Below are 115,343 nucleotides of genomic sequence, written 5' to 3'. Positions count from 1 at the left end.
AGAGGAGGGACGTGGGCGGAGTGGTTAGGGCAGGTTGAGGAGACATCGTCGCAGACCTCGCTTCACGACCGCTTGACAAGGCCGAGCCGCCCAGCATCAAACAGCAGGCGGGTGAGCCTACAAGCAATGATAAGAAATCTCGTCGCCTCACCATCCATTCCATGATGCTTCACCGAACGACGTGGTTGGTATCTGCCGATGGAATCGACCGCCAACTGTCTTGCTATCCATGGCCGCAGGCTGGAAACATACGGTTCGATATCGCGATAGATTTCTCAAGGGATTCCCTAGAAGCCTCGGGCATCGGCAGGAACGGATAGAACCAAAGTGTGTGATCAGGCCTGAGTGACCAGTTCGGAAAATCGAATTCTGTTGGATATACTGTCACCGATGGGGCGCGCTCGATAAGATCAGATCGGACATAAGACAACTCCATTACCGGTGCGACCGCATGCCCATCGACAATACTCAGAGGCTCGTTGTTGTTCGAATGAACATGGAATAATGTGAAATCATTATTGATTTTCGACAATGCCGTCACGAAACTGGTTCGATAGGTCGGATTACCCAGATTGCCCAATCCATGAATTTCAACCGCAATTTGCCGAAACTGTCGAAGTATTGATTGCGGTAACGTCGAAAATATCTCGAACTCGGCGCCCTCGATATCGATCTTCAGAAGCAGATCAGACCGACCCTCATGCCCCAGTCTGTTAAGTTGGTATTCGAGCGTATATAGGGATGCCGTCTCGTTGTTAGTTGCTGCCAGCCCTTGCTTATAAAAATGGAAGTTCGAGTGTTCGAGAGGTGTCCCTTGGATGGTGTGGTCGAACATGAATATATTCTTTCCCATGCTCGCCAACTCAAGATCAAACGAGACTTGATTGCCAATTCCAAAGCTGTAGACAACGTCAATCTCGTCTAGATCATCAAGAATTACATATCCCCCATCGCTTTTGCAGCCGATTCGTCTCTTGGCGAATGGTTTTACATCATACGGTTTAAGAAGACTCAAGGCTCGGAAAACGTCCTGTGAGCGGGGAGGCTCCGAGAGCGAGAAACTTTCGTAGCCGAGACAATGGGGCCGAGATAGAGTGATGCGCCCATCGGGCTCGGCGCAAAGGTATGTGCCGCCAACATGGAAGCCAACCCAAATCCAATGCTTCGGGAGGATTTCCAAACTGGTGGGCGCCAACGTCTTGGAATCCCGAACGGTCAACGAGCGATCTAACTGAAAGGCAATCGGAAGGCGGTGATCATCATCACCGAATACCATCTGTCCTTGCTTTCCCTCCAGCAGAAATCTGACGTTCGTCGAGCTGCTTTCGATTGCACCATGACGCAGTTCCCCGGTGTCGACGTCAACGTACAGCACGGTGCCGTGAGCCGTATATATCCAAGGCAGTGCTTCGAACTTCTCCCTGGTGATGAGGGTCGACGTATTTTCGGGATGAGACTTGCCAGAGTCACGTGAACTCAAGAAGCTTATTACCCGCTTGTACCGCTCCAGATTTCCACCACCTTGTAGGTGGAGTGCATCTTTCTCTGAAGAATGAGGAAGCGCCCCCGTAGGGTAGAAAGGCTCTGTTTCGGAGGGCGAGTTCCAAATGAAAATTGGCACCTCGCGAGACGAAAAATAGAGTGAAAGAACGACGTCGTCGCTTTGCCGGCAGTCCATGTCTTTCGAAGTCGCTTGTACGTATTCTAAGAAGTCGCCTCCGATACATCCAGGAGGATACAGGACTGTACCGAATCCTTCGAACATTGATACTGGCATCTGTCCGTATTTAAAAGTGATGCTACCATCTTTGTTGAAGTCGCCACCATGCCTTGCAAGTATGCGATGTTCCGAATGGCGATGTCCGCGGCGGAGCATTGCCAGTTGATTTTCTGGATACGCAAAGTCGTCGTCTACCGACCAAAGATACGTTTCCTGGTCGCTCTGATGTCGTAACAATGTGGGGGCGATTTTTGTGATTGGGCCGTAGTCGTCCGTTCGGAAGATCTTTACCCGCTCCATTTCCGTAAGCCATGTCGGCAGAGTGTATGGTTCGTTCGTACGCACGCATACATATGGAATATTCAACTCCACGTGCTCCACCGGAACAGTCTGTCCAAGTACGCTTTCGAGTACAGGACGAATTCGATCGATTCGTGAGGGGATGGTGGTCATTGACGCGATTATTTGCATGGTCTGTCCATTCATCAAGATCGAAACACTGCTGCTTCGCCTTACCGTTCAATCGCGTTGAAAAGAAACGCCACGTGGGTTTTCTCGCCCAGGTCGGGCCGGAATAGGCGTGGAGACGGAGGCGCCGGTAAATGCCGGGATATCGCCCGCTCCGCGCAAAAACTCCCGCGCTCGTTCAATCCCGCCGACGACATGATATTCGTGGTCGCCGAACGTGATGTAGCCATAGATCTGCCGGTTATCCAAGTATTGTACGATTCCTGACTTCCGCGCACTGTCGGCAAAAATGACATATTCATGCCGAGACGTCCCGTCCTCATATGTCAGTTCGTGAAGCACGTCGGCCCGGACAAGATAGGTGCAGTGCACGAGCGGCATCTCGATGACGCCGCGCACATGGCGGTTAAGCACCCAGCCATATTGATCGCACTTCATATAATAACCGTTTGCGTCCACCTCGGCGTGGTAGTTCGAATAGTACTGGCCGGGCGAGATGGAGCGCAGCAGGGGAGCGACGATCGGCAGGTCGAGCGCGGCAAGCTCTCGCAGCGTGGCAGGCCGCACGAAATTGTCGACATCGGCGACGAAATAGAAATCGCAGCCGTGCTCAAGTGTTTTCCGCAAACTAACGTTGCGGATTCGGCCTAGCACCCTGAAGCGCGTCTCGTTCCATTCGTGTTCGCCAAACTGCTCGACCCGATCGACGACGTCGGAGGCGTCGATCTCAACTGCCGCGTAGAGGTGGCCCACGCGTTCCACCCATTCGCGCAATATGTGCTCGGTCCTGTCGGTATTGTTGTTTGTCCGGATGTAGAGGACGATGGACTCCTTCGGGTAGTCAAGCGCCTCGATGCACTCGAGGTAAAGCGGCAGTGCCGGCTCCTTCTGCTTTGCTAGTATTGCCACCAGGACGCGCGGCATCCCCTCCATGCGCGACCGCAACGAGCGTCGCGATACAAGCTTGTGCTGCTCGATCAGGCTCTCGGCGCCCAACCCCCCCAATTCCGGAGGCTCACGCACCTCAAGTTTGTCAGCGGCGAACCGCGCGTTGGCTGCCACGCGTTGCACCATGTCGGCCGGCAGTTTGCCTGAGACCAGCAATTTCACGCAGGCATCGAGTGACTCCCGATTTGCGCCCGCCCAATATGCGTTGATCGAAAACTCATCGAGCAGCCCGTAGTCGTATACCCAGGGCTGAACAAACAGTCCCGCGGGTTTGTTCATGCCCAGGCCGCGGCGCGCATATTCCTGCCCCTCCACGTTCCTGCCCTGGTTCCGGCAGTAACGGCTCGCCGCATGCAGCGCTTCGGCGCGGGTGGGCACTGTCTGTGTCGCTTGCTCGAAGACGGCGACCACCTCGTCGAATGGCCGGCCAAGGGTCGCCATCAGATTCCCCGCCTCTAGAAGGCTTATATAGATCTCCTCGCTCCAGAAACCCTGGTGGGTACGCTTCAGATAGCGTTCGAGCGCTTTTTCATGCTCGCCGCAATCCTTGTAGCTCTGCGCCAGATAGAACGTGTAGCGCGATATCAGGAACGGGTCGGATTCTGTTGTGAGCTCATTCTCCAAAGCAGCCGCATCGTCCTGGTACTTCCGTGGATTTTGACTGCGGGCTCCTCCGCGTCCCGTCGCGATACGAAACCCTTCGGCGTTCTGCCGTGTGATGGAGCCGGCCGGCGCCTCGAGGTATTCGTGCAGAACGGCCTTGAAGGAAAAAGGAAGTTTGTTGCGGCAGATCTGCGGGCGATGGAACGAAATGTCGCCATGGACTACCTCGACGTCGTATAGATCGTGTTCCATCCGCGACTTGAAAACCACTGGGTCGAAGTCCGGGTCGGCGACCAGGACATCGTCGGCATCGATGATCATCGCGTAGTCGACCCACTCCACCTCGCGTAGCCGCTCAAGCGCGAAGGTGCGGTTGTATGCAAAGTTCCGCCACGGCTCGTCGATGACAGCGCCCTTGACATTGTGGGTGGCCAGGAATCTTCGGATGAGCTCCTGTGTGCCGTCGGCAGAACCCGTGTCGACGACAAGAACGTAGTCGACGAGGGGGAGCGCGCTGGCGAGACAATTCAGGATAACCTTCGCCTCGTTCTTGACGATCATGCAGAGGCCGATGGTGCTCATGCCGATCGCTCCGAGGAGCGGTTGCAATGATCAGCCACGGCGCGACATCCTTTGATCTTGGCCATCTGACTGTTGACGATCATGTTGAGGCATACCTGCTTGCTGGTTGTCATAAGTAACGTCCGTTCTTGCAGAAATACGGATTGGAGTTGTTGAGTGCGCGCAGCCATGGGGGCGTGCGGATACGGACCGGTTTGGCTTTATGTAGCCTGCAGGCCACAGTGTCTCGGCATTTTAGCCTGGTCGCTAATGCACAATTCCTCGCGTCTCGTTATTCCGGTGCAATCGCCGGCTTGGCAAGGCTCCTCCCCATGCGCCCGACATTTCCATCGCCGTCCATTTTACTTCTAACCGTCCGATGGCAGGGTTACTCCCTTCGGAGGAACCACTCCTCGCCTGCGATCGCCAAACTTCAGGTTCCATGGCACTTGCGTCGTCAGCGGTTGGTTGTTTAAGTCACGGATATCCTTTGATTTTTCTGCGTGTTTCCTGTGTTCGATCAGTTGCTAATCGTTGCCCTCAATTTACAACCCACTATTTACCAATTGTAAACCAATCCATTTACAATTTGGTCGCTTTCTAATTTACTAGTCTTGCGGGAAGTAACCCCGGCCTAGCGAAAGGCCGCAGAGCTGGGGTGATCTGCAAGCGAGGAGAATATCGGGGAGCAAAGGCCGTACTGCGCCTGAAGGCGTAGACGATGGCAAGTATTTTGTCTGCCTATTACTTCTTCACAATTTGTCGGATCCTCGCAAATTCGTCGTCGAGAAATCGAGCACGCATAACGGGGGGTCGTTGGTGTGATACAGCGCACGAAACAATGCGGTTTTCAGGCAGCTTTCCGTGCGGCCGAATACTATCCGCACCTGTTGTATACAACAGATCGCCACACGCTTGAGCGGCTTGAGCGGCAAGGGGCCTCCGATAAGTCCAGTCGATCACACCGCGAATCCCACCCTGTCGGGAATAGCCCTAGCGACAACGGCCACGGCGCCGCTCTCTTGGGCATCAGCATAGTGATGCCGTCGGGGCTTGCGTTCCGGTCTCGCCGTGCTTCGCCAGTCCCGCGAAATCCACCGATCCGCCAGACCAGGCCGCGTGGTTAGTCGTCGCCCGGCACCTTCAGTTTAAACCCCAATCGAAACCAATAGGATCTGTCATGGCCAGCGCAGTGCTTTTCGCCGATCCCTCAATGGCTGCTGCCGCAGGCGTGCCGGCCGACGACCACATCACCGTCTCATGGCGACCATGGGCCAAACCCAACACATATCAGATTGTCGCCAACCTTGGCGGCGTTCAGACAACGATCGGTCAGTTTATTGTCCCGAGGAGCCCGTTTGCCGGCAGGATTCCTGTTCCGGTCAAGGCGAGGGGACCTTTCACCGTCGCAGGCGGCAGTGCCGCGATGATGACGCAGGGCAGGATAGCCGTCTTTTCAAAAACCAGTCCCGACGCCGCCGCGACTTACGACGAGGCCACCTGGGAGATGTTGGGCAAGGCCGGCACCACAGTATCGGTCGTGGCAAAATTCGGCTCGGGAGAATGACAATGGGCGCGAACCTGACAAAGTCGTTTCCATCGATTGACACGCCGGCGGACAATCTCTTGCGGGCGACAAGGGAAATCGTCTTCATCGATGCCGCAGTCACCGATATTTCGGTGCTCATCGCGGGGCTGCGGCCCGGCGTGCAGCCGGTACTTCTTGGCGGCGGCATGCCCGCTTCGCAGGAGACCGCGCACGCCTTGCGCGGACAAGAGGACCTGGATGCGGTGCATATTGTCGTTCACGGCAGGCCGGGCGAACTCGAATTCACCACCGGGTCGCTCTCGCTTGCCAATGTCAACCGGCATCAAGACGATCTCTCGGCCATCGGCGACGCGTTGGGACCTCACGGCAGCCTTCTGCTGTGGAGCTGCCATGCCGGCGAAGGCACCCGCGGACGTGCTTTCGTGGATGCCCTCTCGCGCGCAACCGGTGCACAGGTCGCAGCCTCTACAGGCCTAATCGGCGCCGCGGCGAAAGGCGGAAGCTGGGAGTTGGATGTTGCCGGACGCCTGACGCACGCTCCGCTGACCGCGGTTGGTGTTGCGAGCTATACCGGTGTGATGGCAGCCTCCGCCAATTTTATGGTGATCAATGCTCCTGCCAGACCCAGCATGAGTGCGGACACTTTATATTGCTACATTGTCGCGAACATTGGAGGCGTAAATACAATTGTCGGAACTTTCATAGTTCCTCAAAGCTCATTTGCAAGCACATTGGTGGTTCCAGTTAGCCTCGGCGCTGGAACCTGGACAGTTGAAACGAATGGGAGCACCCCTGATGTGAACGGGGAAGTTTCCATATTTACAACGACCAGCCCATCAGGCGGGCTCTCATCTGGGGATGATACTGCCACATTATGGATTGACGCCGACAACAACGCCGCCACGACCACGGTTGATGGCAATACGATCACCTTCGTAGGTACGGCAGGTGCGACCGGCGCCACGGGGGCTACCGGTGCGACGGGCGCAACTGGTGCAACCGGGACGACTGGCGCGACAGGCCGAACCGGGGCCACCGGCGCTACGGGCGCGACAGGCGGTACTGGTGCAACGGGTGCCACCGGTGCAACTGGGTCTACCGGAGCGACTGGCTCGACTGGGGCCACGGGTGCGACCGGCGATACAGGCGCGACAGGCTCGACTGGAGCCTCGGGTACGACCGGCGATACCGGAGCCACAGGCTCGACCGGAGCCACAGGCCAGACCGGGGCCACGGGTGCGACCGGTGATACTGGAGCCACTGGCTCGACCGGCGATACGGGTGCCACAGGCTCGACCGGAGCCACCGGTGCAACCGGTGATACCGGAGCCACAGGCTCGACTGGAGCCGCCGGTGCAACCGGCGATACGGGTGCGACTGGCTCGACTGGAGCCACCGGTGCGACCGGCGATACCGGAGCCACAGGCTCGACCGGGGCCACGGGTGCGACCGGTGATACTGGAGCCACCGGTGCAACCGGTGATACGGGTGCCACAGGCTCGACCGGAGCCACCGGTGCGACCGGCGATACGGGCGCTACTGGCTCGACTGGAGCCACCGGTGCGACCGGCGATACCGGAGCCACAGGCTCGACCGGGGCCACGGGTGCGACCGGTGATACTGGAGCCACCGGTGCAACCGGTGATACGGGTGCCACAGGCTCGACCGGAGCCACCGGTGCGACCGGCGATACGGGCGCTACTGGCTCGACTGGAGCCACCGGTGCGACCGGCGATACCGGAGCCACAGGCTCGACCGGGGCCACGGGTGCGACCGGTGATACTGGAGCCACCGGTGCAACCGGTGATACGGGTGCCACAGGCTCGACTGGAGCCGCCGGTGCGACCGGCGACACTGGAGCCACAGGCTCGACCGGCGATACGGGTGCCACAGGCTCGACCGGAGCGACCGGCGATACGGGCGCTACTGGCTCGACTGGAGCCACCGGTGCGACCGGTGATACCGGAGCCACAGGCTCGACCGGGGCCGCCGGTGCAACCGGTGATACGGGTGCGACTGGCTCGACTGGAGCGACCGGCGATACCGGAGCCACAGGCTCGACCGGAGCGACCGGCGATACCGGAGCCACGGGTGCGACTGGTGACACGGGTGCTACTGGAGCGACCGGCGACACGGGTGCCACCGGAGCGACTGGCGACACGGGTGCCACTGGAGCGACCGGCGACACGGGTGCCACCGGAGCGACTGGCGACACGGGTGCCACTGGAGCGACCGGCGACACGGGTGCCACCGGAGCGACTGGCGACACGGGTGCCACCGGAGCGACTGGCGACACGGGTGCCACCGGAGCGACTGGCGACACGGGTGCCACTGGAGCGACCGGCGACACGGGTGCCACCGGAGCGACTGGCGACACGGGTGCCACCGGAGCGACTGGCGACACGGGTGCCACTGGAGCAACGGGTGATCCTGGTGCTACTGGCGCAACCGGTGCCACTGGTGCAACTGGTAGCACGGGTGCCACCGGAGCGACCGGCGATACGGGTGCCACCGGAGCGACCGGCGATACGGGTGCCACCGGAGCAACTGGCGACACGGGTGCCGCTGGCGACACAGGCGCTACTGGCGACACAGGCGCTACTGGAGCTACTGGCGATACGGGTGCCACTGGCGACACGGGTGCCACTGGAGCGACCGGCGACACGGGTGCCACCGGAGCGACCGGCGACACGGGTGCCACCGGAGCGACTGGCGACACGGGTGCCACCGGAGCGACTGGCGACACGGGTGCCACTGGAGCAACTGGCGACACAGGAGCTACTGGAGCGACTGGAGCTACTGGAGCTACTGGAGCGACCGGCGACACGGGTGCCACCGGAGCGACTGGCGACACGGGTGCCACCGGAGCGACTGGCGACACGGGTGCCACCGGAGCGACTGGCGACACGGGTGCCACTGGAGCAACGGGTGATCCTGGTGCTGCTGGCGCAACCGGTGCCACTGGTGCAACTGGTAGCACGGGTGCCACCGGAGCGACCGGCGATACGGGTGCCACCGGAGCGACCGGCGATACGGGTGCCACCGGAGCAACTGGCGACACGGGTGCCACTGGCGACACAGGTGCCACGGGTGCAACTGGTAGCACGGGTGCCACCGGTACAACGGGCGGTACCGGAGCAACTGGTGCGACCGGCGCGACCGGTGCGACGGGCTCAACCGGGGCGACGGGCGCTACCGGCGCAACCGGACACACAGGTGCAACGGGCTCAACCGGGCACACGGGTTCCACCGGAGCCACGGGTGCGACCGGGCATACCGGAGCGACTGGTCCTGGCGACCATGACCATGACCATGATCATGGCCACGGCGACAACCACCATCATCATCATCATCATCATCATGGCCATGATGGCAGATCGCACGAACACGATCGCTACGATGGCAATGGAAACCGCCACGACAACGACCGTGGTAACCACCACGGTGGTAACAATGACCGGGACAACCGTGATAATGGCCATCGAGGGCATGGCAATGGGGACCATGGTTCGACGGCCACCAGTCAGGGCGGCAACATCTCGACCGGCACGCTTGGACTGAAAGACATCAAGCAGTTCATCCAATCCAGTAGTCCCGCAGACAGCCAGGACTTGTTCAGGCAGCTCATCAGCCTCGCCATTGTTTCGGTGGCAGTGGACCTTCTGAACCTGCTCACTTCTGTTGCAGGCTTTGGTCAGACCCAGAACAAACCGTCCGGTTCGACCTTGGACCTGACATCGGACAAGCACAGCTCCGGGTATGCTCAGACCGACGACACACTGAATAAGGCCCTGAGCAATATTCTGAAGCCGCATGGCTGAGTGGTTGAAAATAGTGCGCGCGGACCTTGCTGAAAGGCTAGGCCCGCGCGTGCGCGCTTCCGGCGCCGGCAATCGTCTCATCTCCTATGCCCGTTGGAGACACGGACGGTCTTGCCAGGCTCGATTGCTACGAGGCGCAGGAAGCATCTTCGAACTCTTGATTCTGGTTCGTGGGAGCGGTGCACTGTGAGCGTACAACTCAGCCAAGGCTCCAAACCGAGCTTGAACCATCCTGACACGCAAGCGGATACGGCCGGCAAGCATCCGGGCGAGGGCAAAGCGCAACGGACTCCAGGCGGGCCCTCCGAATTCGCTCAGGTCGCCCCGCGCCTCCGGGCTATGATCAAGGTCGCCCGTTATCACGGTGTCGAGCTCGACCCCAACGAATTCAGGGCCGCAAGCGCAGGCACTACTCAGACGGCTGCGGACCTCTCTCAATGGGCGCAGAGCGGTGGTATGTGGTCGCGCGCGATTCGCGTCCGCTGGTCACATCTCTTACGCTTCGAACAAACCGGACCGGTGGTTCTGCTGTTCAGCGATGGCCGCGCTGGCCTGCTTACCGGCGCTAGCGCCGAACGCAATCTCATTTTCCTCAAGAGCGTCGATGCACCGGATGGAGCCGAGGCGGTTGCGATCGATGAGTTGAGGTTGTCGCGGGTCTGGTCGGGTGAGGCGGTGCTGCTGCGTCCTCAGCGCTCCTTCGTCGCCGCCGACGCGCCTTTCACCTTCCGCTGGCTCATAGATCTTGTAAGGCTCGAGACTAGGCCGCTGCGCGACATTGGCATCGCTTCGTTCACGCTGAGCATCCTGACAATTCTGCCGCCCCTCATCGTCATGACCGTGGTCAACAAGGTGTTGCAGTTCAACAGCATCTCGACCCTGGCATTGCTAAGTGCGGTGATAGTCGTCGTTTTCGCCTACGAGACTCTGCTCGGCCACGCACGACGCATGATCATCAACGTCGTCGGCGCTCGCCTGGACACCAAGCTGAACTTGCATGTCTTCGGCCGGCTGTTGCGCCTGCCACTTGACTATTTCGAGCGTCATCCGGCCGGCGAGACACTGTACCATCTGGCACAGGTCTACCGTGTCCGCGAATTCCTCACGGGCAAATTGCTCAGCACCTTCCTGGATCTGATGACGCTCTGCGTGCTCATCCCAGTCATGTTCTACATCAACGCGACACTCGCCTGGATGGTGCTCGGCTGCGCCGTCTTGATCATGCTGATCATCCTCGCTTTCCTCGCGCCGCTGCGGGCCAGCTACCAACGCGTGGTGGATGCCGAGACCTGGAAGTCCGCGGCGCTCGGCGAAACCGTCGTCGGCATCAAGACGGTGAAGGCGCTTGGTCTCGAGCCGCAACGCAAGGCGCTTTGGGACGAACGGGTGGCGGACGCGGGTAAGGCACGTCTCGCTTTTGGGCAACTCGCCAACTGGCCGCAAACCCTGGTAACGCCAGTTGAGCGTGCCATGGTGTTGGGCACCATGCTGATCGGGGCTTATCTGGCTATGAACGACAGCACTGGCTATATGGTCGGCAGCCTATTTGCCTTCATGATGATCGCCCAACGCGTCGCGCAGCCCCTTGTCGGCCTGGCGCGTCTGGTAGAGGACTACGAAGAGGTCGGCGCGGCCATCGGCGAGGCGGCGTCGGTTCTCAACCGTCCGTTGGAAAGCAGTTCCAATTCCGCGGGCCTGAGGCCAAAACTCGTCGGCGAAATCAGGTTTAGCGACCTGACCTTCACCTACATGGGTACCAAGACGCCGGCCCTGGACCGGGTCAGCTTCGACATTCCGTCTGGCTCGATGTTCGGCATTGTCGGGCGGAGCGGGTCGGGAAAATCGACCATTGCGCGCCTTCTGCAAGGCATCAATCGTGACTACAGCGGGTTCCTCAAGCTCGACGGGGTCGATCTCAAGGAAATCAACCTACGTCACCTCCGCCAGGGCCTAGGTGTGGTCCTTCAGGACAATTTCCTTTTCCGCGGTTCGATAAGGGACAACATCATCGCGGGACGTCAGGGTTTGACGCTTTCGGATGCCATGCGTGCCGCTCACCTCGCCGGCGCGGCTGAGTTCATCGAACGCCTGCCGAATGGCTATGATACTTACATTGAGGAAGGCTCGCCCAACCTGTCGGGCGGGCAACGGCAGCGTTTGGCAATAGCCCGCGCGCTCATTCACAACCCGACCGTCCTGATACTGGACGAAGCGACAAGCGCGCTCGATCCCGAGAGTGAAGCGGTGGTCAGCGACAACCTCATGCGCATCGCCAGCGGCCGAACGATGATCATCGTCTCGCACAGGCTGGCATCGCTGACCGAGTGCGACCAGATCCTCGTCGTGGATCAGGGCAAGGTTCTCGATGTCGCGCCGCATGCCGTCCTGCTGGAACGGTGTGGCGTCTACCGCCAGCTTTGGCTTCAGCAGAACCGACACCTGGAAGGTCGGCGTGGCCGACTGGCGGCTGTGCCATCCGGGCTGATGTGAGTTGGCCATGAGCGTCACCGCCTATTCCCCAATTCCTGCTCGCCGTCGTCGGGCAAAGGCCAGCGATCCGACGGCGCCGGCCATTCTCGAATTCCAATGGCCATCGACAGCCGTCGCCAATGCGCCGGTTCCGCGAGTGGCCCGCAGCATCGTCTGGGTCATATTTAGCCTGGTCGTTGCGCTGATAACGCTCGCAGCGCTGATACCGGTTGACCAGGTGGTCACGACGAGGGGGCTGGTGGTGGCCCAGTCGCCCAACATCGTCGTCCAGCCGCTCGAGACAGCGATCGTCCGCTCTATCGAGGTGCGCGAAGGACAGCATGTGAAGGCCGGTCAGGTGCTTGCCCGCCTCGACGCCACTTTTGCCTCGGCCGATCTCACCGCATTGGCCGCGCAAGTCACCACACTCGAAGCCGAGGTGGCGCGCCTGAAGGCCGAGGCTGACGGAAGGTCATTCACATATGACGGGCTGGATCCGAGTTGGACGCTACAAGCCTCGATCTTCGAACGTCGCAAGGCGGTCTATGACGCCAAGCTGGACAGCTTCGATCGACAGGGTGACCAACTCAGTTCCGTCATCTCTCGCTCCCAGTCGGATGCCGAAGGCTACAGGCAGCGCTTGGCCGTCGCGGGGTCGATTGAGCAAATGCGCAAACAGCTGGAGGTAAGACAGGTCGGAAGCCGTCTCAACACGCTGCTTGCCGAGGACAACACAGCTGAAATGTCGCGAGCTCTTACCAACGCCGAGCAGACATCTGAGGCTGCCAAGCGCCAGCAGGCAGGCGTCGCGGCCGAGCGTGACGGCTTTATCCAGAGTTGGCGCGCGGACGTGTCGCAGAGTCTGTCGGAAGCCAACTCGCGCATGTCTGATGCCCGCGAGCTTCTCAACAAGGCCAAGCTGCGCAAACAATTGGTGGAACTGAGGAGCGAGGCCGACGCTATTGTTCAATCTGTGGCTAAAGTTTCCGTGGGTTCGGTTCTGCAGTCTGGAGAGCGGTTGATCACACTGGTCCCGGCCGACGCGGTGCTCGAGGTGGAAACAAATATCATCGGTCGCAGCAGCGGCTTCGTCCATGTCGGTGATCCCGTGGCAATCAAATTCGATACCTTCCCCTATTCGCAATACGGCCTGGCTCACGGCACTGTACGCTCAGTCAGCCCGGACTCGTTCTCTGCCAGGGATCAGGTGCGCGACCCCAACAGCTCCTTGGCCATGCTGCCCTCGGATGCCGACCAGTTCTACCGCACGCAGATTTCCATCGATGACGTCGCCCTTCATGGCGTACCCGCCGGCTTCGCGATCAGCCCTGGCATGCCGGTCACAGCTGATGTGAAGGTGGGTCGCCGCACGGTGCTCAAATACATCCTCGGCACGATGCTGCCGATCGGCCAGGAAGCGATGCGGGAGCCATAAAATGGTGATGATGGATCGGTTGGCTGGACACATCCACCCGGCGCTGGCGTTACGTAGAGCGGTTCAGCTCGCTGAAAAAGGCAAGCTCGCCAAAGCGTTTCCGTTGATGGCAATCGCTGCTCGTGCCGGCATTCCAGAAGCGGAATGCCGCGTCGCCCGCTGCTATCTCGAGGGATCGGGTGTGCCGCCAAGCCGATTGGAAGGGACGCGCTGGCTGCGGCGGGCTGCCGACCATGGGAATGCCGATGCGCAGGCTCTCCTTGCCGCGCTTTACACCACCGGGTTGGCTGAACACGAGGACAACACAGGAATCAGCAGTTCAGAAAGCCTGTTCAACTCGCAATCTTCACCAAAACCCGATTTCGAGACAGCACTTCCGTTCGCTCAAAAAGCTGCGGAGGCCGGCTCCGCAACCGGACAAGCCATACTTGGCTACATTCTGAGCAAAGGCCCAACGGCCATGCGCGACCTCGATGCCGCGCATGGCTGGTACGAGAAGTCCGCAGCGTCCGGTTGTCCAGAAGGGTGCCTAGGCCTCGCCCTGTCGCTTGCCCGTCGCAAGCAGCCGGAGCACAGGACCAGGATTGCCGAGGCGTTGCGGCGCGCGGCCGATGCGGGTCTACCGACGGCGATCTATCTTCTTGCGATCCTCACCGAGCACGGAATGGGCTTGCCGGTCGATCGCGAGGCAGCTGGTGAGCTTTATCAGCTCGCTGCGGAAAAGGGCCTCGCTTCGGCCCAATTCAGGCTGGGGCTTTCTCTGATCGAGGGCAGCCTTTCGCGTCAGGATCCAGTAGCTGGCGAGGCGTGGATGCGCCGCGCCGCACTGGCCGGAAATCTCGATGCCGCCTATCGTATCGGCGAGCGGTATGTGAAGCGTCCCCAGCCGGACTATGCGGAAGCCGCGACGTGGTATCGGCGCGCCGCGGAGGCAGGTCATCAAGCAGCCGCTCGTGCCTTGGCTTCGCTCTATCTTTCCGGGAACGGAGTGGCTCAGGATCCCGAAGAAGGAACGCGCTGGCTGCGCGCCGCCGCAGATAGTGGCAATCGCGAATCCCAGGTTGACCTTGCAAACCTTGTCTTGGAAGGCGCCGGCGATATCAAAGATGGTGTGGATATCGCCGAGTGGTTCGAAGCGACCGCTTCGTCAGGGGACGCAGTCGCGGCCTTCAATCTTGGCCTTTGTTTTGCCGAGGGGGTCGGAGTGCGCAAGGACCAGGAACTGGCGGCGAAGTGGATGAGGCGTGCGGCCGAAGGCATTGTGCAGGCGCAGTATATGTATGCGCGCATGCTTCAGAATGGACGCGGTGTGCCTGCTGACCAGAAGCAAGCCAGGCTTTGGTTCGAGCGGGCGGCCAACGCTGGCATGGTGGACGCGCAGGTGGCTCTTGCCGAAATGCTCTACAATGGACGCGGTGGAGAGCGCTCGGCACTAGCCGCGGCGCATCTTTTCAAGCAGGCTGCCGCTGCCGGCCATATTGGTGCGATTTTTGCCATCGGTGCTTTATACGAGAGCGGGGAGGGGCTTACTCTCGATCGGAAGGCGGCGCAGAAATGGTTCGCGGCCGCAGCCGAGCGAGGTCATGGACACGCCCAACTCTTGCTCGGCCGGTACCTTTCCAAAGGTGTTGCTGGTGAGTACGACCCAGTTGCCGGCCGTATCTGGCTCGAGCGCGCCGCCTCTCAAGGCATTGATGACGCGGCCGATGAACTTGCTGGTTTTCGAGATGGACGCGAAGGTTTAGGTCGCTCTAGTGCGATGGTTCCAAGGGGCTGAACCGCCTGGCGCTCAACTCTTGATGTATTCGCCGTCGAATCCAGCGAATTTTGTCAGGCCCCGAGAATCGAGCAGGCGGACGTGGCCTTGGCGGAATTCGAGAAACTTCCGCTCGCGGAGTTCCCGCAGCATTCGATTGACATGGATCGGAGTAAGTCCAAGGGCGTCAGCAAGGTCGTATTGGGTGAGCGGGCAGTCGAAGCCGTTGCGATCACCTGCGCCTACTCGTTGCAGACGCACTGTCAGCTCGAGCAGCAAATGTGCTGTCCGCTCCAATGCGCTGCGCCGTCCCACGTTGGCAAGGTGCTGAGCCATAACCGCCCCGTTGCGCAGGAGGGCTCCAGCGATGAACGAGAATAGATGAGGCGACTTCATAGCAGCAAGCGTCAACGTCTTGGTGGGTGCTACCAGCATAGAAAGTTCGGTTTGAGCTACGAACGTCCCGATAGAGCCGCTTCCAGGTGACTGAGACATAACGACATCGCCGATCAGGACAAAATCGAGAATTTGTCGCTGCCCGTCCGGAAGCTCATGGGAAATACACCCCCAACCTGACTCTACGACGTAAATACGATCGTTGTCGTCACCTTGGCTGAAGATCACCGCGTCGGCTGGATATCGCTTCGCGGTGAAGCCGAGAGTCTTGATCAGAGCGGCGTCGTCATCGTTAAGTCCAACGTATGACGAACGGTGCTCATCTCCTCTCGAAGAAGAACGTGAAGCCTGTGCCATCCGTACCCCCTACCCAATTCCATTTGTACCCTCCTGAAACTCATCATGTAAATTAAATTTCACGTGTCGAGTAGCTTTTTAGCTATCGGCAAAGGAAGGTATCGCGACACCAATGTCATGTCGAAATCCGGCTGGTAACAGGCCATGGTTCGATTGACGCCGCTTAGAGCTGGTATCAGCTATGACTTACTTCTCTTAAAACTCTCCCTCATTGACTCAACTATCTCACTGGCAACGAGACAGCTCCGATTGTCCGCGTGGTCGGCGGCGTTGCGCAACGTCAGCGACGCGTCCCTCAGCAGTCCCCTGATCTCCGACGGAGATAAAACCTCCGATGCTTCAAGTTCCAAGAGGACCGATTCACTCACATGCAGCGCTGCAAGCGCAACTGCCCGAGGCCTTGTTGCAAGCAGCTTCAGGAGATCACCACTGCGTCTGTCTCGCGATTTCTTTTTTGCCATCGTCGTCTTCAACTGCCCGAACAAAAAGTTGCCAATTCCCACGTCTTGACGAGTTTACGCAGCCAGAAACCGAAAGGCATATCGACCCTTTTCCTAAAGGCGTGACTTCTGCTTGACGGTACCGCAGTTTGCCGTGGTGACACAGAGGCAAGAAGATACCGAATTAGCGGTAGCTTGCGTCCCACGGCGTTACAGGGTGGACGGCGAGAAAACATCCTGTTTCGAGCAAGCTCTGCCGAGTTGTGACGCGACGAGCATTCGCCTTCTTCAACCATAACTATGCTTCGCAACAGGGCCGTGTTCTTTCGGAGACGGTACCGGAAATTCCTCAACCTGCCCCTCGGTCTTGTCGAGATACTGCATCAATGCCGTCACCAAATGGTAGAAGATGCTGGCAGGAACCTCGGTCGCCAGCGACCGACCGCGCTCGTCGATTCTATCCATCCACAGACCAAGCGGTGCGGGATCGATATGCCACCTGAAAAGGCGTGCGACACGAGCTTCGATCTCGGGTTTCAGATCAGGCCCACCGATGTCGTCCAACGCGATCGCCGCCTTGATGGCTTCGCATTGAGGCCAACTGCGCGAGAGCCTGTCGAGAGGCATGCCTTGTCGCGAAACGGCCGCATACGCCAGCCCAGTGGCTCGATTCAATCCGCTGGCGACCGCCGACGAATAGAGTTTCCTCGCATAAGCAGCCAGATCTTTCTGCCCGCTTGCCCGCGCGAAGTCGACGAGCAGGGAGGCCCATTCGAAATGGTGCCCCGGCTCGGTCCACTGTCCCTTGTCTCCGGGCAACGGCAGCCAGTCGGCGTCGAAATATTCTCCGAGCGTCCAACTTTCCTGGTCGAAGAAATGGCTGCGGAAGAGATCGATGACGCGAGCCGCTCGACGCAGATATACGCGATCGCCGGTTGCGGCATACCAGGCAAGGAAAGATTCAAGCATGTGCATGTGTGGGTTCGAGGTGCGAACCCCGTTCCAGCCAGGTGTCTCGAGGAAGCCGTTCAAGCTGCCATCCTCAAGGTGAGAGTCGATGAAATGAAATGTCTCCTGTGCAAGCTGAAGGGCAGGTTGATGGCCGCATCGATAGGCATGAGCAAGTGCGAGGAGCACGCAGGAATGGTCGTAGGCATCCTCCGCCGGATCGGCCACGCTTCCATTCGAATTGAGGGTGCGTACCCAGCCTCCTCGATCGGTGCGGCCGTATTTTGCGATGAAGTCGATTCCGTGATCGATGAGCTTGTCGGCGGCCCCGGTCCAGCCACGTTCCTTGGCCACAGCGAAAGCATAGATCTGGCGAGCCATCGTCCGCATCCGCTTGGGTTTGCCCAATGGCCTCGCATCGAAACCGAGCGCTTCGTGGAAGCCGCCATGCACGTGGTCGACCCCGGCGTCTGACCAAAGCGGAAGGGTCTCGTTAAAGAGCCAGTGTTCGACTCGCTTGCGCCATGACCCGCTGACAATGACACGGTCTTCCGACGCTGTGAATTTCGTCTCGAGACGCCCACTCTTCTCAAGTTGCTCGACGACCTTCTTCACGTTCTGACTGTGGCTGACTGGGGCGACGAATATTGCGTCCGGCGTTGCCACCACCGCCACGTCCTTCATTCCTATGACTGTGAGCAGCCGACCTTGGCTTCTGAGATAGGAGCCGTCGCAGTCCATGGCGACGACATCGCCCATTACTACGTTGCCGTTGCCGTCCACCGGGCTGGCCTCCAGCAACGATTGCCACGAACCAAGGTCGTTCCAACGGAACGAAGCCGTCACCATCGCGATGCCTAGCGCATGTTCCATGACTGCATAGTCGATCGATGTGGAGGGGACCGCCGAGTAGATGCCTCGCGGCAGGTAAAGGCCCGATACATCCACTCTGGCAGCCCTGAAGGCGCGTTCCGCGTTTTCCCAGATCTCCGGCTGAAACTCGATCAAAGCCCTCTGCATCGTGTCGGCACGAAACAGGAAGATGCCAGCATTCCAGTAGAACCTTCCCGACGACAGATATTTTTGCGCCGTTTCGATGTTGGGCTTTTCGACAAAGCGTGAGACTGCGGCCGCGCCGTCACCATTGGCGGCAACCTCAATGTATCCATATCCAGTCTCAGGATGAGTGGGCTTGATGCCGAACACGACGATACTTCCCGAGTCGGCGGCAGGTACACCCGCTTCAACGGTCTCCCAGAACTGCGCCTCTGTCGATATCTCGTGATCGGAGGGGACCACGAGCACGAGCGCATCCTTGCCGTGATCCGAAATCGTCTGCAGTGTCGCGATGGCGACAGCTGCAGCGGTATTGCGGCCGAGGGGTTCGAAAATTGGCTTTCCGCCGTTTAGTCCGAGCGGAGTTATGTCCGAGATGACGCGTTCGGCATGACGTTCTGACGCTATCAGGTAGATCGGCGTTTCGCTGTCCGGCCACGCCTTCAGGCGCCTAACTGTCTTCGCCAGCATGGAGCCATCCCCCGAGAGATCGTGGAATTGCTTGGGATTGTCTTCGCGCGAGAGCGGCCATAGCCGGGACCCCACCCCCCCGCTCATCACAAAACTTACGATCCGGTGTGCCATGCTTCAGTTCCTCTCAGAATGTCTGGTTGTAAGCTCCGACCTCTGGGTTGCGGCGCAGGACGGCGTCGATTGCCTCGAACATCTGTCGACGTCGCTCCGACGAGACGGGGCTTTCGACGACGACGACAATTTCGGGCTTGTTCGACGAAGCTCTGACCAGACCCCAGGTGCCGTCTTGAGCCACGACACGCACCCCATTGACGGTGACCAGATCAGCCAGCGGCTGACCCGCAAACTCGGTCCCATCCCCCTTCATTTTCATGAAGTCGCCGACAACTTTGTCGACGACGCAATATTTGAGTTCGTCGGGACAGTGGGGCGACATTGTTGGGGTGCCGAAGGTTACGGGCAGGGCGCGGTAGAGTTCGGCCAGGCTCCTTCCCGGATTACGGTCGAGCATCTCGCAGACGGCGATCGCCGTGATAAGGCCGTCGTCATAGCCGCGCCCGATCGGCGGGTTGAAGAAGAAGTGCCCCGACTTCTCGAAGCCTGCGATTGCGTCAAGCTCGGCAACCCGTCGCTTGATGTAGGAATGCCCCGTTTTCCAATAGTCCGTCCGTGCGCCGTTTTGCGCTAGAACAGGATCCGTCATGAAAAGCCCGGTGGATTTCACGTCCACGACAAAGGTGGATTGTGGATGCAGGCTGCAAAGGTCTCGCGCCAGCATGACGCCAACCTTGTCCGCGAAGATCTCAGAGCCTTCGTTGTCCACGACGCCGCAGCGGTCGCCGTCGCCGTCGAAGCCGAGACCCAAATCGGCACCGGTCTCCAGAACCTTATCCCGGATCGCATGCAGCATCTGCATGTCTTCGGGGTTAGGGTTGTAACGCGGAAACGTGTGATCGAGCTCCACGTCGAGGGGAACCACGTCACAGCCGATGGTCTCAAGCACCTGCGGCGCAAATGCGCCAGCCGTCCCGTTTCCGCAGGCAACTACGACGCGCGGCTTGCGTCGAACGTTCCTTCCCGCAGTCAAGTCTTCGATATATTTCTCACGAAAGTCGGAAATGAATTCATAGCTGCCACCACCCACAAGATCGAAGTCTCCGTTCAGCACGAGCGCCTTCAGCGCTGTCATCTGCTCAGGCCCGAATGTAAGCGGTCTCTGCGCGCCCATCTTCACGCCGGTCCACCCGTTCTCATTGTGGGAGGCCGTTACCATTGCAACAGACGGAGCGTTGAGTGCGAACTGGGCGAAATAGGCGGTCGGGGAAAGCGCCAGGCCGATGTCCATGACACGTCCGCCAGCAGCCATCAGCCCTGATGTCAGTGCCATCTTTATGGACATGGAATAGCTGCGAAAGTCATGACCGGTGATGATCTCCGGGCCGACTCCCATTCGGCGGATCAGAGTGCCGAGGCCCATTCCCAGCGCTTGGGCGCCCATCAAATTGAGCTCGGGCTCTTTCTCCGAGCCGGGGTGGCCGAACCACCAGCGTGCATCGTATTCTCGGAAGCCAGTGGCTTTGATGAGAGCATTGTTCTCGAACGCGAATGTGTTCGGCCTGGCTTGGCCGACTATCTTTAGGGTCACGGCTAAAGCTCCGAAATTGCGCCAACATTCTTAGCATCTCGACAAGCCGCGGCCCCTTCATGAATTCGGGTAGCGCTACCCCCCGGTTCGTTCCACCTCATCCAATAGGTGGTGCCGATCGATGATCGAAGGGATGTCTCGTCTAGGCATGGCGGTTGAGTATCGTGGTAAGCAGGTCCGCATCGGGCGATAACCTCAATTGTGGCTGTGTAGTGCCGCTGACACCATTCAGATTCTCTTTTCAGAAGAACGTCGATCACAGGCGTTTCCGAGCCTTGGCACGTGCGCTCGACTTCATTCAGCCAGAGATTGAAAGGGAATCGGAGCTACTTCGCAGGGCTCGGAAACGAATGACAGATTGTGCCGCATTTTCCCTGGAGGCGACGGAAAACGGGGACAAGAGCGAACGCCTGTCAGCCAAGCTGGATCTTCTCGCGCAAGACCTTGCGGACAACCGAGCACGACAGGTGCTGCTGGAGCAGCAGAAGTCGTTTCTAGCCAGGGTAAGGGCCGGCCTGCCGCGCATTCTTCACTCCCACAGGGCGTAGGTCTACGCCAATTGGTGGCGTTTACCTTCCCCGGTGTCGGCGTAGTCTTCCTGCAAAAGCTTGGGATCGCGGGCCTCGGCTCTTTAAGAGAACATCGGGCGGACGCCATGAAGCTCCTAGTCAGGGCGGCGTGCACGAAGGATTCTCCCCTTCATGCCCGCCGGAGACCTTGAATGAACCGCTTGTTCGCCAACCAGTGGCCCTTGGCAACCAATCAGCAGGCCAGCGCCGGACAGGAATTCATCGGTCTTTCGGACATAACGGGGTTTCTGAGACATTATGCCGGAACAATTACGGCCTGCCTCGCCGCGGCGCTCTTGGTCGCATGGTTCTACAATTTGACCACCGATCCGGTTTTTACAGCTAGCGCGCAGATATTGATCGAACCGAAGCTGCCGCAACATCTGCAGGAGGGCGGTGAAGTAAATCTATCGTTAGATACGGCTCAAATAGAAAGCCAGATTGCAGTATTGAAATCAGAGAAGATTGCTTCGATGGTAATTGACCAGTTGAAGTTGATTGAAAATGCGAGTTTCAATCGCCCTGAGACGCCGATGTTGCAGGAGAGGTTCAGGAAGATCAAAGATATGATGCTCCAGGCTTTGGGGCTTCAGAAAAGCACCCGGCTGAACGCACTCTGGGGGTATATCGGTTTAGGCGCTCCGGAACCGACCGCTAAGCTGACCGACTACCAGAAGTCGCGTCTCAGCATGCTTACTTTCCTCAGTGGCCTCGATGTGCGAAGGGTAGGTGTCTCCTACGCGATAGACATATCCTTCACCTCTGCCGAAGCCGAGGGCGCCGCCAAGATTGCGAATGCGACGGCTGACGCCTTCGTGCATGAACAGATCGACACCAAGGCCGATTCGGCAAGAGAAGGTGGAGCATGGTTGGAAAAACGCCTTCAGCAACTGCGCACCCAGATGAACGAGGCGATGGCCAGGGCACAGGCATTTCGTTCTCGGCACGACTATAGCGTCGGAGGTGGTGTAAGTGCCGGTGGCGGCGTTAATTCTGAACCTACTCTCGAAGAACTCGAGGTAACTGCTGACACCTATAAAAAAATGTACGAGAGCTTCCTGCAGGCATACACCAATTCGGTAAGCCAGCAGTCCTACCCGGTTGCCGATGCAAGAGTAATCACTGCCGCGACGCCGCCGCTTTTTCCAAGCGCTCCAAAACCGAAGCTGGTGTTGGCCTTCGCTGGCGTCGCAGGGCTCATTCTCGGAATTGGCCTTTCCTTCGCGCGGCATTCGTTCGACTGGACCATACGGTCGCCACGTCATATCCGCGATAATCTGGGAATAGAGTGCGTCGGAGAATTGGCGCCCACCAGCAAGCGCAGGGAATTCGGAAACGTCGACGAAGTGACCAGGCATCCTTGGTCGCGATACAGCCAGAGCCTGAGGAAAGCGCGAACCGAAATCAGCTTGGCGGAAACGAACCACCCGGTGAAGTTCCTTGGACTGACTGCTGTTTCGAACAGCAGTCAGAAGAGTTCCGTCGTCAGCAATCTCGCCACGCTGTATTCAATGTCCGGTCTAAAGACTTTGGTGATCGATGCTGATGTTCGGAGATCGACGATCACCACACGACTGCTTGGGCACTCGAACATCCAGGGCAAAGAGTGCCAGCACCCCATTCGACAAAATATCGTCCGCGCTCAGGGGCGGCGGTTCGACGTTCTTCCAAGTTCCGTGGTGGATGCAAAGAACCTTCTCGTACCAAGGAATATGCAGGTTTTCCTCTCTGAAGTTGGTGCAGACGATCCGACAGCCTACGAGCTGGCTGCTTATGACATTGTCATCGTTGATCTGCCAACGCTTGAATCCGGACCGGATGACCTAATCGTTGGATCCGTGCTCGACGGTGTCGTCGTCGTTGCGGAGTGGGGAAAGACGCACGTCGACACGCTGCGGGAACTCGTGAGAACACTGCAAGCCTCCAGGACGTCGATACTTGGCGTGCTTCTCACAAAGGCGCGTGCGATGACATCCAAGCACCGTCGGGTTGAAGCCAAGCACAGCGTCTTCGGGAGCCGGCAAAGCGTGTAGAGCAATCATACGTGAGGATTAGGGGGTAGCCACTGGAGTATCGCGCTACCTCCTTTGCATTTCTTGCCGGCAGGTTCCGTCCTTGGAAGACTGTCGAAGTTAAACAACGAGAAACAGCGACCGTCACATGACAAACGCCTTCGAAAAGCAGCACCAGGGGGAGGCGCTTTGGATCCAACCCGTTGTGCCGGCAGCGCTCGAGAGCAGGGCGGTCCAGCATGTTGTTTCTGCGCGTGACTACGCCGGCGCCGGAACGGTGCTGAATGACCTGTCGGATGTCATTACCGGGACGACGAACCCTCCGATTGGAGGCCTCCTCAAACGGATCATGGATTTGGCCATAGCCAGCGCAGCTCTCGTTTTGGCCTCGCCCGTCATGATCCTCGTAGGTCTGTTCATTAAGATTACGGCCGGAGGTCCGGCAATATTCTCGCATAGGCGAGTAGGCTTCGGTGGAAGCTCATTCAATTGCTACAAGTTTCGCTCGATGGTGGCCAATTCGGACGAAGTTCTGAAGGCCTATCTCGATGCCAACGCCGGCGCACGCAAGGAGTGGGAGGAGACTCACAAGATCAGGAACGATCCCCGCGTTACGCTCTTTGGGCGACTGCTGCGCAAGTCCAGCCTGGATGAGCTTCCCCAACTCATCAACATACTGCGCGGTGACATGAGTTGCGTGGGCCCAAGACCTATCGTCAAAGACGAACTCAGGCGCTATGGCGAGCATCAGGCAGAGTACCTCGCAACGAGGCCGGGACTCACCGGTCTTTGGCAGGTGAGTGGAAGAAGCAGCATGGAATATGATAATCGCGTTGCGCTGGACAGCCAGTATGTGCGGAACTGGTCGATCTGGCTCGATGTCGTGATCTTGCTCAGGACCATCGTCGCGGTCATGCGGGTCGACAGGGCCTCCTGAGCCCTCGAACGACGTTCACTTTTCGTTTCGATTCCAGCAGTGCGATAGAGACAAGCCTGCGAGGTAGGCGCAAGCCAGAAGAAACATCAGAATTAGAAATTCGCCAACGGTCACATGGCCAGGCAGCCCCAGGCTATTCCAGGCAACGATTCCGATCAGAAGCAGTGCAGTCGCTGCCAGCAGAGCCGCAGCCTTGAACCGTAAACCCAGTAATATCCCTACCATCGACACGGCCAGTATGCTTGTGAGCACCGATATCTCCAGTGGCACCCGCAGAACCAGTTGGCTTGCCGCGGCAGGGAGTTCCGTCAGAGGCCGAGGGCCCCGCGTGCGCCAACTGATATGCGGGCTCGCAGTGCAAGGCAAGTGCTAGAGACAGTGGTTCGGAATGCCGTTTGAAATATCGGAAATGGCCACTTGTAGAGTCACATATTTTCGGATCATGGCCACCATGCGTGACACGCCGTGCCCGTGCAACGCCACCTGCAAGAGGGGGCCGCACGGTTGATCATCGACCGAGCCAGGATGCCGACCTGGTTGGCCCAACGCGGATCTGGTCAGTTCGTACTTCCAACAGCAGTTGTTTCGGCCTGGATGTTTGCATCCGCTGCAGGCAAGCTATCCAAGCCCGACTGCGGTAGGGGGATTTCGACCTTCACAGTATCCCCCGGCTCGACAAGGGTTGTCTCGTTGGCAGTGAGTTCTTCCGAGCCGCCGTCTTTCGGCCTCACAATCGTGAAGATCGGCTTGGCCCTCGCAGCACTTTGCCTTAGGGCCAGCAGAGCGGGGACCGCAACCTGTGTCTCGTGCAGCAACTGCACTGCTGTGTCGGATTTGCTGGTGACCTCGTTGAGCTGCTGCTGTGTTTCGCGCAAGCCGTTGGCGACCTCGCTGGAACGCTGATTGCTGAGGTTGAGTATTTCGATGTCTGTCTTGCTCATCTCCTGCCTGACACGCAGCATCGAGGTCTCGGCCGCCAATCTGTCGCTCTGCATCTGTGCGACTGTCCCCTCAAGAGCAAGCTCCCGCGGTGCGACCGCGAGGCCCTTCTGCACAAGATTCGAGACACCCGCCAACTCCTTTTGGATGAGCTCGATCTGTTTGTCATGGAAGGTCAGCTGTTGCTCGAGCGAAGCCAGCTCCTGTTGCAGGAAGTCCTTGAGTTCTCGCAGTGAACGGAGTTGGGTCGCCAGTGCATCCTTGCGGATAGCGAAAATCTTTCGTTCCTGGTCCATTGCCAGCGCGACGGTTTCATTGGAAGCCCTGTCCGTCAGTTCGGACGGGAAAGCGATGCCGTCACTGCCGGTCAGCTCTGACTGCAACCGCGCTTTGCGCGCGAGCAGGCTGACATTGTTCAGAGCCAGCAGCCCGACATCGCCTTGGCCTGTGATGAACTCTCGTCCAAGGCGAGACACATCATCCTCGCGCATCGGCAACCCGCCGGCGACCCCGAGCGCCTGCAGCACCGTCAGACCGGGTCTGTATGGAAATTCTCCGGATTGCTTGACGTTGCCGACGACATAGAACGGCCTGTACTGGGCAATCTCCACGGCCACATCCGGCTGGCGGCCGAGACCCATCTGCTGCATCAGCCGATCGCCTATGGCGCGAGCGAGCTCCCCGGGAGCGGTGCCCTCCGCGCGTATCTGCCCGACAAATGGCAGGAAGAGCGCCCCGTCGGCACCGACAGTGAAACTGTCGTTGAGAGCCGTCCACTCGAAGATCACATCGCGCGATGCGCGCCATTCATAAACCTTGAGTCTGACCTTGTCCTGCGGCCCAAGCAGGTACTCCGCGGCCGATGCCGGCAACGGACAGGCAGCGGTTGCCGCCAATGAAATCCCTGCCACTGTTGAAAGCCATTTCCGCATTGTCTTCACCGTCGTCAGATCTTCAGGATGTATTCGGGTTCGATGCGGCCCATGGCGATATGCAGGATCGCGAGCGCATTGCCGCTGAGACGACCCCTGCGGTCGACATATGGCTCGGGCCAAAGGCTCTTTGCGAGGTTCGCCGCAATATTCCTGAACATAAGGGGAAGCGCGAAGGACGCTGGAACTGTCCCCTTCCTTATCAGGTAGATCGCATTGGCTACCTGGGAGTAACCGAAGCGCTTTCCGCTGACGCGTCCCGTTTTGATTCCGAGATGAACGCCAGTGATCGACATCACGCATACGACTCGACCTCTGGATCTCATTTGACTTGTGAAGTCGATGTCCTCCTGCCAGCCATAGAGGACGAGGCGCTCGTCGAAGCGCAGATCGCCAACCAGCGAGGAGCGAAAGGACATGTTGCATCCGTAGGCGCCGACATGGTCGACCACGGACGGTCCATTCGGTTTTTGGCCTTCCGATTCCCTCAGCGCAGCTTCCGCATCGTCCCAGCTAAGACCGGCATTGGTTGCGCCGTCCCTGACGACCCTGCCCATAACAACCGCCCATCCGTCATTCCCGGCAAAAGCCTGTTCGATCTGCTCCAAGTATCGGGTGGATGGGACGAAATCATCGTCGAAGAATGTAATGATGTCGAAACGCCCCAATGAGGGCACAAGAGCGGTATTGCGTTGGGCCGCCAATCCTTTCGGACCGAAAACACTCGATACGGGGAAAGGGCAGCCGTCCGGCAGTTCGATGTGTGTGGCGTCTGGTGCCGACAATATGACTTCGTCGGGAAGTCTTGTCTGGCCGCCCAAATACCCCAGCAGGCGAGCAACTTGCTCGCTGCGGCCGAGGGTTGGGATAATCACTGCAAGTTTCATATTTCTTCCAGGCGTCGCTTCCCCTGACCCTATTATGACGCGAGGGCTCAAACAGCCTGCATAAAAGTGGGCTCGACCGACGCGACCTACCCCTGAGTACAAGCTTTTGAAGTATTTTCTGCAAGCAGGTCACAACCATAAGCGGTAGGCGGATATTCGCCGGGAGCAGCCTATGACCGATCGGACAACTTGCGATCGGCTCCGGACAAAACAGAAACTGAGGCCTCAAGGGGAAGGGGAGAACCATGCTCCATGAACGTTCTTCCGACCTGGCCATCGCGGCCAAGGTCGAAATGCCGATTGATGAGTTTCCGGCTGCCCCGGCCCCTGACTTCGACAGATATGCCAGGATAGCGGTCGTTCACGACTGGTGCCCAAATTTTCGGGGCGGCGAAAGAGTTCTGGCGCAAATCTGCAGGCAACTTCCCAATGCGGAGGTGTTCACACTCTTCGACTTCCTCCCGGCTGAGGTGAAGGAGCAATACTTCCACGACGTGGAATTTCACGCCTCCGCGGCCAACCGGATTCCTATGGTGCGGAAATTCTACCGGTCCCTCTTCTTCTTTTGCCCCTTTCTGATCGAGCAGTTCGACGTGACCGGTTATGACGCGGTGATCTCGTCTTCGGCCGCATTTTCTCGGGGTGTGATCACAAGACCTGATCAGCCGCACCTGTGTTATGTGCACAGCCCCGTCCGCTATGCCTGGGACGAGCAATTCTCCTATCTTCAGCAGGGCAAGCTCGGCTTCGGTCCGAAGGGAATGCTCTACCGCTATATGCTGCACCGTCTGAGGACGTGGGATACGAGAACCGCGCACGGTCCAGACCTGATGTTGGCGAATTCAAATTATGTCCGTTCCCGAATCCGGCACATCTATGGACGTGACGCCCGGGTCGTTTTCCCACCGGTCTCGCTGAAGGAACTGCCCTGTGTCGAGGACAAGGACGACTACTACGTGTCGGCGTCCTTCCTCGCCCCCTATAAGCGCACCGACCTCGTGATCAGGGCATTTAACGAGATGCCGTCGCGACGGCTGGTCATAGTCGGCGAGGGACAGCAATCAGCCAGCCTGCGGGCGCTGGCAGGGCCGAACGTCACATTTTCGGGGTTCCTTCCTCGCAAGGAATATATCGAAACACTTGCCCGAGCGAAGGCAATGGTCTTTGCGGGTTGCGAGGATTTTGGCATCGCGCTCGCCGAGGCGCAGGCCTGCGGGACGCCGCTGATCGCTTTCGGGAGAGGCGGCGCGGTCGATATTGCGCGGAACCTGGGGGCAGATCCCGAGCCGACGGGGGTGCTGTTCAAGGCTCAGACCATCGAGCACCTCAAGGAAGCGGTCAAACGGTTCGAGGAAAACAGCCACCTCATCACGCCCCAGGCCTGTGCCAGGAACGCGCAGCGCTTCTCTGAAGAGAATTTCGACCGGGCCATGCTCGAGTCGATAGGAACGGTCCAGGCACTTCACAGGATCATGTGAGTTCACGCAACCTGACGACCTTGGTTTCTGTATCGATGCCGTCGGCAAGAGCCATCGCCTGCAGGTAGCGCAAGGCACTCGCTCTCCAGCTATATGCCGAGGCTCTGGCTTTTCCCTTCCCTATCAACTGCAGGCGTAGGGCCTTGGAATTGCGTAACCCCATGAAACGGTCGAACCATGCCTGCGGGTTGTCGGCAGCAGCATAAAGGGCTGCGTTCCCACAGACCTCTGGCAGGCTGGCGCGTTCGGACACCACAACCGGACAGCCGAGCGCCATCGCCTCGACAACCGGGAGCCCAAAGCCTTCGGTTAGTGAAGGAAAAGCCAGGCAAAGCGAGTCCGTCAACAGCGCGGCCAGTTCGTTGTCAGAAATGCGTCCGAGCCAATGGATGTTTCGGGCTTCGGCTCTGGCCGATCCTGTTTTGAAAATGTGCGAACCTGACATGCCGACAACCGCAATCTTCAGTCCAGCTTTGCCAAGGAGGTCGGCCATATCGAGGATGAGATTCACATTCTTGTGGGGTGCGGCGCTTCCGATCATGACGATGGTTTCACGCGAGGCCACCAATCGTGTCGCTGCCGAGTGTTCGGGCTTCCATAACAAGGCATGTTCATGGCCGTTCGGAGCAACGAAGGCCCTCCGCTTTGGGACGATGCCCCGTCGAACCAGTTCGCCTAGCGAAAAATTGGAAACGGTCGAAATGCTGCATGCCGTCTTGCCGAGGCATGGCAGCAGCGCTTTGTAGGAAGTCCTGAAGCCAAGTGAATAGCTCTGGGGCGCATTCCAGACATTTGCATCATGAATGCAGACAATATGCTTGCGCGACAAAAGCGGCCCGGTATTGCACAGGCTGAGTAGTCCGCCCCCGTGAAGAGAGGCGGCAAGCCGGGTCTGCTCCCATAGATGCCCACCCCTGCTGCCTATCTCGCAACGTTCGATAGAATTGAGCGGGATGTCCGAACTGCCCGATGGGCAGTGAAGTCTGAGCTCAAGCCCGTGGGTGAGCGGTGCCTGCTCGGCAATCAAGGCGTCCAGCGAACGGACGATCTCTCCCGCATAACGCTGGACGCCCGTTGTCGGTTGGGAAAGGAAACGTCCGTTGATCGTCCAGTGCCGTGCCATGTCACCCTCTCGATGTCCTTATTTTGAAACCGCCAGCGCGTGCAGTCACCACGGCCGTTGGGTCATCCGGACGCACGCAGCATCATCCAGCCAGGCGAGGGCGAGCGTTGGAACTACCTCAAACGTTTGAGGGCCGCTGTGTTTCCGAGAGTGTTAGTCTGGTTGTTGGTCCGGCAACGCGGAGGAGGTGATGGGCAAATCTGAGTTCAATGCGGCGTCGGCGGGGCAGTCCAGAGATTTGAACGGACACAGTGCCGCCGCTGTGGTGGCAAGATCGCTTCCTGGCGGCTCGCAGTACCTGATTGGCCATCCTGGCCGGACACTGGCGGACTTCGAGCCGCCAAAGCGGCGGTGGACGATAAACGGCGATTTCACCACGCTACGACGCAATGGGATCGCGCGTTACGCCCACGAAGTGACAATGGCTCTCGACGCCCTTATTTCAGAAGGGCATCCCTTGGGTCGCGACCTTGAGATCGACCTCGTGGTGCCGCGCCAGCCTGCCGAGCCTCTTCATCTGAAAGCCATCTCGGTGCGGGTCGTCCCCGAATTCAACAGGCCTCGACTTCCTCAGTTCTGGGTGCAGGCGCAGTTGCCCTGGCATGTGCCGGGAGGGTTGCTGAGTTTTTGCAACCTCGCACCGGTCGTGCTGAGACGCCAGATTGCATGCATCCACGACATGCATACAAGGTTGATGCCGTCGAGCTACGCGCGAGGGTTCCGTTGGGCGCACCGCCTGATCCTTCCGCTGCTGGGCAGGCGGGCTGCACGGATCACTACAGTTTCGCAACTCTCCCGCAGTCATTTGGTCGAGTTTGGGATCGCGCGCGCGGAAAACATTGTCGTCACCTACAACGGCAGCGACCATGCTAAGAAGTGGGACGCAACAAGATCATCTCTAGCTGTCAACCGGAGTAGGCCATATGTCGTTTGCCTGGGCCGGGGGGATCAAGAATACAAGAACATGGGGCTTCTTGCTAAGCTCGCATCGTTTCTCGATGAGATGGGCCTCGATCTCTGGATGCCGGGCGATATCGACGAGACTACGGTCTTGCGACACGTCCCGGAAATGCCGTCAAACATCATCCTTCTTGGGCGCATAAGCGATAACGACTTCAAAAAAGCGCTCGAAGGCGCCCTTTGCTTCCTGTTTCCATCACGGATCGAAGGCTTTGGGTTGCCCGCTATCGAGGCGATGGCGTCGGGTTGCCCGGTCATAGCCTCGACTTCGCCCTGTTTGCCTGAAATCTGCGGAGATTCCGCCCTCTATGCGGATCCGGACGACGTCCAGTCATGGGTTGAAAACGTTCGCCAGCTAGCGGTCGACCCGGATTTGCGCAAGCGAATGGTAGGCAAGGGCCATACCAGGGCGAGCAGCTATTCCTGGCGCTGGATCGCATGGAAGTATCTCGAGCTTATGATCCAGGTCGACGCGGATTTCGGGGAAGTCCACGGGTAACTGACCGTGAGTGCGGTTACCCCGTTGGTTATCGCGCAAGGCGCACATATCAATTCGGTTCATCTTCGGCGGTGGCCAACGCTCATCCGGGTGCTGAATCAGGACAGCGGCACTCAAATAGTCATGCCACCTGATGGCTAGGCTATGACCTCCAAAGGAGGTAATGCGAAGCTTCCCATACCCGTATAGGCAAATTGCTTCAGCGTCCCGCAGTTCCGACAATCCCCAATATTGAATGTCGTGCAGGGAGGCATGATCGCCATGTCGTTTCGTTTCGCAGCCGCGGCTGCTTTGTTGCTAACAGCATCCGCTCCCGCATCCGCCGATTTGCTCTGGGGCGTGAACGGCCATCCGGTGGTTTCATACCCGGATGTTCCGATCGAAAAACAACTCGATTTCGTCAAAAATCTCGGCCTCAAATCATATCGGGTCAACATCACTACCGCAGGTGAGGGAGACACCCTTGCTCGGGTCGTGAAGGCCGGTAAAGAAAGAGGTGTCGAAATACTGCCCGTGATCACACCGGGACTGGACCTGGATAAGGAAAAGCCGGAAGAGCTCTATAGTGAGGCCCGGCAATTGGCGGTCACCCTTGGCGCCAGGTTCAAGGACGATATCCGCGTTTGGGAACTCGGCAACGAGATGGAGATCTATGCCATCATAAAGCCCTGCGAGAAACGCGATGACGGATCGCAATATCCATGCGGGTGGGGCCCCGCAGGTGGAACCGGAGTGCTCGACTACTATGGTCCGCGCTGGGTGAAGGTGAGCGCTGTTCTCAAGGGCCTATCCGACGGCATGACGGCAGTTGACCCGAGCATAAAAAGAGCAATGGGGACGGCCGGATGGGGCCATACTGGCGCCTTCGCGCGAATGAAGCAGGACGGGATCGCCTGGGACATCTCGGTCTGGCACATGTATGGGGAAGATCCGGAATGGGCTTTCCGCGAGATTTCCTCCTACGGCAAACCCATCTGGGTCACCGAATTCAACAACCCCTACGGAAGTCAGCGCAGCGAGCGGCAGCAGGCTGAAGGCGTCAAGCAAACAATGACACGGCTTCGCGAACTCCAGGATAAGTACAAAGTCGAAGCTGCGCATATCTACGAGCTGCTGGATGAGACCTATTGGGCTCCGAGCTTCGAAGCCAATATGGGGCTGGTTAGACTTACCAAAAACAGCAACGGCAAATGGACAACCGGTGAACCGAAACCTGCCTATATGGCTGTTCGCGACATCACCCGTGGCCCGCAGCCGTTACCCAAGCCGCACCGAGAGTGCGATCCTGATGCCAAGTTTGCCGACGGGTTCACCTATATGCGCCAGGTAAATTTTGCCTATTGCCTCGTCCTTGGCCATGACGGCGACGCCGCCGGCTTGAACCGTTGGTCGGCGGCGCTCGACAGCGGAGATACCAGGCCCATCAACGTCATCATGGAAATGATCCACTCCGAAGAGTTCGAGGCCAAATATGCCACGATCGGCCTGACAGACCGCGCCTACATTGCCTTTCTCTACCAGCTGTTGTTGAACCGCCCCGCGGACAGCTACGGGATGGAAACCTATTCCCGCCAATTGCGGGCAGGATCGATGACGCGCGAAACCATTGCCTTTGGCATCGTCAGCTCGAGCGAATTCAAATCCCGACATGCCGCCATACGCGATGCCTCAGATGTGCCCGCGCCAGGCTAGTCAAGGCAAAGACGCCAGTTATGGCGGTTGCATTGCAAGTCCATTGCTTTGCCTCCCGCACAAAACTTGAGGACATCGCCGACAGGTTCGTCTTACTTCACGGTCGACCGGAACCAGTACGGGAATGGTTTGTTCGCGCCTGGCAGGCCCATCCCAATCAAGCCGATCAACCCGATCGACCGTGCCGAGCCGAACTACACCCTATCCTTCCATGGAACTTGAAGGACGAGATCATCAGACATGTGCATCACCTCGCCGGCTGGGGCGCGACCTTTGCCAATTCCTTTCGTGGCATTGACTGATCCGTCGGAGTTGCCGAGATGAAACGTCGTTCCTTTTTGCGGTGGCCGCGGCACGCGCATCCGGGATTGCTGGAAGCGCCATGTGGCGCCGCCTCCACCTCTCGTAACACATAGACGTGCCTTAGGCCGAGGGAACGATTGCCCATGGCATATTCATCTACTCGTTGCTGTCGAGGTCCCCAAGACCAGGTTCGATAGAGCTTGGCGCAAAAATGGGCCTGTCCTCACCCTTCGCGTAGGTATGACCAGCCATCTGGGATCAGTTAGCGCGCACGGATAGACAACAAAGCCCGCTCAGACGTGTACGACGCTCCAGCCTTATGGTGATATCGGAGACCAAATACAGCGTTTGACCACGAACAATACGCCAGTCGGAGCGGCTACGGAATGGACAATGGCGGAGCGAGGTCAACAAAAATACGGTCCGGCCCGCCGAGGTTAACCCTCGGCGGGCCGCGTGAAACCGCTGTCATTCCTGCGCGAGAGTGCCTTCCCCGAAAAGATCGTTGACCTTGTAGGCAACCTCAGTCCTATTCGTCGCCTTCAGTTTTTTCATGATGTTTCGGATATGCACCTTCACCGTGCTTTCGCGCAAGTTCAATTCGTAGGCTATGATCTTGTTCGCCTTGCCGCGCCGAAGCGCCTGAGCGACTTCAGCTTGCCGGTGCGTGAACATAGTCGTCAACGGACGCGTGTCGCGGCTGCCTGAATCGATCAGATGACGCATGGACAAAACGCTGCTGGCCGGCACAAAGATGCCACCAGCCGCCGCAAGATTGACGGCTTCGACGCAGACATCAATACCAACCGAAGTCGGAATGTACCCACGTGCACCGCATTCAAGCGCTGTTAGTATTTGCCCAAGATCATCTATGTCAGACAAAATTATTACCGGAACGGAGCTGAATTCCGATGAAATTAATCTAATCTCATCTGCAATGCCGTGGTCAGTAAATTTACGCCCGCCAAGATTAAATAGAATGGCGGCTAGGGGAGGGCAAGCCTCCTTCCTTATGCGCCATTCTTCGATCGTGCCCATGGCGGCAACGGCCATACCGAGATCATGGTCCTTAAGGGCTGATGCCAGACATTCCCGGTCCAGGGCCCTTCCGTCTAGAATAAGCAGGCACTCTTTGTCGGCTTGTTCGCTGCCCCTTCCATTGCTACTCGAATAAGCTTGACTTGCCGAATCGAAATTATGCAGTCCGATTGCAGAAACCATACTAATACCCCAATTTTGCCCACACAAGACGACCTTCTGGCGGCCGTCATAACCCCCTCAAATTCCTGATTTTTTTGAAGTTTTCTGCCCGTGAAGGCCTAGCCGAATCTCTCCAGCTCAGACGCTCATCGTTTTCTCCCCTATGCCACCCAGAATTGAGTAGTTTATGCTGTACAAGCGGGAGCTAATCTAAATTAATTTTCGGTAAATTTATTTACTTGCTTCCAAGGAGTCTCGCCAATTGCGCGGGCAACCGGAGCTGGCCGATACGCTCGGTTCATGAATCCAACATGCAATTAGTTCGAGATTGGCGGAGCCGCCATGTTCATCCGATAGGCGGAAGCTAGGCAGACAGGCCTCTGTCGTCTTACCCCAAAGGCTTCGTTGACGACATATGTGGGCCAAGACGAGCATGGATTTGCCAGCGTCTGCCCAGGCTTACGCGGTCTGTCTGCGGATAAAGCGAGACAGGATAGGGGAGCCACTCGCCCGCCCCAGTGGCTCCCCTATCGCTTTGTAGGAGCGGCGCGCCAGGACAGCGAAAAAAATCCGCCTGCCAGCATCGGCTGACAGGCGGATAGATACTCCTGGAATTGACGCTTGGACCTCAGGCGTTTCCCTGGGGATCCGTCTCACTCAGCCACCGCCTACCCTTTGCATCGCTGCAGGTCACGGTTTCGAAGGCATCGATCAACTTCTTGGCGGCTTTGTTGGCAACGTGGGATTCAGGATACTGGGCGGTCACAGCCCGCGCCCGTTCATAAATTTCCCTGAGTTGCTTCATCTGCTTAGGGCTAAATGCGCCATGTATAACCTGGGTGGTCATACCGCTTATCCTCCTCAATATGGAACTCCGGAGAACCCACCCCGTTGCCAAGAGCTCCTGACATTCTCCAATTAACACGACATTTCACGATTGTAAGCATAAGCTTGCCCGCAGACTGTGTATAAGCGTGACATTTATCGCCGTCGAGGCGTTCTTTAGTGGGCGTTTGCCAATTAGCCGTTTGCAGGAAGGGGTAGGCCGGAATCCGAAAGGCCGGCGTCTCGAACTATTCCAGACGTGTTGGCCATAGGCCGCGCGTGCTTCTCTAGTCCAAGCGAATAACTCGGCACTTGGCACCCATGGCTGGCAGCCCTTTTTATCAGGTTCACCGACAAGCATAACGCTGCACCGTGGATCTGCCGCTGCTCCGGGCTACGGCTTCCTGCGGAACGCGGGACTACGCCGTTTGGCTCTCTTGCCCAAGCTATGCGCCTGTCGAATGATGCATCATCGGATAGCGTCTTCGTCAACGTTAGCATGACCAACTGGGAGAGAGGCTCAATCAGCAATGCAGGTTTCTTTACCGGGTCTGCTGGTGTGCGCGGCTATTCTGATCATTGCATACTATTCCCGAGGAATGCTGATTGTTGGGCTGATTGCTTCCCAGGCATTCGGCGCCACGGCCGTCATGACCCTGACTTTTTTGGGTGGGTCATCTCCGCTCATCTACACCATGTTCGAGGCTCTGCTCGTCGCTGCCGTCGCTGCCAGACGACATATATGGCTCGACTTAGGACGCGTGTTTGGGAGCATCCGCCCAGTCTGGATCCTTGCGGGCGTCATGGTTTACGCAATCATTGGAGCGTGGCTGTTTCCAAGGTTTTTCGCCGGGCAGACGGCTGTCTTTGTTCAGTCGAAAATCCGCGGCACCGTCGTGGAAGCTTCGCTGGCTCCGGTTTCAGGCAATACCTCTCAGACAGGCTATTTCATTCTCGGTGGCCTAACGACCATCGCGCTTTGCACCCTGTTGCTGCACGCCGACAGGATAGACCAGCTACGCCGTGGGTTCTTCTTGTGGTGCGGCCTACATGCCGGCATGGGGCTGCTTGATTTCGTCAGCAAGAATGCCGGCGTGGGCGACGTACTCGCCCCGATCAGAACCGCCAACTATGCGATCATAAGCAACGCTTACGAGGCCGGTTTCGCACGTATCACAGGACCTTTTTCCGAGGCCTCTTCGTTTGCCGGCGCCTCCCTGGCCTGCCTGGCATTCTCCTTTACATATTGGAGAAAGACCAGGTCTCGTCTCGCCCAGTGGCTTGCGGCCATTCTGCTTTTCCTGACCATCCTGTCGACATCCTCGACCGCCTATCTTGGCCTCACTTTGCTGTGTATTCCGGTCGCCCTCTCAATGTTGGCATCAGTTCTCAGGGGACGAGTCGAGCGGGAGGAGATATTGATCACCGTCCTGATGGTGCTGGGCGTGGCCGCTGTTTTGGGCGTCAGCCTCTACAGGGCCGACGCGCTGGATCCCTTCGTCAGGCTCATCAACAGCACCATCATCAACAAAGCCGATTCCGCCTCGGGGCATGAGCGCACCTATTGGAACCTCAAGAGCCTGCAGTCCTTCGTCGACACCAGTGGCCTTGGCGTCGGCTTCGGCAGTTCCAGGGCATCAAGCTGGCCGATCGCGGTTCTGTCCCAGCTTGGCTTCTTTGGGTCTCTGATGCTGGCCATGCTGCTCGGTGTCCTGACCCGGGGATTGAGCGGGGTGCAACAATGGGTGGCGCCTGAGACGGCTGCAGTCGCATTGAGCATCAGGAACGCCGCCTTCGCCGGCATAATTGCCAACTCGGTGTCAGGCGGCAGCGCCGACCCTGGCCCCCTCTTCTTCATCGCAATCGCTGTTGTCTCTGCCACCAGGGTCAGCGCCTTACGCATGGCAGCGGGTTTTGAAAGACGCAATCGCTATCAGACGGCACAGCCCATGCCTGCTATCGATGCTGCCTAGGGGACCGGAACGCTACCCAGCGCCCGAGCCAATGCTTCACTCAAGTCGTTTTGCCAACGATCCCGGAAAATGGAACGACTGCTTTCGTAGGCCTCCACTGCAGTCGCGGCCTCTTCGGGAAGTTTGCGCGCGATCTCCGCAGCCGTGTGCCGCACCATTGGCTCTGGCACTGGGGCGGGCTGTTCAATGCAGGCTTGCGGTGGAAGGCATTGCCATTCTGGTATCGCGCGGCCTGCCCCCTTTTGGGCCTCTGACCCACAGGCGAGGTATGCCCGCGCCTTCACCAAACGTCCGGACTCGATTTATCCGCCCAGCAGCAGGCTTCTCCAGCCCTGCAGGAAGCGCTGTTTCGAAGCGCGCGAGGCAACGTCCCGCAGTTCGCGGCTGGCCCGTGCCTTTTCGCTCGAACTGCGTGAAAGGGCTCGCCGCATCGCCTGTCCGATTGCAGTCGTGTCTTTTGGAGGGACTTGCACGCATACGCCTTCCACCGCTTCCACCAATGCACTTCCCTCGGAGACGATCGGTAAGAGGCCCATATGGGCCGCCTCCAAGGCGGGCATGCCAAACCCTTCCAGAAGGCTCGGCAGAATGAATGCCTCTGCTTTCGCGTAGAGCCAGCGCAACTGGCTGTCCGCCACATATCCCGGCAACACCGTCCCTGGTATCGATTTCGCAAGATCGACGATCTTCTCGCGGCCTTCGCCTCGCGAGCCGCAAAGCACGTATTTGATACCTTGCTTGTAGAACCCGCCGTCTCGATAGGCCTCAAGCGCCGTGATCTGGTTCTTACGTGTTTCAAAGGCGCCGACAGTCAAGAAGAATGGCCCGTCGACACCAGGAAGAGCTTCCAGCGACCCCTCAAACAGGCCCGTGCGCACGTATAGCGGAATGGTGGTCAGGAATCGGAAGTTTGACCCATAGATGGAAACGAAATTGTCCTTCGACCAATCGCTGACGAAAACAATCCCGGGCCTGTGCCTGCGGATTTTTTCATAGGCGACACGGTAATTCTCGACGGTTACAGAGTCATAGAGGTAGCTGTGGCTCAAAGGGCCGACGTCATGGCAGAGCACGATATCTTTTTCAGCCAGCTCTGATCTCAGCACAAAGAGCGGATCGAGAAAGATCCGGCTGTTGCCACCCGCGGCTTTGCTGCCGATCAAGCAATATTGGCTGTCCTTAAGCCAACTGATTTCCAGCATCATCAGCCTGGCCGCGATCTTGCGCGCCAGCCCTTCGGGAGCTATCGCGCCAAGTCTCCAATACCGAACCCGTGCGTGCTCTGGTACGAACTCCTGGCAAAGGTCCTTGGCTATATGCCAAGCACCAGTCCGGTTCAATATCGATAGCGAGTTTTCAAAGAGTGGACGACCAACGGCGGCAGCCCCGAAGGGCTCTGAACAAGTCGATCCAACTCTTCCCGCCGCCTGTGGACCGTGCCGCTTTTCAATATCCAACAACCGTTCACCTGATAGTAGTGTCGAACCCGTCGACGGCCTTCATCCAATGCACGGACAGTATCGGAAAAACCGTCACAAGTTTCAGTTTGGTTGTGAAAAAGCGTATCGGGTGGTAGCTATTTGTCAACGGAAACACAGGGGAAGAGGCTCCTCTAAAAGGAGCAAGTTGGCTCTAGTCTTATAGGATGATTGTTGCGGCAACGGGGATTGAGCAGCTATCTGGAGAGTCCTACCCTCCTTGCGCTCGCGATGCATGCCGGAGGGCATGAGGATGACTGTGGCTCATCGCTGGTGGCGCCGCTATCATATCTGTTACGCTGCCCAAACTAGGCTTAAGGATAGCCCCCCTCCAGACTTAGGCCACTGCGTCGATAACGAGGGTGCAGTTCGCGAAGTCAAATCGAAGGTATTCCTGGCTTTCCCTCCTCTTGGTTATGCCGCAGGACCAAGGTCTTACACTCTTGATTACCAAGGTCTGAGCGGATCGCTTTGGTTCCGCGAACGTCTATGGAATGTTCTTCCTTAGGCTAACCTAGATTAGGCGGCAGCTGCGGCGGTCGACTTGCTAGCACGACAGCCTGAGATGTGTCAGATTTTTACCAGACCGTACTGAATCGATCCTGTCTGCCTCTGCGAGTGCCCAACGTTGCCATGATTCCAGTGCCAAGGAATCGATATCAGCCGAACCATCATCAATCGCCAGCAGGCGCCTAGAGGGGCAGCAAGGGTGTGTGTCAGCCACGGCGCCGCTGGCATGGGCCCGGTGCTCCGGGCCATCATCGTAATCCGCACACACCTGATCTTCCTATGTGGCAGGCCTCTGTCGGCCATGCGTGCATCCAAGTCTCAGGCGCGCCAAGGAGACCGCTGTGCCATCCGTTTCAAGTCACCTCGCAGACCGTGGCAGGAACATCAACAATCACGCATCACGACGCTGACCGCATGTGCGGCTCGAATTCGCCCGCAAACGAACGACCGTGGAAAGCACGTTCTACGCAATGCGCGCGAGCTTGTTGGCCAAAGCTGCAGCCAGAACGTTGTGATGGAGCCGCCGCGCCGCGGCGCTCAGCCATCCGTCAGGGCCAAACTTGGCCCAGCTCCGTGGCTAAGCCGGTACCGCGCGCGCCCATGGCTAATCGCTACCGTTCTTACGCTTGCAATCATTATGACTGGGATAAGACTTGCAGTCGGTTAGCCCTTTCCCGGATTGCGTCTCACGTCGCGACAACACGGCCGCTAACGGAGCAGCGGGCTCACAGCGTCGATTCATGGGGCGCGGCAGGAATTCATCGATGTGGTGAGCAGTCGCCAATCCCGCACTGGCTATGAGTGGCGGTAGAAGAACAAGGCGAACTCTCGACTGCGTGCTCGGGCGATCCCATGATTTCCTCCCACGATCACCGATGAGGGGCATAGAGATAGCGTCGCAAAAATCGTTTGAATGCAACCAATTCGGCGCGACCATATCGCAATGTTTGAATCCGCCGGCGCGTGTCTGGAGGGTCCTTGTCTGCGGGGCTATCAATTGGGGTTGATCTGAGTCAAGGGGAGCGGCCCTGGTGCGATTTATCTTTGTCAGCCTCCCAGACATTCGTTGGCTGTAACGTCGGAGTGATCGTTTTGTCGTTGGACGCTTTGGTTAAGCGAATGCGCAGGATAGCGTTGGGCGAAGCCGAGCGAGATGCCTTGGCGAGGGCGATAACGAGCACAAGGGACTACAGGCGCGGCGAGACCATCTTTGATTCCGAGGAGGATACTCCAGAGCTTCACATAATGTCGGAGGGCTGGGCCGCCCGCTCCGTTTCTTTCAAGGACGGAGCCCGGCAGATTACCGATCTTCTGATCGTCGGCGACTTGTGCGACTTGTCGGCGTTGGGGAAAGGTTCTGTCGGACGTGTGGCCGCACTGACCCCGACTGTGGTTACGGTTTTGAACCGGCACGCGGTGACTGCGGCGATAGCTCGCCATCCCAACCTCGCCAAAGCCTTCATAAGCATCGCCTTGATCGAACAGGCAACTTTGCGAGTTTGGCTGGCCTATATGGGGCGGCACGAGAAATCGACACATCTGGCACATCTCTTTTGCGAGTTGCATGCTCGCCTTCGCCGCGTCGATCTTGTGGGGGATCATTCCTTCGATCTGCCATTGACCCATGAGGTTCTGGCTGACGCTACGGGAATGAGCGGTGTTCACCTCAACCGCGTCCTGCAGCAGATGCGCCAGGACGGGTTGATCACCCTTCACAAGCATCATTTGGAGATACTTCAGCCCCAGCGGTTGCGGGAGCTGGCGGAGTTTGACCCTGCTTACATCTGCCCTTGATGGAAGCGAGGCGATCGAAGCTGGTCGTTCATCTCAAGGGCGATTAAATCAACTCATCTTTAAGCATCGAGCCGCCCGCTGAATGGGTTCGCTGTCTTCCTTTCGGTCGCAGCGGCGAGGGGCGCTTAACACGTTCCCCAAACGGCGACCGCGTAGTCAACGACGAATTCCATCCCCGCAAGACCAACCCATGTAAGTGTTTTCTCGAAACCGACATGCAAAATGCGTGTTCGATTCGATGCCGAATGGCAATCACTTAGGCGCCGACATCTGGCACGTTGTGTCAGCGCGGAGGGTATGGACGGCGCTTCGAGGCTGTCGCCCTTTTTCGAGCGGCTGGGATGGGTTGCCGCCGAGACAATGTGACTTAAGGGTTGGGAATCCAAGCCCTTCGAAAATACAAATCTCTCCTGAAATCGGAGCGCGTTGCCCCAACGGTGCGCCCCGGTAGGCCGGCGCCTTCGCCCAATCACCCCAATGGAGGCGCCGGCCGCTCCCGCAGGACCATCTGTTCGGCCAACGATATCGAGTTGGTGAGAAAAGGGCATAGCTGCGCAACGCCTACCTGCAGCTGCAGGTGTGCGTCTGCCTCCAGCCCATGCTCACAAATCTGCAATCTGCGTCAGAGCTGAACGCCTGGGCTTTGCGACTCCAGAGCGCGAAACGGCCAAAGCGTCTCCGATCAAACGGCGCTCATATGGAAATCGGACGGACCGCGTGGTGTGAGTGCATCGGATTTGGCTATCCGCCCATCTGCAGCAGAGTTTGCAGGAAGCCTTCGACCTATCGCAACGATAGGCAGCTTCTTGCGCCATCGCACTTCGGTGCGACGAGGGATTGCGGCCCGTAATCGGGGCAGGTGCCAGGCTGGACAGCAAACCTGTGCGTCTGCTGCGGTGCCGCTGGCGAGGGGTGGCGACTGGAGTGACCATTCTGCTCTTGTCAAAGAGCGCAGGAGGCGGACGATGGAATTCCTTTGTGGACTGGACGTGGCGATCGACGAGACTGCGGTGTGCGTCGTCAACGAGACCGCGCGGTGCATCTGAAGAGCACGGTGGTGACGGATGCGGAAGCGACCTGGAAGGCGCTGAAACCGTTTGTGGCGCGGCTGCGGCGGGTCGGCCGCGAAGCCAGCTCGCTGTCACCCTGACTGCAGCCTGAACTGGCCAGGCTCGGCCTGCCGGCAATGTGCTTGGAAACCAGGCATGTGCGCGTCACGATGGCGGCGCAGCGCGACAAGACCGACGCTGCCGACGCACTCGGGGGGATTGATGCCATAGCGCTTCGAAAGCGCCCTCAGGCTCGCTTGACTATGTTGTATCGCTCGACGGATCGCCTCTGTCGTTGTGGCGCTCCCATGCAGAACCTGGCCCACAGCGCATCCTTTTATTCGGACGTCAATGATGAACCATCAAAGCCTGGGATCAAACATCTAGCGCTTTGCGCTGCGCCACTCCTCGTATTCTGCGCGGGCATCGTCATGCAGCGGATAGTAGCGTTGCAACGGCGCGCCCTGCATGAGCTTCTGTCGCGAAAACTCTTCCCAATCGTGATGCTTCTTCGATTCTTCAATCACTTTTGAGGCCATTGCGACTGGAACTACCACCACCCCGTCGTCGTCGGCCACGATGATATCGCCGGGTATCACCGTGACACCGCCGCAGGCAATCGGAACATTTACGGCGTTTGGATAGATGCTGGTCTGCACGTGGTAGTTGGGGGTCCAGCCGCGCAGCCACAGCGGCAGATCGAGCTTCTCGACGTTGGGCCGGTCGCGCATGCATCCGTCGATGACGATGCCGGCGCCGCCTCTGCCCTTGAAATATGTGGACATCATATCGCCGAAGACGCCCGAGCTCATGTCGGCACGCGCGTCGACCACAACCACGTCGCCTTCCTGCGCATGATAGAGCACGTGCCGGTGCAGTTGTGTCTCTGGATCGGCGTATTCTCCCTCGTTGAAGAGATCCGGCCGTTGCGGCAGGAACTGCAGCGTCAGCGCCGGCCCGACGATCGACTTCCCGCGGTTCTGCGCCACCGGTCCGACCATATGCGGATTGCGGAAGCCCATATGGCCAAGCGTGCCGGCAACGGTCGCGGCGCCGATCTCCCTTAGCGCGTCGATCAGGTCTTTAGGTGGCCGCGTGATGTCGGGGGTATGCGTCATGATGGACTCCGGTTGAAATTGAACTACCAGTTGGTGACAGAACCATCGCGGCGCTTGAGGTGGGGCGCTTCCCAGAAACGGAAACTCTGCGCCCGGATCGCCTCTTCGTTGACCTCGACGCCGAGCCCCGGCAGGTCGCTGACCGGATAGTCAGAGCCGTCCAGTCGGGGTTGCACGGGAAAGAACTCGGAACTGTCGAAGCCCAGCTTCCTTTCCGGCGCCCGGGTCTCGAGCCACGCGAAATTCGGCACCGCCGCGCCGAGATGGATGGTCGCGGCGGTGCACACCGGACCAAGGGGGTTGTGCGGCATCAGGTCCACATAGTGCGCCTCGCTCCAGCCAGCGACCTTCATCGCCTCGGTGAACCCGCCGACATTGCATATGTCGAGCCGGTTGAACTGATGGATGCCGCGTTCGATGTAGGGCAGGAACTGCCACTTGCTGGCAAATTCCTCGCCGATGGCGAACGGAATGTCAGTCATCGTGCGCAGCGATTCGTAAGCCTCCGGCGTCTCGTCGCGTATCGGCTCCTCAAGGAAATCCAGCACGCCGCGGCCGAGCTTGTTGCAAAAGCTCGCCGCCTCGGCCACCGACAGCCGATGATGATAATCGATGCCCAGCACAGCGTCGTCGCCCAGCGCCTCGCGGGCTTTGTTCATCATCCTCGCGGTCACGCCAATCGACTCGCGCGGATCGAAGAGGTCTCTGCTGCTTTGCCCGGCGGGGAAGAAGCGGATCGCCTGCCAGCCCTGCGCGCGCAATTCGCGGGCTCGTTCGATGGCAGCATCACCCTCGGCCTCGTCTCCGGTCGAGGCGAAGGTGGGGATGCGGTCGCGCTGCTTGCCGCCGAGCAACTCGTAGACTGGCACGCCCAGCGCCTTGCCCTTGATGTCGTGAAGGGCGATGTCGATGGCGGAAATCGCTGCCTGTAGAACGCGCCCGCCTTCGAAATACTGGCTGCGATAGACTTCCTGCCAAATCCGCCCGATCTGCATCGGGTCGCGGCCGATGAGAAACTCGCGATAGTGCTCGATGGCGCCCGTCACCGCCCTCTCGCGACCACTCAAGCCGCTCTCGCCCCAGCCGAAGATGCCTTGGTCGGTCTCGATCTTGACGAGCATCTGGTTGCGCGTTCCTACCCACACCGGGTAGGGCTTGATCGCGGTAATCCTAAGCTTCTCGGTCATCCGGCCCCCATTGCAAACGCACCCGTCTTGTCTCAGTCAGCCTCGAGGGCCATCTCAGTTTCGCCGTCGAACAGGTGCATCCGCTCCTGGTCGAACTCGAGCCAGATCTGCTCGTCCGGCGCAACGGCGATGGTCGGCGGCACACTGACGTTGACGATGGCGCCGGACAGCAACGCTTGCACGAAGGTGATGTCTCCGGTGGGCTCCACCGTGTAGGCCTTGGCCGGGACGGCGCCTGGCGCCGCGCTCTTGTGGAGCTTGATCGTCGAGTGACGTGCGCCGAGCACGACTTTCTTGGTCGTTGCCCGCGTGACTTTCTGGGCGTTGCGCGGCGAGAGCTCGAGGCTCCAGCGCTCCGCGCCCGTCAGCACGGTGTTGCCGTTTGTCGTCGACGCTTCCAGCGGAACAAGGCTCATCGCCGGACTGCCGATGAAGCTGGCGACGAACATATTCACCGGATGGGCAAAGACCTGCGCCGGTGAATCGTATTGTTGCAGGTAGCCGCCGTTCATCACCGCCATCCTGTCCGCCATGGTCACGGCTTCGAGTTGGTCGTGCGTCACATAGATGATCGTGGCTTTGAGGTCCTGGTGGAAGCGCTTTATCTCCGACCGCATTTGCACGCGCAGTTTTGCATCGAGATTGGAAAGTGGCTCGTCCATGAGGAACACAGCGGGATCGCGGACCAGGGCACGGCCCAGGGCCACACGCTGCTGCTGCCCGCCCGAAAGTTCGCGCGGCTTGCGCTCGAGCAACTGTGTCATATCGAGCACGCGCGCCGCTTCCTTGACCTTCCTGTCGATCTCGTCCCTGGGCAGTTTGCGCATCTGCAGCGGGAAGGCGAGATTCTTATAGACCGACTTTTGTGGGTAGAGCGCGTAGTTCTGGAACACCATTGCGATGTCCCGGTCCTTTGGGTCGAGGTCATTGACCACCCGGTCTCCGATGACGATATCGCCCGATGTGATCGGAATCAGACCCGCGACGAGATTGAGGGTCGTTGTCTTACCGCAGCCTGACGGACCGACGAGCGCAACGAACTCGCCGTCATTGACGGTCAGCGAAACGTCGTTGACGGCTTTGAAGCTGCCGTAGGTCTTGACGAGATCTTTGAGGACCACATGGGCCATGGGCAACTCCCTAGTGCTTGACCGCGCCCTCCGTGAGGGCGCGTACGAAGTATCGTTGCAGGACGAGGAAGAGGACCACGACGGGCACGCTCATGATAAAGCTGGCTGCCATCAGGCCTGGAAAGTCCGTCGTGTTTTCCGAGAAGAAGCGCTGGATGCCGACCGGCAACGTCAGCTGCTCGTTCTTGGAGAGGAAGGTGTAGGCGTAGATGTACTCGTTCCACGCACCGATAAAGGAATAGATCGCCGTGGCGATGATCCCTGGCGCCGAGAGCGGCATCACGATCAGGATAAAGGCCTGGAACCGCGTCGCCCCGTCGATGCGCGCCGCCTGCTCGAGCTGCACCGGGATGTTGTCGTAGAAGCCCTTCAGCAGCCAGATCGCCAGCGGCAGGCCGAAAGTGAGGTAGGTAAGGACCAGCGAGCCGTGCGTGTTCACCAGCCCGATCGCGCGCATCAGGATGAAGAGCGGCACGAGGAAGATCACCGCCGGGAACATGTTGCGAAGCAGCACGGCGAAGAACAGGAAGTTCCGGCCCGGGAAGGTGAAGCGCGAAAACGCATAGGCCGCGGGAACCGCCACGATAACGGAAAGGACGGTCGTGGCGGTCGAAACGAAAAGGCTGTTCCAGAAGAAGCGAAGGAAATCCTGGCCGACGCTGTTCTGTGGGTCGAGCAGCTTCTGGTAGCTGGCAAGGGTCGGTTGGTCAGGCCACCATTGCGGCGGGAATTGCATCGCCGCGAAGCCGGACTTGATCGAGGTGAGCAGCATCCAGATCATCGGCAACGCCGTGTAAAGGAGCATGAAGACGAGGAAGATGCGCCCACCCCACCGCCACCCGTCGACGCGCATGCGGCGGCGGGGCTGACCTCGAGCGGCGGTCTCGGCGGGTGTGCTCATGCGCTGTGATCCTTCCGCTCGTTTCCGCTCAGCGCACGGACGTAGAAGTAACCGAACATCATCAGGATGAGGAACAACAGCACCGAATAGGCCGATGCCACTCCCCAGCGCTGGCGGCCGAAGGCGAGCTCATAGATGTGGGTGATCCAGATATGCGATGCGTTCGACGGCCCGCCGCCGGTCATGATCCAGGGGATGATGAAGGAATTGAAGTTGGCCACTGCCAGCAGCAGGATCGTTACCGTCGAGACGTTTCTCAAATGCGGGAAGGTGACATGCCAGAAGCGCTGCCATGCATTGGCTCCGTCGACCTTTGCGGCGCGCAGCAACTGGTCGGGTACGGTCTGCAGGCCGGCCATCATCATGATCATGGCGAACGGGAACTCGCGCCAGATATTGACGACGATCAGGGAGGGCAGCACCGTTGACACGCTGTCGATGAAATTTGGCGGCCGGTCGGCCAATCCAAGCTCGACCAGCACCGCGCCGATGATGCCAAAGTCCGAATGGTAGATCCACTTCCAGATATAGGAAGCGGCGACCGCGCTGATGACCCAGGGAATGATCAGGATGGCACGCAGGACGCCACGGCCGACAAAGTCGCGATGGAGCGCCAGCGCGCAGGCAAACCCCAGGACAAAGGAGATGAAGGTGGATGCCAGAGTCCAGATCAGGGTGTTCGAGGTGACCTTCCAGAAAATCCCGCTGCTGAGGATCGCCGTATAATTGTCGACGCCGACGAAGATCTTGTCGCGAAGCTGCAGGCCAGGTGGCGTGTTGAAGAACGACAGCTCGACCGTGTAGTAGATCGGATAGGCGATCACGATCAGCATCACGGCGATCGCGGGAAGCACATACGCATAGTCGGCGCGATGCGCCCAGATCTTCCGCAGCAAGGGTCGAAATCCTCCCCGAGCCCCGGTCTTGCCGGTCAGGATCGTCACTTTGGCGTGCCCCTATTTTTCGGAACGAGCCGGTTGCGCTTCGGGCGCGACCGGCAAGATCTCAAGTCATGCTTCGGCTAGAGCCCGCCGCCCATTAGCTCCTTCACCCTCTTGGCCGCATCGTCCGCTGCCTGGTCGACGGTCATCGCCCCGGTCAGGGCATTCTGCAGCATGTCTGGGACGATGATGTTCATGATCTCAGGCGACTGGGGCAGAGCCGGGAATGGGATGCCATATGGCAGCATCGAGGTCGTGACATCGAGGAACTTGATGCTGTCGAGACGCTCCTTCATCCATTTGGTCTTGAAGCCGTTGAGATTGCCCGGATTCGAGCCGGCATAGGCCATCTTCAGCGACCACTCCGGGCTGGTCCACATGCAGATAATGGCCTTCGCGGCCGGCTCGTCCACCTTGCCGCCCTCGACATATTCGGGTTTCAGGATGTGAATGTTCGAGCCACCGAAGACGACGGCGCGCTTGCCGTCCGGGCCGGTCGGGATCAGGCCGTAGCGCATGTTGTCGATAACGGTCTGCGCCTTGTCCTTGTCGCTGCCCGTCGCCTTATTCTGCAGGTCAAGCATGACATTGTAGTCGGACGGGTGCGAGATCATCATGCCGAGCTGACCGGCGAGGAACAGCGGCTGGTTGTCGGCCTGCTGGTTGGTGAGTGCCGAAACCGGAACCGACTTGTCGCGAACATACATGTCGTAAGAGGCTTGCAGCGCGGCCTTACTTTGCGGACTGTCGAGCTCGATCTGCTTGTAGGTCGGGTTCGCCGTGGCTTCGTCGAAAACGCCGCCGCCATAGGCCCATAGCTGAGGCATGAAGCGGTACGGGGTATTGCCGGCATTCTTGCGGGCCACGAGACCGTAGCCGGCGATGCCGAGCTTGTCGTGGATTTGCTTGGAATACTTGACGACATCGTCCCAGGTTGCCGGAGCCTTGTCCGGATCGAGCCCCGCGCGTTTGAAGATGTCGGCGTTCCAGATGAAGGCCATCGTTTCGTTGTTGGTCGGCACGCCGTACGTGACGCCGTCCCAGGTCACAGCCTTCATGGCGCCGGGCCAGAAATCCTCGGTCGAATATCCCACGTCCTCGGGTTTGAGCGGCTGCAGATAGCCCTTCGAGGCGAACTCTGTGCCACCCAGGATTTGCAGGCGCACCGCCATCGGCGCGGCATTGCCAAGCAGCGCCGTGCGGAACTTGTCCAGGAGATCGTTGTAGGTGAGGGCCTGATCCTCGAGTTGGATGTTCGGGTAGGTCTTGCGGAAGGTCTCGAAGAAGTCCTTGTAGTACTGGCGCAGGAGGTCGGGGTCGCCCTCGAACACGCCCTGATACCAAAACGTCAGTCGCCCCTTGTAGTCGAGCGGGGTGACCTTGGCGCAATCGGCGGCCGTGTCAAAATCCTGTGTGCCTGCAATGGAGCGCACATATTCCGGCGACCACTTGCTCAAGTCGACCGGCGCAGCACCCAGCGCCGGTGCGGACATCAACGATGCCACTAACGCAGTGGAGACAGTGCCGCGCAGGACGGCACCGCCGAGTGTAATCCTCGTCATAGGTATCCTCCAGGTTTCTCTCCCATGCCGCTCTGCATCGAGGCGAACGGCGTTACTCGTCGGCTACGGGGACATCTCCTCAAATGTATCCCTTCGAGCAATTTATACGTTTTCAGATCGCAGATTGGCTGTCAACGCAACAAATCGTACATTGTTTATGGGAATCGTGCGTGATATCGAGGAAGGTGTGTATTCACGGAAGGGGGGCCGGCCTTGGCCGAAACGCGGGAATTCAAAGCAGAGCCACCCGAAGGGATCGATCCTCTTGGGGCCTCGAGCGAGGGCGCCTCGCTTTATGAACTGATCCGGGAGGACATCATCGAGGGGCGGCTCGCCGCTAACGAACGGCTGGTGGTCACCGATCTGGCCCGGCGTCACGGCACTTCGACCAATCCAGTGCGCGAGGCCCTGCAACTGTTACGCGGCGAAGGCTTTGTCACCTTTCTCCCCAATCGCGGGGCACGCGTGCGGCCCATAGACCAGGATTTTGTCCGGGATATCTACGAGATCGGTGTGCTGATCGAGCCAGCCCTGACGCGATGGTTTGTGAACATGGCGACCGACGAGGACATCGCCGAGCTCGAACGTCTCCAAGGCCTAATCGAAGAGAACAACTTCGCCGACACCTTCAGGCATAGCGAGCTGGATACGGCTTTCCATACCGTGATGTACCAGCGGCACTATAACCGCCATGCCGCCGAGCTTTGGTGGAAGCATCGCGAAGTGCTGCGGGCCGTAAGCCGGCGGTTCAATTTTACGCTCGCCCGCCGTGCCGCGATCATTCGCGAGCACCGCGAGCTCATCGCCCATGTAAAGGCAGGAAATGCCAACGAGGCAGCCGAACTCATTGCGCGCCATGTCGAGGGCTCTGGCCGGCATGTCCTCGAACACATGCGTGCGCGTAGCGCGGCCCGGGCTGGATAGCAGGCGGGTCATCGTTTGCCCGGCCCTTCAGACAAAGGTAGTTGAGATGAAAATCACAGGCATCCGGCCATGGCTGATCAAGTCTCCGGCCTCATATTGGGGAGAATACCTGTTCGTCGAAGTGACGACCGACGAGGGGGTGAGCGGCTGGGGCGAGATCACCACCACCACAAAGCTGGCCAACCGCGCGCTCTGCACGATCCTGCGGCAGATCGGCATCGCCGTGACTGGCGAGGATCCGGCGCGCATCGAGCATCTGTGGCACAAGATTTTCCGCAGCTTCACCTATATGGGCAGCCGCGGCGCCGCCGTTGAATGCGTGAGCGCCATCGACATAGCTCTGTGGGATATCCGCGGCAAAGTTCTCGGCAAGCCGATCTACGAGTTGCTGGGAGGGCCGGTGCGCGAGGAGATCGCGCTTTACACCCACCCCAACCAGGCCAAATTCACCAGCAAGGAGGCGGTCGTTCGCGAAATTCGCGACATTGTCGAATCCGGACACACTGGCCTCAAATTCGATCCTTTCCCCCATCAGGGCCGCACCGCGGATGGCCTGTCGCGCGAACAGCGCGACGGTTACCTCGATGGCAGCATGACCCGCAAGGATGAACGCGAAGCGGCCGAGCTCACGGCGCTGATCCGCGAAACGGCGGGCCCTGATGTCGACATCCTCATCGATGCGCATGGCCGCTTCGACGTTCCAACCGCCATTCGCCTCTGCAGGAGCCTCGAGGAAGCCGGCCAGATCGACTGGTTCGAGGAGCCCTGTCCGCCCGAGAGCCTGAACGCGCTCAAGCAAGTGCGTGAGAAGGTGAGTGCCGCCATCTCGTGGGGCGAGCGCGGCCACACGAAGTGGGATTTCGTACCGGTGCTCGAGAACAAGCTCGCTGACTACATCATGCCTGACGTCACCTGGACCGGCGGCATTACCGAACTGAAGAAGATCTCCGCCCTGTGCGAAGCCTACTACATCCCGGTCTCGCCGCACGATGCCGCGGGGCCGATCAACGTTGTTGCGGGAGCGCAGGTTATGATGACCGTTCCCAACTTCTACAAATTAGAGACGTCGGAGTGGAACCTCGGCAAATATGATCACCTCATGGACATCCCGCTCGACGTTTCAAACGGCAACCTCAAGCTGACGTCGAAGCCTGGTCTGGGGGTTGAGATGAATCGCGACTATCTGCAGGCCCACGAGATTGACATCGGCTAGCAAAGCCCAGCGCACCAGCGACAAGCCTCCCGCCGATCAGAACGAGGACAAGTCATGCCAAAAGCGGGTGGAGCCGACGAGGCTCTCAATCGGATCAACACGAATTCAAAACCCTCCAACCTTTGCATCACCGACATGCGGGTTGCCGAAATCGTCGGCGCGCCATTCACCTCGGCGCTGCTCAAGATCTATACCAATCAGGGGATCGTCGGGCTTGGCGAGGTGCGCGACGGCGCCAGCGCCACCTACGCTCTGATGCTGAAAAGCCGGCTGCTGGGCGAGAACCCTTGCGACATCGATCGCCTGTTTCGCCGCATCAAGCAGTTCGGCGGGCATGGCCGGCAAGGCGGCGGCGTGTCGGCGGTAGAGATCGCGCTCTGGGATCTCGCCGGCAAGGCCTATGGAGTTCCCATCTACCAGATGCTCGGCGGCAAATTTCGCGATCATGTGCGCGTCTATTGCGATACCGATGCCGAAAAGCCGAGCGGCACCGAAACCGGAAAGCGCCTCAAACAGCGCATGGAGCGCGGCTTCACCTTCCTCAAAATGGACCTCGGCTTGATGCAGATCGCCCATGTCCCGGGCGCGGTGTCCGCGCCCGCCGGCGCGCTCGACGGTTTCCACGCCAACCCGCGCGGCCGTGGCGGCACATCAGAGGAGCGCAAGGCCCGCAATCTCGCCTACGACGCGCAGAACGTGCAGCACCCGTTCACGGGCCTGCATTTCACCGAAAAGGGGATCGACCTGCTCGAGCAGTACATCCACGAGGTTCGCGAGGTGATCGGATACGAAATCCCGCTCGCCATCGACCATGTCGGCCACATCTCGCTGCAGGACGGCATACGTCTGTCGCGCCGTATCGAGAAATATGTTCCTGCCTGGCTCGAGGACGTGATTCCCTGGCAATATACCGAGCAGTACCGGCAGCTGCAGCAGGCCACCACGGTGCCGATCTGCACCGGCGAGGACATTTACCTCAAGGAGGGCTTCGAGCCTCTGCTCAAGAGCGGCGGCCTCTCCGTCATCCACCCGGACCTGCTCACCAGCGGGGGCATCCTGGAGACCAAGAAGATCGGCGATATGGCACAGGACCACGGCGTCGCCATGGCGATCCATATGGCCGAAAGTCCGATCGCCGCGATGGCCGCCGCGCATGTCGCCACCGCGACCGAAAACTTCATGGCGCTCGAATACCACTCCGCCGATGTCGACTGGTGGGACGACATCGTCACCGGCCTGCCCAAGCCGCTCGTCAAGGACGGCTTCATCACCGTGCCCGACAGACCGGGGCTGGGCATAGACGATGTGGTCGACGAGGTGATCAGCCAGCATCTGCAGTCCGGTGTCACGGGGATATGGCAATCCACCGAACATTGGGACAATGAATATAGCTGGGACCGGACTTGGAGTTAGCCCAGACCTCCTGCCATCATCCCCCAGGCTCAGGGCCAACGATCGACCATTCGTGTCGACCTCTCCCAGGCGAAGAAGGAACGGACGAAACCATGATCTACGAATTGCGTATCTATGACTGCCTGCCGGGCAGGCTGCCGGCTCTGCTCAAGCGCTTTTCCGAGCAAACGCTGGCCATCTGGGAGAGGCATGGCATCCGCCAAGCCGGGTTTTTCACCACGGCGATCGGCGAAAACAGCAATCGCCTCACCTATTTCCTCGCCTGGGAATCGCTGGCCGAGCGTGAGGCGAAATGGACGGCTTTCGTCAGCGATCCGGTATGGCACAAGGCCCGGGAAGAGTCTGAGCGCGACGGGCAGATCGTTGCCAATATCAGCAGCCAGTTGCTCACGCCGACAGCTTTCTCGTCTGTGAAATAGGGCTGCGCCATGAAGATCACCGATCTGCGCTGCGCGGTTATCGGCAAGCATCCGATCGTTCGCGTCGTCACCGACGAGGGCGTCTATGGTCTGGGCGAGGTGGAGTATACCAAAACCTATCTCAAGCCCTTTGTGCTGCATTTCCGCGAGGCGCTGCTCGGCGAGGACCCGACCGACGTCGAGCGGGTGATGCTGAAGATCCGCCAGCGCGGTTCATTCAAACCCTATGGCGCGGCGGTGAGCGCCATCGAGCATGCGCTATGGGACATTGCCGGCAAGGCCGCGGGCGTGCCGGCCTACAAACTCCTCGGCGGCAAGGTGCGCGACAAGGTGCGCGTCTACAACGGTTCGATCCGCCGCAAGCGCACGGGCGACCGGCCGGAGGACTACGCCGCCGACGTCAAATGGATGATGGAGCAGCCGCAGAACTTCTTCATGGTCAAGCAGGGAATCTCGTTCCACTCCAACATGAAGGACAGCATCGAGGACTTCCACTACGGCGTGACGCAGAAGAAGGCCGGCTATCACGGCGCCATGGATCAGGGCGTGATCAGCGAGCGCGGTTTCAATCACATGCTCGACTGCGTGGCGGCGATGAAGGAAGTGCTGGGCGACAAGGTCAGCCTGGCGCTCGACTGCGGCCCGGGCTGGATGCTGCCCGATGCGATCAAGTTCGCCCGAGCGGTCGAGAAGTACAATTTGATGTGGCTCGAGGACATGCTGACCGGCGACTATGTGCCCTGGGTCAATCCGCAGGCCTACCGGGAACTGACGACCTCCACCTCGACACCGATCCATACCGGCGAGCAGATCTATCTCAGGCATAATTTCAAGGAGCTGATCGAAACGCAGGCGGTCCGCATCATCGGTCCGGACCCGGCCGATATCGGCGGCATCGCCGAGCTCAAATGGGTCGCCGAGCACGCCTACATGCACTCGATCCTGATGGCGCCGCACGGCACCGCGAACGGTTTGCTCGGCTTAGGGGCGCTGATCAATGTCTGCGCCACCTTGCCCGCCAACTACATCGCCTTCGAATATCCGAGCGCCTCCGACCCGTGGTGGGAGGATTTGGTGATCGGCTTGCCGGCGCAGATCGTGAAGGACAGCATGGTGGACCTGCTGGAAGCGCCGGGGCTGGGCCTCGACATCGACGCCGAAGCGGCCAGGAAGTATCTCAAGGAAGAGGACGCAGGCTTCTTCGATCGCTGAAGTGCCCATCGGGGCATCAACCGGGTCGTTGTGTGCGCCAGTCATATTCTTGCCGGAAGCCAAGGACGTCGCGCAGCTTGCGGTTTGAGATCGGTCCTTCGAACGTATCCATGGCGCGTGTGACTGGTATGCTGGGTGCGTGTTTGCCCAGAAACTCCGCCGTCGGCAACTCAGCCACGATGTTGTCGTTGACGGCGTTGAATATCTGGAACCCCAAGCCATCCTTCTCGATGCACAAATCGACGATCTGGCCGAGATCGCGAGCGTCCATATAGGTCCAGGCGTCGCGCCGCCGTTTCGAGGGATCGGACAGGAATTCCGGGAAACGGGCATAGTCATGCGGTTCGACGACGCCGCCGATCCGCAGCGCATAGATGTCGGCTCCGGTGCGGGAGGCAAAAGAGCGCGCGATCTTCTCGCCGAGCACTTTGGAAAGACCGTAGCTGTCGGTCGGATCGACGTCGTAATCCTCTTCCACCGGAAACGACGTGAAATCGCGGACGCCTTCGGCAAAGCACACGCCATAGACCGTTTCGCTGGAAGCGGTAATGATCTTGCGGATGCCGAGCTTGGTGGCGGCTTCGATCACATTGTAGGTCGACTGCACATTGGCGGCGAACATGGCGTTGTCCGGCCGCAGGAATATCCGCGGGAGCGCCGCGAAATGGACGACGGCGTCGACTGGGCCGCGGCCCTTGCCGCCGAAATATTCGTTGAATCCGAAATGCAGCGTCAGCGCATTGTAGGTCTCGCCGGCGTCTGCAAGGTTGGTGATGACGGTGTCGACATCAGGCACATCGAGCGGTGTCAGGTCGAGGTTGAGGACCTGATGCCCATGTTTCAGCAAATAGGGTATGACATGGCGACCGATCTTGCCGCTGCCGCCGGTGAAAATGATCCGCTTGCCCATGGTGTTCTCCCAACGGATTTGTTCGGTCGAGCAGCCGGTGCCGGCCGGCAGAACGCCGTCCCTCGCTATTCGAAGATGCCATAGCCGGGGACGGCGTGTTTGCGCACACCATCCATGTCGAGCTCGACGCCGATGCCGGGCACGTCAGGCACGACAATGTGGCCGTCTTCGACGATTGAGTTGGCGCCATTCGGCAAGCGTACATAGCTGTCCCAGGCTTCCCGCTCCTCGAGCGCGTGCCACTCCAGCACCAGGAAGTTCGGAACGCTGGCGCAGACATGACACGTCGCCATTGTGCCCAGTGGCGTCGACACCAGATGCGGCGCGAAGGGCACGTAATACATCTCGGCGAGATTCGCGATCTTGCGGCTCTCCGCCAAGCCGCCGCATTTCGGCACGTCGGGCATGATGACGTCGGCGCCGTAATTCTGGAACAGTTCCCGGAAGCCCCAGCGCAGATAGAGATTTTCGCCGACGCAGATCGGCGTCTTTGTCCGCATGCGGATCTGCTTCAGGGCTTCGACATTTTCCGCCGGGATCGGCTCTTCAAGCCACAGAAGATTGAAGCGCTCCATCTCGCCTGCTATGCGGCTGGCGCTGAGCACATCATAGCGTGCGTGCAGGTCAATGCAGAGATCGATGTCAGGGCCGACCGCCTCGCGCACTGAAGCGACGCGCTCGATCATGAACCGCAGCTCGGCGCCATTGATGGTGTGGTTCACCGCGTCGAATTTCGCCGGATGGCGCAAATTGTCGATGTCGAATTTAAGCGCCGTGAAGCCTTCCGCCACCATGCGGCGCGCACGTGACGCACAGCCCTCCGGCGATCCCGATGCCTCATCGCCATCGCCGCAATCGGCATAGAGCCTTATGCGGTCGCGGAACTTACCGCCGAACATGCGGTAGAGCGGCTGGCCGGCGGCTTTCGCCGCCACATCCCACAAAGCCATTTCGAGCCCGGTCAAGGCGATGAGAAAGATGCCGGCCTGGGCGCCGGAAAACACATGGTCGCGGCGGATCTTGTCCCAGCAATATTCGACATTGCGCGGATCCTGGCCGATCAGTTCCGACTTCAATTCCGAGATCAGTCCGACGATCGCCGCCGCGCCGGCATCGGGGTTGGCTTCGCCATAGCCGGAGATGCCGGCATCGGTATCGATACGGATCAGGGTCGCCTTGCCGTGATAGGCGACCACCGCCGTCTTGATGTCCACGATCTTCATCGAATCCTCCTCCCCGTGATGGCGCCGCGCTTACAACCGCAGATTTTCGGCCAAGAGCAAACTTGTCTAATAAGCATACAAGATAAAGTGATGAGGCGTAAACCCCCTTTGAAGGATTCTGCAGGAATGGACTTCTTAAATACCCATGTGGTTGAATAATTTAAGAAATTAGTGGATTACGATCGAAGATCACAAATCGGACGAACCCACTTGTTAGACGAGTATATAAGCGTATAAATTGGAGTTTAGCAGGGCGACAGCCATGTATGCCGTCAGTCAGGAGGAACAGGATGCAACAGCGACAGCTAGGATCGTCGACGGTCACGGTATCGGAGATCGGCCTGGGGACTTGGGGTATGTCCGGCGCGTTTTGGGGCGCGGCCGACGACGAGGAATCGATCCGGGTGATCAGGCGCGCCCTGGAGCTCGGCATCACGCTGATCGATACGGCCGAAGCCTATGGACATGGCCATGCCGAGGAGGTCGTCGGCAAGGCGCTGGCCGGCCGCCGCGACAAGGCTGTTATCGCGACCAAGGTCGCACCCAATCATCTCGAACCCGCCGCGATCGAGGCGGCACTTGACGGTTCGTTGAAGCGCATGCAGACGGACTATGTCGACGTCTACTTCGTCCACTGGCCGAACTCGGATTTTCCGATCGGCCCGACCATGGAGATGATGGAGCGGTTGCGCTCGTCAGGGCGCATTAAGGCGGTCGGCGTTTCGAATTTCAGCACCGCCGACATGGACAGCGCGCGCCAGCATGGCGTCATCGATGTGCTCCAGCCGCCGTACAACATGCTGTGGCGCGAGGTGGAGGCCGAGACGCTGCCCTATTGCCGCAAGCATAATATCGGCGTGATGCCTTATAGCGGTCTCGCCCAGGGCCTGCTTACCGGCCTGCTGTCGCCGGACACCAAATTCGTCGAAGGCGATGAGCGTCGCACCACCGTTCTGTTCCAGCCGGGCACCTACGAGCGCGCGGTGAACGCCGTCGACGCCCTCAAGCCGATAGCGGCGCGCTACGGCAAGACGGTTCCTCAGCTTGCGATCCAGTGGCTGACCAGCAGGCCAGGCGTCAGCTCGCCGTTGGTCGGCGCGCGCACCGTCAAGGAGCTTGAGGAAAATGTCGAGAGCGCCGGCTGGGCGATTTCCGAAGCGGACATAGCCGCCATCGACAGGATCACCGCACCGGTATGGGCGGAAATCAAGGACAAGGGCGACATGTTCGGTTTTCGCGCACGCCAGCGTCAGGAACAGCAAGCGAAGAGAGCCTAGTTCACTTTTCTGGATTGCTCCAAATCAAGCCGTGTCCTCCCGACGCGCTGCGGTGCGGCCAGCGCAAATGCTGGCTGCGCCGCTCCTTCACCGAGGCAAGCCGACCGCGGTGGTTTTCTTGAGGTGCCGGCGCATTGCTTCTTCCGCTCGCTTTTCATCGCGCGCCACGAGCGCCTCGTAGATTGCCCTGTGCATTTCGGTTGCCGAGGGCAGCGCATGAGGCATCTGGTTGCTGATGCGCCTGCTCGCCATCTGCCACCAGCGGGACGAATACATGAAGCGGTCGAGGATCCTGTTTTGCGCCGCCCGGCAGATCTCCATGTGGAAATCCAGGTCGAGTTTCAGATAGGCGTCCGGATTGTCTTCGCTGGCCGACATGGCTGCCAGCAGGGTGCCAAGACGCTCGAGGTTTTCCTTGGCCATATGCTTGGCCGCGATCGCGGCGATGGCCGGTTCGATGATTATGCGCGTCGCATGCGCTTCCGCCAATATCTCGCGGCTCTGCTCGGGCGGCAGCCAGTCGATAAGCAATGGGCTGAGATAGTCCCATTCTTCGGCGGGCCGCAGCACCACGCGCCGTCCCTGCGCGATTTCGATCATGTCGAGAGACGCCAGGATCTTCAGCGCTTCCCGCGCCACCGCACGCGAAACCCCGAACTCCTGAAGGATTTGCTGCTCCGACGGTCCCTGGCCGCCGCTGATGCCGCTGCTGGCAATCCGACGTGCGAGCACGCCGGCCACCTGCTTGGGCAAAGTTTGAAGCTTGACCTCCGCGGCATCCATCATTAACATCCACTTGTCTGATAAGCTTATAGGCTGATAGCTAGATATGCAGTCAACTTATCTCATGAGAACGCTCACTAGCCTATAATGCGGCCTGCGGGAAGGGAGGATTGAACGGTGGAGTTCTCCAGCGGCATCCCGCCTTCCGTCGTCCGAGATCAGGATCGATACGCCTACGCATAAAGCGCCAGGCGAGTTGGAGCATAGGTGTCCAATAGCCCGGCGGGCTCGCAAGCGTCGTCCGGGAAGGAGTTCAGGCAGTCTCGCTGCGGGAGGAGCAAGCCGCCGCGAACCTGCCAGAAGGGTTGAAAGTTATCGGCCGACCCCTGCATGGGCCGCCCAATCAAACCAAGGAGGAGATTGTGATGTTCGGAAACCTATCGAGACGCAAATTCCTGGCTGCGAGTGCGGCAGTCACGGCCGGTTCGCTCGCCGCGCCATGGATTGCCAGGGCAGATGCGAACGAGATCACCGCGTTGCTGATCACCGGGGGCCCGCTCTATCCCAAATACTGGGAAAAGATCGTTCAGGATTTCACCGCCAAGACCGGTATCAAGGTTCGCTACGACTTGCTGGAATTTACCCCACTGACGGCGAAGGTGGTTACACTGAGCGCGGCGCGATCGAGCCAGTACGACGTCTACAGCACACACACAGCGCAGATCGATTCCTACTTCAACCATTTCGCTCCGCTGAACAGCTATTTCAGCGACACCGAACTCGCCGAATTTTATCCGGTCGCGGTCAAGTATCTGCGTGATCCCAAGACCGGAAATCTGGCGGCCATTCCACGCAACATGGATTCGCGCGTCCAATACTACCGCAGTGACATTTACCAGGAAAAAGGCCTGAAGCCGGCCCAGACCTGGGAGGAACTCGTCGATGTCGGGCTGAAACTGACCGGCAATGGCCATTATGGGCTGGTCGTGCCGGGGCAGGGCGACCCCGCGCAACGCACCTTCAGCGATCTGCTCTGGCAAGCCGGCGGCGATTGGGTGGACCAGGCCAACAAGCCTGCTTTCAATTCCGAAGCAGGCATCAAGGCCCTGACCTTCTATCGCGATCTCATCCAGAAGCACAAAATCGTGCCCCCCGACGCGGTCGGCTATCAGTGGAATGAGAATTCGACCGAATTCTCCTCCGGTACGGTCTATGCCAATTTCGATTGGCCGGGCGCCTTCGCGACCCTGTCCAACCCCGAGACCTCGCGTGTCGTGGGCAAGTGGTCGACTGCGCCCTACATCAGGGACAAGGCCGCGATTTCATGCGCCATCTCCCATGCCATGGCGCTCAACGGGCAATCTGGACGCAAGGATGCCGCCGTCGAATTCATCAAATATACGGTCGGTCCGGAGGCGCAGAGGCTGCAGTTCGATCAGTTCACCAACTTCCCCAGCAGTCAGACGATCGCCAAGGAAGTGATATCAGCGGCAAAGGGGCCCCAGGCCCTTTGGCTGCAGCAGCTCGAGACGACGATAGCCAATGGCAAGGAATGGCCGAAGCTGGCCGGCTTCTCGAAAGTCTGCACGCTGATGTTCTCGGCCATCGAACAGGCCCTGACCGACCAGGTCTCTGCGGCTGACTCGCTTAACCAGGCCGCGACCGAGGCTGAGGAGATCATGCGCCGGGCCGGGGCTTACGATTGACCATGCCGCCCGTCGCGCAGGATCAGGTGTCGGGGCGTCGGCGACGTTCGCCGCTCCCCTACACCTGGCAGAGAGGCTACCTACTGGCCAGCCCGGCGCTTCTTGTTATGCTGGCCATACTGATCTATCCGCTCGGTTATTCTTTCATCATGAGTTTCTTCCGCTGGGATCTCAGCGGTTCGGCACCGTTCATCGGGACGGCAAACTACACCGACGAACTCTTCGGTCGCCAGTTCAACCAGGCACTGCGAAATCAGACCATATTCAGCGTCGTTTCCATCACGACCGAAGTGGTGGCCGGAATGGCGATCGCCGTGCTCGTCAACGGCAAATTGCGCGGCATGCGGTTGGCGCGCACCTTGCTCCTGGTGCCACCGATGATTGCGCCCGCCGTCGTGGGCCTGAATTTCCGTTGGCTGTTCAACACCCAGTACGGCCTCGTCGACGCGCTGCTGCGCATGTTCAACCTGCCCGACATTCCATGGCTCAACCACCCGACCTGGGCGCTTGTCTCAGTGATCGTTGCCGATGTCTGGCAGAACACGCCGCTGATGGTGCTGCTGTTCCTTGCTGGCCTGCAATCCTTGCCGCAGGAACCGCTCGAAGCCGCTACGGTGGACGGCGCCACGCCATGGCAGCGCTTCTGGCACATCGTGCTGCCGCTGATGCGTCCGGTCATCATGATAGCGCTGATGCTGCGCATCATCGACACATTCCGGACCTTCGACGTCGTCTGGCTGATGACGCAGGGCGGGCCGGGCGGCGCTACCAATCTGCTTACCGTCTACTCCTACCTGCTGGCGTTTCAGGCAGTGGATTTCGGACATGCGGCGGCGGTCTCCTACATCGCCCTGGGGATGTCGCTATTCGTGCTCGGGCTCCTCTACGGAATACCGTGGCTGATTGCGAAACGGAGAGCGATATGACCGACGCCGCAACCGTCACCGCACGCCCCAGGCCAAAGCGCCGGCGCCGCCGGTTCACGGCGGGAACCGCCGGCCGGTACCTGGCGCTCGCCCTGACCGTCGCCCTGACCGTCTTTCCGCTTGTGTGGCTGTTCCTGACCTCGATCCGCAGTTCGGCCGATATTTTCTCGGTTCCGGTGCACATCATCCCCGAGACGGCGACGCTGACGCAGTACGTCTCCGTTTTCACGGAGTACGACACGATGGGTTATGTCTGGAACACCGTGATCGTCTCGGTGGCGACGGTCATTCTCGTCCATCTGCTGGCCATTCCCTGCGCTTATGCGCTGTCGCGCTTCAGGATGCCGGGCGTCATGCTGATTTTCGGGCTGCTGTTGATCATGCGCATGATCCCGGTCATCGCGCTTGCCATCCCCCTCTTCGCCGTGTTTGCCGCTTTTGGCCTGCTCGACACCATCTGGGCGCTGATCCTGAGCCATACGGCGGCCAAACTGCCTATCGCCATCTGGCTGCTGCTGGGTTTCATCCAGGACGTGCCGAAAGAGATCGAGGAGGCTGCCCAGTCGGACGGCGCCGGCACGGTGCGCACTCTGGTCCAGATCGTGGCGCCGCTGATTGCCCCCGGCATCGGCGCCAGCGCGGTCATCACCTTCCTGTTCACCTGGAACGACCTGCTGCTTGCCTTGACCCTGACCTCGAGCAAAGCCGCACAGACCCTGCCGGTCGGGCTCACCAACTTCGTCTCGCAGTTCGGCATCGACTGGGGCGCCATGTCGGCAGCCGGCGTCCTCATGGTCATCCCGACTTTGGTGTTTGTCTGGTTTGCCCAGGGCCTGCTGGTCAAGGGCCTCACCACCGGTGCGGTTCGCGGTTGAATGGCGGACATGCACCACAAAACGCCCGACGGCTTCGATGACGGTTGGATACGCAACTGAGTGATGGTCGGTGAGGTCAAAGACCTCGCCAAGCAATGGGAGTATACGCTATGGCAGCTGATCAGATACCGGCGATGTCGGACATTTCGCGGCCGCCGAGAGAATTGGTCAACGCGCTTGCGGCGATCGGCTCGGCGACGCTGGCCAGTGAGCTCTACCACAAGATGGGCATTCGCGACCCGCAGATACGGGGTCCGCGTCCGCTGAGGCTCGGCCGCACGGCGGCGGGGCCTGCTCTCACGCTCCAGTGCATGCCGAAGCGCGAGGATCTCTACAACGAGACCGAATATGAGGAGCCGGAGCGGCAGTTGCACCGTCACGTCCTCTATCCCACGCAGCCGGGCGACATGGTGGTCGTCGATGCACGCGGCGACCTCGGCAGCGGCATCTTCGGCGAGATGATGCTGACCTATTTCGCTGGCCGCGGCGGGGCTGGCGTGGTTGTCGATGGCTGCATCCGCGATTCCGCGCAAGCGGCGGCCTTGGACATAGGTATCTGGGTGAGAGACGTCACCCCGAATTTCCACGCCCAGACCAACATCGTGCCCTTCGCCATCAACGTACCCATCGCCTGCTCGAACGTGCTTGTCATCCCTGGCGATATCATAGTCGCTGACGATGACGGCGTCGTCGTCGTGCCGGTCGCCCTGGCGCCAAAATTGGTCGAGCTCGCCGGCGAGCACATTGAATGGGAAGAGTTTTCGCGCTCGCGCCTGGCGCAGGGAGGAGACCTGCGAAAATACTACCCGCTGAGTCCCGAGGGCGAGGCCGAGTACCGCGCATGGCGGCATGCTCAACAGAGATGAGTGGTGCCGAACGGGAGGAAACCAGATGTCTGCAATCGAGATAGAGCAGCTCGGCAAGAGCTTCGGCGCCGTGGAAGTTCTGCGCGACGTCAATATCGAAATCGCCAGCGGCGAATTCGTGGTGCTGGTCGGTCCGTCAGGCTGCGGCAAGTCAACGCTGCTGCGCATGATCGCCGGGCTGGAAGAACAGACGACCGGCGAGATCCGCATCGGCGGGCGCGTCGTCGACGAGATGCCGGCCAAGTCGCGCGACATAGCCATGGTCTTCCAGAGCTACGCGCTCTATCCGCATATGAGCGTGGCCGACAATATGAGCTTTGCTCTTCGGTTGGCTAAGGTTCCCAGGGAGGAGATCGTCTCGAGAGTGAAGGCGGCGGCCGAAATCCTCGGCCTGCAGGATCTGCTCGGCCGCATGCCGCGGCAGCTGTCGGGCGGCCAGCGCCAACGTGTCGCCATGGGTAGGGCCATCGTGCGCGACCCCTCCGCCTTCCTGTTCGACGAGCCGCTCAGCAACCTCGACGCCAAGCTGCGCGTGAAGATGCGCGCCGAGATCAAGAAGCTTCACCAGCGGCTGGGGCGCACCAGTATCTACGTTACGCATGACCAGACCGAAGCAATGACGCTCGCCGACCGCATCGTGGTGTTGAACAAGGGCCGCATCGAACAGATCGGCACGCCTTCCGAGCTTTACGAGCACCCGGCCAATCTGTTCGTCGCGAGCTTTATCGGCTCGCCGGAAATGAACCTAATCAAGGGCCGCGTCGACCACGGTGCGTTCACGGCGGCGGGAGGTCTGCATCTGCCCTTGCCCAAGGACATGGAATTGCGCGCTGGGGAAGAGGTGATTTACGGAGTTCGTCCTCAGCACCTTGTGATCGGCGGCGAGCATGCCAAGGCAACGGTTCAGGTGGTGGAGCCGACAGGAGAAGCTCAGGAACTGACGTTAAGAACAAGTGGCATCGAACTTGTGGCCGAAGTTCGGGATCAGTCGCCATTCAAGCCTGATCAAGAAGTTGGATTAGGGATAATGGTTTCAAAAGTGCATCTGTTCGACGCGCGAAGTGGCATCAGGATGAAGTAGGGCTCGCTCCAAGCGCAGCGCGGCGGAAGGAAGAAGGAAGCAGGATGGCGCGTGGAATCGACGGTACGGATGTCACACTGCACAGCGGCGGCTTTGACCGCATACCTCTGGCTGCGCCCACAAGGCAAGATCTCTCCCCGTGAGCGTTTGCGCTCGCCGTGCCTTGGTCCGGCGCTTGTTCACGTTGCGGATCGGTCGCGAACTGAGCCAGCAGCGGCGGATTGATATAGAGGCTTTCCCGGCCGATTTTCATCCGCTCAAACAGCCCGTGCTCTGCTAGGGCCTGGCCTTGTCGAGAAGCTGGCGTGGCAGGATCAGACGCAGCGGCCGCCGAGTTCCGAGTACGCCAGATTGATCCAATAACGTACGCCGGTCGGTATGATCTCGTCGTTGAAGTTGTAGTGTGGCGTATGGAGCTGGTGGAATGTTCCGTCCGGCTCCGCTCCGTTGCCGATCCACAGGAACGCGCCGGGACGGACATCCATCATGTTGGCGAAATCCTCGCCGGCACACGACTGATCGAGGCTGCCGTTATAGTTCCGCTCGCCTACGGTTGCCATTGCCGCGGCCGAAGCAGCCTTGAACGGTTCATCGGCATTGACCACGACGCTCGTCGATCGGTTGAACTTGAACTCGGCCTTGCAGCCCCAGGTCCGGGCCGTCTGTTCCGTCACCTCGCGCATGCGACGCTCGATCAGATCGCGCGTCTCCGGTCGAAAGCTCCGCGCCGTTCCGCCGATGACCAGTTCAGAGGGGATCACGCTCGGCGCCACCGCCGAACCGCCGTGGATGTAGCCGACGCTGATGACGCCTGTCTCCAGCGGAGCCAGCGACCGGCCGACGATCCCTTGCAATGACACGACCAGTTGCGCCTGCGCGTAGGTAATGTCCGTCGACTGATGCGGCGCCACGCCGCCATGGCCGCCCACGCCCCTGAAGGTGACTTCCCAAAAATCAGCAGCCGCCATCGATGGGCCCAGACGCCCGGCCATGGTCCCCACCGGGCCGCCCGGCTGGTTGTGCAAGCCATAGATCGCGTCGCAGGGAAAGCGATCGAAGATGCCGTCGGCGAGCATGCTGTTAGCACCCCCGCGCCCCTCCTCGGCGGGCTGAAAGATGAGGTTGAGCGTCCCGCCGAAGTCCGGGTTCTCCGCGAGATAAAGCGCGGCGCCGAGCAGCATTGTGGTATGGCCGTCATGCCCGCAGGCATGCATGCAACCGCTCGATTGCGATGCATAGGAGAGCCCGGTCGCCTCATGGATCGGCAGGGCATCCATGTCGGCCCGCAGGCCGATCGAACGCTGTCCGGGAAGTCTCCCCTTGATGACCCCGACCACGCCGGTGCGCCCGACGTTCCGCGTCACCTCTATGTCAGCCTGCCGAAGCATGTCCGCGACGATGCGCGAGGTCCGCTCCTCTTCGAAGCCGAGTTCAGGGTGCGCGTGGAGATCGCGGCGTAGCTCGACCAGCCGCCCGATATTGTCGTTCAGCCATTCGGCGAAACCCGTGCCCATGGAAATTCCTTTCTGATCATGCCGAGATCATCGGCCGATCCGTTGCCTGGCTCACGGCGTGGCCTTCGCCGACAGCCTCCAGGAAGGCGGCCAGCCTGGCATTGAACGCTTCCGGCATAGTCAGGAACGGGGCGTGGCCGGCTCCGACCACGTCGGCTGGCTCGCCTGTCCACTGCGTCAGCTTCAGTTCGCGGAAATACTGGTGGTTGAGGAACGGATCCTTCGAGCCGTTCAAGATCGCGAAGGGCACGGCGGCGCCCCGCAGGAAGCGCATCTGCCGCGGCCAGTCGACGATCGGCAGCTTGCCGAGCGTATAGGCGCGCGCGCGGCCATCGGTGCGCGCCACGGCGCGATGCAGATGCTTCGTCGTGGCGTCCCTTGGCCCGGTCGTCGAGGTCGCGAAGTCGCGCATTTCGCTCGGCGACAGGAAGCGCCGGCTGGCCAGGGCAAAATGGCTCGTCGCATCGTAGGATTTGCCGATGTCCTCGGGCACGACACGCAAGGGCGGCGTGCCCGAAATGGAGAGCGCCCGGATCGGATAGCCGCGCGCCGCGAGCTCGATGGCGATGTATCCGCCGAGCGACCAGCCGAACACGATGGCGTTGGTGACGCCCAGGGTCTCCAGCACGTCTTCCGCCACGTCGGCGAAGGCCTCCACCGAATAGTCCTGCTCCGGATCGGCGTTGTCGGATACGCCATGGCCAGGCAAGTCGAACGAAATGACGCGGTAGCGGTCGCCAAATGCCTTGAACTGTTCGGCAAATACCTCCTTGGCGGACGAATTGCCGTGGATGAAGAGCAGCGCCGGCCCGTTGCCGCCGCCGTCGGCGACCGCGATCCTGCCGTGGCGCGTGGGGATGATGCGCTCCCGGCCGCCGGTCAGCGCCTCGCGCGCGGCCTTGCCCGAACGGCGGCGAAGCGTTGCGGTCGCCTGCGTGCGGACGACGTCGAAAGCTTCGCGCGCCGTCTGCAACAAGGCCCATAGACCACCCGGATAGAAGATCAGGATAACGATCAGCAGCAGCGACATGATGATGTTGCGCCAGGCGCCGTATTCGGCCAACGCCTCAGACACCATCGTGACGAAGAAGGCGGCCAGGATCGGCCCCCAGATCGTCCCTGCGCCACCGAGCAGGAGCATACTGAGCAGCAGCCCAAGCAGGCCGAGCCCGAAATTGTCGGGCGAAGCGACGCGCATGTAGGAGCCGTAAAGACCGCCGGCGGTGCCGCTGATCGCCGCACTGACGGTAAGGGTGAACAGCCGCGTCCGAGTCTCCGACATGCCGCGCGAGATGGCGTAGTACCTGTGGTCGCGCATCGCCACGATCGCGCGGCCCCAGCGCGAGCGCGTGATCTTGTAGAGCAGGACCGTCGACGCCACGAGCATGGCCAGCGCCAGATAGTAGTAGCCGATCTTGCCGTCGCGGCTCATGCGGTAGCCGAAAAGTTCGAGCCCCGGCAGGCTTACCATGCCGGAGGTGCCGCCGGTGATCTGCGACTGGCTGATGACGATCTGATAGAGCACCTGCGAGGCGGCGATCGTCACCAGGATGATATAGATGCCCGACAGTCGCATGATGGGCAGGGTGATCAGCGCTGCCATCAGCCCCGCCGCGCCGCCCGCGGCGACCAGACCGAGCCAGGGCGACAGTCCGAGCGTTTTGGCCACGAGGCCATAGGCGTAGATGCCGACCGCGAAGAGCGCGACATGGGAGAAATTGAACAGGCCGCCATAACCGAGGCTGAGGTCCCAGCTCGAAGCGACGATCGCGAAGACGAAGGCCAGGACCAGGAGATGACGTAGATAGTTGCCGTCGAAAACCAGCGGCAGCAGCGCGAGCGCGGCCAGCGCGACCAGCGTCGGGATGAGGCCCGACGAGCGGGCGAAGGACGGGCTGTAGCGCATCAGACCGATTTCCTGTGCTTGCCGAAGAGTCCTTCCGGCTTGACGACCAGAACGACGATCATGATGACGAAGAGCACGGTTGGGCTCCAGTAGAGGCCAACCGCATAGGTCATGAAGGCTTCCAGCAGGCCGACGATGAAGGCGGCGTAGATCGGCCCGGTGAATCGGGCAATGCCTCCGAAGATCACGACGATCAGCGCCTTCATCAAGGGGTCTGAGCCCATCAGCGGATTCATGAAACGAATGGAGCCGATCAGCACGCCGGCGATCGCCGCGAGCGCGGCAGACAGGCCGAAGGCCACCGCATAGAGCCGCGCGACGTCGATGCCCATCAACTGCGCCGCCTCGCGGTTCTGCGCCACGGCGCGCATGGCCCGGCCGAGCGGCGCGCGCTGCAGGAAGATGCCGAGGGCGGCCAGAATAATCAGCGAGACAATGACTGCCGCCGCCTCGTTGCGCGACATGACAAGGTCGAGAAACTGCAGGTCACCAGTCAGCACCGCAGAGAGCTGCTTGTTGCGTGGCCCCCAGGCAATGCTGATCAGGTTCTCCAGGATCGTTGCGCCGGCGAGCGTCGTGATGACGGATTTCACCACGATGTCAGGGCTGCGTTCGAACGGCTTGATCAGCAGGTAGTATACCGCCATGCCGATGAAGAACATGCCGACCACCGAAACGAGCGCGCCGACCAGCAGGCCGCCGCCCAACGCCTCAGAGCTGGCAACCTGCCAGGCGATATAGGCGCCGAGCGCGATGAAGGTGCCGTGCGCGAAGTTGAAGATGCCGAGCGTGGTCCAAACCAGTGCAAGGCCGGTCGCCATAAGCGCGTAGAGCGCGCCGAGCACGACGCCACCGAGCAGGATCAGCGTGAGCGTGTCGAAGGTCACTGGTGCTCCTCGCCGAACATGAGTTTCATGATTTCCTCGTGGGTTGGCATGTCGGCCTTTTCGATGCGCCGCGAGATGCGCCCGTGGTCGAACAAATAGAGCGTATCGATCAGCGACTCGAGGAAGGCGATGTCCTGGTCGACGACGATCAGCGGCACGCCTGATTGGCGGATCGTGCGGATCGCATCGGCGAGTTCGCCGCGCAGTTTTGGCGACAGGCCAAGCGTCGGCTCGTCGAGGATGAGCAGTTTGGGTGCCGCCATCAGGCCGACACCGATCGCCACCATCTGCCGCTCGCCCCCCGACAGGAAGCGAATCTTGGAGCTCAGCCGCTCCTGCACGCGCGGAAACAGCCTGAAGACGTAGTCGAGCGTCTCCGCGGCCGAGGCGCGTCCGGAAGCGGCATATGGCGCGATCGACAGCGTTTCCGCCACCGTCATATCGGGGAACAGGAGATTGCCCTGGGGCACATGGATCAGCCCTGCGCGCGCCACGGACTTGGGGTCCATGCGCCGGCGCGTCACCGCATCGTAGTTGAAGTTGCGCCAGCGGCGGCTGCCGCGAGGTCCCGGCCGGTTGAGCTGGACACCCTCGAAGAAGATGTCGCCGTCCCACGGATCGATGATGCCGCTCAGCGTGCGCAGGAAGGTCGTCTTGCCGTGGCCGTTCGGTCCGAACAGACCGACGCTGCCGCCGGGTACGAGTTGAAGGTCGATCTTGCGGAAAATCTGCAGCGGCTCGTAGCCGCCGTCGAGGCCGCGCACGTCGAGAAGAAGCGGTTGCGTCATTTCGCCTGTCCCAGATAGGCCTCGATCACCTTCGGATCAGCCACCACGTCGTTGGGCAAGCCCTGGGCGATGACCTTGCCCTGGTCCAGCACAACCAGGCGATCACACACCGTCATCAGCAGTGGCAGCACGTGTTCGATGAGCAAGATCGCGATGCCGGCGTTACGCAGCCCCAGGATCAGCGTCTTCATGTGCTCGATTTCGGTCGGCGTCAGACTGGAGGCCGGCTCGTCGAGAAGCAGCACGCGCGGAGACATGGCCAGCGCGCTCGCCATCATCAGCGTCTTGCGAAAGAAGATCGGCAGCGTTGCCGTCGGCGCGTTGTGCAGCGTCTGCGGGAATCCGACCGTGTCGAGGGCAAGTACCGCGGCGGCCTCGTTGTCCCTGGACCGCGCGCGGCGACCGCTGTGCTCGACCGAGACCAGCACGTTGTCGATGGCACTCAGCGAAGGAAAGATGCTCTCGCGCTGGAACGTGCGGGCGATTCCCGAGCGGGCAAGTTCCTCCGGCGCGACATCCTGGACCTCCCTGCCTTCGAAGATCACGCGGCCGCTGTCCGGCCCGAACGGGATGCCGGTCACTATGTTGAAGAGCGTGCTCTTGCCGCTGCCATTGGGGCCGGCGATGCCGAGGATCTCGTTGGCGTCAAGCGTGAAGCTGACGCCGCCGACCGCGCGCAGGCCACCGAAGGACTTGGTGAGATTGTCTGCCTGGAGGATCATATCTGCCATATAAAAAGGATGGTAAGGCCCGGAGAACGCGCTATCGCTCGACGGTGACGGCGCGGCCCCTTTCCAGAGCCGCGGCCGATAGCGGGCTCCTCGCTCACCCGCTGTTCAATTACTGCTTGATCCAGGGCGGCAGCTTGATTTTGCCGGTGGAATATTTCTTGGGCGAGATCAGCGTGCGCTGGCCATCCCAGATCTGCCAGAAGGTAACCGGGATGTGGTTGTCGTCCTGCAAGGCGAGATGGGTCGCCGGATCGAACGCAACTGGGCCGGGGGCCGCGTCATAGGTCACCTCGCCGATGGCCTTGCCGATTGCGTCATGGTTGGTCGGGTCGCCCACCTTCTCGAGTGCCTTGAAGTAGATCGTGGCTTCCTCGTAGAGCGCCGAGCCATAGACGCCGGGCTTCACACCGTACTTGTCGGTGAGCTTCTTGTTCACTTCCTGGCCGCGCGGCCAGTTCGGCGAGTCGATCGCGCCGCCGATCAGGTTGTAGAGCACGCCGTTCGATTTCTCCTTCGTCAGGTCGACGAATTCCGGCACGGACGGCGCATATTGCAGGAACACCAGGCTCTGCGTCGGCTGGTCGAGGAACTGTTGCAGGAAGAGCGCGGAGTTGGCCGGCTGGTAGTCGGTGTTGACGACGAGCGCGGGTGGATCCTGGCGCACCTTGGCGAGGCTGGCGCGCCAGTCGTTGACAGGTCCGAACGGCACCATCTCGTCGACGGTCACCGTCCAGCCAGCGGCCGCGAACGAGGTCTTCATGCCCTCGGAGATTGCCTTGGAGTAGGGATTGTCCGAAGAGATCATCGCGATCTTCTTGTTGGAAGCCTTGAACGTGCCGTCGGCGATCAGACCTTCGACCAGCGGCAGTACGTCGGTCTCGTAGCCCTTGTAGGAGGGCGAGAGCGACCAACAGCAATTGTAGTTCGAGGGATTCTTCGAGACGATCCCGGCGAATGGGCCTGAGGGGCCCGACGACAGGTACGGCAGGTTGGCGTCGGCGAAGAGATCGACCTCGAACAGCGACAGGCTGGCATAGCCGGTCAGCACGACCTCGATGCCGTCGGTATTGATCAGGCGCTGGGCGGCGCTGCTGACATTGTCGGGCGAGCCGTCCTTGACGTCGGCAGAGACGATCTCGAACGTGTGGCCGGCCACGCCACCCTTGGCGTTCTGCTCTTCCACCGCCAGCTCCACGCCGCGCACGAAGTCGGCGCCGTCGGCGGCCGACGGACCGGTCAGCGGCGCGAGCACCCCGATCTTGACGACGTCGGCCGCGGCCACGTTCAGGCCCGCGAATAAAGCGGTGAAGCTGACGGCACCCGCCGCCAGGTAGCGTTTCAATCCATGCGACTGCATGTGTCAGTTCCCCTTTTTGGTTTTAGGTTGAACGAGTTTCTCCGGCCGTTTGGCCGGATTGCAAAAGATCGCCTGACGGTCTCGGCTAGACTGGCGCTTCGCCAAGACGAGGACTTGCCATGACGACGCCCCTTTCCGAGATCGAGCTGCTGGACCGCCTGGTCGGCTTCGACACCGTGAGCAGCCGCTCCAACCTCGAACTGATCGACTTCGTGCGATCGTATCTCGACGGACTGGGCGTCGCGAGCACGTTGCTGCCGGATGCGACCGGCCAGAAGGCAAATCTTTTCGCCACGATCGGCCCGGCCGACGTGCCAGGCTATGTGCTGAGCGGCCACACCGACGTCGTGCCGGTCGAGGGCCAGCAGTGGTCGCGCGATCCGTTCCGCATGTGGGAGAAGGATGGCAGGCTCTATGGACGCGGCACGACCGACATGAAAGGTTTCGTCGCCTGCATGCTGGCGCGCGTGCCAACCATGCTCGCCGCGCCGCTTGCCGTGCCCCTCCACCTGGCGCTGTCCTATGACGAGGAGGTCGGCTGCCTCGGTGCCTACGGCCTCATCGACCACATGACCAGGTCTCTGCCCAAACAACTCGCGGTCTTTGTCGGCGAGCCGACCGAGATGGGGGTCATCGGCGGCCACAAGGGCAGCACCGGCCTCCTTACGACGATCACCGGCAAGGCCTGCCATTCCTCGCGCCCGGATCTCGGCGTCAATGCCATCTTCCACGCCATCGACTTGATCGGCGAGTTGCGCGGCTATGCCGAGGAACTGGCTGCCGCGCCCGAGGCCGAATCGCCATTCGAGCTGCCCTACACGACCGTCAGCGTCGGTGTGATCCAGGGCGGCACGGCCCGCAACGCCATTCCCGGCGACGTGCGCTTCCAATGGGACATCCGCGCAACAAAGGCCGGCATGGTCGAGAAGCTGGTCGAGCGTTTCGGCACCTATTGTGACGAGACGGTCCTGCCCGTCATGAAGGCCGGCTTTTCCGACTCCGCGATCAAGACGGAATATGCCTACGACGTTCCGCCGCTGGTGCCGAGCGAGGGTTCGCTGGCCGAAACGCTGGCGAAGCGCTTCGCGCGAACCAACCAGGTCGGCACCGTCAATTACGGCTCGGAGGCCGGAATCTTCCAGCGCGCCGGAGTGCCGACAATCATCTGCGGACCGGGACGCGACCGCGAGGCGCACATCGCCGACGAATGGATCGCCGTGGAGCAGATGCATCGCTGCGTCGACTTCATCGATGGCCTGATCGGCGATGCGAGAAGGGCGTGACCCCGGCAGCGGCACGGCGCGGCCAGTCATAGTCGGTAGAACCGCTTTGCATTGTCGTGGAAGAGCTTCGCCTGGTCTTCCACGGGCAAGGCCGAGGCAATGGTCTTGAATGTGTCGTAGATCTGGTCGTAACTCATCTGGATCTTCGAAACCGGATAATCCGTGCCGAACATGCTGCGTTCGGTGCCGAAGCAGTCGATGCAGTGCATGGCGACATCGCGGATGCTCTCCGGTGTCCAGTCATGATCGTAGGCGCCGGGGTTGGAGATCTTGATCGCGATGTTGGGGCAGACGGAGATCAGCTTTAGGCCGTCGCGCCAGCGCTGCATGCCCTCGGCGTCGCGATCGATCGGGCTACCGCAGTGGTTGATAATGATCTGGAGGTCCGGCAGCGAGTCGGCTATCTCGCGCACGATGCTCGCCTGGTAGGGGTACATCATCAGTTCGAGGTTCAGCCCATGCGCCGGTAAAAGCGCGACATCGCGTCGCCAGTCGGCGTTGCGTCCGAGTTCGGGATCGCTGACGAAGCACTTCTTGGGATCGGGATGCCAGCTCAGGATCCCGCGAATGCCGGTCACGCGATCGAAGGCCGCCTGTTCGGCGATCACCCGCTCGGCGCCGCCCATACCGAGAGATGCCCCCGCGACGTAGCGCAGCGCGACGCCCCTGGACTTGTCGAGCGTCTCGAGCCAGCGCGTCTCCTCGACCGGATTGCCGGCCCAAAGCGCCTCGATATGCACGGTGGCAACGACGTTGTGGCCGGCCGCATCCCTGGCGTAGTCATCCGGGAAATAGTCGTGGGCGATCTTTTCCAGGCCGGCGATGGCTTGTACCGTCGGGTCGGACGGCACCAGCCATGCATGCTTGCCCATGGAAAGATCCCATAGGTGGTGATGCGGATCGATGATCGGTCCCGAATACATGTTGCCTGGCCCCTGTTCCAGAATACGGATGCTGCGCGCCGACATCGGCCGCCGCGGCCGCCCTGGCGGCCACTTCCCGCGCGATCAAGTGTGCATGGCCTTCGCGCATGCGGTATTGTGAAATCCGGACATGACGGCGCGGTCGGCTAGCCGCATCGCCGAACGAGATTGGGCCCGACCTCAGACACGGCCGCGGCGCCAGCGAAGCGGAGTCATGCCCGTCGCTTTCCGGAAAGAGGTCGTGAAATGGCTCTGGTCGGCAAAACCGCAACAGAGCGCGATTTCGGCCAGCGAGAGCTTCTCCTTGCCAAGCAGGTCCTTGGAGCGGCCTACGCGCTTGGCGACGATCCAGTCATGCGGCGTCTTGCCCGTGGCCTGCCGGAACATGCGCGAGAAGTGCCGCACGCTCCAGCCGACGATGTCCGCCAGGTCCAGAAGCAGGATGTCGCGATGCAGATGCGCGTCGACATAGTCCTCGAGCTTGCGCCACTCCCGCAGCGAAAACGGGCCGGGCGCGAGCTTCGGCGTGACCGTGCCGGCACGCATTACGAGGTGGCAAACGAGCGCCTCCACCAGTCGATCGGCAAGCGAGCGGTTGATCGGTTCGTCCTCGCCGCTATTCTCCCACAGCCGCCGCAGAACAGCGTTGACGAATGCGTCGTTGCCCGAGGAGCCGCCAAGCGGTGCGAAGGTTGCGGCCAGGTCCGCCGGACAATCCGGCCCCAACAACTGGCTCACCAGCGCCGTCGGGATTGCCAGGATGATCAGCCGGCGGTCGCCGCCCGCACGCCAGCGGCTGTCGGTACCCGGCGGGACGATGATCAGATCGCCGGTGCGTGACTGCCCGGACGTCCAGCCCGACCCCATATTCCAGTCATAGCTGCAGGCAGCATCAAGCGGCGTCGAGACGACCAATTCGTCGACGGCCGGATCTACGAACTCATGCCGACTCTGCTCGACCAGGATCAGGCTGGAGCGCATGCTGCCTTGAATGTGCCTGTGCTGCTGCGGAAACGCCCCGTAAGCCGACCGCATGTAGAAGTCGGCATAAGTCCGATAAGCGGGATCGACGTGCGTTATCTCGGTTCTCAAGTCCAGCTTCCGCGCAGCGCAGGGGGGTTCGACAAGGCATCCTTCAAGCGATCAAGCGGCCCTTCCGGTCATTGACCAAGCCTGCGGACCGCAGCAGCCAGCCGCCGCACCCCTTCGTGCAGCCGCTCGGGCGCGTTGAGCGTGAAGTTGATGCGAATGGCGCGACGGTCCTCGCCGGTCACGTCGAACACGCTGCTGGGCGTGACGCAGACGCCTTCCTCCAGCCCCAACCGCATCAGCTCGTCTGTGTCGAGCGATGGATTGCGCGCCGTCGCCCAGACGAACATGCCGCCTTGCGGCTTTTCCCAGGCGAAGAGCGAGCCCAGATGTTCTTCCATCGCCTCGCACAAGGCGTCGCGGCGCGCGCGGTAGAGCGCCAGGATTTGCGGCTGAATCCGCTCGGGCAATCCGGCGTTCATGGCATCCAGCACGAGCCGCTGGCTGAGCCCGCTGGTGCACATATCCGAGCCCTGTTTGGCGACGGTCAGTGCCCGGATCATCTCGGGCGCGGCGACTACCCAGCCGACACGCAAGCCCGGCGCGACTTCCTTGGAAAGCGTGCCCGTGTAGACGACGGGTCCCCTATAGGGTTCCGCATCGGCCTCGCCCATCAGCTTGCCTGAAAGCGACAGCAGGCGCGGCAGCGGCGCGCCGTCATAATACAGACCGCCATAGGGGTCGTCCTCCACCAGCCAGACGCCGGTCTGGTGCGCCGCTTCCACCATCGCGACACGCTGGCCGTGCGTCACTAGCTTGCCGCTCGGATTGGAGAAGTTGGGCACCGTGTAGACGAAGCTGGCGCCCTCGAATGCCGTCGGATAGTCCAGCGTATTGCTGCCCGGTGTGAATGGGCGATAGCGCGGCGCGCGCGGCCGCCATGCATCGATCGCGCCAAGATAGGTTGGAGCATGCGCGGCGATGACGCTTCCTTGTTCGAGCAGCACCTTGCCGATCAGGTCGAGCGCCTGCATGCCGGCGGTGGTGACGATGACGTTTTCGCGTGTCAGCCGCACGTATTCGTCGCTGAAGCGTTCGGCCAGACGGTCGCGCAATGCCGGCAAACCGTCGATCTGGCTGTAGCTCAGCACTTCCGGGCCATGCTTGCGAAGCGCCTCGGCAGCGATGCCGGCCAGTTCCTCGGCCGGATAGGTCGTCGGCTCGGGCAAGCCGCCCGCGAGGTTGATCACGTCGGCCCTTTCGGCCACCGACAGGAAGGTCTTGGTGACGTCGTTGGTCGTCGACAGCCACGCCGCGAATGGCGGCCGTCTGCCGCCCGGCACCTTTGCACGGTCGTCCATCGCCGGGGCGAGATCGCTTGCCACCACGTCGATTCCTCTCAGACCAATGGATCGGGCGCTGCGCTGTGCGGCCGACCTTCCTGCAGGATCATCCGTCCGTCGGAAGCCGACGCCCGGCGAAACTCCGACGCGCTCTGGTACTCCGGATCGTTGTACCAGGCCTCGGCCGACGCCCGATCGGGGAATTCGAGTATGACCATGCGCTGCGTGAAGGGTTCGCCTTCCGAGGTCGTGACCGGCTCGCCGCGCGTCAGGAACCTGCCGCCGTAGCGTGCCAGCGTGCCGGGCGTCACCGCCGTGTATCTCTTGTAGGTTTCGGCATCATGCACGCGCATCGTGCAGATCATGTAAGCCGCCAATCCTTCGTCCTCCCCGCGTTGCGATGATGTCGAGCTTAGGACGGGCTGAAGAGCGTTTTACACCAAATGACATCGCCATCTTGAGATTCCTTGCAGTTTCTCTCTATGATCTGCGTAAGATGTGGTGAAATCAGCCATGACGATTCTGGATGCCATCGACCATAAGATCCTGCGCGAACTGCGGGCCGACGCGCGCGTCTCGACGGTCGATCTGGCCGCGCGGGTCGGCCTGTCTCCGACGCCCTGCGCGCGCCGCGTGAAACGCCTGGAGGATAGCGGTGTGATCCAGGGCTACGCTGCGCGGATCAACCCGTCCGCTATGGGTTTGGCGATCTGCGTCATCGTCTCGGTGCGTCTGGGCAAGCAAGGCCCTGAAGGGGCCGGTGAATTCCTGCGCGAGGTCGCCAAACGGCCGGAGATCACCGAATGCCTGCTGGTGACGGGGAACATCGACTACCTGCTGCGTGTCTGGGTCAAGGACATAGCCGCGCTCCGCAACTTCATCAGCAATGTCCTGCAGTCGATCCCGTCGGTAGCCGAGACCTCCACGATGGTAGTGCTGAACCTGGACTAGTCGGAGGCCGGCTGGGTGAAGCTGTATCCGACTGCAGCCGGTATGCACCCTCTCGACGGCCGCGCGCTTCGTCATAGCGACCGTTGGGAAGCAGATTATGGCGAATGTGGCCGTCCGCGGTAATTCACAGGCCGGCATAGGGAATCCTTGGCTCGATTGTTGGTCGCCACGCTGGAATAGCCGGTCAGATCCGGAATCTCCCGATCCTCGAACTCATTCCGCGCGAACTCTCGGAAAATCGGCGAGGGATGGCCCGACGACCACCCATGGAGCCGATACGTCGGCGCTTGAGGCCCGACCCCGCGTGCTTCAGATGACTTTTCCGCTTTCCGCGTCGAAGACGTGAAGGGCTTCGGTCGGAAACGACAGCCACAGACGGTCGCCATCGCGCGAAGCGAAATCGGCCTTGACGATGGCGAGGATGTCGGTTCCCGCCGCGTCGACCACCAGATGCGTCTGCGGCCCTGTCGGCTCCGCCACTTTCAGCGTGCCGGTAAGATCGCCGGCCTGACGGTCCACGATCACACTTTCGGGCCGAATGCCCAGCACGATGCGGTTCGTCGACGAAGCGTAGGCGCGGACCGGTAGGGCGATCTCCGAGCCATCGCCAAGCACGGCCTTGATGCCCGCCGCCGTTTGGCGAAGCTCGGCCTTGACCACGTTCATTGCCGGCGAGCCGATGAAGCCGGCGACGAACAGGTTGGCCGGCCTGTTGTAAAGTTCGAGCGGCGAGCCGACCTGTTCGATGTTGCCGCCGTTGAGGACGACGATGCGGTCCGCGAGCGTCATCGCCTCGATCTGGTCGTGCGTGACATACACGGCGGTCGTTCGGACGCGATGATGCAGGAGCTTGATTTCACCGCGCATCTGCACGCGCAGTTTGGCGTCGAGATTGGACAGCGGCTCGTCGAACAGGAACACCGAGGGGTTGCGCACGATGGCGCGGCCCATGGCGACGCGCTGGCGCTGGCCGCCGGACAGTTGGCCGGGCTTGCGGTGCAGGAGGTCGGCGAGGTCGAGCATGCGCGCGGCCTCCTCGACGCGGGTGGCGATCTCCGCCTTGCCCTTGCCGGAAAGCTTCAGGTTGAAGGCCATGTTCTCGGCCACCGTCATGTGCGGGTAGAGCGCATAGCTCTGGAAGACCATCGCCACGTTGCGGTCGCGCGGGCTGTCGTCGTTGACCTTGCGCCCGTCAAGCAGGATGTCGCCGCGCGAGGCGCTCTCCAGCCCGGAGATGATGCGCAGCAGCGTAGACTTTCCGCAGCCGGAGGGACCGACGAGTGCCACGAACTCGCCATCCCCTATGCTGAGGTTGATGCCGCGGATGATGGCGGCAGCGCCGAATGATTTCTCGACGCCGCGCAGTTCGATGGATGCCATGGATCAGCCCCTCTCTTCCGGACCGGTGTGGATGTCAGCGGACCTTGCGTACCGCGTCCATCAGCGCCTGGACCTTGGCCAGCACGACCCTGTCGCCGTGCATCTTGCCGTTGCCCTTGACGTAGCTGCCGACGATGGCGCCGTCGGCGACAGACAGAAGCTCGGCGGCGTTGTCGCTGCTGAAGCCGCTGCCGACCAGGATCGGCCCGACGGCGCCGGCGCGGATCTGCTTGACTTCGGCGGGCGCCGTCGGATGGCCGGTGCGGGTGCCGGTTGCGATCAGGATGTCGGCGCCGAAGAACTCGACGTCGCGAGCCTGGTCCTCGATGTCGCGGTCGCCGACGATGGCGTGGCTGCCATGCTTCACGTGCACGTCGGCCAACACGACGATATCCTCCGCGTCGAGTTCGCGCCGGTAGCGCATGGCGTGGGCCGAGGCACCCTCGATGATGCCCTCATTGGCCACATAGGCATTGGCCCACTGGTTGACGCGTACGAACTGCGCGTTCGAGCTCTTGGCGCAGGCAAGCGAGGCCTTGGCGGCGTTGGCGACGATGTTGAAGCCGAGCGGAAGCTTCGTGGCGCGGCGGATGCGATCGCCGATGACCGACATGGCGCCGATCGTCTCGAAGCCGATGTCGTCAGGCTTGCGGAAAGGGATGTCGCCGGCATTCTCGAGCAGGATCGCGTCGACGCCGCCTTCCTCGAGGACCAGCGCTTCCTCGACCGCCTGGTCATAGACGGCCTGCAGCGACCCGTTCCGGTAGTAGGGCGAGCCGGGTAGTGGCAGCACATGCACCATGCCGATGATGGGCTTGCTGGTGCCGAACAGGCGCTGCAGTACCGGCGTGTTTTTCGTGTCGAGATTCGACATCTTCTTCTCTCCTTGGCTTCCGGTTGGGCGCGCCGACGACGACAAGTCAGCCGATGCGCCTTCGTGTTCTTTTGTCTTCAATCGATGCGCCAGATGCGCGCCGCGTTCTTCCAGAAGACCTTTTCGAGGTCCTCCTCGCTCAGGCCGATGACGCGCAGCTTCTCCTGCTCGACGCGCGGCGACTGGTAGGGCACGTCAGAGCCATATTGCAGGCGATCGACCGAGACGTTTTTCAGGAAGGTCATGATGTCGAACGGATAGGCCTGCGACATATCGACATTGATGTTGGGGTATTCCTGGCAGGCGAGGATCGCCTCCCATAGGAAGGCGTGCATGCCGATATGAGCGAGCACGAAGGTGACGTTCGGATAGGCCTTGGCCGCCTGCGCCTGGAGATAGGGCAGGTCGCGCGGCGCATCGCCCGAATGCATGAGGACGGTGAGGTTGTGCTCCTCAGCCTTGTCCAGCAGCGGACCCATGACCTTCATGTCGTTGGGCCGGTAGAAATCATAGCCGGCGACCAGCTTCAAGCCGCGGCAGTTCCATTCGCCGACATAGCGGTCAATGAGCTCCTGGGTGTGCTTGGCGCCGAAGGTCGGGTCGATGCGGGCAACGCCGACGATGCGGTCGGGATATTTCAGCGCGGCGAGGCCGATATCGCCATTGGCCTCGTTGTAGTCGGCATCCCAAGGCGGCGTCTGCCGGCGGTCGTGCGGGAAGAGTACGCCATGCGACGCGCCCTGCTCGTCGAGCAGGCGGATGACGCTGTCGGGTTCGCCCCTGACCAGATAGGGGACGCAGGTGTTGGCGGCGACGTTCTTGTCGGTGCCGTAGTGCATATGGGCGTCGATTACTCTCACAGCGATAGCTTCCTTCCAAAGTTTGCCTCGAAGCGCTGCGCCACGCGTTGCGGCGAGGGCAGGTTCGACTGGCATCCCCATTTCTCGATGATGAAACTGGCGACGGTGGCGCCGATGCGCGCCGCCGTCTCGTGCGAATGGCCGCCGATCAGGCCCTTCAGCGTGCCGGCGACGAAGGAGTCGCCCGCACCGGTGGAATCGACGAAGGCATCGGGCGCGACCGAGGGCATGTCCTGTCGGCCATCGGCGGTGTACCAGGCGCTGCCTTCTCCGCCGCGCGTCACGATCACCAGACGCGGACCATGCGCCAGTATGTCGGCCGCCGACGCGACGCCAAGCGCCTGCATCAGCGCGTCGGCCTCGCCACGGCTGAGGAACAGGACCTCGCAGGCTTCCAGGAAGCGTGGCGCAAGATCGCCCGCGGTGGCGACCATACCGTTGATGGCGGTCAGCGCGCCGGTCTTGCGGGCGTGCTCGATGGCATTCAGCGTATAGGCGCCGAACATCTCGCTGATGACGACCGCGCCGGAACGGTCGATCTCGCCATAGGGCGTGCGCCAATCATCCTGCTTCTCGGCGACGCCGAGATGGGAGACGCAGAAACCGCCATTGGCGGCATCGAAGAAATTGAAGCTGTGCCCGGAACGGGCGCCCTCGATCACCTCGACGCCGGCGAGGTCGACGCCGTTGCGGGTCATGTGGTCAGCGTAGCCCGAGCTGCGGAAATCGTCGCCGACGACCATGCCGAGCCCGACCTTCATGCCGAGCGCGCCGGCAACCGCCGCGATGTTGGCGCTGCAATCGCCGAAATGGATGGTCTCGACTTCTTCCATGGGCATGTCGAGCGGCACGGTCTCTCCGTCGCGCGGCAGCCGCTTCATGCGCAGCAGATGATCGAAGATCGTCCACGACCCGATGGAGAAGAGTTCCAGTTCCTTCATTTCACCGCTCCCATGGTCAGTCCGCGGGTAATCTGTTTCTGGAACAGCACGGCGGCGATCATGCCGGGCAGCGCCGAAACCATCGCCGAGGCCGCCATCATGCCCCACTTGATCTGGTCGAAGGTCATGGCCTGCAGAATGCCCATGGTCACCGGGCGCGTGCTGCCGCCGGCGAGCACGAGGCCGAAGATCATGTTGTTCCAGCTGAAGATGAAGGCGATCATCATGGCGCTGGCGATGCCCGGCCTCGCGATCGGCACGACGATCCTGGTGAGCATGGTCCAGATGCGGGCGCCGTCGATGCGCGCGGCCTCCTCGATCTCGATCGGCATGTCGCGAAAGAAGCTCGCCAGGATCAGTATCATCAGCGGCAGGGTGATCAGCTGGTGCACGAGAATCATGCCGACATAGCTGTCGTATAGGCCGATGCGCGTGTAGATGACGTAGAGCGGCAGGATGACGGCAAGTTCGGGCGCGAAGCGGAACGACAGGAAGGTGAAACGCAGCTTGTCCGACGTCTTGTCCCGGCGCCGCGCCAGTGCATAGGCGGCGGGGATGCCGAGCAGCGCCGAGATCAGCACTGCACCGCCCGAGATGATGACAGAGTTCATAAGGAACTTGAGGAGGTCGGGGACCTGGCCGCCTGCGCGCTGCGCCTCGTTGCCGAACAGCACCTCGACATAGTTTTCGAGCGTGGGCGTGAACAGGAAACGCGGCGGATAGGCGATGATGTCGCCGAAGTTCTTGATCGACATCATGAAGATCCAGACGAGTGGGAACAGCACGAAGCCGGCGAAGGCGAGGTAGCAAAGCGCGAGCGCGAGTTTTTGCGCGAGGGTGCGAAGGAGCATGCTAGAGGCCACGGTTCTTCGCCTCCTGCTTCTGCCAGAAAGCCAGCAGCGCGCCGCTGATCGTGTAGCAGACCAGCCAGAGCACGAAGACGATGGTCATGGCGCGGCCGAGGCTCGACCAGCGATAGGCCTCCTCATAGGCCATGACATGCAGGGTTCGGGTGGCGTCGAGCGGTCCGCCCTTGGTGGTGGAGTAGATGATCTCCAGCGACTTCAGGGAATCGGAAACGCGAAACAGCGCGACCAGCAGCAGATAGGGAGCCAGCAGCGGCAGTTTCACATAGCGGATGACCTGCCAGGCATCGGCGCCGTCGATGCGTGCGGCCTCCACGACCTCGCCCGACACGGACTGTAGGCCGGCGAGCAGGATTATGGTGGCCAGCGGAGTGAACAGCCAGGTGTCGATCAGGATGATCGACATCATCGCCGTCGACGGGCTGGTGAGCCAGGACAGCGGCTCGATGCCGACCTGCGCCAGCAGCCAGTTCAGCACGCCGCTCTGGGGATGCATCATGGTCTTCCAGATGAGGCCGGCGACCACCGGCGGCACCAGCAGCGGGAGCACGACGGCGGAACGGAAGAAGGATTGCAGCCGGCCGGGAACGTCCAGCAGGATGGCGAAAGCGAGCCCGAGCGGCAGCTGGATCGCCAGTGCCGCGCCGGCATAGGTCAGCGTATTTGCAAGGCCATTCCAGAACAGCGGCGTCTCGAACAGGTTGATGTAGTTGTTGAGGCCGACGAATTTCGAGGCCGGGATGTAGAGCTTCTGGTTGGTGAGGCTGGTGTAGATGCCGCTCAGGAACGGATATGTCGTCGACATGAGCAGGATGAGCGCCGGCGCCAGCATGGCGTAGAATGCGGCCTTGCTCATCCATGTCTTGTCGGCTTGGGCTGTGATGCGGGCCATGGGAACTGCTCTGGTTGCTGGTGTCACATTGCCCGTGGCGATTTTCGTCGAAGGGCCGCCGTGTGGGAAGAACGATGCGGCGCGCGAGCGAGCTTGCGCGGGGGGATCTTGTTGAGACCCACCGGGTGCTCCCGGGTCAAGCCCGGGAGCAGGGCTGGACGACTATTCGTCGAGCATTTTCTGGATGTCGGCCTGCGCGTTGCACAGATTGGTCTTCACGTCGCCCTGGCCGAAATAGGATTTCTGGATCGCCTCGGCCCAGCGGTCGAGCATGCGGGTCAGCTCGGGATGCGGCGGGAAGCGGATGGTCGCGACCTCGGCTTCGGTCTTGGCGGCTTGGATGTACTGGCCGGGCGTCTCACCCCAGCTCTCCATCAGCTTCGCCACTTCGGGCGCATCCCAGGCCGATTTGCGCACCGGGTTCATGTTGCCGGCCAGATGCGTCTTGATCATCGTCTCCTTGGACGTCACCCACTGCATGAACAGCCAGGCGGCGTCCTTGTGGGTGGAGGCGGAATTCATCGACAGCGACCAGATCCATGCGGCGGCGGCGCGCTTGCCATCGGGGCCGAGCGGCGTTGGCGCATAGCCGACATCGCCGGCAATGGCGGATTGCTTGGGGTCCTCATAGGTCGGTGCGAACAGGTTCGCCTCGTTGAGCGAGAACACATACTGGCCCGACGCGAAGCCCTGCATGGCCTCGTACCAGGTGAAGGCGCCGGCGCCCTCGGGAGAGGCCTTCTTGATCAGGGTGACGAAATCCTGCGTGGCCGCGATGCTCTTGTCTGAGCAGATCTGCAGCTTGCCGTCCTTGTCCAGCATCTCGACGCCATAGGATTGCAGCATCGTGCCGAAGGTCAGGTAGGGCAGGTCCCAGTAGCGATCGAAACGGGTGATGATGCCGTGCATCTTGCCGTTGGGGCCATCGATGGCCAGCTTGTCGGACATGGCCAGCAGGTCGGCATAGGTCTTGGGCACCTGGAGGCCGAGCTTCTTCAGAAGGCTCGGGCGATAGGCCAACTGGTAGGATTCGAAATTGATCGGCAGCGTCCACAGCGAACCCTCGCCGATGCCCTTGAGCGGGGTAAGGTCCCAGCGGCCGGCTGACAGGATGGAGGGAATGAAATCATTGACGTCGTAGTCAGCGGCGGTCTTGTCGGTATTGGCGATCAGGCCGTCGAGCGGCTCCAGCCAGCCGGCGGCGGCATACTGCCAGTTGTTGAGCGGCGAGGTCATGAAGACGTCGTAGGTGCCGGTCTTGGATGACAGGTCGGCAAGCAGCTTTTCAAAACCGGACTGCTCGGCCAGTTCCTCATAGGTCACCTTGATGCCGGTCTTGGCGGTGAATTCCGGCAGCAGCGGCTTCAGGCTTTCGACGAACGGGTGCGAGATCAGCATCAGGTTAATGGTCTGGCCGTCGGCGGCCTTCCAGTTCATCTCGGCGTAGGCCGGAGCGGATGCAAGCGACAGGGCCGAGGTCGCGACGAGCGCGGCAGCAACAGTCGCGCGGCTGCGGCTCAGGCCGCGCCGGAATAAGGACGAAAACATTGGCAATTCCCCTTGTTCAAGGCGTGAGAGCGGACACTTTGAATTTTTGTTGGCGGCGCTTGCACTTTGTTGCAATGGCTGCACAAATGAAGCTAGATGAGCTGAAACGGCCGGTCAACCACAAATGTGCACGCTCTGCACGAAAGTTTACGCATGACGCATAATGAAGAAGACCTGCTGGTGCAGCTCGCCTGGCTCTATTACGTGGGCAACAAGAATCAGGAGGAGATCGCCAACCAGCTGGGCCTGTCACGCTTCAAGATAAACCGCATGCTGGCGCGGGCTCGTGAAAAAGGGCTGGTCAAGATCGCCATCCAGCACGAGACGGCGCAATCGCTCGATGTTGCCGGTCAGATCCAGGCGGCGTTCGATCTCAGGGAATGCATCGTCACGCCGGCGATCGCGGTGCCCGGCGGCAATGCGGACGAGGACGAGAACAATGCACGACGCGCGGTCGGCATCGCGGCGGCGTCGTTCCTGGAGAGGCGGCTGAGCGCGGCGGAGCCGGTGACGATCGGCCTGGCGTGGGGGCGCACGATCGCCGCGATGGTCGACGAACTTCCAAAGCTCTCCAAGGCTGACCTGAAGATCGTCTCGCTGATGGGCTCGCTCAGCCGCAATGCCAGGACCAACCCGTTCGATTGCGTCCATTCCCTGGCACAGCTATGCGAAGGCGAGGCCTATATCCTGCCGGCCCCGTTCATCGCCGACAGCGAGGCCGACTATCAGGTGATCATGAGCCAGAAGCTCGTCCAGCAGGCCCTGAAGCTTGCTCGCTCGGCCGATTTCTACATCGCCTCCTTTGGCGACTGCTCGAAACAGTCCTTCATCTACCATCACGACCTGCTGCACGACGATGAGATCGACCAGGTCATCAATGCCGGTGCCGTCGCCGACATGCTGGGCAAGTTCTTCGACAAGGACGGCGCCTTGCTGGACAATACATTGAACCGCCGCACGCCGAGCGTGTCCTATGAGGATATTCGCAGCCGCGACGTTGTCCTGCTGGCGGCCGGCCTGTCCAAGGCGAAGGCGCTTGTCGCCCTGCTGCGCTCGGGCACGATCAACCGGCTGATCGTCGATGGCGATCTTGCGGCCGGCCTTCTTCCGCTGATCGGCCGCGGCTAGGTCTGTTTCTTCATCGCGGCCCGATGACTGCCCCAGTCTTCGTGGCGGCCCACCTGCATTTGCATGACGCCAAGGCGACCCCACGCCTTGACCTGGCGGTTCGCCTTAAGAATCTGGACCAGGGCGGAGACGTGGTCCCTGGCGAGCGTGCCCAGGTTGGCACCTACCGCCGCCGAGAGTAGCGTGGTGTCGGGCTTTTGCACTTCGGCGGCCTTGATCAAGTGCCGGGTGTGGTAGGTCAAGGCCGCGGCCAGGGTGAGCCGCCTTTCTATCCCATCGGAGCTCAGGGCACCGGAGGCGCGGCGCTCCGCCCGGATAGTCAGTTGCCAAAATCGCTGGTCAAGGATGAGCGCCTGCTTGGCGACCGAGTACATATTTTTCCATTCAGACGCCGCTTTGCGCCGAAAGAAAGCTGAAGCAGACCCATAGACCCAGACCGAAGAGCGCGGCTTTCGTCGGTGCTGTCTTCACGGTGGCGTTATCCTGGGTGGGTTACGCGTTTTCTGAAGCGAGTGCCCCTCGCCGCGGGCCGGAGAAGCGGACCGGACGTGCGCGACCGGCTGTCGATTCATCCGGAAAAGTTGACTGCATACAGGAACTCAAGTATGCGGCAAGCATCAACAGGAAGGACGATCCACACCGATGTCGACCGCTGAAATGGCTATGCGCGAGGATCTGGCGGCGGCTTATCGACTGATCGCCCGGTTTGGGATGGATGACATCATCCACACGCACATATCCGCGCGTCTGCCCGAAGAGCCGGAACTCCTGCTTATCAACCGCTACGGCGATCTCTTTCGGGAGGTGACGCCGGAATCGCTGGCGGTCATCAATCACCATGGCCAGCAGATGCGTGGCCAGCAGGTGCCGATCAACACTGCGGGTATCGTCATTCACACCGCCGTCCACGCCGCGCGCCCGGATGCGGTCTGTGTCATGCACACGCATACCGCGGCCGGTGTCGCGGTCAGTTGCCTCGAGGAAGGACTCCTGCCGCTCAACCAGACCTCGCTGCTCTTCTACGGGCAGATCGGCTATCACGAATTCGAGGGCATAGCGCTCGATCCCGGCGAACAGGAGCGCTTGGTCGCCGACCTCGGCGACAATCGCGCCATGATCCTGAGAAACCATGGGCTGTTGACCGTCGGGCGATCCATCGGAGAGGCTTTCTCCCTGATGTACAATCTCGAACAGGCCTGTCGTATCCAGCTTTCCGCTCTGGGCAGCGGACGCCCCATCCACCTGCCGAGCAAGGAAGTGTGCGAGCGCACCGCCAGCCAGTATGCGGCCGATCCCGATGGCGCGGCGGAGCTGGAATGGCTGGCGCTGCGCCGGCTTGCCGGAATGCCCCTCGACGGGCATTGATCGATGCGGATCGTCATCGCCGATCCGCTTGCTTACAGTGTCCCCTTCGAGCGCGCGCTGCGCGCCGCTCTTCCTTCGGCGGACTTCGTCCGATGGCCCGATCTGGCGGACGGCGCCGAATACGATCTCCTGGTCGCCTGGAATCTGCCCAAGGAGATGACCGCGCTGCCACGGTCGCTGCGCGCGATCTTCTGTTTTGGCGCGGGAACGGATCAGCTTCTCGACGATCCCCGCATTCCGCCCGACCTCCCGGTCGCGCGCCTGCGGGACCAAGGTCAGGCCGAGCAATTGCTGGACTATGCGATGCTCGCGGCTTTCGCGCGCCTGCTTGACGATGTCGCTGTCAGAGCGGATCAGCAGGCCCGCCTGTGGCGCCCGCCCGATCGCCAGAACCGGACCCGCGGTTCGCTGCGGACGGCCGTGCTTGGACTGGGTCCCCTCGGTCTGCATGTCGCGCGGGGGCTTTCGACCGCCGGCTTCCCAGTGTCCGCCTGGTCGAGAACCGCCCGTCGGATCGACGGCGTCATTTGCCTGCACGGCGACGACGGGCTCGGCGCCTGCGTCGACGGCGCCGATGTCCTCGTCAATCTCCTGCCCTCCATGCACGAGACGAAGGGCATATTGTCGGACCGGCTGTTTTCCCGCCTCGCGCCCGGCGCTTACGTCGTCAATCTCGGCCGCGGCGACCACCTCGATGAGCAGGCGCTGCGCGCCGCGCTCGATCGGGGACGGCTCGGCGCCGCGTGGCTGGATGTCTTTGCCGTCGAGCCCCTGCCGCCCGAACACTGGTTCTGGCGGCACGACCGGGTCCGGCTGACGCCGCATCGCGCCGGCCTGCCGACACCTCAGGGCGCTGCGGCGTCCATTGCCGCCGTCGCGACGGCGCTCGAACAGGGCCACGGCCTTCCGGACTTGGTCCGGTCTGGGAAACTGGTTGAAAATTGAGCCGATCTCGCAACTGCACAAAGATTGTGCTTGACTCGAAATATGCCTGAATGCCAGCATGCCGCCATGCTGAACTTGGGCACCTCACTCCTCGCGGATCAGAACGAGCGTCGAAACAGGATCTCGTCGAAGGCCTATGTCGAGTTGCGCGAGGCGATCATCACCGCGCGCGTCGCGCCCGGCGCCAATTTCTCGGAAACGGATGTCGCGCAGTCGCTCGGCATCAGCCGCACCCCCGTGCATGAGGCGTTCACGCGGCTTTTCGACGAGGGTCTGATCGAGATCTCACCCCAAACCGGCACCCGCGTCTCGCTGATCGACATGGCTCGCGTCCGCGAGGCGGTATTCATCCGCTCCACGCTTGAAAGCGCGGTGATCGCCAACAGCGGTGTCAAGCCGGATCCGGCCTTGCTGGACGAGGTCGAGCTGTTGCTTCGGGCGCAGGAGCGTCTCGTCCAAGGCGATGACATGGGCGCCCTGCACCGCGCCGACATGGCCTTCCATGCAGGTCTGCTCGGCGCTTTCGCGCATCCTCGGGCTTGGACCGCGTGCCAGCACGTTTCGGCCGACATGATGCGCGTCCAGTTCCTGATCGGCATGAAACCGGATCACATCCGCTCGGTCATCGCCGAGCACCGTGCCATTTTCGACAAGGTGCGGGCCGGCAACATGGCCGAGGCCGCGCTGCTCATGGCGGCGCACATCCGAAATGCTGATTTCGACCAGTTGAGCCTGGAGCGCGAACATACGGAATTCTTCCGGTCCGGAGACCTCCCGTGAGCGCCGTCGTCCTTCGCTCCCTCTCCATTGCGGAAGGCGCGCGCGATTTTTTTTGGCCCGTTTATGAAACCGGTTTACTGAAGCGGTTATCTGTACATGTCTTGCGGGAGTGGAGCCGCTTGTCGGGAAGATTGAAGGTCACCATTCGTGACGTTGCGCGGGCAGCCGGCGTGTCCGTCACGTCCGTTTCCCGTTATCTGAACGGGCAGATCAGCCTGCCTGAGCCGACGGCGAGCCGTATCCAGCTGGCGGCGGAGCGCCTCGGCTATCATCCCAACGCGATCGCCCGCAGGCTCAGCAGCGGCAAGAGCGAGACACTCGGCCTCATCACCGCCGACATCGCCTATCCGCTGTTTGCCGAGATCGCCAGCGCGTCGGAGGCCGAGGCCGCGAGGCTTGGCTACAATCTCCTGATGTTCAACAGCCGCAACCTGGTGGAGAAGGAAGTCTCCTTCCTGTCGCGCATCGAGGACCGGCAGGTCGACGGCATCCTGCTTCTCACCAACCATCATGATGACGGGCGGCTGTTGCGGCGGATCAACGAGACCGGAAACGTCGTGCTTCTCGACGAGGACGTGCCGGGCGCGAAGGCGCCGCGCCTGTTCGCCGACAACGTCCATGGCGGTCTCCTGGCGACACGCCATCTGATATCTCGCGGCCATACCCGCATCGCCGCCATCGGCGGGCCGAAGGGGCTTCTCAGCACCACCGAACGTCTCGACGGCTTCACGCGGGCGCTTGGCGAGGCTGGTCTTGATGCCGATCCCGCCCTTTTGAGGTTCTGCGAATACGAGGAGGCGCCGGCCTCGATCGCGTTTCTCGACCTGCTTCGGCAGGACGAGCCGCCCACCGCGATCTTCACCTTCGGCGACATGCTGGCCACTGGCGCCATGCGGGCCGCGCTGCATTCCGGAATCCGCATTCCGGACGACATTTCTCTCGTCAGCTTCGACGATATCCACAATGCGGACCTGCTGGCGCCGGCTCTGACCACCGTGCGTCAGTCGGCGGCCGAGTTCGGCACGCGCGGCGTCAACATGCTGCTCGATTTCATCGCCGGCAGGAAATCCGGAACGGCGATCGAAAGGGTCGGCGTCGAACTCGTCATACGCAGTTCGGTGGCGCCGCCGCACGGTCGTCCGTCAGGACGTTCGGTAGTGCATACCGGCTCTGGAAGCCCAGATGGGCGCCCGGTGCCGGCCTGGGAGGAGAAGCAAGAAAACTAGTCGCTTCCACGGACGTGAAAGGGGAACACACATGTCCATCAATCGCTTTGGTCAAGACGCAGCGTTGATTGCGCTTGATAAGTTCAAAACTGGGAAGATCGATCGCCGAGGCTTCATCACCGCCATGGCCGGGCTTGGCATCGCAGTCGCGTTCAAGCCTGGGCGGGCCTCCGCCGCGGCGTCGGAAATCGTTGTCTGCAACTGGGGCGGGGCCGCCCTCGAAGCCTTCCAGAAGGCCTATGGCGCGCCCTTCAAGGCCAAGTCCGGCATGGAGGTCGTCATCGATGGCACCGGCCCGGCGACGGGCGCGATCCGCGCCATGGTCGATTCCAAGAATGTCACCTGGGATGCCACGGATGGCGGCATGACGGACGCCGTCGTGCTCGGCAAGGGCGGTTACCTCGAGCCGATCGATTATTCCATCGTCGACAAGTCCCTTGTCGGCGAAGGGCTGTCGGCCGAGTTCGGCATCTGCAACTACACCTATTCCAATGTGCTGGCCTATGACGCCAAGAAGGTCGGCGCCACGGCCCCTTCGAGCTGGAACGACTTCTTCGATCTCGAAAAGTTTCCCGGCAAGCGTACCATGTGCAAATGGATTCAGGGGCAGCTCGAAGCCGTGCTGCTCGCCGACGGCGTCAAGCCGCAGGATATCTATCCGCTCGACGTCGACCGCGCCTTCAAGAAGCTCGAGCCGCTGCTGCCCAATTTGATCTTCTGGGAGTCGGGCGCGCAGAGCCAGCAGCTCTTCCGCGACGGCGAGGTGGTCATGGGCAATATCTGGCATACGCGCGCCAACCTGCTGCGCAAGGAAAACCCGGACTACACCTGGACCTGGAACCAGAACCTGATGTTCGCCAGCGCCTGGTCGGTGCCGAAGGGCAATCCCGCCGGCAAGAAGGTCTTCGACTTCATCAATTCGTCGATGGACCCGGAAGGCCAGGTGACGCTGTTGCGCCTCATGGGCAACGGCCCGTCGAACCCGAAGGCGCTGGCGCTGATGACCGACGAAGACAAGGCGGTCTATTCGCTGGCCCCCGAGAATGCCAAGACAGGTCTGGCCGTCTCGGCGCAATACTATGCCGACAACGAGGCCGAACTGCAGAACAAGTTCCTCGACTTCATCTCGCGCTAACCATTGGAGACCACCACCGGCCATCGGCCGGTGGTGGTTCGAAAGACCATGACGTCATTCCAGCGTTGGGCCTTCTGCCTGACGGTGCCGGCGGCGCTTTTGACCCTGTGTCTCTACGTGCTGCCCATCCTTCAGGTGTTGGCGCTCAGTTTCACCGAGCCGACCTTCGGCATCGGCAATTACGTGGCTCTGTTCCAGAATGCCGCAATCGGCCGCGTCGTGCGCACGACCGTCTTCGTCTCGGCGGTGACGACCGCGCTTACGATCGTCATGAGCTATGCCGTCGCCTTCGCGCTGGTCCACATGCCGCCGGCGACGCGCCGCGTCGCCCTGTTCATGGTCATGGTGCCATTCTGGATATCGGTGCTGGTGCGCGCCTTTGCCTGGATCACCATCCTGCGCCGAAACGGCGTGCTCAATTCGGCCCTGGTGGGCAGCGGAGCCGTCGGTGAACCTCTCGAACTGGTCTACAACCAGTTCGGCGTCATCGTCGGCATGGTGCATTACATGATGCCCTTCGCCATCATGCTGCTCTACGCGAACCTGTCGGAGATCGACCACAGGATCATCCAGGCGGCGCGATCGCTCGGCGCGCGCCCGGTCACCATCTTCTTTCGTGTCTGGGTGCCGCTCAGCATGCCCGGCCTGGCAATCGCCAGCCTGTTCATCGTCATCTTCTCGCTCGGCTTCCTCGTCACTCCGGCGATCCTTGGCGCCGGCAGGGTGCTGATGGTCGCCGAATACATTTCCGTGCAGATATCCTCGACCCTGCGCTGGGGCGTGGCGACGGCACTGTCGACGATGCTCCTGCTCGTCGTCGGCGCCCTTATCGCGCTGGCGATGCGCAGCCCGGCGTTGCGCGCGGCCTTCGAAGGCGGCCGCAAATGACGCCACGCACCCGCCGTCTGCTCGAACGCGCGCTGCCAAAGCTCTTCGCCTGGCTGCTGCTCGCCTTCCTGTTCGTTCCGGTGCTCGTGGTCATTCCCGTGGCGTTGACCGACCGGGATTATCTGTCGCTGCCCAACAACGGCATCTCCTTCGACCATTTCGCGGCGCTCGCCAACTGGCGCGCGGGCTGGATGCCCAGCATCCTCACCAGCCTCGGCATCGCCGTGGCCTCAAGCATCGTCGCGACCGCCGTTTCGGCGGCCTTCGCCATGGGTGCATGGGTCTATGTCGGACGCTGGCCGACGATCCTGCGCGTTGTCCTGCTTTCGCCACTGATCGTGCCGCCGATCATCTATGCGGTCGGCATGGTACGCCTGTGGTCGAAGCTGGGCCTTCTCGACACATGGCTTGGCGTCACCATCGTCCATGTGATCCTGGCGATGCCGCTTGCCGTGCTGGCGATAGGCGCTTCGCTGTCGAACCTCGATCCGCGTCTGGTGCAGGCGGCCCGCTCGCTCGGCGCGCGCCCGGCGACGATCTTCGGGCGCGTGATCCTGCCCAACATAGTGCCGGGCACGGTTGCCGGGGCGATCCTCGCCTTCATCGTCTCCTGGGACGAGATCACCGTGACGCTGTTCATCACCAGCCGTGGCATCGTCACCCTGCCGCGCAAGATCTGGACGAGCATCGCCGATGCCGTCGACCCCGCGCTGGCCGCGATCGCTACCGTCATGCTGGCGGTCACTATCGTCGGGCTCATCCTGCGCATGACCGTCTGGGAACGTATCGCCCAGCGCCGGTCATGACACGACCTTCAATCGCTTCGCTTGTTTCAGAAAGGAAATCGAAGACATGACTGCCCACAGCGCCGCAATGAGCGAGCACGAATACCGGGAGGCCAAGTTCTTTCAGACCTTCGGCTCCGTCCCGACGCCGGCTTTCCATGACCCGCAAGAGCAGACCCGCGTCTGGGGCCGGCCCTGGGGTTGCACCAATGATGTCGGCAAGCTGCGCGCCGTGCTGATGCACCGGCCTGGCGAGGAGATCAATGTCGTCGACAAGAACAAGCCCATGCCCGAGATCGGCGGTTTCGGCGATCCGGAAAAAGGCTGGTACTTCATGGGCAAGACGCCGCCGGATCTCGCCGCCATGCAGGCAGCGCACGATAGCTTCACCAAGCTGTTGCGCTCGGAGGGCGTCGACGTCATCCTTACCGAGAAGGCAGCCCCCGGCGCTCTCAAGTCGACCTTCTGCCGCGACAGCGTCATCGGCGTGAAGGGCGGCGCGATCGTCACCCGCCTTGCCCGCCGGGCGCGCCGCGGCGAGGAACTGATGGTCACCCAGGCGCTCGCCAAGGCCGGTTGCCCGATCCTCGGCACGCTGCATGGCGAAGCGGTGTTCGAAGGCGGCGGGTTCGCGCTCCTCGACGACAAGACCGCCGTCTGCTCGGTCTCCGTCGCCTGCAACGCCGAGGGCGTGCGGCAGGTCGAGATGATCCTCAACAGCCTGGGCGTCGAACTGATCAAGGTGCCGATGCCCGGCTATCGCATCCACATCGACGGCAGCTTCATGATGATCGACAAGGAGACGGCGATCATCAACATCAACGAACTGCCCTATGTCTTCATCGACTATCTGAACAAGCGCGGCATGAAGCTGATCGAACTTCCGCCGGAGGACAACGCCTTCTCGCTCAACTGCCTGGCGATCGCACCGGGTCGGGTCGTCATGCACGCCACCCGCACGCCGCGCCTGGCCGACCGGCTCGACGCCGCCGGCATCGAGATCCTGACGCTGGACTATGAATGCATCGAACTGAACGGGGGCGGCATTCATTGCTCGACGGGTCCGCTCGCCCGGGATCCGATCTGAATGTCCTTTCTCGACGTCCGAAACCTCCGCAAGACCTACGGGTCGGCCGTCGCGCTCGACGGCATCGACCTGTCGATCGAGGCGGGGGAGTTCGTAACCTTGCTCGGCCCTTCGGGGTCTGGCAAGACGACGCTGCTAATGTCGGTCGCCGGGTTCACCAAGCCGGACGACGGCGCCATCCTGCTGGATGGCGTCGACATCACGCGCGTCGACCCGGAGGACAGGAATTTCGGACTGGTCTTCCAGGGCTATGCGTTGTTTCCCCACCTGAACGCCGCGGACAACATCGCCTTCCCCTTGAGGGTCCGCAAATGGGACAAGGCCAGGATCGCCGCGAGGGTGGAAGAGATTCTCAATCTCGTCGGCCTGGACAGGTTGGCCGCGCGCAAGCCGCGTGAATTGTCGGGCGGTCAGCAGCAGCGCGTGGCGATCGGCCGCGCGCTGGCCTTCGGGCCGAAGATACTGCTGCTCGACGAACCGCTGTCGGCGCTCGACCGTACGCTGCGCGACACCATGCAACGCGAACTCAAACGGCTGCATCGGCAGACCGGTGTGACCTTCGTCTATGTTACCCATGACCAGGAGGAAGCCTACGCCATGTCGGACCGCATAGCCGTCTTCCACAATGGCGCGATCGTTCAGGTCGGCACCCCGCGCGACATATACCGCGCGCCCGCCTCGCGCTTCGTCGCGGGCTTCCTCGGCGGCAACAACATCGTTTCGGCGCGCGCCGTCGATGGCGGCATCGAGCTGTTCGGAAGCCGGGCGCCGATGCCCGATGGCTACGACGCGTCGCGGCATGGCCGATCGGCGCTGACGGTCTGGATGCGTCCGGAGGACATCGCCATCGGCGAGCCGTCCCCCGGGGCCATCGCCTTTCCCGCCATTGTCGCCGACGTCTCCTTCGTCGGCTCGTCCGAGCGCATGACCGTGTCCACCCCGGACGGCCAGGAACTCCTGCTCCTGGCATCCTCGGCGACGGCGCGCGGCATCGCTGCCGGCGACAGGGTCCCCTGCAGCGTGCTGCCCTCCAGCATCGGCTTTCTTGCCGATAATGACGTGCCGGCGAACAGGACGGCATCCGTCGCCGTCGCATCCAACTGACGATCGGCTTCAGCCGAAAATCCGCATTCCCTGACAGATTGAGAGACATGATGAGCATTAGCCTTCGCACCGTCGACATCCCCGATTTCGGCATCCCCGTCGAGCGCCCTGCCATTCCGCCAGCGACCTATGAGGCCCGTTGCGCCAAGGCGCTCGAGCGCGCCGGCACGGACTGGCTCGCCGTCTATGCCGATCGCGAGCATGCCGCCAACATCGCCTTCCTGACCGGCTTCGACCCGCGTTTCGAGGAGGCGATCCTGCTGCTCGGCAAATCGGGGCAGCGCATCATCGTCACCGGCAACGAGAACCTCGGCTATACGCCTATCGCCGGACTGCCTGGCATCATCACAATGCTGGCGCAGTCCCTGAGCCTCATGGCGCAGGACCGCATGCAGAAGCCGGATCTCGTGGCCGTGCTGCGCGAGGCCGGTATCACGGCGGGCGACAGTGTCGGCCTGGTGGGCTGGAAATATCTCGAAAAGGAGGAATGGTCCGCTCAGCGTCCCACCTTCCTCGTGCCGGCCTTCATCGTCGACGCGATCGCATCGATCGTGTCCCCCTCGTCGATCACCGATGCGACGGCGGTGCTCATGCACCAGGCGGACGGGCTGCGCGCCGTCGTCGATGCCGATCAGATCGCCGAGGCCGAATGGGGCGCGGCCCGGTCTTCAATGGCTGTGTGGCGTATCCTGAGCGGCTTCACGCTCGGCGACACCGAACTGACCGCGGCCTCTCGCATGGGGTATGCCGGCGAGCCGATGAACTGCCATCCGATGTTCGCGACCAATGATGCGTCCGGCCAGGTGATCGGCCTGCGCAGTCCCACGGCGCGCGTGCCCAGCCATGGTGACGGCGTCACCACGGCGGTTGGCTACTGGGGCGGACTGACCGCCCGAGCCGGCCTGATCGCCGAGCATGACGACGCATTTCTGGACGTGGCCAAGGCCTATTTCCGCGGCCTGATCGCCTGGTATGAGGCGGCCGGCATCGGCGCCGAGGGCGGCGCGATCCATGAGGCTGTGATTTCGACCCTGGCGGCGGGCAAGCTGCGCCCAGCCCTCAATCCCGGCCATCTCGTCGGCCTCGACGAGTGGATGAATTCCCCGATCCGTCCCGGCTCGACAGAACGCATCGTCTCCGGCATGCCGTTCCAGGTCGACATCATACCCGTGCCGATGCCCGATGGATGGACGCTCAATTGCGAGGATGCGGTGACCTTCGCCGATGTCGGCTTGCGCGCTGAGATCGCACACCGCCACCCGGCGCTGGCGAAGAGGTTCGAGGCACGCCACCGGTTTGTCGCCGAGCGGATCGGCATCACGGTGAAGGAGGATATCCTGCTGCTGTCCACCATCCCGCTCTGCCTGCCGCCCTTCTGGCTTGCCAGCGGCAAACTTCTAGGCCGCGACTGAGTCCCAGCGGGTCGTCGATGATGCCTAACCAGCGCTTTCGGACCTTCGGCAGGCTTGCCGATAAACGGAAGTCGCGCACGTCGGTGAGAGGCATCGGGCCATCAGATCGGGCAAGCCCAAAGCTTTTCCGCAAGGCTACCGGGTCACAACGCTTCGTCGGTCGGCTGCTTTGTTATGACCCTGTCGGGTTGTGGGCGGATGGCTGCTTTATTTGTGATTTCATCCCACTGAGCAGACAATCCGCTTCCGGCCCCCAAGGCGAGGATGATTGCCAATGATTTTGTCCAACCCATCTAGCGGTGATCGGAAACGGTTGAAACACAGCCGAAAAGCGATTTAATTCACTATCTGGCGAGTGAAGATTGACTCGCGTGTCACATTGATTGATTCTCGGATTGACTTGGCCGGATTGACTTGGAATGCGTCGAATTGCCAAAGCTCGCTTCACAGCGCGCGAAAATGGATGCGCTGGCGTTCGACGGTGAATTGGAAAGGGTATCAGCTTGTCTCAGGAGAGCGGCGTAAGGCGCAAGCGTGCCACGAAAGCAGAGCAACGAGCCGAGACGATCGAGCAGATTCTCGACACCGCCGAATTCCTCTTCTCAAAGCATGGACTGCATGGAGTCGCACTGAAGGACGTCGCTCGAGCCGTCGGTGTGCACCACACGCTGATCAATTACTACTTCACCGACAAGAAGATGCTCTTTGATGCTGTCTTTGCGCGCAGGGCTGCGGTCACCAGCGATCGGCGGATGAAGGCGCTTGCCGATTACGACCAGGCCATGAAAGGCAAGCCCACGGTAGAGGGCGCGCTACGCGCATTTCTCGACACCGATCTCGACCTCTACATCGAAGGTGACGAGGGCTGGAAGAATTACGCTGCCTTGGGTGCCCAGGTGGCGAATACACCGCAATGGGGCGCGGAACTGATGGACAAGCACTTCGATCCCGTCGTGTTGCGACTGGTTGATCTTCTCAAGAAAGCGCTTCCTGGATGCGCTGAAGAAGACATTTTCTGGGGATATCATTTCGTCACCGGGGCACTGATGCTCACGCTCGCTCGAACCGGCCGCATCGACAAGCTGTCGGGCGGACTGTGCCGGTCGGACGACTTCATGGCGGTAAAGGAACGAATGGCGACGTTCATGGCGGCGGGCATCCGGTCCATCTGCGTGAAGCGGGAGGCAGTGGGCGACAGGCTCGGGGCGACGCGCAAGATCTGACCCGCCATTGCCTCGTACGAAGCCACTCTGGCGGGCGCAGTCTCGGCAAAATCCCGGACCAAGACCGGTGTCCGTGACCGCCATCTCCGGTCAAGTTCCTGTCGGGAACCCGATCCCAAGCGATATGCTGCCGGCGGCCGACTTCTCACCTTGAGATCATCCTGAAAATCGCCATGGCCGCCTGGCGGGCGGCCGGTCGAGGCCGTCCGACGCCTGCGTTGCCGGCAGGCGGATCATTCTTGCGTCAAATAACATTCGCTATCTTGTTAGTGAATGTAATTCTTGCTACAGCTTCGCCCGGGAGGAGAGGACATGCAACGCAAGGCAGGGATTGCGGGCTTGACCGGTGGTGGGCTGCGCGATGCACCCCCACGCAACCGTTGGGTCTCGCTTGAAAGGCCGTCGAGGAGCCTTCCGATGGCCGGCCGGCGCGCGCGAAGCCGTCGATACGATCGGCTCGGACGGCGCCTGCCATGACTGAGACCGTGCTGGGGAAAATGACGGGCAGGCGTGAGGTCGGCATGCTCGAGCGCGTCGTGCTCGTCGTGACCTTTGCCCTGGCGGTCTTGTTCGCTCTCTTCATCGATGGATTTGCGACTTCCGGAAACCTGCTGGTCATCCTGTCCAATTCCACTTCCCTTGTCATGCTGAGCTGCGGCATGGCCGTCGTGATCATATCGAGGGGCTTGGATCTGTCCCTGATCGCCCAGATGGTGGCGGGGGCAACCATTTTCAGCATCCTGGTTACCGGCGGCAGCCCGGCCTCGCTGGCATTGCTGGTGGCGGTCGCCGCCATGGTCCTGGTCGGATTCGTGAACGCCTTTCTAATCGCCTATGTGGGCATTCCTGCGATGCTGGCCACTTTGGCGTCGGCCATGTTCATCACCGGCCTGTTTCGGTTCGCGATACTGCGTGGCGAATTCATCCTGCTGCTGCCGAAATCGAATCCTGCGGTAATGTTCCTGTCGGCAAACATCCTGCCCGGCGTGACGGTTCCGGTCGCGCTCATGGTTGCCACCCTTTTTGCGACCTGGCTGCTGCTGAGCTATTCGACCGCCGGGCGCATCATCTATGCCATGGGCGACAATTATCAGGCTGCCCGCCTGACCGGCCTGCCGGTGAGAACGACCACCGTGGTGGTGTACGTCTATGCCGCGGTCACCGCACTTCTGGCCGGTCTTGTCACCTCGGCGGCCAGCGGTGCGGTTGACTTCCGGACTGTTTCGAACGGGACGCTGCTGTTTGATGTGATCCTCGTCGTGGTCCTCGGAGGCATACCGCTTCGGGGCGGCCGTGGCGGCCTCAGGAACATCCTGGTCGGGGCGGCGCTCATCGCCATACTGCGCAATGGGATGACGCTCATGAACTTCACCACGCAGATGCAGGATGCCCTGAGGGGGCTGGTCCTGATCCTTGCGATCGTCATCGACAATTATCTGAACCCCAGGGACACCGAAACGGACACCGTTGGCGATCTTTAGAGACTGATAATCAAACAAAGGAGGAGAACATGGTCTATAGAATTGGAAATCGCGTTCGAACCGCAGCTATGGCTTTTCTGATCGCGGCGACCGCGGCGATGGGTTCAACCGGATCGACCTCGGCGGGCACCGACCTCGCCGGCAAGAAGGTGATCTTCATACCGATCGCCATGGGTATTTCGCTGACCGAAGGGTGGGCGCGCCGCATGAAGGAGGACGCGGCGTTGCATGGCTACACCCTCGAGATCCGCGATCCCGCCTTCAACAGCGGCGCAATGGCCGAACTTCTGGCCAAGGCGATCAGTGAAAAGCCTGATGTTCTGGTCGTTCACAATCCGACGGTTCAGTTGCTGGCCCGCCAGATCAAGCAGGCCGAGGCCGCGGGCATCAAGGTCCTGCAGCTCAACCTGCAGTCCAACCAGCCGTCTTCCGCATTCGTCGGCGCCAACTGGACCCGCATTGGCCACGACGTCGCGGAGGACATCGTCAAGGAGTGCGGCGCAGGCAGCGGCAAGTCGGGCAAGGTGGCCATCATCCCCGGCCAGTTGACCGCGGCCGACAGCGTCATGATGAATGATGCGGCCTTCAAGGTGTTCAAGGATCACCCCGAGATCCAGGTTGTCTCCAACCAGGCGTCCGACTGGGAGCCAGAGAAGGCGCGCCAGATCACGGCAACCGTGCTGCAACAGCATCCGGACCTCTGCGCCATCTTCGGCCACTGGGATGTTCATACGATGGGCGCCGGCCATGCCGTCAAGGACGCTGGGCTTGAGGACAAGGTGCTGGTCTACGCAACGGGCGGTGGCGACAACGTCACCTGCAAGGCGGTGGAGGACAAGATTCTCGACCGGGTGTGGAGCTACGACGCCGATGGGCAAGGCCGCGATGCGGCCACGGTGATCGACCTGCTGCTGCAGGGAGCCACCGCCGCGGACGGGTCCATGCTGACGGTGGATTCACCCCTCAAGATCATCAAGGGGGGCCCCACATACGATGCCAGCCTGTGCTGGAAAATGTGAGCGACGGCCAGTCGCTGACATAACGGACTCCGCGGGGCTCTCCAGCCCCGCCTTTTCCATCGCCTGGAACGCGCCATGCCCGCTGAAATCGACTTCGCCAGCCTGCCAAGGCAACACGTACCCCTGTTCGTGGTGTCGCCGCGGCGCATTCTGGCGGACATCCTCGCCAAGGGATGGATCGAGAGCACAATTCCGTTCCTGGCCCTGCTGTGCGTGCTGATCGGCATCGCACTGACGACGGACGGCTATTTCTCGCCGGCCAACCTGCAGAATCTCGCGCAATACGCCGCCGATGGCGGGCTCGTCGTCCTGGCGCTTCTGATTGTCGTCGCGGTTGGCGGCATCGATCTCTCGGTCGGCTCGAACTTCGCCATGTCGGCCTTCGTCGCGCTCTATTGCTTTCACATTCTCAACCTGCCGGTTCCTGCCGTGTTGGTGCTCACGCTTGCGGCCGGCGCCGCGGTCGGCATGACGAATGGCATCGTCGCCGGCCTGCTCGGCTGTGGCGCGTTGTTGACGACGCTCGGGACCATGATCACCGTCAGGGCATTGTTTGCGCTCGCCGCTCAGGCTGAACTCGTGGAAATATCGACGAGCAGCCGCACCGATGACCTTTGGGACTGGATTGGCTTCGAGAAGTTCCTGGCCGTCCCAATCGGAGCCTGGTGCCTGATCGCCGTGGCGGCGCTGGTGTTCGTTATGTTTCGCCAGCTTCGCTTCGGCTGGCATATCCTCGCGGTCGGCGGGAATCGCAAGGCGGCGCGCCATGGCGGCATCCCTGTCAGGACGACCATTTTCCTGGCCTACCTGTTGGCGGGACTTATCGTCGGTCTGGCCGGCTTTCTGTTTGCGGCACGTCAAAACAGCATCAGCGTCGCCGACACCGGCATCGGCATGGAGTTTTTCGCGCTGACGGCCCTCGTGGTCGGCCTTGGCGGCTTCGTTCCCGGCAAGGGTTCGCCCGTGACCGTGCTCATCGGCTTCACGACGATCTACCTCCTGAACAACGCCATGATCAATGCAGGCTTCCGTGGCGACTTCGTCCAGTTCTGCATGGGCGCCATCATCATCGTGATCCTGACGATCGATGTCCGATTCCGCAAGAACCGGCACCGCTTGCTGGCCTCAAGCTACCTCGATCCCATCGTGCTCGATGCCGGGCCCGTCGAGGGCATGCGCGGATTGATGCCGGATGAGACAGTTCCGCGGCTGAAGGGCGCGAAAATCCTGGCGTCCGGGCGCGTTGACGGACCCGAGGATGTTATTCTCGACGCTGAAGGCAACCTCTACTGCGGCAACCGCAATGGCTGCATCCTGAAAATCGCCGCGCCGACCTATTCGGATGTAAGCGTGCTGGCCAAGATCGGTGGGCGCCCACTTGGGCTGGCCTTTGACCGTGAAGGGCGGATCGTCACCTGCGTTGCCGGAATGGGGCTGATCCGCGTCACCATGGCAGGCCACGTCGAACTGTTGACGGACGAGACGTCACGCAGCCTCTTCAGTGTCCAGGACGACACCGCAATCCGTATGGCCGACGACCTGGACATAGGGCCCGATGGCACGATCTATTTCACAGACGCAACGAAGCGCTACGACATTGAAAACTGGGGAATGGACCTTCTTGAAGGGCGGCCCAACGGCCGTCTCCTCAGTCATGACCCGAAATCCGGGAAAACCCGGACCATCTGCGACAATCTGGTGTTTCCAAACGGTGTGTGCCTGACACATGACGGCAAGCACCTGCTGGTCGCCAGTACGTGGAACTGCTCGATCCTGATCTTCGATCTCGCCAAGTTGTCGGATGGGCCACGCATCTTCCTCAAAGGTCTGCCGGGTTATCCCGACAACATCAACCGGGCGTCGGATGGCGGCTACTGGGTGGCGCTGGCCGGGATGCGCAATCCGCTCTTCGACCGGGTGCTGAAACACCCGGGCCTGCGACGGCGCATGACAAGGCGCGTGCCACCGACAAACTGGCTCTTCGGCAACCTCAATATCGGAGGCGTGCTCAAGATAGACGGGCTTGGCAAGATAGTGGATGCACTGTGGGATGCTCCCGATGGACCTCTCTACATGATCACATCGATGCGTGAGCACGAAGGCTCGCTGTTCCTCGGCGGTGTGACCAACGACAAGATCGGTCGGCTCGCCCTAGAAGGCGCCAACGCACGGTGGACCGGGCCTGCGAGCTATTGGGGGAGGGACCGCTGATGCTCTTCGCACGCAAGGCCAAGGAGACTCCCGGAATGACGCTGGAAGGGGTCCTTGGCCCCAACAACCGGCTGGACGACGCGGAGGCCATCCCTGTGAAGAAGCCGGAAGCATTATCCGTATCAGCCGAAGGCCACCTGCTGTTCAGTTCCGGCGGCCAGATATTCCGCCTGCACCGATGGCGCGAAGCACCGGAAGCCTGGGCGCGGTTCGACCAACCCGTGTCCGCCCTGTCGTGCAGCGCCGACGGCCTTGTGGCGGTCGGTCTGCAAGGTGGTTCCATCGCGGTCATCGACCAGAGCGGGCAGGCGGTCGACGGCTGGTCCACGCCGCCAGATCTCGTCTCTGTGAGCGATTGCGCCTTCCTGTCCAGCGACGAGATCGCTGTCGTCGACAATGGCTACCGCGACGATCAAAACGTGTTGTCCATCGCGCCATGGGATGAAGTGCCTCGCGGGAAGGTGGTGGTGGTGGGCCGCTTCAAGGAGCCGCGCATCGTTGCGCGAGCATTGCATTGCCCGATGGGCATCACCCCAGACTTCGCCGGCGGTCTCATCATCTCCCAACTCGACCGTGCCTGCATCGTCGATCTTTCAGGCCGCACTCTCCAGTCTGGCTATCCCGGCTATCTCGGACGCATCCGCAAGACCGGCACCGGATACGCGATGGCCTGCCTGTCGAGGCGCGATCCCTTGATCGAATTCCTGAAGACGGAGCCGGTGTTCGTTTCGGATATGAAGACCAATCTTGATCCGCGCTACTGGATCTCGCCGCGTGCCACGCCGGAAATCAGCCACGACTTCCCAATCGAACTGGGGGCGGCTCGGCTCTTCGGTGATGTAAAACCCTGGGCGCCTTCATTTTCATATGGGCTGCTGATCGAACTGGACGAGGCCCTGATGCCGATCGCCTGCGCGCATTCGCGCGCCAACGGAAGGCGCCATGCGATCTGCGATGTCTGTTCGTGGAACGGGGACCTGATTGCCGTCAGCCGGGCTAGCAGCGAAATCCTCAACCTCGGTTCTGGGAGCGTGCCATGACAGCCCAGCCCATCGTCAGCCTCGAGAATGTCACGAAGACGTATGGCAACACAGCCGCGCTTGCCGATGCGAGCTTTGATTTGATGGCGGGCGAGATCCACGCCCTGGTCGGAGAGAACGGCGCTGGAAAATCGACGCTATGCAAGCTGATCGCCGGCGTGATCTCGCCATCCGAGGGCATTCTCAGGATCGATGGCCAGCCGGTGGTTTTCTCTTCACCCAGGGATGCGAGCGGGCAGGGGATTTCAATGGTCTACCAGGAGACCAGCCTGGTGCCGCAACTCACCGTCGCCCAGAACATCTTCCTTGGCCGCGAGCGCATGTTCAACTCGGTGCGGCGGGTGCGCGGTGCTGCCCGGCAAGTTCTGCAGCGGCTGAACTTCAAGGTCGAGCCCGCGCAGCTTGCAGGTACGCTCTCCGCCGCCAAACGGCAAATGGTCGAGATCGCCCGCGCAGTGCTGAACAAGGCGAGGGTCATCATCCTTGACGAACCCACGGCGGCCCTGACCCCGGAGGAAACAGATCATCTCTTCGATCTGATGAAGTCGCTTCAGCGAGACGGTGTGGCGATTGTTTTCATATCGCATGCCCTGGAGGAGGCCCTGAGCTATGCGGATCGAATCTCGGTTTTGCGAAACGGACGCATGATGACCACGGGGCCTGCCGCGAATTTCAATCGCAACACGTTGATCCATCACATGATCGGCGATGAATTGAACGAGCAGGACAGGCTCCCAGCGGGCAAGCGCCCGCCGCGCTCCGCCCTGCCGGTGCTGCGCGTGGAAAACATCCGCATGGGCAGCATGGTCAACAACATGTCCTTCTCGATCTTCCCCGGAGAAATCACCGGCCTGGCCGGCTTGATCGGCTCGGGCAGGAGTGAGGTCGCCAAGGTCATCATGGGACACACAAAGCGCAATTTCGGCGGCGGCCGTATCTGGCTCGACGGCCGCGAGGTCCGCTACGGCCTACCGGCCCAGGCGGTGGCCGACGGCATCGCTTACATCAGTGAAGACCGCAAGCTCGACGGCTTCTTCGACACGTTGAGTGTGGCGGAAAACATCGGCCTTGGCTGGCTGGCCAAGTTCGGAGGCCGTCGCTTGCTCGCACCACGCGCAAAGATGCGAGCCCTGGCGCGCGAATGGGTGGACAGGCTGTCGATCCGCAGCATCGGCGTCGAACGACCGGTCCTGTACCTGTCCGGCGGCAACCAGCAGAAGGTGGTTATAGCCAAGTCGCTCATTCAGAAGCCGCGGCTGGTCATCTTCGACGAGCCGACGCGCGGCGTCGATGTCGGAGCAATTGCCGAGATACGCCAGATCATCCGCAGTTTTGCCGACAGCGGTGCCGGCGTCATTTTGATATCGTCTTATTTGCCGGAAATTCTGGAGACCTGCGACCGGATCCTGGTCGCCAAGAGCGGCACGATTGCCGCCGAATTCTCGCGCGCCGAGGCGACCGCCGCCAGCATTCTCAATGCTGCGATTCACTGAACCTGCCGCGCTCTCGTGAACGCGGTACAGCAGGACGTCCATTTGACAGGTCAATGCATGTTACTAACTGGCACGATAGTGAATTTTGGCCTCGGATGTGTAGAACGCAGGCCCAAGCAGATCGTCGTGGCCGGCCGCCAGGCGAGGCAATCATGATGGACGGCACTGTCCAGCCTTTCGCCTTGACGCTCGAGAAGTTTCTCGAGCACGCCGCCAAATGGCATCCTCAAGCGGAGGTGGTAACCGGACGCGCGGACGGCAAATCCGATCGAATTGGATACCTCGCATTGAGGGATCGCAGCATGCGTATCTCGGCGGTCCTGCGGAGCTTCGGCATACGTGTTGGGGACCGGATCGCCACTCTCGCCTGGAACACCCAAACTCATGTCGAGGTCTGGTACGCCTGCATGGGCATGGGTGCCGTCTGCCATACACTCAACCCGCGGCTGACCGGCGCGCAACTCGCTGCCATGGCGGGCTTGTCCAAAGCGCGAATCCTCGTCGTCAGTGCGGATCTCCTGCCGCTTGCCGCCGAGATAGTCGCCGCCGCGACGGACATCGAGCGAATCTGGGTGATCGACGGGGCAAGCGTCGTCGAACCGCCGCTCTACTCGCTCGACCTGCTCATCGCCCGATCGCAGGGCGAGGCAGGCTGGGGTGATTTCGACGAGACGTCTCCTTGCGGACTTTGCTTCACTTCGGGCACGACGGGTGCCCCCAAGGGGGTCACCTACACCCATCGCTCGAGCTTTTTGCACACGCTGCGGCTGTTGCAGGCCGATGTGATGGCCATCTCAAGCGCCGACAGCGTTCTTGCCGTCGTGCCGATGTTTCATGCCAACGCCTGGGGCCTTCCATTTGCGGTGCCGGCAGTGGGCGCAAGGCTGGTCCTGCCGGGGCGCGCCATGGACGGCGCCAGCCTGGCGCGCCTGATTGTGGAGGAAGAGGTGACGATGGCAGTGGGCGTCCCGACCGTCTGGCTGGGTCTTGTCGAGCATGTCGAAGCGACCGGTATATCCATGCCGACACTCAAGCGCATCACCGTTGGAGGGGCCCCGATCGCACCGGCGCTGATGGAGCGGATCGAAAGCCGCCTTGATGTGAAAGTGCAGACGAGCTGGGGAATGACCGAGCTCTCGCCCTCGGGTACGGTGGCGCCGCTTCACGAGCGATCGCAAGCGGGGCTCTCGGGTCGCCCCGCTATCGGCGTCGATCTATTGCTGACCGACGCCGACGGACAGGCGTTGCCTCGGCAGCGTGGTGTTGAAGGCCAGTTGCGCGTGCGCGGTGCCGCCGTCGTTGAACGTTATTTTGGAGAGCAGGACAAGGCGAGTGATGCGAATGGCTGGTTTGCGACAGGCGATCTCGCGCGCATCGACGAAAGCGGCAATGTCGCGATTACGGGCCGGGTCAAGGACCTGATCAAATCCGGCGGCGAATGGATCAACCCGGCCGAGGTCGAGGCGGTGATCGGCGCCCTCCCTGAGGTGGGGCTCGCTGCGGTGATTGGACGGCCCGATCCCAAATGGGGTGAGCGACCGATCCTGCTGGTCGAGATACGTGAGGCACAGGCAATCAGCGACGAAGCCCTTCTGGCTTCATTGAAAGGGCATGTGGCGTCGTGGTGGGTTCCAGATGCGATCTACCGACTGCCGCGCATGCCCCTGGCGGCCACCGGCAAGATCGACAAGATCCGGCTGCGCGCCGAATATGGTGGCGGTTGATGGGAGCGTTCCCACAAACGTCCACGAAACATCATCCGCAAGCATAGCCAATCGAAACCAAGGGTGCAGCCGAATGTCTGTCAACGGAAGGATCGCGATCATTACTGGCGCCGGCGGCGGGCTTGGCCGCGCGCATGCCCTTTACCTGGCACGGCAAGGCGCCAAAGTGGTCGTCAACGATCTGTCGCATGAGGCCGCGGAGCGCGTTGCGGCAGAGATTGTCGCGGCGGGTCACGAGGCCGTCGCCATAGCCGCATCGGTGACCGACGAAGCCGCCATAACTGCCATGACCGTGCAGGCGATGCAGCGCTGGGGCCGTGTCGACATCCTGATCAACAACGCCGGCATATTGCGCGACAAGAGCTTCGCCAAGATGAGCCTCGATGACTTCCGCCTCGTACTCGACGTTCATCTGATGGGCGCGGTGATCTGCACCAAGGCGGTCTGGGACATCATGCGCGAGCAGCGCCATGGCCGCATCGTGATGACGACATCGTCCTCCGGGCTCTACGGCAACTTCGGTCAGGCAAACTATGGTGCGGCCAAGATGGCGCTGGTCGGACTGATGCAAACCTTGGCGATCGAGGGCGACAAATACGGCATCCGCGTCAACTGCCTGGCTCCGACAGCCGCGACACAGATGACCGGGGGCCTGCTCCCAGAAAGGCATCTGGATCTGCTTGATCCGGCACTGGTCAGCCCGGGACTGCTAGCCCTTGTCGGTCAGGACGCTCCCACCCGGGTGATCCTTTGTGCCGGCGCAGGTCATTTCGCCCGGGCAAATGTAACACTCACCCAAGGCGTCTATATCGGCGGGGGCGACGACGCGGGCGAACGCGTCATGCAGGTCTGGCAAGCCATATCCGAGCGCTCGGATGAGATTGTCCCTGAATATGGCTTGACCCAGGCCGAACGCGAACTCGCCAGCGCAGAGATGGTCGCGCGGGCGGGAGCGGTGCGGCAATGATGCGAGACGCGGTCATCGTAGCAACGGCACGGACGCCGATCGGTCGCGCCTATCGCGGTGCGTTGAATCATACGCCATCGCCGACGCTTGCGGCGCATGCCCTCACCGCGGCCGTCGAACGCGCCGGCGTTGCGCCTGAGGAGATCGAGGATTGCCTGCTCGGTTGCTCGTTGCCGCAGGGGGTACAGCAGACAGTCGGCCGGATGGCGGCATTGCGCGCGGGCTTTCCCGTGACGGTGCCGGGGATGACCCTTGACCGGCAATGTTCTTCCGGGCTCATGACTATAGCCACGGCGGCAAAGCAGATCATCGTCGACCGAATGGATGTCGTTGTCGCCGGCGGAGTGGAATCGATCTCGCTGGTCCAAACGCCAGAACTGCGGACCACACCCGATCCCATGCTCGCCGCCATGCATCCCGACGCATATATGTCGATGCTGGAGACTGCCGAAGTCGTGGCGCGGCGCTATGGCATCACGCGCGAAACATGCGACGCCTATGCACTCAGTTCGCAACTACGCACCGCGCAAGCTCAGATCGCGGGGCGATTCGATGCCGAGATCGTGCCAATGATGGCGACGATGAAGCGGGTCGACAAGGCGACCAAGGACGTCACCTTCCACGAAGTAGTCCTCGATCGCGACGAGGGAGCAAGGCCCGGAACCACACTCGATGGACTGAGCGCGCTGGCGGCAGTTATTCCAGGCGGTACGGTCACGGCCGGGAATGCCAGCCAGCTTTCCGATGGCGCGTCGGCCTGCGTCGTGATGGAAGCGCGCCTCGCGGAGCGACGCGGTCTCAGCCCGCTCGGCCGCTATGTCGGCATGGCCGTGGCCGGCACCAAGCCGGATGAAATGGGCATTGGCCCGGTCTTTGCCGTGCCGCGCTTGCTTGAACGCTTCGGACTCTCGCTGGATGACATTGGTATCTGGGAGATCAACGAGGCCTTCGCCGTCCAGGTTGTGTATTGCCGCGACCGTTTGGGGATCCCTGATGAGCGGCTCAACGTCAATGGCGGCGCGATTTCAATCGGCCATCCCTATGGCATGTCGGGAGCAAGAATGGTTGGGCACGCCCTCCTGGAAGGCAAACGACGAGGCGTGCGTTATATCGTTGTCACCATGTGCGTGGGCGGGGGCATGGGCGCGGCAGGGCTCTTCGAAGTACTGTGACGTCTCGGACTCTAGGCCGCGAAGGAAGAGCACCTCGTAGGGCGGCAACCCTTCGCGAGGTGCCGCACCGTCGGGCGCAGCGTATTTGTTCACTCTGCCAGGCGACAAGTTATCCGATACGGTCAGAGTGAGGCCAGCGATCGGTCCCAGCGCCGGTCGTTCAGCGTCGAGTGCAGTCTCATCCGCTTCCAGGCGCCGAATTTATAGAAATCGAAATCGATGTCGGAGATAGCCATCTGGATCATGGCCCAGAGCGACCATTTGAAATCGCCAAGCATCCGATACACGAACATGCGCGCCTGAATGGCCGGCTCCACCCGGCCGAAATAGACTTCGATGGCTTCGTTGTTCATGCAATCATCGAAGAACATTTCCGCGCACCACGTTGCCAAATCGTAGCAACGGTCGTTGTTGGAGGCGTATTCGAAATCGACGATCATGATACGGCCGTCGCTGGTTGACAGGAAGTTGGCGGGCGCGGGATCGTTGTAGCAAGGCACGAGATCGATCCCTGCGGCTTCGATCGCGGCACGCGCTGCCCGATACTGTGCGTGGATCGAAGGAAAGCCGAGGGGCAGTTCCCCTCCCAATTCGGTCAGTTGCTCGAGATGTTCCTCGATCATGTCGAAGACGGTCTTTGTGAGACCGAGAAGGGGGGAGTCGTTGAATGAGCGGTAAAGCGCGATTGTGCTCTCCCTGATGCCGGCGGTGTGAAAATCCCTGGTGACGCATGTGCGGGAATTCTCGACGAAATCGTAGATTTCTATGCCTTCGTCTTTCAGATAGTCGAAGCACCGGGGCCCGATGCCGAGCAGATAGGCTCGCTGGCCCGCTTCCAGGGACGCGGCGCGATCGATGAAGCGCTCCGTGCCCGGGCCAGGCAACTTGACGAAAAAGGAGCCTTGTTCGCCGGCCACGCTGACACGCCAGTTGGAGTTGCTGAAGCCGCCGAACATCGGCCGGTAGCGAATGGCCTTGCCTTGCCAGGTGGTGACCTTGGATAATGCTGCCTCGAGTTGGCGTTCGGCGAGGGTGTTGCCTTCACCCAGGCCTTTTTCAACGGCGGACATTCAAAGCCACCCGGCGCGGGGGTCGAGATCGACGCTGGCCAATGTGGCGCGGCACCGGATCAGGCGCCAACATGCATAGCGGAAGAATTCGACATCCTTCCTTGCGGAGACGGCATCCATGACCAGTCCCCACATGGTCCACGCCAGGTCATCGGCAATCGCATAGAGCTTGGCGCGGCGAAGGCTTTCAAGCCTCGCGCGGCCCTCGAATATTTCAAGAGCAGGCAGCATCTCTTCTTCAGGCCCGAAGGCTTCGTTCATCAGGATACCAAACTCGAAATAGGGGTCGACGTTGCGCGCCTCGTCGAAATCCACGAGTTGGATTTTGCCGTGAGTGTCGATCAGGATGTTGGAGGCGAGGCCATCGGCATGAGCCGGAACGGTGTCCACGCCGGCAGCCTCGATCATGCGCTCGATACGGAACACATCGTCCTGCAAGGCGGTCAGTTCACTCGGCGCACCGCTCGTGTTACGTCCGATTTCCGCCTGAAGGATCCTGATCCTGTCGAAGACGGACCAGCTACGCGTCAGGCGAGGCCCGGAATGGATCCTGCGTTTGACGCCAAGCACGGCATCCATGACGTCTGCCTGGCGCAAGTCGTTGACGCGTGCTGTCCTCCATCCGTCGAGAAATTCCATCAGCGCGATGCCGCGCACGGCGTCCGACACCAGGATGTCGGGCGCGCAGCCGAGCATCGCCGCCTTTCGCTGGGCATCGAAAGAAGCAGCCGTATCGATATAGCGACGCTGATCGGGATGAATGATTTTCAGCAACAGGGAAGGGCGTTGGCCTTCCATCGATAGTTCGAGCCTCGTGCTGTCGATGCCGCGATGCGTAGGCACCAGAAGACCCGGCGCGCCCGCCTCCGCCGCGACATTTACCCGGGCTGCGGTCCATGTCTGACGGTCCAAGCGCGATGTCGTCGCGCGAGTGACAAGGCCATCCCAGTCCTTCGCTAGAATCGCGTGAAGTGCGTTCGTCGCGGCAGGGCCGGCGACTTCCGTCAAGTCATTGCGGGGCGTCGAGCCCTTTTCCGCCAGAGCCATTTCCGTCAAGCTAGGATTGTCTCGCGCACTGTTCGAACAAACGCCACTGCAAGTCTGGCCAATGGCGCTGGCAGGGCCAGGTCGATGCTATCGCTCTGGTGCCTTGTGTAAAGCAAAGATTTGGAGGCAGGCAGGTTTTGGAATGCGCGCCGCGGCTAGACCCTGATGAGGTCGACGCCCAGTTCGCTGAAACGTTGCACGAACTCCTCGCCCACGCCCTTGGTCGTAATGACGTGATGCGCATCGCCAAGGCCGAAGGCGCGCACGGAGCCGAAGCGTCCGAACTTCGATGCGTCGGCCACCATGATAGTGGTGGAAGCCTGCAGTCTGGCCGCATCGTGCAGTGCGACCTCGTCCTCGCCGAAGCCCATGAAGCCGTGGTCGTAGTGAACAGCGCTGGCGCCCATCAGCGCCAGATCGAAACGATGGCCATTGAGCGCGGTGATGGTCGCGTGGCCGAAGGTCGCCTGGTACTCCGGCACCATCGGGCCGCCGAGCACGCGAACGCTGGTACCCCAGCCGTGCGAAAAGAAGTGCGCGGCGACGGCGATGGAATTTGTGAAGATGGTCAGGTCCTGGTGCTTGTGCAACTGCTTCACGCAGGCGAGCGTCGTGGTGCCGGAACTGACGAATATCTTCATCCCGTCGCGAACGAGGCTGGCTGCCTGCTCCGCGATCCGGTTCTTTTCCGGCGCGTTGACCTTGTTGCGTTCGACGAAGGGCTTGTCGGCCTCGTTGGGTGTGATGACCGCACCGCCATAGACCCTTCGGGCGAAGCCGTTGATTTCAAGGATGCGCAGGTCCCGCCTGATGGATTCAGGACTGACCTCAAGACGCTCCGCTAAGGCATTGACGCTCGCGCGTTCGTTGGCTCGCAGGATCTCAAGAATCTTTTCCTGCCGGAATTCTGAAAATCTCATGGACTCATTCTACCGCCGGCCAGTGGGGGGCAGCCCATCTGCGTTCCCTGACATGAGCGGTTCCAACAGCCTTGGGCTAATGGCTTCCATGACTAAGTCAAGCCTCCCGTTTCCGACATGATAAGTTCAGGCTGATGATCCGTCAATTCGGCAAAAATTCATAAAACATTCAAATCGTTCATCCATGGCGCGCATCGCTTCGGGAATCGAAGGAAATTTATCACGTAAATTCAAATATTTATATGAAAACTGATTAATTTGAGGCAGCCCTCGGTGTCCTCCAATTTATGAATCTTCGCGCCGCCGATCGGTTTGGCTTGACTCTGAATGGTGTGACTATAATGATGTTTTTGACCGATTTGTTTATTCTGGCTTTGGCAGGCGGATCGGTTGCGCGACGAGCCCTTCAAGGCGCGCTTCCGGGCGCCGCGAGCGGCATCGCCGGCCGCGGCAGGGATGCCGCGCATTTCCTGCGCTTCCAGAGACGGATGGAGTGTTTCGGACCGGCGGTGGAGGCTGGAACTGTGATCGGCTTGGCAATTGATAACGAAGTCGCGCGTTCCAGGAAGGCGCGCACGCAAGCAAAGGGGAACATCAATGGTTACGCGTAGAGATCTTATTGTAGGGGCTGGCGCGCTTGGCGTGGCGGGCATGGTCGGCGGCATGCCAGTGCCAGTGCGCGCTGACGGCAAGAAAAGTGTCGTGCTTGCCTCGATGGGGCCGGTTACCGGCAACTGGGACCCGACCTCTCACACCACGCTCGGGCAGGGCAATTTCGAGAAGTTCGTGTTCAATGCGCTGACCAGGGCCCCGATGCGGGACGGCGAGGCGGACCTTCTGGAGCCGGCGCTGGCCGAAAGCTGGTCCCTGATCGACACGAACACGATCGAGTTCAAGCTACGCGATGGCGTGAAGTTCCACGATGGCAAGGAATTCGGCGCCGAGGATGTGAAGGCCACCTATGAATACTCTTCCGATCCGAAGCGCCCGGCCGCCTCTTACTGTCCTGGCAAGGTTGATGTCGAAGTGGTCGACCGCCTCACGGTTCGACTGCACACCGAGAAATATGGCTATCCGGCTTCTGCCTGGTGGTTCATCTCGAGTGTGATACCGGTTCTGTCGGCCAAGGATGTCGCCGATCCCAAGAGCCTGGAAAAGCGCCCGAACGGCACCAATGCGTTCAAATATGTTGCCACCAACGGCGACCAGAACGTGCTGGCGGCCAATGACGATTATTTCGGCGGCCGTCCGAAAGTCGATGAGGTTATCTACGCCTACGTGCCCGACGCCAATACACGTGTCCTGGGCCTGCTCAACGGCCAGTATCATATCGCCGAGCGCCTCGAGCCAGAGCAGTATGTCTCGCTTCAGGGCAACCCCAAGGTCGTCACCCGCAAGGGCCTGACGACAGAGAACAAGTATCTGCACTTCCGTTGCAACAAGCCGCCGTTCGATGATCCTCGCATCCGTCTCGCGGCATGCCATTCGATCGACCGCAAGCAGATCCTGGAACTCATGGGTGACGCGGCGCTGCCCACGAGCTGCTACATCTCGCCAATGAAATTCGGCTTCAAGGATATCGAGGGTTATCCGGACTACAATCCGGATGAGGCGCAGCGCCTGCTCGCGGAAGCCGGCTTCCCGAAAGGCGAAGGCCTGCCCCAGCTCGAATACATCACGTCGATCGGCTTCTATCCGAAGACGAAGGAATACGGCGAGCTGATCACCGCGATGCTCCAGGAGCAGGGCTTCAATGTCCAGCTTACCGTCCTTGAGCCGGCCGCGTGGGAAGTCGCCATCTATCGGCGGGCGGACGGACAGGGTCAGGGCCATATGTGCGACGTGGGCTGGATGACGCCTTCGCCGGAACCGGACCTTGTACTGCGGCCGAACTGGCATTCGAGTGCCGCGCTCATCAGCGGCATCAACGATCCCGAGATCGATGCGGCGCTCGACAAGGAGCGCAAGGCACCCAACCCGGAAGAGCGCCTGAAGATCCTTACCGAGGAAACCTTCCCGACGATGGCGAAGAAGGTTCCAAGCTTCTCGTTGTTCTCAGCGCTCACCTTCCATGGCGCATCCAAGAGCCTTGAGGGTGCCGTCTATCTGCCCTACGGGCCGATCGACTTGTCAAAAGCCGATCTGGTCTGACGCAAGGAACAGGCGGCGCCGGATCCATACTTGCCGACGCCGCCATTCTCCCCGCACGAGATGGATTCCATGCTGTTTGCCATAGATTTTCTCATTCGCCGCCTGGCCCAGGGCGCTATCATCGTCGTTGCCATCGCGCTGCTGATCTTCACGTTGCTGCGTGTCGTGCCCGGAGATCCCGTGCGTCTCATGCTGGGGCCGATGGTGTCGCCCTCGGTCGCGGAGCAAACCGCCAAGGATCTTGGATTGCGCGACCCGATAATCGTCCAGTTCGGGCGCTATATGGGACACGTGCTGCAAGGCGATTTCGGACGCTCCTTCGTGCGAAGCGCTCAAGGCGGCAGCACCGGCGGTTCTCGCGGCGAATCGACTTTCGATGCGAGCAACCGAGCGTCTGTGATCGAGCTTATCGTCACGACCTTGCCCTACAGCCTCCTGCTGGCCGGCCTCGCTTTTCTGATCTCGCTGGCTGTCGCCTTGCCGCTCGGTGTCTGGGCCGGGCTCAATGCTGGGAGATGGCCGGATCGTTTCGCGCTCTATCTGAGCTCGGTGCTGGTTTCATTGCCCAATGTCTGGCTTGGACTTGTGTTCATTTTCCTGCTGTCAGCCAAAACCGGATGGCTTCCCGCGATCGGCTACCAGAATTGGACCTATGCCATATTGCCGGCGCTGGTCCTCGCGGTTGAACTCATTCCGGTGATCGTGCGCTCCCTGTCGGTCTCGGTGTCGTCGAACCTCCTCGATCCCTATGTTTCCGTAGGTCAGATACGCGGCCTGACGCGTGCGCGGATGATCGGCGCGCATGTGCTACGCAACTCGTCCATTCCGTTGCTCAACCTTCTCGGCATTCAGGCGGTGGGTCTGATCCTCGGCGGTCTCTTCGTCATCGAGTATGTCTTCAACTATCCAGGCATCGGTCTGCTGATGATCAACGCGGTGTTCCAGCGTGACTTTCCCATCATCCAGGCGATCGCAATCTTCTCCTGCGTCGCGCTCGTGCTTGTGAACATATTGGTCGATTTCGCATCGACCACGATAGACAGAAGGCTGCAGTACTGATGTCGGAGCAAGCCATCGTCGAAACCGCTGCCAGCCAGCCGGCGAAGTCACGCAGCCTGGGCGCCAGCATTTTCCTGAATGCCGCAAGTACGGCGGAGTTCAGGGTGGGTGCGGTGATATTCCTCGGCCTCATACTGCTGTCGGTCGTCGCGCCCACATTGCTCGGGCTTTCCGCGACAAAGTTCAGCGTGGGACTGAAATTCTCACCGCCCTTCCCGGAGCAAGGCTGGGTTTGGCCGCATATGTTCGGCACGGACCAGCTCGGCCGCGATCTTCTGGCACGTTCGCTGATAGGGCTGCGAAACGCATTGATGATCGGCATTGCCAGCGTCATCGGCATGTTCGTCATAGGTTCGGCGATCGGAATGCTGGCGGGTTATGCCGGCGGCTGGACCAACCTCATCCTGATGCGCATCACCGACGCGCAGATGTCCATCCCGGTCATCATTCTGGCGATCACGATCCTCGGCATGACACGACCGACGCCGATGTCGGTGATTCTGGTGTTCATCCTTGCGGGCTGGCCGGGCTACGCCCGCATAGCGCGCAGCGCCACCATGTCGGAACGGCGCAAGGAATATGTGCGCGCTGCCAAGATACTGGGCGCCTCGGACCTGCGCATTTTGCTTGTGCACATCGCGCCCAACACTTTGCCACCCATAGCCTTCGTGGCAGTGCTCGACGTCGCGCGCATGATGATATTCGAGGCGATCCTGGGGTTCATAGGCATCGGCATCCAGCCGCCTACACCGACCTTCGGCACCATAATCGCCGACGGCACGAAATATCTCATGAATGCCTGGTGGATCACCACCATCCCCGGCCTGCTGCTGGCAGCGTCGCTGTGCGGCATCAACCTGATGGGAGGCGCTCTCGAACGCTCCCGTAACAAATTCCTGCAGGGGGTTCTATGAGCGCGGAAAGTGCCAAAATCCTCGAGGTCTCGGACCTCTCGATCGATCTCGCCACGCCTGCCGGCGGTCGGCGCGCGATCCTGCGCAACGTCGATCTTTCGGTCTCGAAGAACGAAGTCCTGGGCATCATCGGCGAAAGCGGCTCCGGCAAGACGGTCCTGTCGCGCGCACTGGTGAACTGGATAAGCCCACCGCTTCTGCCGACGGGTGGAAGTATCGCCTACCGTGGGCGCAATCTGTTCGATCTTCCGCCCGCCGAGATGCAGAAGCTGCGCGGCAGCAAGATAGCCTATATCGGCTCCGACCCAGGCAGCGCGCTTGATCCCACCATTCCGGTCGGCCAGCAGATCATCGAGAAGCTTCGCGCCGTTGAGCCTGGTATCTCGACCGCCGACGCGAGGGCTCGCGTGCTGCGGGTGCTGGATGCGGTGCGCATTCCCTCGCCGGCGCAGCGCTTCCACGAATTTCCGTTCCAGTTCAGCGGTGGCATGATGCAGCGTGTGCTGATCGT

The 115,343-nt window shown here is 61.0% G+C and carries 91 protein-coding genes and 4 pseudogenes (1 of these 95 cut by a window edge); 52 read left to right on the top strand and 43 right to left on the bottom strand.

Going from position 1 to position 115,343, the window contains the following annotated elements; all coding sequences use genetic code 11:
- Nucleotides 1–223 precede the first annotated feature (223 nt).
- On the bottom strand, nt 224–2,191 hold the full coding sequence (locus EB231_RS30870) for an FkbM family methyltransferase (RefSeq protein WP_172352179.1): 1,968 nt from the start codon (nt 2,189–2,191) through the stop codon (nt 224–226).
- Between the two features lie 48 nt (nt 2,192–2,239).
- A complete protein-coding gene (locus EB231_RS30865; RefSeq protein WP_246740785.1) occupies nt 2,240–4,321 on the bottom strand; it encodes a glycosyltransferase family 2 protein in 2,082 nt (693 codons plus the stop codon).
- A 1,159-nt stretch (nt 4,322–5,480) separates the two neighbouring features.
- Between EB231_RS30865 and EB231_RS30860 the strand changes: the two genes are divergently transcribed.
- The 6 genes and pseudogenes from EB231_RS30860 to EB231_RS30840 all read left to right on the top strand — a co-directional run bounded on the left by EB231_RS30860 (nt 5,481) and on the right by EB231_RS30840 (nt 15,351).
- Nucleotides 5,481–5,867 carry a hypothetical protein gene (locus tag EB231_RS30860; protein WP_172352178.1) on the top strand — a complete coding sequence of 129 codons (387 nt, stop codon included), beginning with the start codon at nt 5,481–5,483 and terminating at the stop codon, nt 5,865–5,867.
- Nucleotides 5,864–6,367 (top strand): annotated as a pseudogene (locus EB231_RS35315) (DUF4347 domain-containing protein); the annotation flags it as partial. The gene EB231_RS30860 and the pseudogene EB231_RS35315, both read left to right, overlap by 4 nt.
- A 279-nt stretch (nt 6,368–6,646) precedes the next feature.
- Nucleotides 6,647–9,670 carry a beta strand repeat-containing protein gene (locus tag EB231_RS30855; protein ID WP_246741058.1) on the top strand — a complete coding sequence of 1,008 codons (3,024 nt, stop codon included), beginning with the start codon at nt 6,647–6,649 and terminating at the stop codon, nt 9,668–9,670.
- 111 nt (nt 9,671–9,781) lie between these two features.
- Complete coding sequence (locus EB231_RS30850; RefSeq protein WP_246740784.1) at nt 9,782–12,160, top strand: peptidase domain-containing ABC transporter; 2,379 nt, start codon at nt 9,782–9,784, stop codon at nt 12,158–12,160.
- Between the two features lie 7 nt (nt 12,161–12,167).
- Complete coding sequence (locus tag EB231_RS30845) at nt 12,168–13,574, top strand: HlyD family type I secretion periplasmic adaptor subunit (RefSeq protein WP_172352176.1); 1,407 nt, start codon at nt 12,168–12,170, stop codon at nt 13,572–13,574.
- Nucleotide 13,575: 1 nt separating this feature from the next.
- Nucleotides 13,576–15,351, top strand: coding sequence for a tetratricopeptide repeat protein (locus tag EB231_RS30840; protein ID WP_172352175.1), 1,776 nt, complete (start codon nt 13,576–13,578; stop codon nt 15,349–15,351).
- A gap of 12 nt (nt 15,352–15,363) precedes the next feature.
- Here EB231_RS30840 and EB231_RS30835 read toward each other — a convergent pair whose 3' ends face one another.
- The 3 genes from EB231_RS30835 to EB231_RS30825 all read right to left on the bottom strand — a co-directional run bounded on the left by EB231_RS30835 (nt 15,364) and on the right by EB231_RS30825 (nt 20,646).
- Nucleotides 15,364–16,083 carry a Crp/Fnr family transcriptional regulator gene (locus EB231_RS30835; RefSeq protein WP_172352174.1) on the bottom strand — a complete coding sequence of 240 codons (720 nt, stop codon included), beginning with the start codon at nt 16,081–16,083 and terminating at the stop codon, nt 15,364–15,366.
- A gap of 728 nt (nt 16,084–16,811) precedes the next feature.
- Nucleotides 16,812–19,112: a mannose-1-phosphate guanylyltransferase/mannose-6-phosphate isomerase gene (locus EB231_RS30830; RefSeq protein ID WP_172352173.1), complete on the bottom strand. Its 2,301-nt coding sequence runs from the start codon at nt 19,110–19,112 to the stop codon at nt 16,812–16,814.
- A gap of 13 nt (nt 19,113–19,125) precedes the next feature.
- On the bottom strand, nt 19,126–20,646 hold the full coding sequence (locus EB231_RS30825) for a phosphomannomutase/phosphoglucomutase (RefSeq protein WP_172352172.1): 1,521 nt from the start codon (nt 20,644–20,646) through the stop codon (nt 19,126–19,128).
- A 721-nt stretch (nt 20,647–21,367) separates the two neighbouring features.
- On the opposite strand from EB231_RS30825, the gene EB231_RS30820 reads away from it, so the two are divergent.
- Complete coding sequence (locus EB231_RS30820) at nt 21,368–23,248, top strand: GumC family protein (RefSeq protein ID WP_172352171.1); 1,881 nt, start codon at nt 21,368–21,370, stop codon at nt 23,246–23,248.
- Nucleotides 23,249–23,375: 127 nt separating this feature from the next.
- On the top strand, nt 23,376–24,164 hold the full coding sequence (locus EB231_RS30815; RefSeq protein ID WP_246740783.1) for a sugar transferase: 789 nt from the start codon (nt 23,376–23,378) through the stop codon (nt 24,162–24,164).
- Nucleotides 24,165–24,721: 557 nt separating this feature from the next.
- Here EB231_RS30815 and EB231_RS30810 read toward each other — a convergent pair.
- The gene (locus EB231_RS30810) at nt 24,722–26,035 is read right to left on the bottom strand and encodes a polysaccharide biosynthesis/export family protein (RefSeq protein WP_172352170.1); all 1,314 of its coding nucleotides are present in this window, start codon (nt 26,033–26,035) and stop codon (nt 24,722–24,724) included.
- Between the two features lie 14 nt (nt 26,036–26,049).
- A complete protein-coding gene (locus EB231_RS30805; RefSeq protein WP_172352169.1) occupies nt 26,050–26,922 on the bottom strand; it encodes a glycosyltransferase family 2 protein in 873 nt (290 codons plus the stop codon).
- A gap of 245 nt (nt 26,923–27,167) precedes the next feature.
- Here EB231_RS30805 and EB231_RS30800 point away from each other — a divergent pair, with 245 nt between their 5' ends.
- Entirely contained in the window at nt 27,168–28,400 is a 1,233-nt protein-coding gene (locus tag EB231_RS30800; RefSeq protein WP_172352168.1) for a glycosyltransferase, read from the top strand.
- On the opposite strand, the gene EB231_RS30795 is transcribed toward EB231_RS30800, so the two are convergent.
- Nucleotides 28,393–29,523 (bottom strand): glycosyltransferase family 4 protein, encoded by a 1,131-nt coding sequence (locus EB231_RS30795; protein WP_172352167.1) that lies wholly within the window; start codon nt 29,521–29,523, stop codon nt 28,393–28,395. The genes EB231_RS30800 and EB231_RS30795 overlap by 8 nt on opposite strands.
- A 190-nt stretch (nt 29,524–29,713) precedes the next feature.
- On the opposite strand from EB231_RS30795, the gene EB231_RS30790 reads away from it, so the two are divergent.
- Both EB231_RS30790 and EB231_RS30785 read left to right on the top strand, forming a co-directional pair.
- Nucleotides 29,714–30,982, top strand: coding sequence for a glycosyltransferase family 4 protein (locus EB231_RS30790; protein WP_172352166.1), 1,269 nt, complete (start codon nt 29,714–29,716; stop codon nt 30,980–30,982).
- A 261-nt stretch (nt 30,983–31,243) separates the two neighbouring features.
- Entirely contained in the window at nt 31,244–32,674 is a 1,431-nt protein-coding gene (locus tag EB231_RS30785; RefSeq protein ID WP_172353099.1) for a DUF4214 domain-containing protein, read from the top strand.
- A gap of 771 nt (nt 32,675–33,445) precedes the next feature.
- Here the strand turns inward: EB231_RS30785 and EB231_RS30780 are convergent.
- Nucleotides 33,446–34,198, bottom strand: coding sequence for a response regulator transcription factor (locus EB231_RS30780; protein ID WP_172352165.1), 753 nt, complete (start codon nt 34,196–34,198; stop codon nt 33,446–33,448).
- 607 nt (nt 34,199–34,805) lie between these two features.
- Complete coding sequence (locus EB231_RS30775; RefSeq protein WP_172352164.1) at nt 34,806–35,024, bottom strand: hypothetical protein; 219 nt, start codon at nt 35,022–35,024, stop codon at nt 34,806–34,808.
- A 508-nt stretch (nt 35,025–35,532) separates the two neighbouring features.
- On the opposite strand from EB231_RS30775, the gene EB231_RS30770 reads away from it, so the two are divergent.
- Entirely contained in the window at nt 35,533–36,975 is a 1,443-nt protein-coding gene (locus tag EB231_RS30770; protein WP_172352163.1) for a hypothetical protein, read from the top strand.
- Between the two features lie 302 nt (nt 36,976–37,277).
- Here EB231_RS30770 and EB231_RS30765 read toward each other — a convergent pair whose 3' ends face one another.
- Nucleotides 37,278–38,432, bottom strand: a complete 1,155-nt coding sequence (locus tag EB231_RS30765) for a glycosyltransferase (RefSeq protein WP_246740781.1) — start codon at nt 38,430–38,432, stop codon at nt 37,278–37,280.
- Between the two features lie 1,650 nt (nt 38,433–40,082).
- On the opposite strand from EB231_RS30765, the gene EB231_RS30760 reads away from it, so the two are divergent.
- Both EB231_RS30760 and EB231_RS35305 read left to right on the top strand, forming a co-directional pair.
- Nucleotides 40,083–40,757: a Crp/Fnr family transcriptional regulator gene (locus tag EB231_RS30760; protein WP_172352162.1), complete on the top strand. Its 675-nt coding sequence runs from the start codon at nt 40,083–40,085 to the stop codon at nt 40,755–40,757.
- Nucleotides 40,758–41,722: 965 nt separating this feature from the next.
- Nucleotides 41,723–42,021, top strand: a pseudogene (locus tag EB231_RS35305) (IS110 family transposase); the annotation flags it as partial.
- Nucleotides 42,022–42,024: 3 nt separating this feature from the next.
- Here EB231_RS35305 and EB231_RS30750 read toward each other — a convergent pair.
- The 7 genes and pseudogenes from EB231_RS30750 to EB231_RS30720 all read right to left on the bottom strand — a co-directional run.
- Nucleotides 42,025–42,132, bottom strand: a pseudogene (locus EB231_RS30750) (IS481 family transposase); the annotation flags it as partial.
- Between the two features lie 57 nt (nt 42,133–42,189).
- On the bottom strand, nt 42,190–42,924 hold the full coding sequence (locus EB231_RS30745) for a ribonuclease activity regulator RraA (RefSeq protein WP_172352161.1): 735 nt from the start codon (nt 42,922–42,924) through the stop codon (nt 42,190–42,192).
- 23 nt (nt 42,925–42,947) lie between these two features.
- Complete coding sequence (locus EB231_RS30740) at nt 42,948–44,111, bottom strand: mandelate racemase/muconate lactonizing enzyme family protein (protein WP_172352160.1); 1,164 nt, start codon at nt 44,109–44,111, stop codon at nt 42,948–42,950.
- 32 nt (nt 44,112–44,143) lie between these two features.
- The gene (locus tag EB231_RS30735) at nt 44,144–45,241 is read right to left on the bottom strand and encodes an ABC transporter ATP-binding protein (RefSeq protein ID WP_172352159.1); all 1,098 of its coding nucleotides are present in this window, start codon (nt 45,239–45,241) and stop codon (nt 44,144–44,146) included.
- A 10-nt stretch (nt 45,242–45,251) separates the two neighbouring features.
- Nucleotides 45,252–46,142, bottom strand: coding sequence for a carbohydrate ABC transporter permease (locus tag EB231_RS30730; protein WP_172352158.1), 891 nt, complete (start codon nt 46,140–46,142; stop codon nt 45,252–45,254).
- Entirely contained in the window at nt 46,139–47,086 is a 948-nt protein-coding gene (locus EB231_RS30725; RefSeq protein ID WP_172352157.1) for a carbohydrate ABC transporter permease, read from the bottom strand. The genes EB231_RS30730 and EB231_RS30725 overlap by 4 nt, the downstream gene beginning before the upstream one ends.
- A gap of 77 nt (nt 47,087–47,163) precedes the next feature.
- Nucleotides 47,164–48,645 carry an ABC transporter substrate-binding protein gene (locus EB231_RS30720; RefSeq protein ID WP_172352156.1) on the bottom strand — a complete coding sequence of 494 codons (1,482 nt, stop codon included), beginning with the start codon at nt 48,643–48,645 and terminating at the stop codon, nt 47,164–47,166.
- Between the two features lie 213 nt (nt 48,646–48,858).
- Here EB231_RS30720 and EB231_RS30715 point away from each other — a divergent pair, with 213 nt between their 5' ends.
- The 5 genes from EB231_RS30715 (at nt 48,859) to EB231_RS30695 (ending at nt 53,826) form a co-directional block, all read left to right on the top strand.
- Nucleotides 48,859–49,569, top strand: coding sequence for a GntR family transcriptional regulator (locus tag EB231_RS30715; RefSeq protein WP_172352155.1), 711 nt, complete (start codon nt 48,859–48,861; stop codon nt 49,567–49,569).
- Nucleotides 49,570–49,615: 46 nt separating this feature from the next.
- Nucleotides 49,616–50,782, top strand: coding sequence for a mandelate racemase/muconate lactonizing enzyme family protein (locus tag EB231_RS30710; RefSeq protein WP_172352154.1), 1,167 nt, complete (start codon nt 49,616–49,618; stop codon nt 50,780–50,782).
- A gap of 54 nt (nt 50,783–50,836) precedes the next feature.
- Nucleotides 50,837–52,195, top strand: coding sequence for a mandelate racemase/muconate lactonizing enzyme family protein (locus EB231_RS30705; protein WP_172352153.1), 1,359 nt, complete (start codon nt 50,837–50,839; stop codon nt 52,193–52,195).
- A 92-nt stretch (nt 52,196–52,287) separates the two neighbouring features.
- Nucleotides 52,288–52,614, top strand: a complete 327-nt coding sequence (locus tag EB231_RS30700; protein WP_172352152.1) for an NIPSNAP family protein — start codon at nt 52,288–52,290, stop codon at nt 52,612–52,614.
- A 9-nt stretch (nt 52,615–52,623) separates the two neighbouring features.
- Nucleotides 52,624–53,826 carry a mandelate racemase/muconate lactonizing enzyme family protein gene (locus EB231_RS30695; RefSeq protein WP_172352151.1) on the top strand — a complete coding sequence of 401 codons (1,203 nt, stop codon included), beginning with the start codon at nt 52,624–52,626 and terminating at the stop codon, nt 53,824–53,826.
- A 16-nt stretch (nt 53,827–53,842) separates the two neighbouring features.
- Here the strand turns inward: EB231_RS30695 and EB231_RS30690 are convergent, their stop codons facing one another.
- On the bottom strand, nt 53,843–54,736 hold the full coding sequence (locus EB231_RS30690; protein WP_172352150.1) for an NAD-dependent epimerase/dehydratase family protein: 894 nt from the start codon (nt 54,734–54,736) through the stop codon (nt 53,843–53,845).
- Between the two features lie 65 nt (nt 54,737–54,801).
- On the bottom strand, nt 54,802–55,959 hold the full coding sequence (locus tag EB231_RS30685; RefSeq protein WP_172352149.1) for a mandelate racemase/muconate lactonizing enzyme family protein: 1,158 nt from the start codon (nt 55,957–55,959) through the stop codon (nt 54,802–54,804).
- A 290-nt stretch (nt 55,960–56,249) separates the two neighbouring features.
- Here EB231_RS30685 and EB231_RS30680 point away from each other — a divergent pair, with 290 nt between their 5' ends.
- On the top strand, nt 56,250–57,236 hold the full coding sequence (locus EB231_RS30680) for an aldo/keto reductase (protein WP_172352148.1): 987 nt from the start codon (nt 56,250–56,252) through the stop codon (nt 57,234–57,236).
- Nucleotides 57,237–57,323: 87 nt separating this feature from the next.
- On the opposite strand, the gene EB231_RS30675 is transcribed toward EB231_RS30680, so the two are convergent.
- Nucleotides 57,324–58,019 (bottom strand): FadR/GntR family transcriptional regulator, encoded by a 696-nt coding sequence (locus tag EB231_RS30675; protein ID WP_246740780.1) that lies wholly within the window; start codon nt 58,017–58,019, stop codon nt 57,324–57,326.
- 365 nt (nt 58,020–58,384) lie between these two features.
- Here EB231_RS30675 and EB231_RS30670 point away from each other — a divergent pair, with 365 nt between their 5' ends.
- The 5 genes from EB231_RS30670 to EB231_RS30650 all read left to right on the top strand — a co-directional run bounded on the left by EB231_RS30670 (nt 58,385) and on the right by EB231_RS30650 (nt 63,413).
- Nucleotides 58,385–59,665: an ABC transporter substrate-binding protein gene (locus EB231_RS30670; protein WP_172352146.1), complete on the top strand. Its 1,281-nt coding sequence runs from the start codon at nt 58,385–58,387 to the stop codon at nt 59,663–59,665.
- Nucleotides 59,666–59,667: 2 nt separating this feature from the next.
- On the top strand, nt 59,668–60,591 hold the full coding sequence (locus tag EB231_RS30665) for a carbohydrate ABC transporter permease (protein WP_246741041.1): 924 nt from the start codon (nt 59,668–59,670) through the stop codon (nt 60,589–60,591).
- On the top strand, nt 60,588–61,466 hold the full coding sequence (locus EB231_RS30660; protein WP_172352144.1) for a carbohydrate ABC transporter permease: 879 nt from the start codon (nt 60,588–60,590) through the stop codon (nt 61,464–61,466). The genes EB231_RS30665 and EB231_RS30660 overlap by 4 nt, the downstream gene beginning before the upstream one ends.
- A 110-nt stretch (nt 61,467–61,576) precedes the next feature.
- A complete protein-coding gene (locus EB231_RS30655) occupies nt 61,577–62,332 on the top strand; it encodes a ribonuclease activity regulator RraA (protein WP_172352143.1) in 756 nt (251 codons plus the stop codon).
- 25 nt (nt 62,333–62,357) lie between these two features.
- Nucleotides 62,358–63,413: an ABC transporter ATP-binding protein gene (locus EB231_RS30650; protein ID WP_172352142.1), complete on the top strand. Its 1,056-nt coding sequence runs from the start codon at nt 62,358–62,360 to the stop codon at nt 63,411–63,413.
- A 314-nt stretch (nt 63,414–63,727) separates the two neighbouring features.
- Here EB231_RS30650 and EB231_RS30645 read toward each other — a convergent pair whose 3' ends face one another.
- From EB231_RS30645 to EB231_RS30620, 6 genes are all read right to left on the bottom strand, one after another.
- Nucleotides 63,728–64,927 (bottom strand): M20 aminoacylase family protein, encoded by a 1,200-nt coding sequence (locus EB231_RS30645; RefSeq protein WP_172352141.1) that lies wholly within the window; start codon nt 64,925–64,927, stop codon nt 63,728–63,730.
- Between the two features lie 16 nt (nt 64,928–64,943).
- Nucleotides 64,944–66,833: an alpha/beta fold hydrolase gene (locus EB231_RS30640; protein WP_172352140.1), complete on the bottom strand. Its 1,890-nt coding sequence runs from the start codon at nt 66,831–66,833 to the stop codon at nt 64,944–64,946.
- Nucleotides 66,833–67,720, bottom strand: coding sequence for a branched-chain amino acid ABC transporter permease (locus tag EB231_RS30635; RefSeq protein WP_172352139.1), 888 nt, complete (start codon nt 67,718–67,720; stop codon nt 66,833–66,835). Before EB231_RS30635 ends, EB231_RS30640 begins: the two co-directional genes overlap by 1 nt.
- A complete protein-coding gene (locus EB231_RS30630) occupies nt 67,717–68,508 on the bottom strand; it encodes an ABC transporter ATP-binding protein (RefSeq protein ID WP_172352138.1) in 792 nt (263 codons plus the stop codon). Before EB231_RS30630 ends, EB231_RS30635 begins: the two co-directional genes overlap by 4 nt.
- Complete coding sequence (locus EB231_RS30625; protein ID WP_246740779.1) at nt 68,505–69,230, bottom strand: ABC transporter ATP-binding protein; 726 nt, start codon at nt 69,228–69,230, stop codon at nt 68,505–68,507. Before EB231_RS30625 ends, EB231_RS30630 begins: the two co-directional genes overlap by 4 nt.
- A gap of 118 nt (nt 69,231–69,348) precedes the next feature.
- Nucleotides 69,349–70,596: an ABC transporter substrate-binding protein gene (locus EB231_RS30620; protein WP_172352136.1), complete on the bottom strand. Its 1,248-nt coding sequence runs from the start codon at nt 70,594–70,596 to the stop codon at nt 69,349–69,351.
- A 119-nt stretch (nt 70,597–70,715) separates the two neighbouring features.
- Here EB231_RS30620 and argE point away from each other — a divergent pair, with 119 nt between their 5' ends.
- On the top strand, nt 70,716–71,879 hold the full coding sequence (argE, locus tag EB231_RS30615) for an acetylornithine deacetylase (protein WP_172352135.1): 1,164 nt from the start codon (nt 70,716–70,718) through the stop codon (nt 71,877–71,879).
- A gap of 26 nt (nt 71,880–71,905) precedes the next feature.
- On the opposite strand, the gene EB231_RS30610 is transcribed toward argE, so the two are convergent.
- The 4 genes from EB231_RS30610 to EB231_RS30595 all read right to left on the bottom strand — a co-directional run bounded on the left by EB231_RS30610 (nt 71,906) and on the right by EB231_RS30595 (nt 75,539).
- Nucleotides 71,906–72,847, bottom strand: coding sequence for an amidohydrolase family protein (locus EB231_RS30610; RefSeq protein WP_246740778.1), 942 nt, complete (start codon nt 72,845–72,847; stop codon nt 71,906–71,908).
- Nucleotides 72,848–72,982: 135 nt separating this feature from the next.
- Complete coding sequence (locus EB231_RS30605; protein ID WP_172352134.1) at nt 72,983–73,894, bottom strand: helix-turn-helix domain-containing protein; 912 nt, start codon at nt 73,892–73,894, stop codon at nt 72,983–72,985.
- A gap of 68 nt (nt 73,895–73,962) precedes the next feature.
- Nucleotides 73,963–75,216 carry an aminotransferase-like domain-containing protein gene (locus tag EB231_RS30600; protein WP_206681871.1) on the bottom strand — a complete coding sequence of 418 codons (1,254 nt, stop codon included), beginning with the start codon at nt 75,214–75,216 and terminating at the stop codon, nt 73,963–73,965.
- Between the two features lie 14 nt (nt 75,217–75,230).
- On the bottom strand, nt 75,231–75,539 hold the full coding sequence (locus tag EB231_RS30595) for a DUF1330 domain-containing protein (RefSeq protein WP_206681870.1): 309 nt from the start codon (nt 75,537–75,539) through the stop codon (nt 75,231–75,233).
- 148 nt (nt 75,540–75,687) lie between these two features.
- Between EB231_RS30595 and EB231_RS30590 the strand changes: the two genes are divergently transcribed.
- Entirely contained in the window at nt 75,688–76,125 is a 438-nt protein-coding gene (locus tag EB231_RS30590) for an Lrp/AsnC family transcriptional regulator (RefSeq protein ID WP_172352132.1), read from the top strand.
- A gap of 37 nt (nt 76,126–76,162) precedes the next feature.
- Here EB231_RS30590 and EB231_RS35300 read toward each other — a convergent pair.
- From EB231_RS35300 to EB231_RS30550, 8 genes and pseudogenes are all read right to left on the bottom strand, one after another.
- A pseudogene (locus tag EB231_RS35300) lies at nt 76,163–76,249 on the bottom strand (Atu4866 domain-containing protein); the annotation flags it as partial.
- A gap of 185 nt (nt 76,250–76,434) precedes the next feature.
- On the bottom strand, nt 76,435–77,505 hold the full coding sequence (locus EB231_RS30580; RefSeq protein ID WP_172352131.1) for an ABC transporter ATP-binding protein: 1,071 nt from the start codon (nt 77,503–77,505) through the stop codon (nt 76,435–76,437).
- Between the two features lie 34 nt (nt 77,506–77,539).
- Nucleotides 77,540–78,379 (bottom strand): BtpA/SgcQ family protein, encoded by an 840-nt coding sequence (locus tag EB231_RS30575; protein ID WP_172352130.1) that lies wholly within the window; start codon nt 78,377–78,379, stop codon nt 77,540–77,542.
- Nucleotides 78,380–78,456: 77 nt separating this feature from the next.
- Nucleotides 78,457–79,239: an amidohydrolase family protein gene (locus tag EB231_RS30570; protein WP_172352129.1), complete on the bottom strand. Its 783-nt coding sequence runs from the start codon at nt 79,237–79,239 to the stop codon at nt 78,457–78,459.
- Nucleotides 79,236–80,180, bottom strand: coding sequence for a carbohydrate kinase family protein (locus EB231_RS30565; protein ID WP_172352128.1), 945 nt, complete (start codon nt 80,178–80,180; stop codon nt 79,236–79,238). Before EB231_RS30565 ends, EB231_RS30570 begins: the two co-directional genes overlap by 4 nt.
- Complete coding sequence (locus tag EB231_RS30560; protein WP_172352127.1) at nt 80,177–81,031, bottom strand: carbohydrate ABC transporter permease; 855 nt, start codon at nt 81,029–81,031, stop codon at nt 80,177–80,179. Before EB231_RS30560 ends, EB231_RS30565 begins: the two co-directional genes overlap by 4 nt.
- A 1-nt stretch (nt 81,032) precedes the next feature.
- Nucleotides 81,033–81,938: a carbohydrate ABC transporter permease gene (locus EB231_RS30555; protein ID WP_172352126.1), complete on the bottom strand. Its 906-nt coding sequence runs from the start codon at nt 81,936–81,938 to the stop codon at nt 81,033–81,035.
- A gap of 162 nt (nt 81,939–82,100) precedes the next feature.
- Nucleotides 82,101–83,486: an ABC transporter substrate-binding protein gene (locus EB231_RS30550; protein WP_172352125.1), complete on the bottom strand. Its 1,386-nt coding sequence runs from the start codon at nt 83,484–83,486 to the stop codon at nt 82,101–82,103.
- A 153-nt stretch (nt 83,487–83,639) separates the two neighbouring features.
- On the opposite strand from EB231_RS30550, the gene EB231_RS30545 reads away from it, so the two are divergent.
- Complete coding sequence (locus tag EB231_RS30545; RefSeq protein WP_172352124.1) at nt 83,640–84,614, top strand: sugar-binding transcriptional regulator; 975 nt, start codon at nt 83,640–83,642, stop codon at nt 84,612–84,614.
- Here EB231_RS30545 and EB231_RS30540 read toward each other — a convergent pair.
- On the bottom strand, nt 84,611–84,988 hold the full coding sequence (locus EB231_RS30540) for a hypothetical protein (protein WP_172352123.1): 378 nt from the start codon (nt 84,986–84,988) through the stop codon (nt 84,611–84,613). The genes EB231_RS30545 and EB231_RS30540 overlap by 4 nt on opposite strands.
- A 268-nt stretch (nt 84,989–85,256) precedes the next feature.
- On the opposite strand from EB231_RS30540, the gene EB231_RS30535 reads away from it, so the two are divergent.
- The 19 genes from EB231_RS30535 (at nt 85,257) to EB231_RS30445 (ending at nt 107,671) form a co-directional block, all read left to right on the top strand.
- On the top strand, nt 85,257–85,979 hold the full coding sequence (locus tag EB231_RS30535; RefSeq protein WP_172352122.1) for a class II aldolase/adducin family protein: 723 nt from the start codon (nt 85,257–85,259) through the stop codon (nt 85,977–85,979).
- 3 nt (nt 85,980–85,982) lie between these two features.
- On the top strand, nt 85,983–86,924 hold the full coding sequence (locus EB231_RS30530; RefSeq protein ID WP_172352121.1) for an NAD(P)-dependent oxidoreductase: 942 nt from the start codon (nt 85,983–85,985) through the stop codon (nt 86,922–86,924).
- Between the two features lie 66 nt (nt 86,925–86,990).
- Nucleotides 86,991–87,704, top strand: coding sequence for a GntR family transcriptional regulator (locus EB231_RS30525; RefSeq protein ID WP_172352120.1), 714 nt, complete (start codon nt 86,991–86,993; stop codon nt 87,702–87,704).
- A gap of 119 nt (nt 87,705–87,823) precedes the next feature.
- The gene (locus EB231_RS30520) at nt 87,824–88,930 is read left to right on the top strand and encodes a LacI family DNA-binding transcriptional regulator (protein ID WP_172352119.1); all 1,107 of its coding nucleotides are present in this window, start codon (nt 87,824–87,826) and stop codon (nt 88,928–88,930) included.
- Nucleotides 88,931–88,961: 31 nt separating this feature from the next.
- Entirely contained in the window at nt 88,962–90,065 is a 1,104-nt protein-coding gene (locus EB231_RS30515; protein ID WP_172352118.1) for an ABC transporter substrate-binding protein, read from the top strand.
- Between the two features lie 48 nt (nt 90,066–90,113).
- Complete coding sequence (locus tag EB231_RS30510; RefSeq protein ID WP_172352117.1) at nt 90,114–90,953, top strand: ABC transporter permease; 840 nt, start codon at nt 90,114–90,116, stop codon at nt 90,951–90,953.
- On the top strand, nt 90,950–91,759 hold the full coding sequence (locus EB231_RS30505) for an ABC transporter permease (protein ID WP_172352116.1): 810 nt from the start codon (nt 90,950–90,952) through the stop codon (nt 91,757–91,759). The genes EB231_RS30510 and EB231_RS30505 overlap by 4 nt, the downstream gene beginning before the upstream one ends.
- A gap of 46 nt (nt 91,760–91,805) precedes the next feature.
- A complete protein-coding gene (locus tag EB231_RS30500) occupies nt 91,806–92,825 on the top strand; it encodes a dimethylarginine dimethylaminohydrolase family protein (RefSeq protein WP_172352115.1) in 1,020 nt (339 codons plus the stop codon).
- Nucleotides 92,826–93,929 (top strand): ABC transporter ATP-binding protein, encoded by a 1,104-nt coding sequence (locus EB231_RS30495; protein ID WP_172352114.1) that lies wholly within the window; start codon nt 92,826–92,828, stop codon nt 93,927–93,929.
- Between the two features lie 50 nt (nt 93,930–93,979).
- Nucleotides 93,980–95,341, top strand: a complete 1,362-nt coding sequence (locus EB231_RS30490) for a M24 family metallopeptidase (RefSeq protein ID WP_172352113.1) — start codon at nt 93,980–93,982, stop codon at nt 95,339–95,341.
- A gap of 503 nt (nt 95,342–95,844) precedes the next feature.
- Nucleotides 95,845–96,564, top strand: coding sequence for a TetR/AcrR family transcriptional regulator (locus tag EB231_RS30485; RefSeq protein ID WP_206681869.1), 720 nt, complete (start codon nt 95,845–95,847; stop codon nt 96,562–96,564).
- 473 nt (nt 96,565–97,037) lie between these two features.
- Complete coding sequence (locus EB231_RS30480) at nt 97,038–98,045, top strand: ABC transporter permease (RefSeq protein WP_172352112.1); 1,008 nt, start codon at nt 97,038–97,040, stop codon at nt 98,043–98,045.
- Nucleotides 98,046–98,113: 68 nt separating this feature from the next.
- Nucleotides 98,114–99,064, top strand: coding sequence for a sugar ABC transporter substrate-binding protein (locus EB231_RS30475; protein ID WP_172352111.1), 951 nt, complete (start codon nt 98,114–98,116; stop codon nt 99,062–99,064).
- A 75-nt stretch (nt 99,065–99,139) separates the two neighbouring features.
- Nucleotides 99,140–101,275 carry an ABC transporter permease gene (locus EB231_RS30470; protein ID WP_172352110.1) on the top strand — a complete coding sequence of 712 codons (2,136 nt, stop codon included), beginning with the start codon at nt 99,140–99,142 and terminating at the stop codon, nt 101,273–101,275.
- On the top strand, nt 101,275–102,315 hold the full coding sequence (locus tag EB231_RS30465; protein WP_172352109.1) for a hypothetical protein: 1,041 nt from the start codon (nt 101,275–101,277) through the stop codon (nt 102,313–102,315). The genes EB231_RS30470 and EB231_RS30465 overlap by 1 nt, the downstream gene beginning before the upstream one ends.
- Nucleotides 102,312–103,808, top strand: a complete 1,497-nt coding sequence (locus EB231_RS30460) for a sugar ABC transporter ATP-binding protein (RefSeq protein WP_172352108.1) — start codon at nt 102,312–102,314, stop codon at nt 103,806–103,808. The genes EB231_RS30465 and EB231_RS30460 overlap by 4 nt, the downstream gene beginning before the upstream one ends.
- 152 nt (nt 103,809–103,960) lie before the next feature.
- Complete coding sequence (locus EB231_RS30455; protein ID WP_172352107.1) at nt 103,961–105,532, top strand: AMP-binding protein; 1,572 nt, start codon at nt 103,961–103,963, stop codon at nt 105,530–105,532.
- Between the two features lie 73 nt (nt 105,533–105,605).
- Nucleotides 105,606–106,499 (top strand): SDR family NAD(P)-dependent oxidoreductase, encoded by an 894-nt coding sequence (locus EB231_RS30450; protein ID WP_172352106.1) that lies wholly within the window; start codon nt 105,606–105,608, stop codon nt 106,497–106,499.
- On the top strand, nt 106,499–107,671 hold the full coding sequence (locus EB231_RS30445; protein WP_172353094.1) for an acetyl-CoA C-acyltransferase: 1,173 nt from the start codon (nt 106,499–106,501) through the stop codon (nt 107,669–107,671). The genes EB231_RS30450 and EB231_RS30445 overlap by 1 nt, the downstream gene beginning before the upstream one ends.
- Before the next feature lie 122 nt (nt 107,672–107,793).
- On the opposite strand, the gene EB231_RS30440 is transcribed toward EB231_RS30445, so the two are convergent.
- The 3 genes from EB231_RS30440 to EB231_RS30430 form a co-directional block, all read right to left on the bottom strand.
- Entirely contained in the window at nt 107,794–108,741 is a 948-nt protein-coding gene (locus EB231_RS30440) for a choline kinase family protein (RefSeq protein ID WP_172352105.1), read from the bottom strand.
- The gene (locus EB231_RS30435) at nt 108,742–109,653 is read right to left on the bottom strand and encodes a phosphotransferase (protein ID WP_172352104.1); all 912 of its coding nucleotides are present in this window, start codon (nt 109,651–109,653) and stop codon (nt 108,742–108,744) included.
- Nucleotides 109,654–109,943: 290 nt separating this feature from the next.
- A complete protein-coding gene (locus tag EB231_RS30430; RefSeq protein WP_172352103.1) occupies nt 109,944–110,708 on the bottom strand; it encodes a DeoR/GlpR family DNA-binding transcription regulator in 765 nt (254 codons plus the stop codon).
- 341 nt (nt 110,709–111,049) lie between these two features.
- On the opposite strand from EB231_RS30430, the gene EB231_RS30425 reads away from it, so the two are divergent.
- The 5 genes from EB231_RS30425 to EB231_RS30405 form a co-directional block, all read left to right on the top strand.
- Entirely contained in the window at nt 111,050–111,319 is a 270-nt protein-coding gene (locus EB231_RS30425) for a hypothetical protein (RefSeq protein WP_172352102.1), read from the top strand.
- On the top strand, nt 111,306–112,859 hold the full coding sequence (locus tag EB231_RS30420; RefSeq protein ID WP_172352101.1) for an ABC transporter substrate-binding protein: 1,554 nt from the start codon (nt 111,306–111,308) through the stop codon (nt 112,857–112,859). Before EB231_RS30425 ends, EB231_RS30420 begins: the two co-directional genes overlap by 14 nt.
- A gap of 72 nt (nt 112,860–112,931) precedes the next feature.
- Nucleotides 112,932–113,918 (top strand): ABC transporter permease, encoded by a 987-nt coding sequence (locus EB231_RS30415; protein ID WP_172353093.1) that lies wholly within the window; start codon nt 112,932–112,934, stop codon nt 113,916–113,918.
- The gene (locus tag EB231_RS30410; RefSeq protein WP_172352100.1) at nt 113,918–114,832 is read left to right on the top strand and encodes an ABC transporter permease; all 915 of its coding nucleotides are present in this window, start codon (nt 113,918–113,920) and stop codon (nt 114,830–114,832) included. Before EB231_RS30415 ends, EB231_RS30410 begins: the two co-directional genes overlap by 1 nt.
- Nucleotides 114,829–115,343 carry the start of a dipeptide ABC transporter ATP-binding protein gene (locus tag EB231_RS30405; protein ID WP_172352099.1) on the top strand. It continues 1,357 nt past the right edge of the window, so 515 of the gene's 1,872 nt are visible here — the first part of the coding sequence; it begins with the start codon at nt 114,829–114,831; its stop codon lies beyond the right edge, outside the window. Before EB231_RS30410 ends, EB231_RS30405 begins: the two co-directional genes overlap by 4 nt.

It is taken from the genome of Mesorhizobium sp. NZP2298, from assembly GCF_013170825.1.
In the GTDB taxonomy this organism is placed as follows: Bacteria; Pseudomonadota; Alphaproteobacteria; order Rhizobiales; family Rhizobiaceae; genus Mesorhizobium.
This window is presented reverse-complemented; position numbering and strand designations above follow the sequence as displayed.

Bases quoted from the DNA above. Each gene is read 5' to 3' on its own strand.
- EB231_RS30660 (WP_172352144.1), top strand. From the start codon at position 60,588: ATGACCGACGCCGCAACCGTCACCGCACGCCCCAGGCCAAAGCGCCGG.
- EB231_RS30530 (WP_172352121.1), top strand. From the start codon at position 85,983: ATGCGGATCGTCATCGCCGATCCGCTTGCTTACAGTGTCCCCTTCGAG.
- EB231_RS30720 (WP_172352156.1), bottom strand. From the start codon at position 48,645: ATGACGAGGATTACACTCGGCGGTGCCGTCCTGCGCGGCACTGTCTCC.
- EB231_RS30550 (WP_172352125.1), bottom strand. From the start codon at position 83,486: ATGTTTTCGTCCTTATTCCGGCGCGGCCTGAGCCGCAGCCGCGCGACT.
- EB231_RS30505 (WP_172352116.1), top strand. From the start codon at position 90,950: ATGACGCCACGCACCCGCCGTCTGCTCGAACGCGCGCTGCCAAAGCTC.
- EB231_RS30810 (WP_172352170.1), bottom strand. From the start codon at position 26,035: ATGCGGAAATGGCTTTCAACAGTGGCAGGGATTTCATTGGCGGCAACC.
- EB231_RS30780 (WP_172352165.1), bottom strand. From the start codon at position 34,198: ATGGTTTCTGCAATCGGACTGCATAATTTCGATTCGGCAAGTCAAGCT.
- EB231_RS30565 (WP_172352128.1), bottom strand. From the start codon at position 80,180: ATGAAGGAACTGGAACTCTTCTCCATCGGGTCGTGGACGATCTTCGAT.
- EB231_RS30620 (WP_172352136.1), bottom strand. From the start codon at position 70,596: ATGCAGTCGCATGGATTGAAACGCTACCTGGCGGCGGGTGCCGTCAGC.
- EB231_RS30670 (WP_172352146.1), top strand. From the start codon at position 58,385: ATGTTCGGAAACCTATCGAGACGCAAATTCCTGGCTGCGAGTGCGGCA.
- EB231_RS30460 (WP_172352108.1), top strand. From the start codon at position 102,312: ATGACAGCCCAGCCCATCGTCAGCCTCGAGAATGTCACGAAGACGTAT.
- EB231_RS30770 (WP_172352163.1), top strand. From the start codon at position 35,533: ATGCAGGTTTCTTTACCGGGTCTGCTGGTGTGCGCGGCTATTCTGATC.
- EB231_RS30490 (WP_172352113.1), top strand. From the start codon at position 93,980: ATGAGCATTAGCCTTCGCACCGTCGACATCCCCGATTTCGGCATCCCC.
- EB231_RS30625 (WP_246740779.1), bottom strand. From the start codon at position 69,230: ATGATCCTCCAGGCAGACAATCTCACCAAGTCCTTCGGTGGCCTGCGC.
- EB231_RS30865 (WP_246740785.1), bottom strand. From the start codon at position 4,321: ATGAGCACCATCGGCCTCTGCATGATCGTCAAGAACGAGGCGAAGGTT.
- EB231_RS30800 (WP_172352168.1), top strand. From the start codon at position 27,168: ATGCTCCATGAACGTTCTTCCGACCTGGCCATCGCGGCCAAGGTCGAA.
- EB231_RS30480 (WP_172352112.1), top strand. From the start codon at position 97,038: ATGACTGAGACCGTGCTGGGGAAAATGACGGGCAGGCGTGAGGTCGGC.
- EB231_RS30805 (WP_172352169.1), bottom strand. From the start codon at position 26,922: ATGAAACTTGCAGTGATTATCCCAACCCTCGGCCGCAGCGAGCAAGTT.
- EB231_RS30445 (WP_172353094.1), top strand. From the start codon at position 106,499: ATGCGAGACGCGGTCATCGTAGCAACGGCACGGACGCCGATCGGTCGC.
- EB231_RS30845 (WP_172352176.1), top strand. From the start codon at position 12,168: ATGAGCGTCACCGCCTATTCCCCAATTCCTGCTCGCCGTCGTCGGGCA.
- EB231_RS30760 (WP_172352162.1), top strand. From the start codon at position 40,083: ATGCGCAGGATAGCGTTGGGCGAAGCCGAGCGAGATGCCTTGGCGAGG.
- EB231_RS30540 (WP_172352123.1), bottom strand. From the start codon at position 84,988: ATGTACTCGGTCGCCAAGCAGGCGCTCATCCTTGACCAGCGATTTTGG.
- EB231_RS30690 (WP_172352150.1), bottom strand. From the start codon at position 54,736: ATGGGCAAGCGGATCATTTTCACCGGCGGCAGCGGCAAGATCGGTCGC.
- EB231_RS30835 (WP_172352174.1), bottom strand. From the start codon at position 16,083: ATGGCACAGGCTTCACGTTCTTCTTCGAGAGGAGATGAGCACCGTTCG.
- EB231_RS30560 (WP_172352127.1), bottom strand. From the start codon at position 81,031: ATGCTCCTTCGCACCCTCGCGCAAAAACTCGCGCTCGCGCTTTGCTAC.
- EB231_RS30590 (WP_172352132.1), top strand. From the start codon at position 75,688: ATGACGATTCTGGATGCCATCGACCATAAGATCCTGCGCGAACTGCGG.
- EB231_RS30465 (WP_172352109.1), top strand. From the start codon at position 101,275: ATGCTCTTCGCACGCAAGGCCAAGGAGACTCCCGGAATGACGCTGGAA.
- EB231_RS30630 (WP_172352138.1), bottom strand. From the start codon at position 68,508: ATGACGCAACCGCTTCTTCTCGACGTGCGCGGCCTCGACGGCGGCTAC.
- EB231_RS30675 (WP_246740780.1), bottom strand. From the start codon at position 58,019: ATGGATGCCGCGGAGGTCAAGCTTCAAACTTTGCCCAAGCAGGTGGCC.
- EB231_RS30580 (WP_172352131.1), bottom strand. From the start codon at position 77,505: ATGGCATCCATCGAACTGCGCGGCGTCGAGAAATCATTCGGCGCTGCC.
- EB231_RS30575 (WP_172352130.1), bottom strand. From the start codon at position 78,379: ATGTCGAATCTCGACACGAAAAACACGCCGGTACTGCAGCGCCTGTTC.
- EB231_RS30860 (WP_172352178.1), top strand. From the start codon at position 5,481: ATGGCCAGCGCAGTGCTTTTCGCCGATCCCTCAATGGCTGCTGCCGCA.
- EB231_RS30695 (WP_172352151.1), top strand. From the start codon at position 52,624: ATGAAGATCACCGATCTGCGCTGCGCGGTTATCGGCAAGCATCCGATC.
- EB231_RS30665 (WP_246741041.1), top strand. From the start codon at position 59,668: ATGCCGCCCGTCGCGCAGGATCAGGTGTCGGGGCGTCGGCGACGTTCG.
- EB231_RS30420 (WP_172352101.1), top strand. From the start codon at position 111,306: ATGGTTACGCGTAGAGATCTTATTGTAGGGGCTGGCGCGCTTGGCGTG.
- EB231_RS30535 (WP_172352122.1), top strand. From the start codon at position 85,257: ATGTCGACCGCTGAAATGGCTATGCGCGAGGATCTGGCGGCGGCTTAT.
- EB231_RS30645 (WP_172352141.1), bottom strand. From the start codon at position 64,927: ATGGGCACGGGTTTCGCCGAATGGCTGAACGACAATATCGGGCGGCTG.
- EB231_RS30640 (WP_172352140.1), bottom strand. From the start codon at position 66,833: ATGCGCTACAGCCCGTCCTTCGCCCGCTCGTCGGGCCTCATCCCGACG.
- EB231_RS30425 (WP_172352102.1), top strand. From the start codon at position 111,050: ATGATGTTTTTGACCGATTTGTTTATTCTGGCTTTGGCAGGCGGATCG.
- EB231_RS30680 (WP_172352148.1), top strand. From the start codon at position 56,250: ATGCAACAGCGACAGCTAGGATCGTCGACGGTCACGGTATCGGAGATC.
- EB231_RS30685 (WP_172352149.1), bottom strand. From the start codon at position 55,959: ATGAAGATCGTGGACATCAAGACGGCGGTGGTCGCCTATCACGGCAAG.
- EB231_RS30785 (WP_172353099.1), top strand. From the start codon at position 31,244: ATGTCGTTTCGTTTCGCAGCCGCGGCTGCTTTGTTGCTAACAGCATCC.
- EB231_RS30655 (WP_172352143.1), top strand. From the start codon at position 61,577: ATGGCAGCTGATCAGATACCGGCGATGTCGGACATTTCGCGGCCGCCG.
- EB231_RS30495 (WP_172352114.1), top strand. From the start codon at position 92,826: ATGTCCTTTCTCGACGTCCGAAACCTCCGCAAGACCTACGGGTCGGCC.
- EB231_RS30410 (WP_172352100.1), top strand. From the start codon at position 113,918: ATGTCGGAGCAAGCCATCGTCGAAACCGCTGCCAGCCAGCCGGCGAAG.
- EB231_RS30830 (WP_172352173.1), bottom strand. From the start codon at position 19,112: ATGGCACACCGGATCGTAAGTTTTGTGATGAGCGGGGGGGTGGGGTCC.
- EB231_RS30525 (WP_172352120.1), top strand. From the start codon at position 86,991: ATGCTGAACTTGGGCACCTCACTCCTCGCGGATCAGAACGAGCGTCGA.
- EB231_RS30610 (WP_246740778.1), bottom strand. From the start codon at position 72,847: ATGTCGGCGCGCAGCATCCGTATTCTGGAACAGGGGCCAGGCAACATG.
- EB231_RS30595 (WP_206681870.1), bottom strand. From the start codon at position 75,539: ATGATCTGCACGATGCGCGTGCATGATGCCGAAACCTACAAGAGATAC.
- EB231_RS30870 (WP_172352179.1), bottom strand. From the start codon at position 2,191: ATGCAAATAATCGCGTCAATGACCACCATCCCCTCACGAATCGATCGA.
- EB231_RS30515 (WP_172352118.1), top strand. From the start codon at position 88,962: ATGTCCATCAATCGCTTTGGTCAAGACGCAGCGTTGATTGCGCTTGAT.
- EB231_RS30545 (WP_172352124.1), top strand. From the start codon at position 83,640: ATGACGCATAATGAAGAAGACCTGCTGGTGCAGCTCGCCTGGCTCTAT.
- EB231_RS30775 (WP_172352164.1), bottom strand. From the start codon at position 35,024: ATGACCACCCAGGTTATACATGGCGCATTTAGCCCTAAGCAGATGAAG.
- EB231_RS30430 (WP_172352103.1), bottom strand. From the start codon at position 110,708: ATGAGATTTTCAGAATTCCGGCAGGAAAAGATTCTTGAGATCCTGCGA.
- EB231_RS30815 (WP_246740783.1), top strand. From the start codon at position 23,376: ATGACAAACGCCTTCGAAAAGCAGCACCAGGGGGAGGCGCTTTGGATC.
- EB231_RS30510 (WP_172352117.1), top strand. From the start codon at position 90,114: ATGACGTCATTCCAGCGTTGGGCCTTCTGCCTGACGGTGCCGGCGGCG.
- EB231_RS30455 (WP_172352107.1), top strand. From the start codon at position 103,961: ATGATGGACGGCACTGTCCAGCCTTTCGCCTTGACGCTCGAGAAGTTT.
- EB231_RS30730 (WP_172352158.1), bottom strand. From the start codon at position 46,142: ATGAGCACACCCGCCGAGACCGCCGCTCGAGGTCAGCCCCGCCGCCGC.
- EB231_RS30735 (WP_172352159.1), bottom strand. From the start codon at position 45,241: ATGGCCCATGTGGTCCTCAAAGATCTCGTCAAGACCTACGGCAGCTTC.
- EB231_RS30450 (WP_172352106.1), top strand. From the start codon at position 105,606: ATGTCTGTCAACGGAAGGATCGCGATCATTACTGGCGCCGGCGGCGGG.
- argE (WP_172352135.1), top strand. From the start codon at position 70,716: ATGACGACGCCCCTTTCCGAGATCGAGCTGCTGGACCGCCTGGTCGGC.
- EB231_RS30440 (WP_172352105.1), bottom strand. From the start codon at position 108,741: ATGTCCGCCGTTGAAAAAGGCCTGGGTGAAGGCAACACCCTCGCCGAA.
- EB231_RS30740 (WP_172352160.1), bottom strand. From the start codon at position 44,111: ATGACCGAGAAGCTTAGGATTACCGCGATCAAGCCCTACCCGGTGTGG.
- EB231_RS30840 (WP_172352175.1), top strand. From the start codon at position 13,576: ATGGTGATGATGGATCGGTTGGCTGGACACATCCACCCGGCGCTGGCG.
- EB231_RS30475 (WP_172352111.1), top strand. From the start codon at position 98,114: ATGGCTTTTCTGATCGCGGCGACCGCGGCGATGGGTTCAACCGGATCG.
- EB231_RS30790 (WP_172352166.1), top strand. From the start codon at position 29,714: ATGGGCAAATCTGAGTTCAATGCGGCGTCGGCGGGGCAGTCCAGAGAT.
- EB231_RS30700 (WP_172352152.1), top strand. From the start codon at position 52,288: ATGATCTACGAATTGCGTATCTATGACTGCCTGCCGGGCAGGCTGCCG.
- EB231_RS30745 (WP_172352161.1), bottom strand. From the start codon at position 42,924: ATGACGCATACCCCCGACATCACGCGGCCACCTAAAGACCTGATCGAC.
- EB231_RS30705 (WP_172352153.1), top strand. From the start codon at position 50,837: ATGCCAAAAGCGGGTGGAGCCGACGAGGCTCTCAATCGGATCAACACG.
- EB231_RS30650 (WP_172352142.1), top strand. From the start codon at position 62,358: ATGTCTGCAATCGAGATAGAGCAGCTCGGCAAGAGCTTCGGCGCCGTG.
- EB231_RS30555 (WP_172352126.1), bottom strand. From the start codon at position 81,938: ATGGCCCGCATCACAGCCCAAGCCGACAAGACATGGATGAGCAAGGCC.
- EB231_RS30470 (WP_172352110.1), top strand. From the start codon at position 99,140: ATGCCCGCTGAAATCGACTTCGCCAGCCTGCCAAGGCAACACGTACCC.
- EB231_RS30500 (WP_172352115.1), top strand. From the start codon at position 91,806: ATGACTGCCCACAGCGCCGCAATGAGCGAGCACGAATACCGGGAGGCC.
- EB231_RS30710 (WP_172352154.1), top strand. From the start codon at position 49,616: ATGAAAATCACAGGCATCCGGCCATGGCTGATCAAGTCTCCGGCCTCA.
- EB231_RS30795 (WP_172352167.1), bottom strand. From the start codon at position 29,523: ATGGCACGGCACTGGACGATCAACGGACGTTTCCTTTCCCAACCGACA.
- EB231_RS30820 (WP_172352171.1), top strand. From the start codon at position 21,368: ATGAACCGCTTGTTCGCCAACCAGTGGCCCTTGGCAACCAATCAGCAG.